Annotated in this window: 101 protein-coding genes, 1 tRNA gene and 1 other annotated feature (2 of these 103 cut by a window edge); of the genes, 88 read left to right on the top strand and 14 right to left on the bottom strand. The window is 29.9% G+C overall.

Translation table 11 applies throughout. The features are described 5' to 3' along the window. From KGF41_RS11365 to hisJ, 23 genes are all read left to right on the top strand, one after another. A protein-coding gene (locus tag KGF41_RS11365) for a bifunctional enoyl-CoA hydratase/phosphate acetyltransferase (protein WP_227829465.1) crosses the window boundary here: on the top strand, positions 1-659 show its 3' portion. Its footprint begins 253 nt before the window's first position; only the last 659 of its 912 coding nucleotides appear in the window; its start codon lies off the left edge, out of view; the stop codon is at positions 657-659. A 610-nt stretch (positions 660-1,269) separates the two neighbouring features. Then, complete coding sequence (gene cooS / locus KGF41_RS11360; protein ID WP_227842777.1) at positions 1,270-3,189, top strand: anaerobic carbon-monoxide dehydrogenase catalytic subunit; 1,920 nt, start codon at positions 1,270-1,272, stop codon at positions 3,187-3,189. Between the two features lie 304 nt (positions 3,190-3,493). Beyond that, on the top strand, positions 3,494-4,273 hold the full coding sequence (locus KGF41_RS11355; RefSeq protein ID WP_227433452.1) for an AAA family ATPase: 780 nt from the start codon (positions 3,494-3,496) through the stop codon (positions 4,271-4,273). Positions 4,274-4,513: 240 nt separating this feature from the next. Beyond that, positions 4,514-6,190, top strand: coding sequence for a formate--tetrahydrofolate ligase (locus KGF41_RS11350; protein ID WP_227829467.1), 1,677 nt, complete (start codon positions 4,514-4,516; stop codon positions 6,188-6,190). A gap of 84 nt (positions 6,191-6,274) precedes the next feature. Then, the gene (locus tag KGF41_RS11345; RefSeq protein WP_227829468.1) at positions 6,275-6,907 is read left to right on the top strand and encodes a cyclodeaminase/cyclohydrolase family protein; all 633 of its coding nucleotides are present in this window, start codon (positions 6,275-6,277) and stop codon (positions 6,905-6,907) included. A 91-nt stretch (positions 6,908-6,998) separates the two neighbouring features. After that, a complete protein-coding gene (locus tag KGF41_RS11340; RefSeq protein WP_227829469.1) occupies positions 6,999-7,871 on the top strand; it encodes a tetrahydrofolate dehydrogenase/cyclohydrolase catalytic domain-containing protein in 873 nt (290 codons plus the stop codon). Positions 7,872-7,906: 35 nt separating this feature from the next. Beyond that, positions 7,907-8,581, top strand: a complete 675-nt coding sequence (locus KGF41_RS11335) for a methylenetetrahydrofolate reductase C-terminal domain-containing protein (RefSeq protein WP_227829470.1) — start codon at positions 7,907-7,909, stop codon at positions 8,579-8,581. Positions 8,582-8,616: 35 nt separating this feature from the next. Next, a complete protein-coding gene (locus KGF41_RS11330) occupies positions 8,617-9,498 on the top strand; it encodes a methylenetetrahydrofolate reductase (protein WP_227829471.1) in 882 nt (293 codons plus the stop codon). A 41-nt stretch (positions 9,499-9,539) separates the two neighbouring features. Next, entirely contained in the window at positions 9,540-10,925 is a 1,386-nt protein-coding gene (gene lpdA / locus KGF41_RS11325; RefSeq protein WP_227829472.1) for a dihydrolipoyl dehydrogenase, read from the top strand. A gap of 55 nt (positions 10,926-10,980) precedes the next feature. After that, entirely contained in the window at positions 10,981-11,751 is a 771-nt protein-coding gene (locus KGF41_RS11320; protein ID WP_227829473.1) for a carbon monoxide dehydrogenase accessory protein CooC, read from the top strand. A 19-nt stretch (positions 11,752-11,770) separates the two neighbouring features. Then, positions 11,771-12,715 carry an acetyl-CoA decarbonylase/synthase complex subunit delta gene (gene acsD, locus KGF41_RS11315; protein WP_227829474.1) on the top strand — a complete coding sequence of 315 codons (945 nt, stop codon included), beginning with the start codon at positions 11,771-11,773 and terminating at the stop codon, positions 12,713-12,715. Positions 12,716-12,745: 30 nt separating this feature from the next. Continuing rightward, positions 12,746-14,113, top strand: coding sequence for an acetyl-CoA decarbonylase/synthase complex subunit gamma (gene acsC / locus KGF41_RS11310; protein ID WP_227842780.1), 1,368 nt, complete (start codon positions 12,746-12,748; stop codon positions 14,111-14,113). A gap of 49 nt (positions 14,114-14,162) precedes the next feature. Continuing rightward, the gene (gene acsE / locus KGF41_RS11305; RefSeq protein ID WP_227433444.1) at positions 14,163-14,969 is read left to right on the top strand and encodes a carbon monoxide dehydrogenase/acetyl-CoA synthase methytransferase subunit; all 807 of its coding nucleotides are present in this window, start codon (positions 14,163-14,165) and stop codon (positions 14,967-14,969) included. A 56-nt stretch (positions 14,970-15,025) separates the two neighbouring features. Next, the gene (acsB, locus tag KGF41_RS11300; protein WP_227856666.1) at positions 15,026-17,152 is read left to right on the top strand and encodes an acetyl-CoA decarbonylase/synthase complex subunit alpha/beta; all 2,127 of its coding nucleotides are present in this window, start codon (positions 15,026-15,028) and stop codon (positions 17,150-17,152) included. Between the two features lie 86 nt (positions 17,153-17,238). Then, entirely contained in the window at positions 17,239-17,616 is a 378-nt protein-coding gene (gcvH, locus tag KGF41_RS11295; RefSeq protein ID WP_003418363.1) for a glycine cleavage system protein GcvH, read from the top strand. A gap of 112 nt (positions 17,617-17,728) precedes the next feature. Beyond that, a complete protein-coding gene (gene acsV, locus KGF41_RS11290; RefSeq protein ID WP_227829477.1) occupies positions 17,729-19,657 on the top strand; it encodes a corrinoid activation/regeneration protein AcsV in 1,929 nt (642 codons plus the stop codon). Between the two features lie 67 nt (positions 19,658-19,724). Then, a complete protein-coding gene (locus tag KGF41_RS11285; RefSeq protein ID WP_227829478.1) occupies positions 19,725-20,597 on the top strand; it encodes a radical SAM protein in 873 nt (290 codons plus the stop codon). Next, a complete protein-coding gene (locus KGF41_RS11280) occupies positions 20,594-21,532 on the top strand; it encodes a radical SAM protein (RefSeq protein ID WP_227829479.1) in 939 nt (312 codons plus the stop codon). The genes KGF41_RS11285 and KGF41_RS11280 overlap by 4 nt, the downstream gene beginning before the upstream one ends. A gap of 46 nt (positions 21,533-21,578) precedes the next feature. Beyond that, positions 21,579-22,394, top strand: coding sequence for a lipoate--protein ligase family protein (locus KGF41_RS11275; protein WP_227829480.1), 816 nt, complete (start codon positions 21,579-21,581; stop codon positions 22,392-22,394). 150 nt (positions 22,395-22,544) lie between these two features. Beyond that, entirely contained in the window at positions 22,545-22,736 is a 192-nt protein-coding gene (locus KGF41_RS11270) for a CooT family nickel-binding protein (protein WP_227433438.1), read from the top strand. Between the two features lie 18 nt (positions 22,737-22,754). Beyond that, positions 22,755-23,171 carry a DUF3842 family protein gene (locus KGF41_RS11265; protein WP_227433437.1) on the top strand — a complete coding sequence of 139 codons (417 nt, stop codon included), beginning with the start codon at positions 22,755-22,757 and terminating at the stop codon, positions 23,169-23,171. Positions 23,172-23,186: 15 nt separating this feature from the next. Next, positions 23,187-23,540 (top strand): zinc transporter, encoded by a 354-nt coding sequence (locus KGF41_RS11260; RefSeq protein ID WP_227829481.1) that lies wholly within the window; start codon positions 23,187-23,189, stop codon positions 23,538-23,540. Between the two features lie 211 nt (positions 23,541-23,751). Further along, positions 23,752-24,531: a histidinol-phosphatase HisJ gene (gene hisJ / locus KGF41_RS11255; RefSeq protein WP_227829482.1), complete on the top strand. Its 780-nt coding sequence runs from the start codon at positions 23,752-23,754 to the stop codon at positions 24,529-24,531. 234 nt (positions 24,532-24,765) lie between these two features. On the opposite strand, the gene KGF41_RS11250 is transcribed toward hisJ, so the two are convergent. Further along, on the bottom strand, positions 24,766-25,644 hold the full coding sequence (locus KGF41_RS11250) for a DUF4300 family protein (protein ID WP_227829483.1): 879 nt from the start codon (positions 25,642-25,644) through the stop codon (positions 24,766-24,768). A 553-nt stretch (positions 25,645-26,197) separates the two neighbouring features. On the opposite strand from KGF41_RS11250, the gene KGF41_RS11245 reads away from it, so the two are divergent. Continuing rightward, a complete protein-coding gene (locus KGF41_RS11245) occupies positions 26,198-26,710 on the top strand; it encodes a hypothetical protein (protein ID WP_227829484.1) in 513 nt (170 codons plus the stop codon). Between the two features lie 373 nt (positions 26,711-27,083). Here KGF41_RS11245 and KGF41_RS11240 read toward each other — a convergent pair whose 3' ends face one another. Continuing rightward, on the bottom strand, positions 27,084-28,181 hold the full coding sequence (locus KGF41_RS11240; RefSeq protein WP_227829485.1) for a pyridoxal-phosphate-dependent aminotransferase family protein: 1,098 nt from the start codon (positions 28,179-28,181) through the stop codon (positions 27,084-27,086). A gap of 290 nt (positions 28,182-28,471) precedes the next feature. Between KGF41_RS11240 and glpK the strand changes: the two genes are divergently transcribed. Both glpK and KGF41_RS11230 read left to right on the top strand, forming a co-directional pair. Then, entirely contained in the window at positions 28,472-29,998 is a 1,527-nt protein-coding gene (gene glpK, locus KGF41_RS11235) for a glycerol kinase GlpK (protein ID WP_227829486.1), read from the top strand. Positions 29,999-30,037: 39 nt separating this feature from the next. Continuing rightward, positions 30,038-31,156, top strand: coding sequence for an ethanolamine utilization protein EutH (locus KGF41_RS11230; protein ID WP_227829487.1), 1,119 nt, complete (start codon positions 30,038-30,040; stop codon positions 31,154-31,156). A 108-nt stretch (positions 31,157-31,264) separates the two neighbouring features. On the opposite strand, the gene KGF41_RS11225 is transcribed toward KGF41_RS11230, so the two are convergent. After that, positions 31,265-32,029: a DeoR/GlpR family DNA-binding transcription regulator gene (locus KGF41_RS11225; RefSeq protein ID WP_227829488.1), complete on the bottom strand. Its 765-nt coding sequence runs from the start codon at positions 32,027-32,029 to the stop codon at positions 31,265-31,267. Between the two features lie 259 nt (positions 32,030-32,288). Here KGF41_RS11225 and KGF41_RS11220 point away from each other — a divergent pair. The 19 genes from KGF41_RS11220 to KGF41_RS11130 all read left to right on the top strand — a co-directional run bounded on the left by KGF41_RS11220 (position 32,289) and on the right by KGF41_RS11130 (position 57,066). Then, positions 32,289-32,379, top strand: a tRNA-Ser gene (locus KGF41_RS11220). 95 nt (positions 32,380-32,474) lie between these two features. Further along, positions 32,475-33,263, top strand: coding sequence for a flagellar motor protein (locus KGF41_RS11215; protein WP_227829489.1), 789 nt, complete (start codon positions 32,475-32,477; stop codon positions 33,261-33,263). 20 nt (positions 33,264-33,283) lie between these two features. Beyond that, positions 33,284-34,024 carry a flagellar motor protein MotB gene (locus tag KGF41_RS11210; protein WP_227842783.1) on the top strand — a complete coding sequence of 247 codons (741 nt, stop codon included), beginning with the start codon at positions 33,284-33,286 and terminating at the stop codon, positions 34,022-34,024. Between the two features lie 179 nt (positions 34,025-34,203). After that, on the top strand, positions 34,204-34,578 hold the full coding sequence (locus KGF41_RS11205) for a hypothetical protein (protein WP_227829491.1): 375 nt from the start codon (positions 34,204-34,206) through the stop codon (positions 34,576-34,578). Positions 34,579-34,670: 92 nt separating this feature from the next. Then, entirely contained in the window at positions 34,671-36,131 is a 1,461-nt protein-coding gene (locus KGF41_RS11200) for an extracellular solute-binding protein (protein ID WP_227856665.1), read from the top strand. 50 nt (positions 36,132-36,181) lie between these two features. Continuing rightward, on the top strand, positions 36,182-39,211 hold the full coding sequence (locus tag KGF41_RS11195; RefSeq protein WP_227856664.1) for an EAL domain-containing protein: 3,030 nt from the start codon (positions 36,182-36,184) through the stop codon (positions 39,209-39,211). Positions 39,212-39,289: 78 nt separating this feature from the next. Beyond that, positions 39,290-41,356 (top strand): ATP-dependent helicase, encoded by a 2,067-nt coding sequence (locus tag KGF41_RS11190; RefSeq protein WP_227829494.1) that lies wholly within the window; start codon positions 39,290-39,292, stop codon positions 41,354-41,356. 258 nt (positions 41,357-41,614) lie between these two features. Beyond that, positions 41,615-41,829 (top strand) — a binding site (T-box leader). Between the two features lie 228 nt (positions 41,830-42,057). Continuing rightward, positions 42,058-42,873: a transporter substrate-binding domain-containing protein gene (locus KGF41_RS11185; protein ID WP_227829495.1), complete on the top strand. Its 816-nt coding sequence runs from the start codon at positions 42,058-42,060 to the stop codon at positions 42,871-42,873. A gap of 27 nt (positions 42,874-42,900) precedes the next feature. Continuing rightward, entirely contained in the window at positions 42,901-43,578 is a 678-nt protein-coding gene (locus KGF41_RS11180; protein WP_227829496.1) for an amino acid ABC transporter permease, read from the top strand. Between the two features lie 59 nt (positions 43,579-43,637). Continuing rightward, the gene (locus KGF41_RS11175) at positions 43,638-44,360 is read left to right on the top strand and encodes an amino acid ABC transporter ATP-binding protein (protein WP_227829497.1); all 723 of its coding nucleotides are present in this window, start codon (positions 43,638-43,640) and stop codon (positions 44,358-44,360) included. A gap of 657 nt (positions 44,361-45,017) precedes the next feature. Next, entirely contained in the window at positions 45,018-46,169 is a 1,152-nt protein-coding gene (locus KGF41_RS11170; protein WP_227829498.1) for a cysteine desulfurase family protein, read from the top strand. Between the two features lie 45 nt (positions 46,170-46,214). Beyond that, a complete protein-coding gene (thiI, locus tag KGF41_RS11165; RefSeq protein ID WP_227829499.1) occupies positions 46,215-47,390 on the top strand; it encodes a tRNA uracil 4-sulfurtransferase ThiI in 1,176 nt (391 codons plus the stop codon). Positions 47,391-47,428: 38 nt separating this feature from the next. Beyond that, a complete protein-coding gene (crcB, locus tag KGF41_RS11160; protein WP_227829500.1) occupies positions 47,429-47,803 on the top strand; it encodes a fluoride efflux transporter CrcB in 375 nt (124 codons plus the stop codon). 46 nt (positions 47,804-47,849) lie between these two features. Next, entirely contained in the window at positions 47,850-48,659 is an 810-nt protein-coding gene (locus KGF41_RS21025) for a prepilin-type N-terminal cleavage/methylation domain-containing protein (RefSeq protein ID WP_285891648.1), read from the top strand. 253 nt (positions 48,660-48,912) lie between these two features. Then, a complete protein-coding gene (locus tag KGF41_RS11145) occupies positions 48,913-49,551 on the top strand; it encodes a nitroreductase (RefSeq protein ID WP_227829501.1) in 639 nt (212 codons plus the stop codon). A gap of 97 nt (positions 49,552-49,648) precedes the next feature. Next, positions 49,649-49,774, top strand: coding sequence for a hypothetical protein (locus tag KGF41_RS20890; protein ID WP_255287812.1), 126 nt, complete (start codon positions 49,649-49,651; stop codon positions 49,772-49,774). Between the two features lie 999 nt (positions 49,775-50,773). Beyond that, on the top strand, positions 50,774-52,477 hold the full coding sequence (locus tag KGF41_RS11140) for an InlB B-repeat-containing protein (protein WP_227829689.1): 1,704 nt from the start codon (positions 50,774-50,776) through the stop codon (positions 52,475-52,477). A gap of 176 nt (positions 52,478-52,653) precedes the next feature. Further along, complete coding sequence (locus KGF41_RS11135; RefSeq protein WP_227829688.1) at positions 52,654-55,269, top strand: cell wall-binding repeat-containing protein; 2,616 nt, start codon at positions 52,654-52,656, stop codon at positions 55,267-55,269. A 126-nt stretch (positions 55,270-55,395) separates the two neighbouring features. Beyond that, positions 55,396-57,066 carry a GGDEF and EAL domain-containing protein gene (locus KGF41_RS11130; RefSeq protein ID WP_227829687.1) on the top strand — a complete coding sequence of 557 codons (1,671 nt, stop codon included), beginning with the start codon at positions 55,396-55,398 and terminating at the stop codon, positions 57,064-57,066. A gap of 102 nt (positions 57,067-57,168) precedes the next feature. Here the strand turns inward: KGF41_RS11130 and pflA are convergent, their stop codons facing one another. Together pflA and pflB are read right to left on the bottom strand one after the other, a co-directional pair. Then, on the bottom strand, positions 57,169-57,903 hold the full coding sequence (pflA, locus tag KGF41_RS11125; protein WP_227842787.1) for a pyruvate formate-lyase-activating protein: 735 nt from the start codon (positions 57,901-57,903) through the stop codon (positions 57,169-57,171). A gap of 159 nt (positions 57,904-58,062) precedes the next feature. Continuing rightward, a complete protein-coding gene (pflB, locus tag KGF41_RS11120) occupies positions 58,063-60,294 on the bottom strand; it encodes a formate C-acetyltransferase (protein WP_227856663.1) in 2,232 nt (743 codons plus the stop codon). Positions 60,295-60,654: 360 nt separating this feature from the next. Between pflB and KGF41_RS11115 the strand changes: the two genes are divergently transcribed. The 10 genes from KGF41_RS11115 to KGF41_RS11070 all read left to right on the top strand — a co-directional run bounded on the left by KGF41_RS11115 (position 60,655) and on the right by KGF41_RS11070 (position 71,289). Then, a complete protein-coding gene (locus KGF41_RS11115; RefSeq protein WP_227829684.1) occupies positions 60,655-61,650 on the top strand; it encodes a calcium/sodium antiporter in 996 nt (331 codons plus the stop codon). Between the two features lie 90 nt (positions 61,651-61,740). Next, a complete protein-coding gene (locus KGF41_RS11110) occupies positions 61,741-63,354 on the top strand; it encodes a DEAD/DEAH box helicase (protein WP_227829683.1) in 1,614 nt (537 codons plus the stop codon). 813 nt (positions 63,355-64,167) lie between these two features. Further along, positions 64,168-66,258, top strand: coding sequence for a molybdopterin-dependent oxidoreductase (locus KGF41_RS11105; RefSeq protein WP_227829682.1), 2,091 nt, complete (start codon positions 64,168-64,170; stop codon positions 66,256-66,258). Positions 66,259-66,344: 86 nt separating this feature from the next. Then, a complete protein-coding gene (spoIIAA, locus tag KGF41_RS11100) occupies positions 66,345-66,680 on the top strand; it encodes an anti-sigma F factor antagonist (protein WP_227829681.1) in 336 nt (111 codons plus the stop codon). 13 nt (positions 66,681-66,693) lie between these two features. Continuing rightward, the gene (spoIIAB, locus tag KGF41_RS11095; RefSeq protein WP_227829680.1) at positions 66,694-67,122 is read left to right on the top strand and encodes an anti-sigma F factor; all 429 of its coding nucleotides are present in this window, start codon (positions 66,694-66,696) and stop codon (positions 67,120-67,122) included. Positions 67,123-67,144: 22 nt separating this feature from the next. Further along, positions 67,145-67,909 carry an RNA polymerase sporulation sigma factor SigF gene (sigF, locus tag KGF41_RS11090; protein WP_227433403.1) on the top strand — a complete coding sequence of 255 codons (765 nt, stop codon included), beginning with the start codon at positions 67,145-67,147 and terminating at the stop codon, positions 67,907-67,909. Between the two features lie 228 nt (positions 67,910-68,137). Next, a complete protein-coding gene (gene spoVAC / locus KGF41_RS11085; RefSeq protein WP_003418420.1) occupies positions 68,138-68,575 on the top strand; it encodes a stage V sporulation protein AC in 438 nt (145 codons plus the stop codon). A gap of 135 nt (positions 68,576-68,710) precedes the next feature. After that, positions 68,711-69,724, top strand: a complete 1,014-nt coding sequence (spoVAD, locus tag KGF41_RS11080; RefSeq protein ID WP_227829679.1) for a stage V sporulation protein AD — start codon at positions 68,711-68,713, stop codon at positions 69,722-69,724. 12 nt (positions 69,725-69,736) lie between these two features. After that, positions 69,737-70,099 carry a stage V sporulation protein AE gene (spoVAE, locus tag KGF41_RS11075; protein ID WP_169468704.1) on the top strand — a complete coding sequence of 121 codons (363 nt, stop codon included), beginning with the start codon at positions 69,737-69,739 and terminating at the stop codon, positions 70,097-70,099. A gap of 170 nt (positions 70,100-70,269) precedes the next feature. Next, the gene (locus KGF41_RS11070; RefSeq protein WP_227829678.1) at positions 70,270-71,289 is read left to right on the top strand and encodes a LacI family DNA-binding transcriptional regulator; all 1,020 of its coding nucleotides are present in this window, start codon (positions 70,270-70,272) and stop codon (positions 71,287-71,289) included. Positions 71,290-71,415: 126 nt separating this feature from the next. On the opposite strand, the gene KGF41_RS11065 is transcribed toward KGF41_RS11070, so the two are convergent. Continuing rightward, complete coding sequence (locus tag KGF41_RS11065) at positions 71,416-72,282, bottom strand: LysR family transcriptional regulator (RefSeq protein WP_227829677.1); 867 nt, start codon at positions 72,280-72,282, stop codon at positions 71,416-71,418. Positions 72,283-72,430: 148 nt separating this feature from the next. Here KGF41_RS11065 and KGF41_RS11060 point away from each other — a divergent pair, with 148 nt between their 5' ends. Genes KGF41_RS11060 through KGF41_RS11045 form a run of 4 tightly spaced genes read left to right on the top strand, consistent with a single transcriptional unit; the run spans position 72,431 to position 75,886 of the window. Then, positions 72,431-73,273, top strand: coding sequence for a DUF3100 domain-containing protein (locus tag KGF41_RS11060; RefSeq protein ID WP_227829676.1), 843 nt, complete (start codon positions 72,431-72,433; stop codon positions 73,271-73,273). A 14-nt stretch (positions 73,274-73,287) separates the two neighbouring features. Further along, positions 73,288-73,752, top strand: coding sequence for a hypothetical protein (locus KGF41_RS11055; RefSeq protein WP_227829675.1), 465 nt, complete (start codon positions 73,288-73,290; stop codon positions 73,750-73,752). A gap of 13 nt (positions 73,753-73,765) precedes the next feature. Then, the gene (locus KGF41_RS11050; protein WP_227829674.1) at positions 73,766-74,911 is read left to right on the top strand and encodes a M20 family metallopeptidase; all 1,146 of its coding nucleotides are present in this window, start codon (positions 73,766-73,768) and stop codon (positions 74,909-74,911) included. A gap of 39 nt (positions 74,912-74,950) precedes the next feature. Beyond that, the gene (locus tag KGF41_RS11045) at positions 74,951-75,886 is read left to right on the top strand and encodes a DUF1177 domain-containing protein (RefSeq protein WP_227842789.1); all 936 of its coding nucleotides are present in this window, start codon (positions 74,951-74,953) and stop codon (positions 75,884-75,886) included. A 184-nt stretch (positions 75,887-76,070) separates the two neighbouring features. On the opposite strand, the gene KGF41_RS11040 is transcribed toward KGF41_RS11045, so the two are convergent. Then, complete coding sequence (locus tag KGF41_RS11040) at positions 76,071-78,740, bottom strand: transglycosylase domain-containing protein (RefSeq protein ID WP_227842790.1); 2,670 nt, start codon at positions 78,738-78,740, stop codon at positions 76,071-76,073. 214 nt (positions 78,741-78,954) lie between these two features. On the opposite strand from KGF41_RS11040, the gene yunB reads away from it, so the two are divergent. Then, a complete protein-coding gene (gene yunB, locus KGF41_RS11035) occupies positions 78,955-79,653 on the top strand; it encodes a sporulation protein YunB (RefSeq protein WP_227433393.1) in 699 nt (232 codons plus the stop codon). 260 nt (positions 79,654-79,913) lie between these two features. On the opposite strand, the gene KGF41_RS11030 is transcribed toward yunB, so the two are convergent. Further along, positions 79,914-80,921, bottom strand: a complete 1,008-nt coding sequence (locus KGF41_RS11030; RefSeq protein WP_227829671.1) for a SpoIVB peptidase S55 domain-containing protein — start codon at positions 80,919-80,921, stop codon at positions 79,914-79,916. 227 nt (positions 80,922-81,148) lie between these two features. Here KGF41_RS11030 and KGF41_RS11025 point away from each other — a divergent pair, with 227 nt between their 5' ends. From KGF41_RS11025 to KGF41_RS11015, 3 genes are all read left to right on the top strand, one after another. Continuing rightward, positions 81,149-82,033 carry an N-acetylmuramoyl-L-alanine amidase gene (locus KGF41_RS11025; RefSeq protein WP_227829670.1) on the top strand — a complete coding sequence of 295 codons (885 nt, stop codon included), beginning with the start codon at positions 81,149-81,151 and terminating at the stop codon, positions 82,031-82,033. Between the two features lie 614 nt (positions 82,034-82,647). Continuing rightward, positions 82,648-84,198, top strand: coding sequence for an ABC-F family ATP-binding cassette domain-containing protein (locus tag KGF41_RS11020; protein WP_227856662.1), 1,551 nt, complete (start codon positions 82,648-82,650; stop codon positions 84,196-84,198). Between the two features lie 28 nt (positions 84,199-84,226). Then, positions 84,227-84,868, top strand: coding sequence for a TIGR01906 family membrane protein (locus tag KGF41_RS11015; protein WP_227842793.1), 642 nt, complete (start codon positions 84,227-84,229; stop codon positions 84,866-84,868). 107 nt (positions 84,869-84,975) lie between these two features. Here the strand turns inward: KGF41_RS11015 and KGF41_RS11010 are convergent, their stop codons facing one another. Next, positions 84,976-85,236: a cysteine-rich small domain-containing protein gene (locus tag KGF41_RS11010; protein ID WP_227829667.1), complete on the bottom strand. Its 261-nt coding sequence runs from the start codon at positions 85,234-85,236 to the stop codon at positions 84,976-84,978. A 208-nt stretch (positions 85,237-85,444) separates the two neighbouring features. Here KGF41_RS11010 and hflX point away from each other — a divergent pair, with 208 nt between their 5' ends. The 4 genes from hflX to KGF41_RS10990 all read left to right on the top strand — a co-directional run bounded on the left by hflX (position 85,445) and on the right by KGF41_RS10990 (position 88,867). Then, on the top strand, positions 85,445-86,728 hold the full coding sequence (hflX, locus tag KGF41_RS11005; protein ID WP_227842794.1) for a GTPase HflX: 1,284 nt from the start codon (positions 85,445-85,447) through the stop codon (positions 86,726-86,728). Between the two features lie 7 nt (positions 86,729-86,735). Beyond that, positions 86,736-87,404 carry a HEAT repeat domain-containing protein gene (locus tag KGF41_RS11000; protein WP_227829665.1) on the top strand — a complete coding sequence of 223 codons (669 nt, stop codon included), beginning with the start codon at positions 86,736-86,738 and terminating at the stop codon, positions 87,402-87,404. Between the two features lie 85 nt (positions 87,405-87,489). Further along, positions 87,490-87,933 carry an NUDIX domain-containing protein gene (locus tag KGF41_RS10995; RefSeq protein WP_227433384.1) on the top strand — a complete coding sequence of 148 codons (444 nt, stop codon included), beginning with the start codon at positions 87,490-87,492 and terminating at the stop codon, positions 87,931-87,933. Between the two features lie 289 nt (positions 87,934-88,222). Next, positions 88,223-88,867 carry a YigZ family protein gene (locus tag KGF41_RS10990; protein WP_227829664.1) on the top strand — a complete coding sequence of 215 codons (645 nt, stop codon included), beginning with the start codon at positions 88,223-88,225 and terminating at the stop codon, positions 88,865-88,867. Positions 88,868-88,951: 84 nt separating this feature from the next. Here KGF41_RS10990 and KGF41_RS10985 read toward each other — a convergent pair whose 3' ends face one another. Together KGF41_RS10985 and KGF41_RS10980 are read right to left on the bottom strand one after the other, a co-directional pair. Continuing rightward, positions 88,952-89,323, bottom strand: coding sequence for a sulfite exporter TauE/SafE family protein (locus KGF41_RS10985; protein WP_227829663.1), 372 nt, complete (start codon positions 89,321-89,323; stop codon positions 88,952-88,954). Further along, positions 89,323-89,709 carry a sulfite exporter TauE/SafE family protein gene (locus KGF41_RS10980; RefSeq protein WP_227829662.1) on the bottom strand — a complete coding sequence of 129 codons (387 nt, stop codon included), beginning with the start codon at positions 89,707-89,709 and terminating at the stop codon, positions 89,323-89,325. The genes KGF41_RS10985 and KGF41_RS10980 overlap by 1 nt, the downstream gene beginning before the upstream one ends. Before the next feature lie 177 nt (positions 89,710-89,886). Here KGF41_RS10980 and nadE point away from each other — a divergent pair, with 177 nt between their 5' ends. Then, positions 89,887-90,642, top strand: a complete 756-nt coding sequence (gene nadE / locus KGF41_RS10975) for an NAD(+) synthase (protein WP_227433380.1) — start codon at positions 89,887-89,889, stop codon at positions 90,640-90,642. An 82-nt stretch (positions 90,643-90,724) separates the two neighbouring features. Next, entirely contained in the window at positions 90,725-91,444 is a 720-nt protein-coding gene (locus KGF41_RS10970; RefSeq protein ID WP_227829661.1) for a YebC/PmpR family DNA-binding transcriptional regulator, read from the top strand. Positions 91,445-91,639: 195 nt separating this feature from the next. Here the strand turns inward: KGF41_RS10970 and KGF41_RS10965 are convergent, their stop codons facing one another. Beyond that, a complete protein-coding gene (locus KGF41_RS10965; RefSeq protein WP_227829660.1) occupies positions 91,640-92,644 on the bottom strand; it encodes a substrate-binding domain-containing protein in 1,005 nt (334 codons plus the stop codon). A gap of 280 nt (positions 92,645-92,924) precedes the next feature. Between KGF41_RS10965 and KGF41_RS10960 the strand changes: the two genes are divergently transcribed. From KGF41_RS10960 to KGF41_RS10915, 10 genes are all read left to right on the top strand, one after another. Beyond that, positions 92,925-93,830 carry a hydroxymethylglutaryl-CoA lyase gene (locus KGF41_RS10960; RefSeq protein ID WP_227829659.1) on the top strand — a complete coding sequence of 302 codons (906 nt, stop codon included), beginning with the start codon at positions 92,925-92,927 and terminating at the stop codon, positions 93,828-93,830. 69 nt (positions 93,831-93,899) lie between these two features. After that, positions 93,900-95,162: an SLC13 family permease gene (locus tag KGF41_RS10955; protein WP_227842796.1), complete on the top strand. Its 1,263-nt coding sequence runs from the start codon at positions 93,900-93,902 to the stop codon at positions 95,160-95,162. Positions 95,163-95,238: 76 nt separating this feature from the next. Further along, on the top strand, positions 95,239-96,432 hold the full coding sequence (locus tag KGF41_RS10950) for a CaiB/BaiF CoA transferase family protein (RefSeq protein ID WP_227842797.1): 1,194 nt from the start codon (positions 95,239-95,241) through the stop codon (positions 96,430-96,432). Positions 96,433-97,041: 609 nt separating this feature from the next. Further along, positions 97,042-97,836 (top strand): enoyl-CoA hydratase-related protein, encoded by a 795-nt coding sequence (locus KGF41_RS10945; protein ID WP_227842798.1) that lies wholly within the window; start codon positions 97,042-97,044, stop codon positions 97,834-97,836. 103 nt (positions 97,837-97,939) lie between these two features. Further along, positions 97,940-99,280 carry a GntP family permease gene (locus tag KGF41_RS10940; RefSeq protein ID WP_227854710.1) on the top strand — a complete coding sequence of 447 codons (1,341 nt, stop codon included), beginning with the start codon at positions 97,940-97,942 and terminating at the stop codon, positions 99,278-99,280. Between the two features lie 146 nt (positions 99,281-99,426). After that, positions 99,427-100,659 carry a CaiB/BaiF CoA transferase family protein gene (locus tag KGF41_RS10935; RefSeq protein WP_227842799.1) on the top strand — a complete coding sequence of 411 codons (1,233 nt, stop codon included), beginning with the start codon at positions 99,427-99,429 and terminating at the stop codon, positions 100,657-100,659. Positions 100,660-100,677: 18 nt separating this feature from the next. Continuing rightward, a complete protein-coding gene (gene acrC, locus KGF41_RS10930; RefSeq protein WP_227829653.1) occupies positions 100,678-101,820 on the top strand; it encodes an acryloyl-CoA reductase in 1,143 nt (380 codons plus the stop codon). A 10-nt stretch (positions 101,821-101,830) separates the two neighbouring features. Continuing rightward, positions 101,831-102,625, top strand: coding sequence for an electron transfer flavoprotein subunit beta/FixA family protein (locus tag KGF41_RS10925; protein ID WP_227829652.1), 795 nt, complete (start codon positions 101,831-101,833; stop codon positions 102,623-102,625). Between the two features lie 13 nt (positions 102,626-102,638). Further along, positions 102,639-103,658 carry an electron transfer flavoprotein subunit alpha/FixB family protein gene (locus KGF41_RS10920; RefSeq protein WP_413841237.1) on the top strand — a complete coding sequence of 340 codons (1,020 nt, stop codon included), beginning with the start codon at positions 102,639-102,641 and terminating at the stop codon, positions 103,656-103,658. A 98-nt stretch (positions 103,659-103,756) separates the two neighbouring features. After that, positions 103,757-105,133, top strand: coding sequence for a sigma-54 interaction domain-containing protein (locus KGF41_RS10915; protein ID WP_227829650.1), 1,377 nt, complete (start codon positions 103,757-103,759; stop codon positions 105,131-105,133). A gap of 162 nt (positions 105,134-105,295) precedes the next feature. On the opposite strand, the gene KGF41_RS10910 is transcribed toward KGF41_RS10915, so the two are convergent. Further along, a complete protein-coding gene (locus KGF41_RS10910; protein ID WP_227433370.1) occupies positions 105,296-105,640 on the bottom strand; it encodes a hypothetical protein in 345 nt (114 codons plus the stop codon). A gap of 495 nt (positions 105,641-106,135) precedes the next feature. On the opposite strand from KGF41_RS10910, the gene KGF41_RS10905 reads away from it, so the two are divergent. The 5 genes from KGF41_RS10905 to KGF41_RS10885 all read left to right on the top strand — a co-directional run bounded on the left by KGF41_RS10905 (position 106,136) and on the right by KGF41_RS10885 (position 110,800). Beyond that, positions 106,136-107,146 (top strand): DUF4116 domain-containing protein, encoded by a 1,011-nt coding sequence (locus KGF41_RS10905; protein ID WP_227842800.1) that lies wholly within the window; start codon positions 106,136-106,138, stop codon positions 107,144-107,146. Positions 107,147-107,260: 114 nt separating this feature from the next. Beyond that, complete coding sequence (locus KGF41_RS10900) at positions 107,261-107,749, top strand: flavodoxin family protein (protein ID WP_227856661.1); 489 nt, start codon at positions 107,261-107,263, stop codon at positions 107,747-107,749. Between the two features lie 189 nt (positions 107,750-107,938). Beyond that, positions 107,939-109,867 (top strand): EAL domain-containing protein, encoded by a 1,929-nt coding sequence (locus KGF41_RS10895; RefSeq protein ID WP_227829647.1) that lies wholly within the window; start codon positions 107,939-107,941, stop codon positions 109,865-109,867. A 198-nt stretch (positions 109,868-110,065) separates the two neighbouring features. Beyond that, positions 110,066-110,476: a universal stress protein gene (locus KGF41_RS10890; protein WP_227433366.1), complete on the top strand. Its 411-nt coding sequence runs from the start codon at positions 110,066-110,068 to the stop codon at positions 110,474-110,476. Positions 110,477-110,497: 21 nt separating this feature from the next. Further along, positions 110,498-110,800: a PTS sugar transporter subunit IIBC gene (locus KGF41_RS10885; RefSeq protein WP_227829646.1), complete on the top strand. Its 303-nt coding sequence runs from the start codon at positions 110,498-110,500 to the stop codon at positions 110,798-110,800. 274 nt (positions 110,801-111,074) lie between these two features. Here KGF41_RS10885 and cdr read toward each other — a convergent pair whose 3' ends face one another. Next, positions 111,075-113,564, bottom strand: coding sequence for a CoA-disulfide reductase (cdr, locus tag KGF41_RS10880; RefSeq protein ID WP_227829645.1), 2,490 nt, complete (start codon positions 113,562-113,564; stop codon positions 111,075-111,077). 176 nt (positions 113,565-113,740) lie between these two features. On the opposite strand from cdr, the gene KGF41_RS10875 reads away from it, so the two are divergent. The 4 genes in view from KGF41_RS10875 to KGF41_RS10860 are tightly spaced (at most 30 nt apart) and all read left to right on the top strand, a layout consistent with a single transcriptional unit that may run on beyond the window. Further along, a complete protein-coding gene (locus tag KGF41_RS10875) occupies positions 113,741-114,082 on the top strand; it encodes a rhodanese-like domain-containing protein (protein ID WP_227856660.1) in 342 nt (113 codons plus the stop codon). A 30-nt stretch (positions 114,083-114,112) separates the two neighbouring features. Next, positions 114,113-114,673 (top strand): YeeE/YedE thiosulfate transporter family protein, encoded by a 561-nt coding sequence (locus KGF41_RS10870; RefSeq protein ID WP_227829643.1) that lies wholly within the window; start codon positions 114,113-114,115, stop codon positions 114,671-114,673. Positions 114,674-114,695: 22 nt separating this feature from the next. Then, the gene (locus KGF41_RS10865) at positions 114,696-115,256 is read left to right on the top strand and encodes a YeeE/YedE thiosulfate transporter family protein (protein WP_227856659.1); all 561 of its coding nucleotides are present in this window, start codon (positions 114,696-114,698) and stop codon (positions 115,254-115,256) included. Positions 115,257-115,275: 19 nt separating this feature from the next. After that, a protein-coding gene (locus tag KGF41_RS10860; RefSeq protein ID WP_227829641.1) for a Crp/Fnr family transcriptional regulator crosses the window boundary here: on the top strand, positions 115,276-115,343 show its 5' end (the start). 613 nt of this gene lie beyond the right edge of the window; 68 of the gene's 681 nt are visible here — the first part of the coding sequence; the start codon lies at positions 115,276-115,278; the stop codon falls past the right edge of the window.

Raw genomic sequence — 115,343 nt, 5'->3', positions numbered from 1 at the left:
AATTAGTATCAAGTAAAGAAGCTGATTTTGTAATGAAAGGCTTATTAGATACATCTGTTATATTAAAAGAAGTGTTAAATAAAGATTATGGTCTTAGAACTGATAGTTTATTAAGCCATGTTATGGTATATGAGTTAGAAAAATACCATAAGCTGTTGATAACTACAGATGGAGGAATGAATATAGCTCCTGACTATGAACAAAAGGCAAAAATATTAAAAAATTCTATAAAAGCAGCAAAATCTTTAGGTATGGAAACTGTAAAAGTTGCATGCTTAGCAGCTAAGGAAAAAGTAAATCCTAAAATGCAAGCTACTGTAGATGCAGATATGTTAGCAAAAGCTTGTCAAGCAGGAGAATTTGGAGATAATGTAATTGTAGAAGGTCCTTTAGCTTTTGACTTAGCAGTTTCAAAAGAAGCTAGCGAGATAAAAGGATTTAAGAGTGAGGTATCTGGAGATGTAGATATTATATTGGTTCCAACAATAGAAGTTGGTAATGGAATAGGAAAAGCCTTTACATATATGGCAGATTCTAAATCAGCAGGTATAATTATGGGTGCAAAAGCTCCTATAGTTTTAGTATCAAGAGCTGATTCACATGAATCTAAATTATACTCTATTGCATATGGAGCTATTGTAGCGAAAAGTATGAAATAAAAACATTAAGTGTGTAAAATAGATGCATTAAAAGATAAAAAGTAGTCATAATATCTGAATTAATGCAATATTAAAAAAATTTTATATAAAAAATAATTATAGCTTCAAATGAATATATACAAATGTTCAATTTGAAGCTATAATTAATATTAAAGTAGGAAAAATAAAAAAATTCAAAAAATTAGTCCAAAAAATGCTATTCTAAGAAGTTTTTACTAATTATGGTATAGGGAGTAAAAATCTGTAACAAGTCCAAAAAAGTAGTGAGAAATAACAAACACACAAATAAGATGTAATATCAAAAAATTGACTAGAAATAATTCAAAATTGATTTTAAAAAATCAAAACATAATTTAATTAAACTAAAGTATCAAAAAAGTAGGCTTAAGTATTAAAAAATAGCCAAAAATAAGCAGTTAAATTAACTTAAATTAGGCATTAAAAATAAAATTTTTATGTATTATCTAATTTTGTTAAAAAAATATTTAAATCTAAAGCAAAGTGCTGAAAATTAGTATATAATCAACTTAGAAAGCATTTATTTTATTATTTTATGACATGAAGTCAGTCACCTGGGGGATTTTAAAAATCAAAAAAAGGGGATAGGAATATGGATGAAAAAATGTTAACAATTGATTTAAACAGCCAGAAGATGATAGCAAAAGCTAGAGAAGAAGGCGTAGAAACAATGTATGATAGAAAAGCAGGCTTTAAAGCACAATGTGGTTTTGGTCTTCAAGGGGTTTGCTGTAGAATATGTGGAATGGGACCATGTAGAATAAGTCCTAAAACTCCAAGAGGGTTATGTGGAGCAGATGAGCATACTATAGTAGGTAGAAACTTTGCAAGAATGGTTGCTGGTGGGACAGCTGCCCATTCAGACCATGCTAGAGATATAGCACATACATTAGCATTAGCTGATCCAAATGGAAACTATAAAATAAGAGACGAAGCTAAGTTAATTAATTTAGCTAAAGAATGGGATGTAGAAACAGAAGGTAGAGATATCTATGATGTAGCACATGAAGTGGCAGAAATTGCATTAATGGAATTTGGTAAACCTTTTGGGACATTAAGATTTATAAAAAATGCACCAGAACCAAGACAAAAAATATGGAAAGAATATGCTATAGAACCAAGAGCTATAGATAGAGAAATTGCAACAATAATGCACTCTACTCATATAGGATGTACTGGTGATATAGATAGTTTAATACACATGAGTCTAAGAACTTCTATGGCTGATGGTTGGGGTGGTTCTATGATAGGTACTCGTCTAAGCGATATCTTATTTGGAACTCCAGTACCAAGAAGAACAGAAGCTAACTTAGCAGTATTAGAAGAAAATAAAGTTAATATAATATTACATGGACATGAGCCAGCATTATCAGAAATGATAGTTTTAGCTTCAGAAGAACCAGACTTAGTAGCTTTAGCTAAAGAAGTTGGAGCAGATGGAATAAACTTAGCTGGTATGTGTTGTACAGGTAATGAAATTACAATGAGACATGGTGTAAGAATAGCAGGAGACTTCCATCAACAAGAACTTGCAATAGTAACTGGAGCAGTTGAAGCTGTAATAGTTGACGTTCAATGTATATTCCCTGCACTAGCTAGAGTAGCAGATTGTTACCATACTAAGTTTGTAACAACTTCTCCAAAAGCTAAAATAACAGGTTCAACTTATATTGAATTTAGAGAAGAACAAGCTCTTGATGATGCTAAATCAATAGTTAAAGAAGCTATCTTAAACTTTAAAAATAGAGATAAATCAAAAGTACTTATACCTGAATTAAAATCAGGGGCAACAGTTGGGTATAGTGTAGAAGCAGTAGTAAATCAATTAGACAGAGTTGTAAACTCTCATATAGATCCAGCAGGAACAGTTAAGCCATTAACAGACTGTTTAAAATCTGGAGTATTAAGAGGAGCAGCTGGTGTAGTTGGATGTAACAACGCTAAAGGAGTTTCAAATGAAGCTCATGTAACAATAATGAAAGAGTTAATTAAAAACGACATAATAGTAGTTACTACAGGATGTGGTGCTTCAGCAGCAGCAAAATTTGGTTTAATGGAAACTGATGCAGCAGAAAAATATGCAGGTAAAGGTCTTGCAACTGTCTGTAAATTAGTAGGAATCCCACCAGTACTACATATGGGTTCTTGCGTTGATATAAGCCGTATATTAGATTTAGTTGGAGCAGCAGCTAAATACTTAGATATGGATATGTGTGACCTTCCAGTTGTAGGTATAGCTCCAGAGTGGATGTCAGAAAAAGCAGTTGCTATAGGATGTTATGTTGTAGCTTCTGGTATAGACACTTATCTAGGAATAATGCCTCCAATAGCTGGTTCTTCAAGAGCAGTAGATATATTAACTAGCGAATTAAAAGATAAAGTTGGTGCAACATTTACTGTAAATACAAATCCAAAAGAGTTAGCAGCTACAATAATAGAAGATATAGAAAAGAAACGTGTTCACTTCGAAGCATTAGTTGAAGAAAAAATGGGCGTTGAAGCAGAAGCTTAGAAAATGGCTAGAGGCTTAGAAAAAACGATTTTATATCTAAATGAAGATTTTATGGTTGAATAAAGTCAAATATTAAAGAAAATAATATCGAAATACAATGAATATACTGAATAAATAAAATATAAACAATATAATGAAGAATACTAAAACTATACATGCTGCTTTGAAAAGCTAGTAGGGTAAATGTAATTGGTTCCTGTAAGGACTAGCTGTAGTTTATTTTTAGTGTTTAAAAAATAGATAACTACACTAAAAAATAAATAAATAAAATAAAAAGCAAATAGTAATAAAGGTGGTAGGGATTATGAAGATAGCAATAACAGGTAAAGGTGGAGTAGGTAAAACGACTTTTTCTTCAATGCTCTCTAGAATGTTTGCTGAAGACGGATACAGAGTTGTTGCTGTTGATGCCGACCCTGATGCTAATTTAGCTTTAGCACTAGGTTTTCCAAAAGAAGTATATGAATCAATAGTACCTATATCAGAAATGAAAAAGTTAGTTTCAGATAGAACAGCAGCTTCTGTAGGTTCATTTGGAAAAATGTTTAAGATGAATCCTAAAGTAGACGATATACCTGAAAATTTCTGTAAAGAATACAATGGAGTGAGATTACTTACATTAGGAACAGTAGATTCTGGTGGTACTGGATGTGTATGTCCAGAGCATGTTCTTTTAAAAAGACTCTGTTCTCATTTAATACTACAAAATAAAGATGTAGTTGTTATGGATATGGAAGCTGGAATTGAACACTTAGGAAGAGGAACAGCTCAAGGTGTAGATGCTTTTATAGTAGTTGTAGAGCCAGGTGAAAGAAGTCTACAAACCTATAGAAAAGTTAAAAAACTTGGTCATGATATAGGCGTAAATAAGGTATTTGTTGTAGGTAACAAAATCAGAAATAAAGAAGATGAAGAATTTATAATACAAAACTTAGAAGATGGCGAATCTTTAGGATTTATCTATTACAATCAAGATGTTATAGATTCTGATAGAGCTAATCAATCTCCATATGATTCTAGTGAAACAACAAAAGCACAAATTAAAGAAATAAAAGAGAAATTAATGTCACTTAAAGATAAATAGAAATTTTGATTTATAATTGGTTTGTTGGTTAAAGGTAATAAATAGGTATTAGATAGGTAATGAATGATTAATTAGATAAATGACTAGCTATTAAGTAAAGATATTTTAATGGCTTAGTAGCTAGTTTTTAAGCAATTTTACATGTATAATTATCTTATAAAATATAATTTTTACATATTAATACAATTTATACAAAAATTATATTTTAAATCTATTTAGGTTGTGGGAGGAGATTCAGTTATGGGATTTAAATCTGACATTGAAATAGCTCAAGAAGCTAAGCCTCAAGATATTAGAGAGGTTGCAAAAAAATTAGGACTAGGTGAAGAAGATGTAGAACTATATGGTAAATACAAAGCCAAAGTTGACTACAATCTACTAAAAAGAGAAACTGGGAAAAAAGCTAAGTTAATATTAACTACAGCTATAAACCCAACTCCAGCAGGTGAAGGAAAAACTACTACTACTATCGGTGTTGCTGATGCATTTGCAAAATTAGATAAAAATGTATTAGTTGCTTTAAGAGAACCATCTCTAGGACCAGTATTTGGTGTTAAAGGTGGGGCAGCTGGTGGAGGATATGCACAAGTTGTTCCTATGGAAGATATAAACTTACACTTCACTGGAGATTTTCATGCTATAGGAGCTGCTAATAACCTTTTAGCTGCTATGCTTGACAATCATATTCACCAAGGAAATGAACTTAGAATAGACCCTAAGAAAATAACTTGGAGAAGATGTGTAGACATGAACGATAGACAACTTAGAAATATCGTTGATGGTATGGGTAAAAAAGGTGATGGAGCAGTTAGACAAGATGGATTTGATATAACTGTTGCTTCTGAAATAATGGCAGCTTTCTGTTTGGCAAGTGATATAGCTGACTTAAAAGAAAGATTAGGAAACATAATAGTTGGATATAGCTACGAAGGTGCACCTGTAACAGCTAGACAATTAAAAGCTAATGGTGCTATGGCTGCATTATTAAAAGATGCTTTAAAACCAAACCTAGTTCAAACTCTTGAAGGAACACCATCATTTGTACATGGTGGACCATTTGCAAATATAGCTCATGGATGTAACTCTGTTATAGCTACAAGAATGGCTATGCACTTTGCAGATTATGTAATAACTGAGGCTGGTTTCGGTGCTGACCTTGGAGCAGAAAAATTCTTAGATATAAAATGTAGAATGGCAAACTTAAAACCAGATGCTGTTATAATAGTTGCTACTGTAAGAGCATTAAAATACAATGGCGGAGTTGCTAAAACAGATTTAAATGAAGAAAATCTAGAAGCTCTTGAAAAAGGACTTCCAAACTTATTAAAACATGTTGAAAACATAACTCAAGTATATGGATTACCAGCAGTTGTTGCAATAAACAGATTCCCACTTGATACTGAAGCTGAACTTAAACTTGTTGAAGACAAGTGTAAAGAATTAGGCGTTAATGTTGCTCTTTCTGAAGTATGGGCAAAAGGTGGAGAAGGTGGAATCGCAGTAGCTAAAGAAGTTTTAAGATTATTAGATGAAGAAGAAAATAATTTTAGATTCTGCTATGAAGATGATTTATCTATAAAAGATAAGATAAATGCTATAGCTACTAAGATTTATGGAGCAGATGGTGTAGATTATACTCCAGAAGCTGATAAAGAAATAGCTAACTTAGAAAAACTTGGATTTACTAAAGTTCCAGTATGTATGGCTAAAACTCAATATTCTTTAACTGATGACCAAACTAAATTAGGTAGACCAACAGGATTTAGAATAACTGTAAGACAAGCATCAATTTCAGCAGGGGCTGGATTTATAGTTGCACTTACTGGAGAAATAATGAAAATGCCAGGATTACCAAAAGTTCCAGCAGCAGAAAAAATAGATGTTGATGAAAACGGAGTAATAGCTGGATTATTCTAAGTGTATTAATTTATAAATAAAGAGTAGGAAATATCTCTAAGATAATTTGAGATATTTTCCTACATCCTTTTAAGGAGGATTATCATGAAAATAGCAGATAAAACTTGTGTTGATTTTGTAGAAGTACTATCTTCTAAAGAAGCAGTACCAGGTGGCGGGGGAGCTGCCGCACTAGTTGGTGCAATTGGTATGGCTTTAGGGAGTATGGTATGTAATCTTACAATAGGAAAGAAAAAGTATGCTGAGTATGAAGAAAGTGTAAAAGATATATTAAGTAAAGCAGGAAAATTAGAAAAAGATTTATTAAAAATGATAGATGATGATGCAGAATGTTTCTTACCATTATCAAAAGCTTATGGGCTTCCTAAAGAAACAGAAGAAGAAAAAAGAATAAAAGCAGAAACAATGGAAAAAGCACTAAAAGTTGCTTGTGAAGTGCCATTAAATATAGTAAGAGTTTGTTATGAAGCTATTAAGTTACATGAAGATTTAGTTGATAAAGGTTCAAGACTTGCTATAAGCGATGTTGGTGTAGGGGTTCAATGTTTAAGAGCTGCTATACTTGGTGGACAATTAAATGTAGTTATAAATATAAATTCTATACAAGATCAAGAATATGTTAGTAAAGTAAAAACAGAAGTAGATAAATTAGTTGAAGATGGCGTTAAAACTTGTGATGAAGTTTATGCTAAAGTTGAAAAAGCTCTTGGAAAATAATTTTTAAATGACGAAAGTAAATACTATGTTATTAATATGTGGTATATAGAATAAATTAATTTAAGTTTGCTTGTAGGGGAGTTGTGAATATATGGAAGTAATGTCAACTAAAGGACAGATTATAAAAGGAAAACCTGTAGCTGATAAGATTAGTGAAGACTTAATAAAAGAAGTCGAGTTACTAGTTAAAGAAGGTATAAATCCTAAGCTAACAATAGTTAGAGTTGGAGCAAGAAGCGATGATTTATCATATGAAAGAGGAGCACTAAAAAGATGTCAAAACATTGGTATAACAACTGAAGTGTTGGAATTAGCTGAAGATATAACTCAAGAAGAATATATTGATGTTTTAAAGAAAGCTAATGATGACAAGGATGTTAATGGTATATTATGTTTTAGACCACTTCCAAAACACTTAAATGAAGAAGTTATAAAATATGTCATTGCACCAGAAAAAGATGTAGATTGTTTTAGTCCAATAAACTCTGCTAAAGTCATGGAAGGTGATAAGAGTGGATTCCCACCATGTACTCCTACAGCAGTAGTAGAAATATTAAAACATTATAATGTTGATTTAAAAGGAAGTAAGGTAACAGTTCTTGGAAGATCAATGGTAGTTGGGAAGCCAGTATCAATGCTTTTATTAAGTGAACATGCAACTGTTACAATATGCCATTCAAAGACTAAAAACTTATCAGATGTAGCTGCGGAAGCAGACGTATTGATAGCAGCTATTGGTAGAGCTAAGATGGTAGATGAAAGTTTTGTGAAAGATGGAGCAGTAGTTATAGACGTTGGTATAAATGTTGATGAAGAAGGAAATTTATGTGGAGATGTTGATACAAATGCAGTTTTAAATAAAGTATCGATGATAACTCCAGTTCCAGCGGGGGTTGGTTCAGTTACAACATCTATACTTGCAAAACACGTAGTTAAAGCTTGTAAGTTGCAAAACAATAAATAGATAGATATTGTGGAAGGTTTAGGGGGGAAGTAGATATGATAATTTCTGAAAATAAACCATTGGAAGAAGTGCTAGGGTACTTAAAGAATTTTGACAAGCTAGTTTTAGTTGGTTGTAATCAATGTGCAGCGACTTGTAAGAGTGGTGGAGAAGAAGAAGTTCTAAAAATGAAGGAAACTCTTGAAGGTGAAGGCAAAAAAATCTTAGGATATGTAATGCTTGATCCTGCTTGTAACCTTTTAAAGTCTAAAAAGGACTTAAAGGCTCTAAAAGAAGAAACTAAAGAAGCTGATGCAGTTTTATCTTTAGCATGTGGAGATGGAACACAAACAATAGTTAAAAACCTAAAAAATAAACCAGTTTATCCAGCTAACAACACTTTGTTTATAGGGGAAGTACAAAGGGTTGGAGAATATGAAGAAGCTTGTAAAGCTTGTGGAGACTGTGAACTTGGTTGGACAGGTGGAATATGTCCAGTAACTATGTGTGCTAAAGGTCTTATGAATGGGGCTTGTGGTGGAGCTAAAAATGGTAAATGTGAAGTAAATCCAGAAAATGATTGTGCTTGGATAAAAATATATGAAAGATTGGAATCTATAGGGCAATTAGAGAATTTAGCAGAAATAAGACCACCAAAAGACTATTCTAAGCAAAATAATCCAAGAAGCTTAAGTGCAAAGAAAAAGAAAGAAGCAACAGCGAATTCATAAAAGTTTTTTTTAGAAGGTTAAAAGGGGGATTAGAGATGAGCTTATTAAGAGAAACACTAGAGAGTGGAAAATTTGCAGTTACTACTGAGATGGCTCCTCCAAAAGGGACTGACCTTTCACATTTAATTGAATGTGCGAAGCCGTTAGTTGGAAGAGTTCACGCAGCAAATGTAACAGACTTTCAATCAGCAGTTATGAGAGCAACTTCTCTTGCTACATGTAAATTACTAAAAGATGCTGGATTAGAGCCAGTGATTCAAATAACGGGGAGAGATAGAAATAGGATAGCTATACAAGGAGAAATGTTGTCAGCAGGTGTATTTGGAATAAACAGCTTGTTGGCATTAACAGGAGACCATACTAGCGTAGGAGACCATCCACAGGCTAAAGGAGTATTTGATTTAGACTCTGTAGGGATACTTCAAACTGCTGAAACTCTAATGGCAGGTACGGATATGGCTGGTAATAAATTAAAAGGTTCTCCAGATTTTTATCTAGGAGCATCAGTAACTCCAGAATATTCTCCAATAGAAGTTCAATTATTAAAAATGCAAAAGAAAATAAAAGCTGGAGCTAAATTTTTCCAAACTCAAGCACTTTATGACATAAATACAATGAGAAAGTTTAGAGAACTAACAAGGGATATGGATTGTAAGGTATTAGCAGGAATAGTACCTTTAAAATCTCCAGGAATGGCTAAATTTATGACTGCAAATGTACCAGGAATATTTGTGCCAGATGAACAAATCGAAAGATTAAGAGCAGCTGGAAAAGAAAACTGGGTAAGTGAGGGAATAAAAATGGCAGGAGAACTTATCAAACAATTAAAAGAAGAAGATTTATGTGATGGTGTTCATATAATGGCAATTGGGGCAGAAGAAAATATACCTGCTATACTAGATGCCGCAGGTTTATAGTATTACAAGATTGTAGATTATAAGGTTTGGGGGAATTAAGGATGAAAATAGTAGTAGTAGGTGGTGGACCAGGAGGATATGTAGCAGCTATAAAAGCTTCTATGCTTGGTGCAGAGGTAACAGTTATTGAAAAAAGAAGAGTTGGAGGAACTTGCTTAAATGCAGGATGTATACCAACTAAAGCACTTCTTGCTTCTTCAGGGGTATTAAATACTGTGAGGGAAGCAAAGGATTTTGGTATAGAGATAGATGGTACAGTTACACCAAATTTCACTGCTATAATGGAAAGAAAAAATAAAGTTGTAAATCAATTAATAAGTGGTATAGAATTCCTATTTGAAAAAAGAGGCGTAAAACTAGTTAATGGTTTTGGAAAATTGATTGATAAAAATACTATAGAAGTAACAAAAGATGATGGAACAGTAGAATCTATAAAAGCGGATAAGATAATACTAGCTAATGGTTCTGTTCCAGTTGTACCAAGAATGTTCCCATATGATGGAAAAATTGTAATAACTAGTGATGAAGTTCTTGGACTTGAAGATATACCTGAGTCTATGTTAATAGTAGGTGGTGGAGTTATAGGATGTGAAATAGGGCAATTCTTTAGAGCCTTAGGAACAGAAGTAACTATAGTTGAAATGGTTGACCAGATACTATTAAATGAAGATAAAGATGTAGCTAAACAACTACTTAGACAATTTAAGAAAGATAAGATTAAAGTTATTACAGGTATTGGAGTACAAACTTGTGAAGTAGTTGATGGTAAAGCTGTTGCAACTCTTTCTAATGGAAAGGTTATAGAAGCACAATATGCATTAGTATGTGTTGGTAGAAGACCTAACCTTGATAATTCTGGAGTAGAAGATATAGGAATTGAAATGGAAAGAGGAAAAGTAGTAGTTAATGAGCATCTTGAAACTAATGTAGAAGGTATATATGCAATAGGTGATATAATAGATACTCCTTTCTTAGCACATGTTGCTTCTAAAGAAGGTATTGTTGCAGTTGAAAATGCTTTAGGAAAAACTAAAGTAGTAGATTATAGAGCAATTCCAAGATGTGTTTATACTGAACCTGAAGTTGCTGGTGTTGGTAAAACTGAAAAACAACTTGAAGCTGAAGGTGTAGAATACAATGTAGGTCAATTTGATTTTAGAGGACTTGGAAAAGCACAGGCTATAGGACATTTCCAAGGATTTGTAAAAATAATAGCTGATAAAGAAACAGATAAAATAATAGGTGCAGCAGTAGTAGGTCCTCATGCTACAGATTTATTAACAGAGTTATCACTTGCTGTTCATCTAGGATTAACTGTAGAACAAGTAGGGGATGCAATACATCCACATCCAAGTTTATCTGAAGGACTAATGGAAGCACTTCATGATGTACATGGAGAATGTGTTCATTCTGTACCTAAATTATAATAAGTAAACAGAGTACATAAGGCTCTGTGGCTAGATTTAAGGGGGAAGTCTTAAAATGGGATACAATATAGCTGTTGCAGGAAAAGGTGGAACTGGTAAAACAAGTCTCACAGGGCTTTTGATTGATTATTTGGTTAAGGACAATAAGGGACCAGTATTGGTTGTAGATGCTGATGCTAATGCTAACATAAATGAAGTATTAGGTATTGAAGTTGAAGCAACAATAGGAGAAATAAGAGAAGAAGTAAATCAAAGAGAAAAGTTAGGCAATGCATTCCCAGGCGGTATGACAAAAGCACAATATCTACAATTTAGATTAAATTCTATAATTGAAGAAGGCGAAGGATATGACTTATTAGTAATGGGGAGATCAGAAGGGGAAGGATGTTACTGTTTTGTAAATGGGATACTTAGAGAACAAGTAAACAAAATATCTGGTCACTACAAATACTTAGTCATGGACAACGAAGCTGGTATGGAACATCTAAGCAGAAAAGTTACTAGACATGTTGATACGCTTTTATTGGTTAGTGATTGCTCAAGACGTAGTATACAAGCTGTTGCTAGAATAAGAGATTTAGCTGAGGAACTAAAATTAAATGTTGGAAGAATACTTCTAATTGTAAATAAGGTTCCAAATGGGGTTATGAATGATGGTGTCAAAGAGGAAATAGAAAAACATAACCTAGAGCTAATCGGTGTTGTACCTATGGATGAATTGATATATGAATATGATTCTACAGGTATTCCTTTAGTTGATTTACCTGAAGATTCAAAATCTAAAGTGGCTATGAAAGAAATTTTTGCTAAATTAGAATTAAAATAGGCTTAAGGGGGAAAAAAATATGGCATTTAAAATGTCTACTCAAAAATATTCTGGAAAAATATCAGAAGTTGAAGTAGGAATAGGGGAAAAAGCAATTAAATTAGGTGGGGAAAATGTATTACCTTTTTATAGTTTTGATGGAGAAGTAGGGAATACTCCAAAAATAGGTATACAAATATCAGATGTTTATCCTGAAAGCTGGACTGATTCATATAAAGAGTTATACAAAGATGTAGCTAATTGTCCAGTAGAATGGGCTAAATATGTTGAAGCTAATACACAAGCAGATTTTATTTGTTTAAAATTTGATGGTTCTGACCCAAATGGATTAGATAAATCAGTTGATGACTGTGCTGAAGTGGCTAAAGCAGTAGTTGAAGCAATAACATTGCCTTTAGTAGTAGCTGGTTCAGGAAATCATGAAAAAGATGGTAAACTGTTTGAAAAATTAGCTCAAACATTGGATGGTCATAACTGTCTATTTATGTCAGCAGTAGAAGATAACTACAAAGGAGTAGGAGCATCAGCTGGAATGGCTTATTCACACAAAGTTGGAGCAGAATCTTCTGTTGATATAAACCTAGCAAAACAATTAAACGTACTGTTAACTCAATTAGGCGTTAAAGGTGAAAATATAGTTATGAATGTTGGATGTTCAGCAGTTGGTTATGGATATGAATATGTTGCATCTACTATGGATAGAATTAGACTTGCAGCATTTGGTCAAAATGATAAGACATTACAAATGCCTATCATAACACCAGTAGCTTTCGAAGTAGGTCATGTTAAAGAAGCTATAGCTCCAGTGGAAGATGAGCCAGATTGGGGTTGTCCAGAAGAAAGAACTATAGCAATGGAAGTTTCAACTGCAGCAAGTGTTTTAGTAGGTGGTTCAAACGCAGTTATACTTCGTCATCCAAAATCAATAGAAACTATAAAAGAATTGGTTAACGCATTAGCTTAATTAAATTGTTAAGGTTAGGGGGAGAAAATAATGGCATTAAAAGCTTTAGATATATTTAAATTAACACCAAAGAAAAACTGTAAGGATTGTGGATTCCCAACTTGTATGGCTTTCTCTATGAAGGTTGCTTCAGGAGCTGTAGAAGTAGGTAAATGCCCACATATGTCTGATGACGCTATAGCGAAACTATCAGAAGCTACTGCACCTTTAATGAAAGCATTAAAAGTTGGTGCTGGAGCATCTGAATATGAACTAGGTGGGGAAACAGTATTATTTAGACATGAAAAAACATTAGTAAGTAGAAATAGATATGCAGTTTCATTCTGTACTTGTATGAGTGATGAAGCAGTAGACGCTAAAATAGCTAACATGAAAAAAGTTGACTATATAAGAATTGGTGAACAAATGAAAGTTGAAATGGTTGTTTTAGAATACTGTGGAGACAAAGATGCATATTTAAAACTAATAGACAAAATAAAAGGTAGTGGATTAGAAGTAGCTTATATTTTAGCTTGTGATGATGCACAAGCAGTAAAAGAAGCTGTTGAAGTATTAAAAGATGCTAGACCAATGGTATATGGAGCAACTAAAGATAACTACAAAGATATGATAGAAGTAGTTAAAGGAGCAAACTTACCATTAGGAGTAAAAGCCGCTAGCTTAGAAGAATTATATGAAACAGTTGAATTAGTTCAATCTGCTGGATATAAAGAATTAGTATTAGATGTAACTGGAGAAAATATAAAAGATACTTACACTAATGCTGTGCAAGTTAGAAGAATAGCTTTAAAAGAACAAGATAGAACATTTGGATATCCTTCAATAGTGTTTGCAAATAGATTATCTAACTCAAATCCTATGATGGAAATTGCTTTATCATCAATATTTACTATAAAATATGGTTCTATAATAGTAATAGATGATATTAGTTATGCTAAAGCATTACCATTATTTGCATTAAGACAAAATATATACACTGACCCACAAAGACCAATGAGAGTTGAACCAAAGATTTACCCAATTAATAACCCAGATGAAAATTCTCCAGTATTAGTTACTGTTGACTTTGCATTAACTTATTTCATAGTTGCTGGAGATATAGAAAGATCAAAAGTTCCAGTATGGTTAGTAATACCAGATGCAGGTGGATATTCAGTTCTTACATCTTGGGCTGCTGGTAAATTTGGTGGAAATTCAATATCTGCTTTCATTAAAGAAAGTAAAGTAGATGAAGTAACTAATTGTAAAGACATTATTATTCCAGGAAAAGTTGCAGTACTTAAAGGTGATATAGAAGATAACTTACCAGGATGGAATGTAGTTATAGGACCAGAAGAATCTATGGAATTACCTAAGTTCTTAAAAGGATACCAAGAAAAAGCATGCCAAACAAACTAATAAAATATTAACTAACTATTAATATTAAATTTAAAGGGGGACATTATAAATGGAAAAATTTATGATTATAGGTGAAAGAATACACTGTATCTCACCTTCAATAAGAAAGGCATTAGCAGAAAGAGATCCAGCTCCAATATTAAAAAGAGCAAAAGAACAATTAGAAGCAGGAGCACACTATATAGATTTCAATATAGGACCTGCTGAAAGAGATGGCGAAGAGATAATGACATGGGGAGTTAAGCTACTTCAATCTGAATTTAACAATGTTCCTATAGCATTAGATACAGCTAATAAAAAGGCTATCGAAGCTGGACTTAAAGTTTACGATAGAACTAATGCAAAACCAATAATAAACTCTGCTGATGCTGGTTCAAGATTTGATTTAATAGATATAGCAGCTGAATATGAATCAATGGTTATAGGTTTATGTGCAAAAGAAGGTATCCCAAGAGATAACGATGAACGTATGGCTTACTGCCAAGAAATACTAGAAAAAGGCTTAATGCTAGGAATGGAGCCAACTGATATATTATTTGACCCATTATGCTTAGTTATAAAGGGTATGCAAGAAAAACAAGTAGAAGTTTTAGAAGCTATAAAAATGATGACTGAAATGGGACTTTTAACTACAGGAGGATTATCTAATGTATCTAATGGATGTCCTAAACATGTTAGACCTGTTTTAGATAGCGCATTCTTAGCAATGGCAATGGCTAATGGATTTAGTTCAGCTATAATGAATCCATGTGACCCAGAATTAATGAAAACTGTAAAATCTTGTGACATAATCAACGGGGCATCTTTATATGCAGACTCTTTCTTAGAGTTAAATGAAGGTGGATTTGCTTTCTAGGGTTTTTAGGGTATAGTTAATAAAAAATAGGTGTAAATATTAAAGGGGGAAATAGAATGAATCTATATAATATAATCTTTACAGGGTCAGAACAAGCTTTGGGTGCAGCTCAAGCTATGCTAGCTGAAGCTATAGAAAAAAACGGAAAAGAACATAAAGTAGCTTTCCCTGATACAGCATATTCATTACCTTGTATATATGCTGCAACAGGACAAAAAATGAACACTTTAGGGGACTTAGAAGGTGCTTTAGAAGTAGTAAAATCTTTAATCAATAGAACGCATTTATTAGAACATGCTTTTAATGCTGGTTTAGCTACTGCTTTAGCGGCAGAAGTAATTGAAGCATTAAAATACTCAACTATAGATGCTCCATATAGTGAGCCATGTGCAGGTCATATAACTGACCCTATAATCAGATCACTTGGTGTACCACTAGTTACAGGAGATATACCTGGTGTTGCAGTTGTTCTTGGTGAATGTCCTGATGCTGAATCAGCAGCAAAAGTTATAAAAGATTACCAATCTAAAGGTTTATTAACTTTCTTAGTTGGTAAGGTTATAGACCAAGCTATAGAAGCTGGAGTAAAAATGGGTCTTGAGCTAAGAGTTATACCTCTAGGATATGATGTAACTTCTGTTATCCACGTTGTATCTGTTGCAGTAAGAGCAGCATTAATATTCGGTGGATTAACTCCTGGTGATTTAAACGGATTATTAGAATACACAGCTAATAGAGTTCCTGCATTTGTAAATGCATTTGGACCATTAAGTGAATTAGTTGTATCTGCAGGTGCTGGAGCAATAGCTTTAGGATTCCCAGTTATAACTGACCAAACTGTTCTTGAAGTTCCAATGAACTTATTAACTCAAAAAGATTATGATAAGATAGTAGCTACTTCATTAGAAGCTAGAGGAATAAAAATAAAAGTTACTGAAATACCTATACCAGTTTCATTTGCAGCAGCATTTGAAGGTGAAAGAATTAGAAAGAGCGACATGTTTGCTGAATTTGGTGGAAATAAAACTGAAGCTTGGGAGCTTGTTGTTAAGAAAGAAGCAACTGAAGTTGAAGACCATAAGATAGAAATAATAGGACCAAACATAGATGAAGTTGAAGCTGATGGTGTATTAAGATTACCACTTGCTGTAATAGTTAAGATAGCTGGTAAAAACATGCAAGAAGATTTCGAACCAGTTCTTGAAAGACGTTTCCACTACTTCTTAAACTATATAGAAGGTGTAATGCACGTTGGACAAAGAGATATGGCCTGGGTAAGAATCTCTAAAGATGCATTTGATAAAGGATTTAGACTTGAGCATATAGGAGAAGTTTTATATGCTAAGATGTTAGATGAATTTGAATCAGTTGTTGATAAGTGTGAAATAACTATAATTACAGATGCTGAAAAAGTTTCTGAATTAAAAGGTGAAGCAATAGCTAAGTACAATGCGAGAGATGAGAGATTAGCTTCATTGGTTGATGAAAGTGTAGAGACTTTCTATTCTTGTAACTTATGTCAATCATTTGCACCAGCTCACGTTTGTGTTGTTACTCCTGAAAGACTTGGTCTTTGTGGAGCAGTTAGCTGGTTAGATGCTAAAGCTACTAAAGAATTAGACCCTACAGGTCCTTGTCAACCAATAGAAAAAGGTGAATGTTTAGACGATAGAACAGGTGTATGGAACTCTGTAAATGAAACTGTAAACCAAATATCTCAAGGTGCAGTTGAAGCTGTTACATTATACTCTATATTAGAAGACCCTATGACTTCTTGTGGATGCTTCGAGTGTATCTGTGGTATAATGCCAGAAGCAAATGGATTTGTTGTAGTTAACAGAGAATTCCCAAGCGTTACTCCAGTTGGTATGACTTTCGGAGAACTTGCTTCTATGACAGGTGGAGGAGTTCAAACTCCAGGATTCATGGGACACGGAAGACACTTCATATCTTCTAAAAAATTCGCTTATGCAGAAGGTGGACCAGAAAGAATAGTTTGGATGCCAAAAGAATTAAAAGAGTATGTAGCTGATAAATTAAATGCTACAGTTAAAGAAATGACTGGAATAGAAAACTTCTGTGATATGATTTGTGACGAAACTATAGCTGACGATTCTGAAGGTGTATTAGCTTTCTTAGAAGAAAAAGGTCATCCAGCATTAGCTATGGAAAGTGTAATGTAATTGATGGAAAATTTAAAATAATGTGATATAATATTAATATGATTTAAATAAATTAATCAATAATATAATATTGGGGGTCTATCGAAATGAAATTATTACCAGAATTAAAATACTCTAAAGATCATGAATGGGTAAAAGTAATTGATGGAGATGTTGTATATATAGGTATAACAGATTATGCTCAAGATCAATTAGGAGAAATATTATTTGTTGAAACACCAGAAGTAGAAGATACTGTAACTAAGGGAGTAGATTTTGGAGTAGTTGAATCTTCTAAAGTAGCTTCTGATTTAATATCTCCTGTTAATGGTGAAGTATTAGAAGTTAATGAAAAATTAGAAGATGAGCCAGAATGTATAAATGAAGACCCATACGAAAACTGGATATTAAAAGTAAAACTAGCTGATGTTGCTGAGCTTGATACATTATTAAGTGATAAAGAATATGAGGCTGGATTAGAATAATTAAAGACTAGGGATGTTATTATAATTGGGGAAAGTATAGTAAAATTTGAGTGCACGCAAATTTAGCTATACTTTCCTTTTATAATATATAGAACAAATTGGGAGGGATATCATGATAAAGGTAAATTTTATGCCAAACAATAAAGAAGTTTATTGTAACGAGGGGGATATATTACTAGAAGTAGCAAGAAATGCAGATATATTCATAGATGCTCCTTGTAATGGAAATGTATCTTGTGGTAAATGTAAGGTGAAGTTGTTAAAAGGTAAGGTTGATACAGAAAAAACAAGACATATAACAGATAACGAATGGGAGCAAGGTTATATATTAGCTTGTTGTACAAAAGTAATCTCAGATATAGAAATTGAAGTTCCTTCTAAAGTATCATCTTCTATGCATGGTATGAAGATAGAAGGTAGTAATAAACAAAAAGATAGAGGACTTTTTGAGAGAGCTAAAAAAATAATAGAAAAGCATAACTTACAATTTAAGACAAATATAAAGAAGAAATACATAGAAATGGAAGAACCAAACTTAGATGATAATATAAGTGATGTAGATAGATTAGAAAGACATGTTAGAAATCATCTGGGGTACAATGAAATAGATTTTAGATTAGATATACTTAGAAAGATGCCAACGATATTTAGAAAGAGCGATTTCAAAGTTACAATAACATATGTTCAAAAACAAAAGAAACTTACAATCATAAATATAGAAGAAGGAAATAAGGAAAATTCTCTGTATGGAGTTGCAATAGATATTGGTACAACTTCGGTAGTTGTATGTTTAGTAGACTTATATTCAAAAGAAGTAGTAGATAAAGCATCATCTGGAAATGCTCAGATAAAATATGGAGCAGATGTTATAAATAGAATTATATATTCGGCTAAGAAAAACGGATTAGAAACTTTACACAAAGCTATAGTTGATGAAACTATAAATCCTCTATTAAAAACATTATATGAAAGAAATGGCATAAATAAGGAGGATGTAGTCACTTTAGTAGCTGCTGGAAACACAACTATGACAAGTTTATTTTTAGGAGTGTATACAGACTTTTTAAGACAAGAACCTTATATACCTCCATTTTTAAAATCTCCAAAACTTATGGGTGAAAATGTAGGCCTTTTTGTAAATGACAGTGCATATGTGTACTTAGCTCCATCTGTAGCAAGTTATGTAGGAGGAGACATAACAGCAGGGGTATTATCAGCAGGGATATGGTCAAGTGAAGAAAATGTTTTATTTATAGATTTAGGTACCAATGGAGAGATAGTATTTGGAAATCAAGACTATATGATGAGCTGTGCATGTTCAGCAGGTCCTGCATTTGAAGGTGGAGGCATAAGCTGTGGAATGAGAGCATCAGCAGGAGCAATAGAAAAGGTGGCTATTGATAAAGAAACTTTAGAGCCTACATTAAAAATAATAGATGAATGTGCGCCAGTTGGTATATGTGGTTCTGGTATAATTGATTTAATTTGCCAAATGATTACTAAGGGTGTAATAGATAGAAGAGGTAAGATATACAGAGATTTAAACAATAAGAGAGTTAGATTTAATGAACATGAAATAGGAGAGTATGTATTAGCATTTAAAGAAGAATTTGATTTGGAGAATGATATAGTAGTAAATGAAGTGGACATAGATAATTTCATTAGAGCTAAAGGAGCTATATATTCAGGAGCATATACTCTTGTAGATAGCTTGGGTATGGATTTTAGTATATTAGATAGAGTTTATATAGCAGGTGGTATAGGAAATAACTTAGATATAGAAAATTCAATAATTATAGGATTACTTCCTGATATCGATAGAGAGAAATTTACTTATATAGGAAATAGTTCACTTGTTGGTTCTTACTTGGCTCTTATAAGTAAAGATGCCAAAAATAAACTTGAAGAAATAGGTAGACAAATAACTTATGTTGAACTTAGTGTTTATCCAAGTTACATGGACGAATTTATTTCTGCATGCTTCTTACCACATACAAATATAGAGCAGTTCCCAACTGCAAAACAGCTACTAGAAGAGTAAAATATCAAAATATAAATGCATAGATAGAGGAGTAAAACATAAAAACATTACTGTAGAGGATTAAATTATGTATAAGGATTTGTCTGAAAAAATAAGAACTGCGTTTGACATTAAATTAAGTAATTTCGGAAATGAGATAGAGTTTGCTTATCCTAATCAGACGCTAGCTCTTAGTACGACAAGTAATAAGTGTAGTCTTAAATGTGCTCATTGTAATGGTCACTATTTAGAAAATATGATACCAATTGAGGATTATGAAGAAAAAGTTAAATCAAGAAATATAACTAGTTTTTTATTAAGTGGTGGTTGTAGTTATGAAGGTGATGTCCCAATAAATACTCATATACAGACCATTAAAGAATTAAAGGAACAAGGCTACAGATTAAATGCTCATTTAGGGCTTATGGATAAAGAGAGTATTATAGAATTATGTAAGTATTTAGATATGGTTTCTTTCGACTTGGTGTTTGATAAAGAAACTATAAAAGAAGTTTATAAAATGGATAAAAGCAAAGACGATTATATTAAAACTTACAATACAATAAGAGAAAATACAGAAGTAGCACCACATATATGTATTGGTTTAAAAGGAGGAAAAGTAAAAGGTGAGTATGAGATTATAGAATACTTACAAAAAAATCCTCCTAATAAACTGACATTTATAGTTCTTATTCCCACAAGAGGTACTGAATATGAAAATGTAGAACCTCCTAAGTTGGAAGAAGTAGCAGATGTTTTATGTGAAGCGAGAATTAATTTACCAAATACAGAGATTAACCTAGGTTGTATGAGACCTAGAGGCGTATATAGAAAAGAGTTAGACCAATTAGCTATAATGTGTGGAGTTAATAAAATAGTTCTGCCATCAAAATCTGCTAAGAACAAGGCTATAGATATGAATATGACAATAACTGAATGTAAGGAGTGTTGCGTTTTATGATTAGACTATCATCAGGAACAGCAATAGAACTTGGAATATTAAATAAAAAAAGCGATATACCTCCTACTACAGCATATATAATGATTGGGGAAAAATGTATAAACAAATGTAGTTTTTGTTCTCAATCAATAGAAAGCAGTACTAGAAAAGATAAATTATCAAGAGTAGTTTGGCCAGAGTATTCTAAAGAGGAAATACTGGATGCTTTGAGAGCATATAAGGGAAAAAATATAAAGAGAATATGTATACAATCAATGGCAAGTGAAGAGGCACATAAATCTGTCTTAGATTTTATAAATTATATAAATGGTAAAATAGATATGCCTATTTCATTGTCTGCAAAGTTAGAAAGTGATGAAGAAATAAATAAGTTTTTTTCTGCTGGAGTAGATAAAATAGGAATAGCGATAGATGTAGCAAATAAGGAATTATATGAAAAAATAAAAGGATATAATTATTATGAAAAATTGAATTTTATAACAAAAATGTCAAAGTTATATCCTAATAAAATCAGCACACATATAATTGTTGGTATGGGAGAAAGTCATGAAGATATATACAACTTATATACTTATTTAAAGAAGAACAATATAACTGTTAGTTTATTTGCATTTACTCCAGTTAGAGGAACTAAAATGGAAAAAATAAGTCAACCAAATATAGAAAGTTACAGAAGAGTACAGCTAATGTCCTATATGGTAAATAAAGATTATTCACAAGAATACTTTGAATTTAAAAATGGATACTTAGAGAATATAAAACTCGATGATGAGATTGTATCAGATATAAACAGGGGTTACCCTTTTGAAATAAGAGGCTGTAAGGATTGTAATAGACCGTATTATAATGAAAGACCAGGAAGTACTATATATAATTATTCAAGACCTTTAAATCAAGATGAGATAGATTTGTCTATAAGAGAACTAAATCTGTAAATGATTTCTTGAATATATTTATACTAAAGATTGGGGCGTAATAATCATGAATCAGTGGAGAGTTATACATAATAAATCATATGATGGTGCAATGAATATGGCAATTGATGAAGCTATATTCACTGCATATAAAAAAGGCTGTGTGAAGCCAACACTTAGATTTTACACTTGGAAGCCAGCTTGCTTGAGTGTAGGATATTTTCAAAAACTTGAAGATGAGGTAGATTTGGATAAGTGTAAGTGCATGAATATAGACTGTGTCAGAAGAATCACAGGAGGAAGAGCTGTATTACATGATAATGAGCTAACTTATAGTATAATTATAGGAGAAGATAATCCTTTAATTGATAAAAGTATAAATCTATCTTATAGATATATAAGTGAAGGTTTAGTTAGAGGATTGAATTTAAGTGGTATAGAAACAGATAACTTAAATAGTGGAGAGAGAATAGGTAGAGAAAATTTATCAGCTGCATGCTTTAATGCACATGCATCATATGAAGTTACTATTAATAATAAAAAGGTTATTGGAAGTGCTCAAAGTAGAAAAGATGGTGTTTTGTTACAGCATGGTTCAATAATAATGGATTTTGATGTAGAAAAATTGTTTAAATTAATAAAGACTAAAACACCAGAACTAAAGGAAAGAGCAATGAAATTTACAGCTAAAAAGGCCAGTGGAATAGAGAATGAAATTGGTAAAAAAATAGACATAGATACTCTACAAGCTAATCTAATAAAAGGACTGGCTAGTCAATTTAATGTTGAGTTTGTAGAAGAAGAATTGACTGATTATGAAAAGCAATTAGCTGAAGAATTATATAAAAAATACAAGGATGAAGAGTATAATAAAAAGCGTTAACTTTAATTGACTTTAGGCAAATTAAAGTGATATACTTAAGGTATAATAATATACAAAAATTGAAATCATGAAGGTTTCTTTGGTGTATTGAAATACCTGAGGAAGTCTTTTTTTGATTTTTAATAAAAATCATATTAGGAGGAGATTTATATGTGTGAATCATCAGCTTTCATTTGTAAGAATAACAATGAATTAGAAAAGGTTATGGAAAATGTGGTTAATATAGACCCTTGTGATGGAAAGATTTATTTAACTGATTTATTAGGAGAACAAAAAATAATAGATGGAATAATTAAAGAAATAAGATTGATGGACCATAAGATAATAATACAAGAAAATTAATTAATAGGGGAATTTCATATGATAATAGCAGTGATAGATGGAATGGGTGGAGGTATAGGAGCCCAGATAGTTTCTTCTTTGAGAGAAGAATTACCTACATATGTAGAAATTTATGCACTAGGAACTAATTCTATAGCAACTAGTTCTATGATGAAGGCTCATGCTAATAAAGGAGCTACAGGGGAAAATGCTATAGTAGTATCAGCTAGAAAAGCCAATATAATAGTTGCACCTATTTCTGTAATAATACCTAATTCTATGATGGGGGAAGTCACTTGTAATATAAGTGAAGCTATTGCAGATAGTGAGGCACTTAAGATACTTTTACCTATTATGCCAGAAAATATAGAGTTAGTTGGATTAGAAGGTAAACCATTAGCACTACTTGTAAAAGATTCTGTTAATGTTATAAAAAAAGAATTTAATATAAAATAACAGGGGGAATAACTAATGATGTTTGATAAAGAGATTGTAAGATACCACCATGGGCACCATGACCATGACGACCATTGCCATGAACATACTCATGGAGATATATGTCACGAACATCCACACGACCATACTCATGACCACGAACACGAACATAATCATGAAGAATCATCAGAGTCTAAAGATGAGAAAACTTTAAAAATACTTTTAGTGCATTGGATAAATCACAATGAGACTCATGAAGAAGGATTTAGAGAGTGGGTAGAAAAGGCCAGAGCTATTGGAAAAGAAGAAACTGCAAAGAGTATTGAAAAAGCTATAGAGTGTATGGAAGAAGCAAATAAAATGTTATTAGAGGCTAAAAAACATATGTAAATATGATTGTTAAAATCGCTTATATATTTTGATATAGGCGATTTTTTATGTTTTATTGATATTTAATTATTGAAATTTCTAATGAGTATGTACTATACTTTAATGAGGAAATTTATTATAGACTGAGTTATTTAATATATCTCCGCCTTTAAAAGTTACTGAAGGCAGTTAAGTATACGTAGTTCAATTTAATAAAAGGAGAGCATTAGTTATGAAAGATGGTCATATACATTCACCTTATTGTCCTCATGGAAGTAAGGATGATTTTGAAAAATATATACAAAGGGCAATTGATGTTGGTCTAACAGAAATGACATTTACAGAGCATTTTCCATATCCAGAGGGATTTAAAGACCCTGCACCCGAAAATGATAGTTGCATGAATCTTGAAAATTTATCAAATTACCTTAATGATGTTAAAAATTTTAAGCAAAAATATGAGGGTAAAATTAAGATAAATGTAGGAGCGGAAGTAGATTTTCTTGAAGGTTATGAAGAAGGCATAAAAAACAATTTAGATAAATATGGTGATGAATTAGAGGATTCTCTATTATCAGTACATATAATTAAAATTGATGGTGATTATTGTTGTGTAGACTATAGTGTAGAAGAGTTTCAAAATCTGATTGATAAGCTTGGAAGCATTGAAGCTGTTTATAATAAATATTATGAAGCATTAATAAAAGCTGTAAATGCTGACTTGGGTACATATAAACCAAAGAGAATAGGTCATTTAAATTTAGTTAGAAAGTTTAATCAAGTATTTCCATATGATTATGAAGGAAATAAAGTTCTTGAAGAATTAATAAAGTTAGTTAAAGAAAAAGGATATGAACTTGACTACAATGTTTCTGGAAACAGAAAAAAATACTGTAAAGAGCCTTATGTAGATGGATACTTATTAGAATTAGCAAAAAAATATGATATTCCATTGGTTTTGGGCTCAGATTCTCACTGTGCAGAAGAAATAAATAATTATGATATAGGCTAAAGATGTATATATTATAATCTTAAAGTTATGATAATTTATATTTTTAAAGTATTTATTTAAAAGACTGTAAGTAGATTTATGTAAAATAAATCTACTTACAGTCTTTTTGTTAAATTAGAAAATATCTATAGATTTGTTCAGTATTAGAGTTTCACAATTAATATTTTTTCGTTGATATTAGCCTACTTTTACTTATCTTAACAATCATAAAGATAATTTTAATGTTTAGAAATATTACTGCATAAGTTTATCATTTTCCATTATTATTGGGTCTAGTAATTCTACATCTCCTTCTGACATCTTTAATCTATTGAACATATAATTTTTCACATCTTTTTTACTTTTGAACTTAGTAACTTGGTAAGGGGATGTAGAACCATATTTTTCTATAAATAAAATATCTTTATCAGTCTTGATACATATACCTGTATGACCTATAAATACATTTTTAGTTTCTGGATAACGAAGAAATCCACTTATAATAGACATATTTTTATTATCTTTAAAAGATATTTTTCTTTTTTTCCATTCTTTTTTTATTTGTTCTGCATTTTTATTTATATCATCTGTGTATTGAGTTGGTATTGCAGAAAAAAAGTTAATAAATTTTTCTACATCCTTTGAGCTAAATTTTGCATCTCTATTATTCATTATAGTATCTAAATCAATACTTAAATCGATAGAATCTCCAGTAAACTTCTCTTTTGAGTTTATGAAATCTTTAAAAAGTCTAAAAGCTGTTATTCTGCAATTTACATCCATATAGTTAGGAAACTTTTCCATCCAGTTATCTTGTAATTTATCTAAATTATATGGAACCTGCTTTGTGTTAATTGAACTATATCCAGACTTAGATATATTTACATTGTCTTGAAGTATTTTAATTTGAAGTTTGTTGTAGCTCCTAACTGATTTAATAAAAATATCAATATTTTTCTTATCTACTCTATTTTCTTCTAATACATTTTTTACTTGATTTTGTGTCTTTTTATCTATCATGTTTGAGTATACTAATCTGTTATTATCTTTAATAGTTGAATATGCAAAGATTGTAAGCATGCTTGATAACACTAAAACAACTGACAATATTGCTATTAGTAAATTTTTTCTCATCTGTTTTTCTCCTTTATAAATTTATTTTGTCGACATATTTATAGTATATAGTACATTTAATTTTAGCTTCAACATGTTTTTAATTACAAAACTGTTGTAAAAAATATAACTTTATTTAAAACTTTTTTTTAATATATAAAAATATATACTAAATAGGGGTATGTATTTTTTGAATTTTCAACTAATTTATTTGGATATTGATTATATGATTTTATAAGTCAAAAATAAGTAAACTATCAATGAAATATATAGTGAGATTAGTTTTTTGAATGTAGTATTTTTAGTAAATAAGTAGGTTTGAGACATATGATAAATTTTATTTTATTAAAAACAAAGTTTATTAAGTTCAATAAATACAATATTAGAGTAATTAAAAAGTTTAAAAATTTTATTTTTTTAATTCAACTATTCCCCAAAAAGGCAGGTTTTAAGGAAGAGTTAAATTAAAAAGTTTGGTTACATAATAGTAATTTTAGTTACAAGAATGAAACTGTAAAAATTAGATTTTTATTTATATAATTTCACTAAGAACATTTAATTTAGGAGGTAAAATATGAAGTTAAAAAAATTAAAAACTGGTATGGTCATGGCATTGACAATAATAGCTATTGGGACGTCATTGATAAATGTATCAGCTATGGAATTAAACAGGAGTGAAGAATTTGAGATTAAGTACAGTGAAATGAAAAAAGAATTTCAAGAAGAGTATGGAAAGGAAGATGAATTCAAAGTCGTATTAGATGATGAATTTACAAAAGAAGAAGTAAATGGAGCTAAAGGGATTATAAAGACAACTAATAAAATGAATAATGAAGTTGTAGTTTTAAATTATTTTGATGAAATGAAATCAGGAATTGAATTTGAATTAAAACCAAAAGCTGAAAAAAATGCAATTTTAAGAGCTGAGTTTCAACAGGGATATGGAAAGGAAGATAAATTTAAAGTTGTACTAGATGATGAATTCACAAAAGAAGAGGTAAATGGAGCTAAAGGGATTATAAAGACAACAGATAAAGAAACAGGTGAAGTCATTGTATATAATTACTTTGATGAGCTTGAAAAGTAATATTTAAAGTATTTAATAAAAAAAGAACTAAATTTAAAAGTATATAGTATTATGTATAGATTTTAAACTTATAATAATCTGTGCATTTAAATAGCCGAATTGTATCAAAAATATAAAAGAATCAAATATAAAAAGAGTTAAATATAAAAAGAATTGTATCAAAATAAATTTTTAATATAGGGGTGAACTTTACATATTAGAGTTCACCCTTATAAAAAAATATAAAACAACATTTGCCTATATTTAATGTTCAAGTATATTTTTGAATATGTTTATATAGAGTGACTATTTATAGATAGTTGTTATTTACAGGCTATAATCTAGTTTAACTTTAGATATTTACATAGTTTTTTTATTTCTGGTCTTTAGATATTTATATGGCCTTTTTAATTTCTAGTTTTGATTTTAAAATATCAAGGAATTTATAACAATCGTCTGGATAAATTTCTCCCATATTTGCAACTTGGAACATATTATCATCTAGAAATTTACCTTTTCCTGGATATACCACATAACCATTTTCTTCTTCTAGTTCTAATATAAATCTATTTATATCGATTTCTTTAGGAAGAAATACAGACGTAACAGTATTAGACATATACTTATCTGGAAGTAAAAATGTTAGACCTAGTTCTTCCATACCATTTCTTAAAATAGCAGAACATTCTTTATATCTTTCTATCTTACTGTCATCTTCTAAAAATTCAGTTAAAGCTTCATTAAGGGCAAATATTAAAGTGACATTAGGTGTATTTGGTGTTTGAGAAGATAATTTTGCAAGCTTATAATGTTTGTAAAGGCTAAGATACACATTTTTACATTGACTTTCTTTAATATTTTGTAAAACGCTTTCTTTAGCACAAAGGTATGCAGAGCCTGGAAATGCTCCAAGGGCTTTACCACCAACACCTGTTATTATATCTATATTAAACTCATCAACATCAATGTATTCACCAGCAGATGCACTTATTGCATCAACAAAAAATATTTTGTTATATTTTTTTGCAAGTTTTCCTAATTCAGGCACAGGATTTATCATTCCTGAACTAGTCTCATGAAATACCATAGCAATTACTTTTATGTCAGGATTTTCAAGTAAGTACTTTTCTAAAATATCTAAGTCTGGATATTCAGCCCATTTAAAGTCTGGCTTGTAGGTTTTAACACTATAAGCAGATAATATTTCTTCTAGCCTTTCTCCAAATACACCATTACTAACTAATAAAGCAGCATCTTCTTTGTCAAATATAGAAGATAATACACATTCATTTACAGATGTTCCAGAGCCAGATACAACTAGAGAATAATAATCATAAGTTGCATTATATAATTTACTGATTTTTTGCTGTGTATCTTTAAATAAATTCATGAATTCATTTCCCCTATGACATATATCATAGTGAAGAAGTGAATTTCTAACCCTATCTGTAACCATTACTGGCCCAGGACTAAATAGATATGTTTTTTTCATTGCAAATCCCCCTTAAAGTTTAATTTAAATTTTAGAATGACTGTTTATGTGTGGATATTAAAAGTTTATGTGTTAATTTAACTAGATTATAGAATATAATTAATGATATTGCAACAATGTTTTAATTAAAATACTTTAATAATCAAAAAAAGTAAAAAATACAAAAAATATTGTAATAAATATTGTATAAATCCCCAAAATGATATAGAATATAAATAAGTTAAATAGATTTTATATTCGAAAAATAATAAAAAGTCTATTAATTCTGAAAATAAAGGGGGACGTTTAAAGTGAAATATGTATTAGCAATTGATCAAGGAACAACAGGAACAAGAGCAGTATTAATAAATGAAAAATCAGAGTTTGTTTTTAGTGATTATATGGAACATACTCAAATCTACCCACAATCTGGATACGTCGAACATGACCCTATAGAAATTTGGAATAACACAAAAACTGTAAGTAATAATGTACTACAACAAGCTTTTAAAAGTGGAATAGACGAAAGTGATATAAAGGGAATCGGTATAGATAATCAAGGTGAAACAGTAATGCTATGGGATAAAAATACAGGTATGCCACTATACAATGCAATAGTATGGCAGTGCAGAAGAACCTATGATTATGTTGAAAATTTAAAGAACATACCAGGATTGGAAAATAAGATAATAGATAAAACAGGACTAATCATAGACCCTTATTTTTCAGGGACAAAAATTAAGTGGATAATAGATAATGTAAAAGGTGTAAAAGAAAAAATCAAAAGTGGAGAAGTCCTTGCAGGAACATTAGATAGCTGGTTAATTTGGAAAATGACAGGAGGAAAGTTTTTTTTAACTGATGTTTCTACAGCAGCAAGAACCATGCTTTTTAATATAAGAGATATGGATTGGGATAGAGAATTACTTGATATTATAGGAGTTCCTAGAAGTATTTTAGCAGATATAATGCCTACAAGTGGTGATTTTGGGACCACAGATAAAGAGGCATTTTGTGGTGTATCAATAAAAATTACTGCTTCAATGGTTGACCAGCCAGCAGCTCTATTTGGAAATGGATGCTTTGAGCCAGGTATGGTTAAAAATACTTATGGAACAGGATGTTTCTTATATATGAATATAGGTGAAGAGCTGAATATAGCGGGGAATGGTATATTAACAACTGTTGCCTGGAAAATAGGAAACAAAATTACATATGCTTATGATGGTGGAGTATATATAGCAGGTGCTGCAATACAGTGGCTTAGAGATGGAATTGGAGTTATAAAAAATTACTCAGAAACTGATGATATGGCTAACTCAATACCAAGTACTGGTGGTGTATATTTTGTTCCAGCATTTGCAGGGATTGCAGCGCCTTATTGGGACCAATATGCAAGAGGTACAATGGTTGGTATAACAGGAAGTACTAAAAAAGAACATATAGTAAGAGCTACTCTTGAATCTGTTGCACTTCAGGTTAAAGATGTTGTTGACTCTATGAATTTAGCTTCAGGAAAAGATATAAAAATGCTAAGGGTGGATGGCGGAATTACAAAAAACAATTTTACAATGCAGTTTCAATCCGATATATTAGATATACCAATTGAAATTGCAGAAAATCCTGAGACAACAGTGCTTGGAGTAGGATATATGGCAGGTCTTTCCTGTGGTGTTTGGAATAGCATTGATGAAATTAGAAATGAGTTTACAATAAGCAAAAAATACACTCCAAATATGACCAAACAAAAAAGAGAAGAAATTTTGCTTGGATGGAATCAAGCAGTAAAAAGAGCTATGAATTGGGAAAACGATACCAGAAAGATGTGTGCTAATTAAAGTACAACATAGTATTTACATGTATAGGAGGAATTAAATATGCCCTTTGATAAAGTTATATTATATATAATGGCTGTAGGGGTGCTTTTAGGAGCATTAGATAGGATAATTGGAAATAAATTTGGGCTTGGTGAACAATTTGAAGAAGGCTTTAATTCAATGGGTCCACTAGCTTTAGGGATGGTTGGTATAGTATGTCTAGCTCCAGTTATCTCAAATGTATTAGGCCCTGTAATAATACCGATATTCAATTTATGTGGAGCAGACCCATCTATGTTTGCAACTATATTAGCAAATGATATGGGAGGGTATCCATTAGCGATGGAACTTGCACACAATAAAGAAGCAGGGATGCTTGCAGGATTAGTTGTATCGTCAATGCTTGGATGTACACTTGTATTTTCAATCCCAGTAGGATTAGGTCTTATAGAATATGAAGACAGACCATTTTTTGCAAAAGGGTTATTAATAGGGTTAATAACAATACCTTTTGGAGGGATTGTAGGAGGAGTGATAGCAGGATTTAATTTATCAATGGTGATTATAAATATGGTGCCAGTAATAATATTAGCAGTATTATTAGCAATAGGTTTGAAAGTAAATTCAACACTTATGATAAAGGGGTCTTTAGTTTTTGGAAAAATTATATCTATATTGATAACGATAGGATTAGGTGCAGCAGCATTTCAAGAAATAACAGGTATAGTACTTATAAAAGGAATGACACCTATAAGAGAAGGTATTCAAGTAATTGGAAGTATTGCAATAGTATTGTTGGGTACTTTTCCTATACTACATTTATTAGTTAAAGTTTTAAATAAACCACTTACAGCAGTAGGTGGAAAATTAGGTATGGATGCAACAAGTGCAGCAGGATTAGTTTTCACTTTAGCTAATAGTATTCCAGTGTATAAAATGATGAAAGACATGAGCCCAAAAGGAAAAGTAGTAAATACTGCATGGTTAGTCTGTGCAACAGCAGCACTAGGTGATCACCTAGGATTTACAGCAGGAGTAGTTCCAGAGATGATTACACCTGTTGTAATTGGAAAGCTAGTTGGTGGGGTATTGGCGATTGCACTTGCTATGGTAATGACAAAAGATTTAACAGCAGAAGAAGAGCAAAGTAGTAAAATGAAAAAAGATATAGTGACATAGCAAAGGCATAGTATAGTTTAGGTACAAATGGAGCTAAATAAATAATTATTTGGCTCCTTAACTTTAATCAATGATATTTTATAAGGAATTAAAAATCAATAATACAAACTAATTATCAGCGATGACTAAAGGTATTCCTTTTTGAGAAAATTCTATAATTATATCGTGGTCTATACTAGCAGATGTAATAATAGTATCTATATGTTCTATAGGAGCAACTGAAGCAAATGAATTTATTCCAAACTTAGGTGGCTCAACAACTACTATTGACTTTCTAGACCTTTCAATCATTTTTTTTCGAACAAGTGATTCTTCTAAATGATAGTCAGAAATACCATTTTCAAGTGTAATACCTCCAGCACCTAAAATTGCCTTATCAACATTAAATTGTTCAATTGCTGCTAATGTAAGTGGTCCAGAAAAAGAACCTTCAGTTTCTCTAAGATATCCACCAAGTACATATACTTTTATATTAGTATTCATAAGTTCATTTGCAACCAAAATTGAGTTAGTTATTACAGTTAAGTTTTTTTTGTCTTTTAAATTTTTTGCAACTTCAAGGACAGTAGTTCCAGTATCCATGAAAATAGTGTCATTTGTGTTTATAAGTTCACTACATTTAAGAGCAATTTGTTTTTTATCATTTGAATTTATCTTTTTTCTTTTAACATAGTTAAGTTCTACGCTACTTGCTATAACTGGTATAGCACCACCATAAACTCTTTTTAAAAGTCCAATACTTTCCATATGTGCTAAGTCTCTTCGAGCTGTTTCTATTGATATATCAAACATTTGGACTATGTCATTTATTTTAATTATATTATCTGATTCGAGAATACTTAAAATTTTCTCATATCTTTCCTGTGGTAACATGGAAAATCCTCCTTGGATTAATATTATTTTAGTTTTAAGCATAACTTATGATGAATTAAGGATTTATGTCTATATGTTAATGTGTGTATATTTAGTAAATAATATTATAAGCGTTATGCAAGATAATTTTACCATATTTCAAACTTACATTTAAGTAAAAAAGTGAAAATAGATATTTAATGACTTAAAATACCTTAAATTTCATAAATTAATTGACTAAAATATAATTTTATTATATAATTTAATTGCATAGAAATACGGAGAAGTACTCAAGTGGCTCAAGAGGATCCCCTGCTAAGGGATTAGGCTGGGTAACCGGTGCGAGGGTTCGAATCCCTCCTTCTCCGCCAATTATCAAAGGCTATTCTTGTTGAAGGTAGTCTTTTTTGTAATGTCTATTAATAAAAACAACCTAGCAGACATGATTAAAGAAAGGAGGGAATATATGACAACTTTAATTTTCTTTATAGTGGGAATAGCATCTTTAGTGGTTGCTTTCGTTATTGATGGGGGACACATTGGAGCATTATTTGTATTCTCATCGGCACTTGTTGTTTTTGGTGGAACTATAGGAGCTGTTGGTGCTTCAACACCATTTCCTGTGTTCAAAAAATCCATAAAGATAATGTTGTTAGCCTTTAAAAATAAAAAGCCTAACAATATAGAAAATATAGTTTATTTTAAAGAAATTGCAATCAAAGCCAGAAAAGAAGGTCTTCTTAGTATTGATAAAGAAATAAGCGAAAATGATGAATTGGACCCATTTATTAGAAAAGGTCTTGAACTTATGGTAGACGGCGTTGATGCAGCTACAATAAGAAATATATTAGAATCTCAGATACAGATAACATCAAAAAGACATAAAGAAGGAATAGCAATATTCGATTCAGCAGGAGGGTATGCACCTACACTGGGAATCATAGGTACAGTTATGGGATTAGTACATATTTTAGGAAACCTTTCGAGTAATCCAGATGCACTTGGACCTCAGATATCTGTAGCGTTTTTAGCTACTTTATATGGTGTTGGTTCCGCCAATTTAATTTGGTTACCAATAGCATCAAAGCTTAAAGCTATAAATCAACAAGAAACTAATGAAAGACTTTTAGTAATAGAAGCGATACTATCTATACTTGAGGGCGATAATTCTAATTTAATGACAGAAAAATTAAAGATATTTTTAAATTCAAAAGAATTAATTGAACTTGGAGAAGCTGATGGTAGAGTTGAATAATATAAAAGGATGGAATATTTATGTTACATGATGAAGACGAAAAAGAAGAAAATAATGAGCGATGGCTTTTAACTTATTCCGACCTCATAACATTACTTATGATTTTCTTTGTCATAATGTATTCTATGAGTAATGTCGATGCAGAGAAATATAAACAATTATCTCAATCTTTAAGTTCTGCATTTGGTGGTTCTTCTGGAGTTATTGAAGGTGGACAAAGTAAAATAGAACCAGTAGTTGATCCAAACAATAATAATCTAGATAGTTTACAAAATCCTGAGTTTAAAGAAGTTGCTGAAAATATTCAAAATTATTTAAATGAAAGTGGATTGGCAAATTCGGTATCATTAAAAGCTCAAGATAGAGGACTAGTAATAAGTCTTAAAGATACTATCTTATTTGATACGGGAAAAGCTGTTATAATAAATGATTCTAGAGATAAGATTATTCAAATAGGTAAGATGTTAAATGAAATGAATAGTTATATAAGAGTAGAAGGTCATACAGATAACCTATCTATAAAAAATTCTGAATTTAAATCTAATTGGGATTTATCAGTCATGAGAGCAACCAATGTTGTCCAACTTCTTATTGATAGTTCAGGTATTGCACCAAATAAGTTGTCTGCTGTAGGATATGGTGAATTCAGACCAATAGCTGATAATTCATCTCCAGATGGCAGATCAAAAAACAGAAGAGTTGATATAGTCTTGGTTGATAGTAAGTTTGATGATGTAGAAAATGTTGGAGAAAATAAATAGTTAAATAAGCTATCTCAATACAGAATTATTTCTAATAAGGGATAGCTTTTTTATGCGAAAATTAAAAATAGATGGTTAGTAAGTTACCTTTTTGTGAGAATATATGGTATCTTAAATATATAATATTTAAATTATGAAAGGACTCAATTTTAAAATTGATATCAAAGGTGAGTAAATAAATGGGTAATAAGAATAAAAATACAAAATATAAAGATAAAACAAGGGCAAGGTATAATAAAAAGGTTGAAACTTTAAATAAAGAGAAGTTAAAAGAATCTAATAAACAACATAAAAAAGAAGACAAGATTACTGCTATTATTAATAAATCTAGTATTGTATTATGTGTTCTTTTAGTAATATTTTCTTTACTTTATCTGTTTAAGTTAGTTCAGCTTAATATAATAATGACACTTTTAGTAATTACAGTGGCTATTCAACAAGGTTTGGTATCATTTGGTGCATTTAGAGAGAAGAATTATGCTAAAGGTATATTTTCAATATTTGTAATCATTTGTTTTCTAGTTGCTTTTAAATATACTGTTAGTCCTATTTAAATATATCAGTAAATATTTTATAATTAATATAAGTAATTAAGTTACGGTTTTAATGCTATAATAAATCTTATACATTTGAAGGAGTCGATTTTATGAATAGGAGTGGATTTGTAAAATTAATTATCACATCAATGATTGTTTTATTACTTACAGGGTGTGATTTGAAAAAGGAAGAGAGCTATAAACTAGATCCAGAAAATCCGACATCAATAGAAATTTGGCATTATTATAATGGACAGCAAAAAATGGCGTTTGATAAGCTAGTTAAGGAATTTAATGACACTGTAGGTGCTGAAAAAGGAATTATTGTTGAAGCGTTTAGTCAGGGAAATGTAGTTGATTTATCTGAAAAGGTGTTAGATTCTGCTAATAAAAAGGTTGGTTCTGAAGAGGTCCCAAATGTTTTTGCAGCATACTCAGATACTGCATATGAAATGGATAAATTAGAACTATTAGTAGATATTGGCAAGTACATAAGTAAAGATGAATTAAATGAGTATATAGAAGAATATGTAGATGAGGGTAGACTAAATTCTGATAACAAATTTAAGCTTTTTCCGATTGCAAAGTCTACTGAGATTTTGATGTTAAACAAGACAGATTGGGATAAGTTTGCCAAAGCAACAAATTCAAATATAAATGATATACAAACAATTGAAGGATTAGTAGAGACATCAAAGAAATACTATGAATGGACAGATAGTTTAACAAAAGAGCCTAATGATGGTAAAGCATTTTTTGGAAGAGATGCTCTAGCAAATTATATTATTATAGGAAGTAAGCAGTTAGGAGTAGAAATTTTTTCAGTGAAAGATGGAAAAGTTACACTAAATCTTGATGAAAAGGTTATGAAAAAATTATGGGATAATTTTTATGTCCCATATATAAATGGATATTTTGCATCTTATGGTAAATTCCGTTCTGATGATGCAAAAACAGGAGATATACTAGCTCTTGTTGGGTCTAGCTCAGGAGCATCATATTTTCCAGATGAAGTAATGTTAAATGATAATGAGAGTTATAAAATTGAGACGTCTGTATTTCAAGCTCCACGTTTTAAAGATAAAGAAAAATATGCTGTACAACAAGGGGCAGGAATGGCTGTAACAAAATCTACTAAAGAAGAAGAATATGCATCAGTAGAATTTTTAAAATGGTTTACAGATAAAGAGTCTAATATAAAATTCTCTATTGCTTCTGGATACTTACCAGTAAAGAAAAAAACCAATGATTTGAATGTTATAAAGGATGTCATGAATAAAGATGATTTAAAGGTATCAAGTAAAGTTGAAAGTTCAATTGTTTCATCTATTGAACAAATTAATAGTTGTAAGTTGTACACTAATAAAGCATTTGATGGTGGGACAAAAGCTAGACAAATCCTTGAGTATTCAATGATTGATAAGGCCAAAGAAGATTTAAAGAAAATAAATGAATTAATAAAAAATGGAACCTCTAAAGAGAATGCAGTAGCACAATTTAATAATGATGAAAATTTTTCAGAATGGTTTTTGAATTTTAAGACTGAGCTTGAAAATGCTGTAAAAGAGTAGGTGAATTGGCAACGTGTACCAAAATGCACAAAGGTATGGGTGGAATAAATATGGAAAATAATCTAAAAAACAATAACTCAATAATGAAAAAGATGATATTTCCTCTAATTATTGTTATGCTAATTCAAACAAGTTTATTTTGTGCCACAATTTTATGGGGAGGAACTATTAAAAAACTAAATGACAATTCATTTGACATTTTAAATGAAAGAGTAATTAATCGTAAAAATTATATACAAAATGAGATGTTACAAAGATGGTCAAAGACAAGCGAGACAGAACTAGCTATTAACTCATCTGTAAAAAAGGTTTTAGATGAAAATAATGCCTCAATTAAAGATGTGGGTATCAACGAAGAAATTAATAAAGAAATTATAAAAAATATATCAAAAGATTTAATATATCTTTTGAGAAAAAATTCTGTTACAGGTTCTTTCATAATTTTAAATAACAAAGATATTGAAGATGATTCAATAAATAGTAAAGATGAAATAAGTAGGACAGGATTGTATATAAGAGATTTAGACCCTAAATTTAATCCCAATGATAATTCTGATTTACTAATTGAAAGAGGCTCTTCAGAGATAGCAAGAAATTTTGGAATATCTATGGATAGTTATTGGGCTCCAAAGTTTTCCTTTAAAAGTGAAAATGAGCGAAAAGGAGATAATTTCTTTTATAAACCATTTAGAGCTGCAATTGATAATCCAAATACATCAAGTTCTAATTTAGGATATTGGGGAAGTCAGTTCTTATTAACAAGTGCAGGAGATAGAGTTATAACATATTCAGTTCCTCTTATTTATGAAGATGGAACTGTATATGGAGTACTTGGAATAGATTTAGGTATAAATTATTTAAGAGAGTTACTTCCATATGGGGAGATAAATGAGAATAAAAAAGGTAATTATATTTTAGGTGTAGATAGAAATGATGATTTGGCATTTGAAAATGTTGTTTCAAATGGGTATACATTTAAAGAAAAATTTTGGGATGGTTTACATTCCAACCTTGAGCAAAAAGAATCTTATAAAAATGTATATAAAGTCAAAAATGAAGATGATGGTAAAATTAAAGAAAGTACTTATGCTAGTGTACAATATTTAGATTTATACAATTCCAATACTCCATTTGAAAATGAGCGTTGGGCTCTTTTGGGAATTATTGAAGAAAAAAGTTTATTGTGTTTTTCAAAAAGAGTGGAAACCTTGGTAATAGTGTCTGTTGCAGTTTCCTTAGTGATAGGGCTTATAGGTATTTATATTGCTTCAAGATTGTTTACAAAACCAATTGTTCTTTTGGTTAATAAAGTTAGAAATAGTAATCCATCAAAACCAGTAAATCTTGATAAAATAAACATATCTGAAATAGATGAATTATCTTCAGCTATAGAGCTACTTAGTGCAAATGTTGCAGATTCCTCATCAAAATTATCACAAATTATTGAAATGGCAGATATGCCAATTGGAGCTTTTGAATTATATAAAAATGGAGATAATGTTTTTTGCACAAAAGGATTTTTTAGTATATTTGCTACGGAAGATGAATTTCAAGAATATGGATATATATCGAAAAGTAAATTTTTAAAAAAAATGAAGGAAATGGATACATATTTACAGAAAAATTATAAGACAGAAAATATATACATATATAAATTTGAGTCTAAAGATAAAAAGTCTAAGTGGATAAGATTAAATCTTGTTGAAGACGATTTAAAGATATTAGGTGTTGTTGTTGATGTTACAAAAGAGTTTATTGAGAAAATGAAAATTGAGTATGAAAGAGATTTTGATATTTTAACAAATCTTCTAAACAGGAGAGCTTTTTATTCACAAGTACGAGAAAAATTTGAAAACAAAGAAGAGCTTAAAATAGCTGCATTTATAATGTGGGATTTAGATAATTTAAAATATATTAATGACACCTATGGCCATGATGCTGGTGATGAATATATTAGATGTGCAGCAGATATACTTAAAAAGTTTATATCATGGAATGGCATAGTTTCTAGACTTTCAGGGGATGAGTTTTATGTATTCATATATGGGTATGAAAGTAAAGATAGTATAAGAACTATTATTAACTCTGTTAAGACACAGATGAATAATACCTTATTAAAGCTTCATGATGGAACAGAATTTAAAATAAGAGCATCAGCAGGAATTTCTTGGTATCCTAGCGATTCAACTAACTATGATGAACTAATGAAATATGCAGATTTTGCTATGTATCAAATTAAAAATACAATTAAAGGCGAAGTAAGTGAATTTGATATTAATATATATAATAAAGATTCATTCTTGTTGCATAATAGAGAAGAGTTAAATAAATTAATTGATGGTCAATTGGTTGAATATGCATTTCAGCCTATTGTGGATTGTAAAGGTGAAGTATTTGCATATGAAGCACTTATGAGACCAAAAATGGAAACTTTTAGTTCTCCAATGGATGTTATTAGATTAGCTCGTTCACAGTCTAAATTATATCAAATCGAACGTATCACATGGTTCAAAGCACTTAAATCTTTTAAGAGATATAGGGAAAAATTTGGAGTGTGTAAATTATTCTTAAACTCTATACCAAATAATAATTTATCAAAAGTTGATTTTGAAGATATAGAAGATTTATATGGTAATTATCTAAATAGGGTAGTGTTAGAAATAACAGAGAATGATAAGATTAGTGAAGATTTTATTGATAAAAAGAAAGTATATATAAATAATTGGAATATAGAAATCGCTTTAGATGATTTTGGAACAGGTTACAATGGTGATGCTGTATTATTGTATATAATGCCAAATTATGTGAAGATTGATATGTCTATTGTAAGAGGTATTGACAAAGATGAAGACAGGAAAAAAATACTAAAAAATCTTATTTCATATTCTAAAGAAAGAAACATTAAAGTTATAGCAGAAGGTGTAGAAACCAAAAGTGAAATGGAGGCATTAGTAGCCATTGGAATAGATTATATTCAAGGATATTACGTTGGTAAACCAGAATTTGTTCCTCAAGATATAAGTGATAAAATTAAACAGGAACTCAAGATATGTTATGAAAATAGAGATGATATAGTTTAATAGAAGAAAAATTAAATGTATTTTAAGGATACTTTTAGTTTATAATTAAAAAAGAAAATAAGATGATTATAAATTAAGGTGGTGGATGTAATAATCACAACAAATATAGATATAAGACAGTTAAATGAAAATCAACTAGAAGCAGTTGAACATATAGATGGGCCTTGCATGATACTTGCAGGGCCTGGTTCAGGTAAGACTAGGGTAATTACATATAGAATAGCTAATATGGTAGTAAACAAAAATATAGCACCAGCAAGAATATTGGCAATAAGTTTTACCAAAGCATCCTCAGTAGAAATGAAAAATAGAGCATTGAGTTTAAGTGATGATATAAGACTCAATAAAGTAACATATGGTACTTTTCATTCTGTATTTTTCAAGATTTTGAGGTATTTTGAAAGATACAATTTAGATAGCATATTTGATGAAAAGTCAAAGAGGATAACAATAAAGGCAATATTAAAAAGTCTAAATATAGAAAATGCAGATGATGATGAAAATATAGGACAAGTTATAAATGAAATATCTTATGTAAAAAATGAACTTATGGATAAGAATGAATTTAGTTCAGAAGTGTTGACAAAAGATGAGTTTTTAAAAGTATATAATTTATATGAAGAGCAAAAATCAAAAGTTAATAAGATTGATTTTGATGATATGCTTATAAAGACTTATTATTTGCTTTTGAATAATAAATCAGCCTTAGAAATGGTTAGAAATGTATATAAATATATATTGATAGATGAATTCCAAGATATAAATAAAGTGCAATTTGAGGTTTTAAAGTTAATTTGTAATCCATTAAACAATATATTTGCGGTTGGAGATGAGGACCAAAGTATATATGGTTTTAGAGGAGCTAGACCAGATTTTTTGCTTGAATTTGAAAAATATTTTAATAATACTAAAAAAATAGTGCTGGATGTAAATTATAGGTCTAAAAGTGAAATAGTAAATACTGCAAACAGGCTTATAGAAAAAAATAGAAATAGATATGAAAAAGTTATTAAATGTAGTCAAGGCAAGGGAGGTATTGTGAGTTATATTTCTCCATATGATTCAGAGGAAGAAGCTTTACATATTGCCAAGGAAATAATTGACGAAATAAAAAAGGATTATGTAGAGTATTCAGATTTTGCAGTAATTTATAGAACTAATATACAATCAAGAGCCTTAGTAGATGTATTTATGGATATGAGAATTCCATTTGTAGTAAAAGACTCAGTAATTACAATATATGACCACTGGGCAAGTCAGGATATACTAGCATATTTAAGAATAGGTATTAATCCAAAATCAAATAAAGATTGGTTAAGAATTATAAATAAGCCATTTAGATATATATCTAAAGATAGTGTAAATATGGTTAAAGATGAAAAAGATTTTGTAACAGCACTAATAAACAAATGTAACCTTCATCCCAAACAAGTCAAAACAATAACAGATTTGGAGATAGACTTGAGTTATTTGAATACTTTAAATCCTAAAAACGCAATATCTTATATTAGAACTAGTCTTGATTATGATAGATATGTTCTGGATTACTGTAGCAATAGAAAGATAAAGACTAATGGGCTTGTAGAGATATTAAATGAGCTTGAGAGTTCTGCTACAAATTTTAACACAGTGACAGAGTTTTTAGAACATATTGAGAGAGTAAAGACAGAGTTAATGGAAAATAACAAGAATAAACAGACTGATGGTGTTATATTTACAACTATGCATAGTGCAAAAGGATTAGAATTTAGGAATGTCTATATTATAGGTGCAAATGAAGGAACAATACCTCATGAAAAATCATATGATATTTGTAAGGAAGAAAAAAAAGAGGAACAATTAGAAGAAGAAAGAAGACTTATGTATGTAGCTATTACAAGAGCTGAAGAAAAATTATGTATAAGTTCTACTTTAAATAAATATGGTAAAAAAGTTGATAAATCACTGTTTATCGATGATATAAAATCTCCAACTAAAAAAGAAATTGATAGTATTGGTGTTGGTGATAAAGTATACCATAAAAAATTTCACGAAGGCGAAATAATCAAAAAAGATGGAATCATGTTTACGATAAAGTTTAAAGATAGAGAGCGAACTTTAGATTTGAAAACGTGTTTATTGAAGAATATAATCCATACTATTTAACTTAGTATATAAAATTTAGTAAGGATAAGATATATCATTTATAAGTATTTAAGCAATGGAAATGAAGCAGAAAAATATTATTTATAAGTATTTAAGCAATGGAAATAAACAGAAAGATATTATTTATAAATATATGGATAATATCAATAAGCATGTAAGACAATATCTAAATTTTAGAAAATAAAATTATTAAAAAAATAAAAAACTTATTGACAAAAATATTAGAAGGAAGTACAATTGTATTAACAATTTAAGGAAACAAATCCAGTGATAGAGAAAGTAGCATATACGGATTTACAGCGAGTTAGGGGTTGGTGTAAGCCTAGCAATGAAGTCTATGTGAAGAGAGCTCTGGAGGAAATTATCAGAAGTTTTAGTTAGTATGATAATTGGTTTGCCCGCCTTAAGGGATTGAGAGGATAAGTACTTACTTATCAAAAAGAGTGGTAACGCGGATATAATTCGTCTCTTAGCTGTAAAGCTAAGGGACTTTTTTGATTTTAAAATTAAAATATCCCTGTAGCTATAAAAGCTAAAATTCACAAATTTTGAAGGTTGTATAAGTATTTATCAATAAGAGTGGTAACGCGGTAAAGTCGTCTCTTAGTCATTAAAGACTGAGGGACTTTTTTTGTAACTCGAAACATTAAAGTATTAAAAATTTGAGGGAAAATTATAATTAAAAGAGAGGGGTAGTTAAAATGAAAGTATTTAAAAAATTATTAAGTTTAGGATTAGTATTAGGATTAACATTATCACTAGTAGGATGTAGTGGTGGAGAAGAAAAAACAAAATTAGAGCAAATAAAAGAAAGTGGAAAATTGGTTGTAGGTACTAGTGCAGAATTCCCACCATTTGAATTTCATAAAGTAGTAGATGGTAAAGATTCAATAAAAGGATTCGATGTAATGTTGGCTGAAGAATTTGCAAAGGAACTTGGTGTAAAGGTTGAAATTAAAGATATGTCATTTGATGGATTAATAGGTGCTTTAAATGCAGACCAAGTTGATATCGTTCTTGCAGGTATGTCTCCAACACCAGAAAGAGAAAAGAGTGTTGATTTCTCAGAATTATATTATTTAAGTAGAAATGCAGTTATAGTGAAAGATGCAGATATAGACAAAGTAAAAACTGAAGACGATTTGAAAAAACTTAGAGTAGGAGTACAGGCAGGAAGTATTCAAGAAGAATATGTAGTTAATACTCTAAAAATGACAACTACAAAATCTTTAAAAGCAGTACCTGACTTAATTACAGAATTAAAAAATGGAAACATAGATGCAGTTGTTGTTAATGAAGCAGTTTCTTTAATCAATGTTAAGAAATATGATGGAATAAAAATGGCAAACACTGAAGTTGGTAAAGATGTAACAGAAGGTATGGCAGCAGCAATCAAAAAAGCTGATAATAATAAAGAATTTATAGAATTATTAAATAAAAAGATAAAAGAATTACAAGATGGTAAAAAAATAGAAGAATTTTTAAATGAAGCATCTACTGAAGCTGCTTCAAATTAGTAAGAAAGTTATGTGGGAGATGAAATTATGAGTTTAGATTTTAGTTTTTTAAGTAAATTTGGGACTTCTTTTTTGGAAGGAACAGGTGTGACAGTAGCAATTTCTCTTGTAGCATTATTCTTTGGGTTTATGATAGGTATAGTTATATGTATGGCAAGAATATCAAAGAATAAAGTATTGAGAGCAATATCATCAATATATATTGAAATTTTAAGAGGGACACCATTATTAGTACAGATATATATAGTATGGTTTGGATTACCTCAGTTAGGAATAAGATTCCCTATGTTATTTGGTATACCAAGTGAATTTATAGCTAGTGCATTTGCATTGTCAGTAAACTCTGGTGCATATGTAGCAGAGATACTTAGATCAGGTATACAATCAGTTGATAATGGGCAAATGGAAGCAAGTAGATCATTAGGATTGAATTATTGGGCAACTATGAGATATATAATAATACCTCAAGCTATAAAAAATATACTACCTTCATTAGCAAATGAATTTATTACACTTGTAAAAGAATCTTCAATAATATCTGTAATAGGAGTTGTTGAGATAATGCGTACTGCTGATATAGTAAAAAATGCAGCATTTAAAGCACTAGAACCATTAATAGTAGCAGCAGCAATTTACTTTGTTATAACATTTACTCTATCAAGATTAGTTGGATTATTAGAAAAGAAACTATCTGTGTCTAATTAGATGAGAGAATATTTGGCATTTAGAGAAAACATAGAATAGTATAAAAGGAAAGTGATAATATGATTACAATAAAAAATTTAAGTAAATCTTTTGGAGATTTAAATGTATTAAAAAATATAAACTTAGAAATCGCTAAAGGCGAAATAATGGTTATAGTAGGTCCAAGTGGTTCTGGTAAAAGTACACTTCTTAGATGTATGAATCTATTAGAAATACCTACAGGTGGAGATATAATATTTGAAGGAAAAAATTTAGTTGATAAAAAAACTAATATTGATGAAGTTAGACAGAATATAGGTATGGTGTTCCAGAACTTTAATTTATTCCCACATAAGACTATTTTAGATAATATAACATTGGCACCAATTAAATTAAAAAAAATGACTAAGGAAGAAGCAGAAAAGAAAGCAGAAGTTTTATTAAGTAGAGTTGGTCTTTTAGATAAAAAAGATTCATATCCATCACAATTATCTGGAGGGCAAAAGCAAAGAATAGCAATAGCACGAGCTCTTGCTATGGAACCAGATATGATGTTATTTGATGAGCCAACATCTGCTCTTGACCCAGAAATGGTAAATGAAGTTTTGGATGTTATAAAAGAGCTTGCTAAAGAAGGAATGACAATGGCAATTGTAACTCATGAAATGGGATTTGCAAAAGAAGTTGCAGACAGAGTTATTTTTATAGATGGAGGAAGTGTTCTTGAGGATAATACTCCAGAAGAAGTCTTTGGAAATCCAAAACATGAGAGAACAAAATCATTCTTAGCAAAAGTGTTATAATATATAAAAAAAGGATGTATTGATATTAGAAATTCAATACATCCTTTTTTAGTGATAATTAATATAATTTTTAAAATTAAAATTATACTGATATTAACTTTATTTTAACTTGATATTATATTTTTGCAGAAAAAAAAAGAGCTCGGGGTAAGCTCTTTTTTTCCATCGAATTAGTTTCCGATATTAATTCGATTTTTAATAAATATAAAATATATCCTTATGAAAGGGTATTGGGAATAGATATATTAACTAACTAGGGTTACCAGGGGGATAACCTTAATTTATTATAACAAAATGCGACACAAAAATCAATATTTTTTTTGATATAAATTGTAAAAGTTATTTTTATAACAAGTAAGCTTATAAAAATAGACTTTATAGCAAAAATAAGTATATGTATAATATAATATATTTATTTTATATAATATATTATTTTATCATATATTGTATGTTATCACGTATTTTTGTAGGGTATAGTATAAACATATTATATTTTAACATAAAATTTTGTAGTTGAGTGAAAAAACTAGATTTTTATGAAAGAAGATTCTATAAACTTAAGATTATCTCTTTAATAAAGATTAACAAAAAAAATACTGTAATTAATGGTATAATAATTAGAGTTGAAGATTTTAAATAAAGGCAGGTGTAATTAAGTTGGAAATATACTTAGATAATAGTGCGACTACAAAACCTTATCCAGAAGTTATAGATAAAATGGTATATGCACTTAGTACGGATTATGGAAATCCTTCTTCTGTTCATAGAAAAGGTGTGGAAGTTGAAAAAGGTATAAAAGAAGTAAGACAGATTGTAGCTAAATCTCTAGGAGCGAAAGATAAAGAGATTTATTTTACATCAGGTGGTACAGAATGTAATAATACTATAATAAGAGGTATTGCCAATATAAATAAGAAGAGAAGAAATCATATAATATCTACAAATATAGAACATCCTTCTGTTTTAAATACATTAAAAGATTTAGAAGAAGATGGATTCGAAGTAACTTACTTAGAGGTCGGAAAAGATGGAAAGATAAATATAGAAGATTTGAAAAATACTATAAAATCAACTACATGTTTAGTAAGTATGATGCATGTTAACAATGAAATAGGAACTATACAGCCAATAGATGAAGTTGGAAAATATCTGAAGTCTTTAAAAGAGAAGATATATTTTCATGTAGATGCTATTCAATCATATGGGAAAATAAACTTTAGGCCATCTAAATACAATATAGATTTTATGAGTGTAAGTGCACATAAATTTCATGGTCCAAAGGGAATTGGATTTATGTATATTAAGGAAAACAATCGTTTAAAGCCTATGCTAACAGGAGGAGGACAAGAAATTGGAATTAGGTCTGGAACAGAAAATGTACCTGGAATATATGGGCTTGGAGAAGCTGTAAGTATATTAAGTAAAGATTTAGATGCTGTTATTTTGAAGATAAATAACTTAAAAAACATATTTAGAAATAAAATAGTTGAGAATATAGAAGATATAAAAATTAATTCTCCAGAAGATGGCGTATGTCATATATTAAATGTATCATTTATAGGTACAAAAGGAGAAGTTTTACTTCATTACCTAGAGCAAAAAGGAATTTATGTGTCCACTGGTTCTGCATGCTCTTCCAAGAAAAAAGGTAGTCATGTTTTAAATGCCATAGGTCTTACAAATGAAGAAATCAATGGAACAATAAGGTTTAGTCTATCTGATATGAATACAGAAGATGAAATATCTGAAGCTGTGAAAGTATTAAAAGAATCAATTTGTGATTTAAGGTCAATAATGAGAAAGAAATAAAGAATACTGTATAAATAATAAGAGGAAAGTAGTTTACGAGGTGAAATGGTGTATAATATATTAATAGTAAAGTATGGAGAAATTGGAGTAAAAGGAAAAAATAGATATATATTTGAGAATAGACTTATAAGAAATATAAGAAATATGTTAAAGCCAATTGGCAAATTTAATGTATATAAAGAGTATGGAAGAATATATGTTGATTTAGAAGATTATGATTATGAAGAAGTAATTGAAGAAGTTAGAAAAGTATTTGGTATAGTAGGTGTATGTCCTGGAGTAAGAGCTAAAAAAGATTATGATACATTAAAAGAAATAGCTTTAAAGATGTTAGAAGAAAAAATAGATGCTGGATATAAAACTTTTAAGGTAGAGTCAAGAAGAGGAGATAAGTCTTTTAGATTAACTTCTCAAGAAATGAGTATGGATATAGGTGGATACTTATTATCAAAGGTAGGAGATAGAATTGATGTTGATGTAAGAAATCCAGAAGTTAAAATAAAATGTGAATACAGAGAATTTCATACTATGGTTTATAGTGATACTATACCTGGATATGGTGGTTTGCCACTTGGAACTAATGGTAGAGCGATGTCTCTTTTATCAGGTGGTATAGATAGTCCAGTAGCAACATGGATGGTTGCAAAAAGAGGTATGGAAGTAGAAGCAGTACATTTTCATAGCTATCCATTCACAAGTGAAAGGTCACAAGAAAAAGTTAAAGATTTAGCTAAGATATTAGCTAAATATTGTGGTAGAGTAAGACTTCATAAAGTAAATATACTAGAAATACAAAAAGCAATTGGTGAGAATTGTAATGAAGAAGAAGCTACTATTCTTTCAAGAAGATTTATGATGAGAATAGCACAAAGACTTTCTGAAAAAAGACATTGTGATGCTTTGATTACAGGTGAAAGTATTGGTCAAGTTGCATCTCAAACTATACAAGGGCTTACTTGCACTAATGCTGTTGTAAATTTACCAGTATTTAGACCACTTATAGCTATGGATAAATCAGACATAGTTGATATAGCTAAGAAAATAGGGACTTTTGAAACATCTATAATACCTGAAGAAGATTGCTGTAGCGTGTTTTCTCCTAGAAAACCTGTCACTAAGCCTAGACTAGAGAAAATAGAAAAATCTGAGCTGTCACTTGATATAGAAAAATTAGTACAGGATGCAATTGACGGAATAGAGGTTGAAGACATAGAATTTTAATATGTAAGTGATTTAGTTATTTGGGGTAGGTGTTACATGTGATTCAAGTATTATATGTTGGTATTGGTGGATTTTTGGGAGCTATATTAAGATATTTAATATCTCTAAAGTTTGTAGGAACTAAGTTTCCATTTGGGACTTTAGTGGTCAATATTATGGGTGGAATTTTAATTGGTTTTGTGATGGAAATGAGTATAAGAACAAATTCTATTTCTAATAATTTGAAATTGTTTTTGACAACTGGTTTAATGGGAGGACTAACTACATTTTCTACTTTTGGCTTTGAAACTGTAAAGTTTTTTGATAGCGGGAATTATATATTATTTGGACTAAACATATTTTTTAACTTGACATTAAGTATTTTGGGAGTTTTTGTTGGAAGAGCTTTATGTAGACACTTTGTTGCTATATAGCATGTTAAAGTAAATACTATAATTTTATTTAATGGGAATGATTATTATGAATAAAAAGGGTTTTACACTAATTGAATTATTGGTAGTTATATCTATAATAGGAATTTTGGTTATAGTTGCACTACCAGCACTTTTTAAAAATATAGAAAAAAGTAAAGCAGTAACATGTCTTTCTAATAGAGAAAATATAAAGACTCAAATTGTTATTGCTGTAGCTGAGGAACCTAGTAAAGATAAAAAAGAGGTTATAAAAGATGTATTAAAAAATACAGATGGTAAGTATTTTGAAACAGAGCCAAAGTGTAAGTCAGGTGGAACATATTCAGCAGAGTTTGACGATGGTTATGATGGAATAACTGGAGAAGAAAGTATTGCAAGAGTTTATGTTACTTGTACAGAACATCCAGATGGTGTTGAGATGGCTAGAGATGTACATCAAAGTATGAAAGATTTAATTGCATCTTTTGCAGTAGACCCTTCTGTAATACCAGGGCCTTCAAAAGGGAATGATGCTTTTAGAAATTATTTACTAGATAATAAATATAAAAATGGCTGGCCTACAATTCCAGATGAATTTAAGAAGAAATATAATTTAAGTAAGGCAACATTATATATACAACCATATGCATATAATCCTACTAAATCTGATGCTACTGTAGTTGTATTTGCAAATGATAAGACTGGAGGTAATTGGTACACATCTTTAGTTTATGATTACGATGAAGGTAGATGGTATAAAGGTAACAATGGTATTTCTGTTGCAGGTAGGTCATGGGATGTTGATTCAGCTGATGGTAAGACTAAATCTGTAAAAACAGAGATTCATACCAAAACTGGTTGGGGCCCTTTAAATTAATATAGTATATTTTATCAACTTTACTGGTATTAATCGTTCTGTAGAAAAATGATATTTTCTATAGTTGAGTGATACCAGTTTTTTATTGAAGATTATTTGTAGAGTAGATATATTGATGTTTTGATATTATAAAAGCTTCACATGTAAGCTAAAAATAATTATAATAAGAATATAAAGAAACTTAATTATAAAATTAATTTTCTAAAGATTTGGTATTTAAGATAACAAATACATAAAAGGGGGAATAGATATAATGAATAATTTACAAGACAATCAAACAATAAATTTAATACAAGGGCGTAGAAGTATACGAAAATTTACAACAGAGCAAATTACAGATGAACAATTAGATACATTATTACATTGTGCATTTGCAGCACCTTCAGGGTGTAATAAACAGCCATGGCACATAACTGTTGTACAAGACCAAAAACTTTTAAAAGAGATTAGTGATGATACTCTTTCTAGAATTCATGAAGTTAGTAACGTTGAAATAAATAAAAATTTTAAATTATTTTATGGTGCACCAACTGTTTTATTTATTTCTTATGACGAAGAGAGTTCATGGGCTCCATATGACGCGGGAATACTTACAGGAAACATAACAACAGCTGCACAAGCTTTAGGACTTGGGAGTTGCATAATAGGAATGGTTAGGGGACTATTTACACCTGTTGAACAAGGTGATATTGTGGGTCTTGTGAGTGTTCTAGATAAAGATGATGTAAAAGAATCAGAATCGATAACGATGAAGTTTGATACAAATAAAAAATACAGAGAATTATTAAATATACCAGAAGGATATTGTGTACCATTTGGTATTGCTGTTGGTGTTCCAGATGGGAAATTACCACAAGCTAGAAATGTAGTTTATAAAGTCTCTAGAGTTTAGAATATTTGATTATTTGTATTGTGAGATACAGTTATAAAATTTATCAAAGATAGGCAAAATACTCCATCCTCAACGTAAGTAGGGTGGAGATGTAAGCATGAAATATACTTATCAAGAGTGCAATACACAACATGACAGAGATATAAATGCCAGTGTAAATATATTAAAAGAAGGATTAAGATTAGTGGGGATGGAACAGCCCTTAGAGCCTATGAATGCTTAGTATAAAAGTACTATCAAATAAGAATTTCCACCTTCAAACGTTACCTAAGGTAGTTAAGGTGGAGTAATTCAAGTAATTGAAAATAGAAGGGTGAAGGTTTAAAATAAAAAATTATTTGTTTTAGTCTTGTTTTTTGTTATTTTATATTTGTAGAATAATAAAATGAGTTTAATTAATTTAAGCATTATGTATAAAAAATATAAAGTCGAAAAAGATAAAAAAATAATAATAATATTTTGGGAAAAAGTAGTATAAGATTGAAATAAATAAAAAAGCATGATACAATAAATGTAAAATAAAGGAAAAAGTGACCCTTAGTTATAAAAAAGTCACTATTTATATAATTAATAGTTTTTTTTACATTTATATACATTTTTTAAAAAAATTTATATGTCTATACTATTAAAATTATAATTATTTCTTTATCTTGAAAACAAATGTTATATACTTTTACTGATAATCAATTATTAGAAGTGGGAAAAAATTTTGAATGGCTTTGATATACATTTTTTATAATATCCTTATAGTTTTTTTTACATAAAAAAAAACCCTTTTATAACAAATGGAAACTATAATAACCAGAATTAAAATAATTATTTTAATTAAAACAATTATTTTAATTAAAAAATTTTTGATACTCTGAACATATATCACAACTAATTTTCATGAAATTGAAAACAATTAAAGTTAATTACTTTAAGTAATATAAATATATAAAATATCTTACTCTATTGTTTTTTTAGACTGTTTAATTCTACAAAAATAAAATCAAAATATCTAGTCTATAGAGTATTAATATCTTTGTGTAAAAATTAAATATATTTTTTATTTAATAAAAAAGATTTCAAGTAAAAATTAAATAAACTATAAAAACTTCACTTTTAAGATAGACTTCATAATAGATTAATTAGACTTTAAATAAATAGTTTTGATAAAGACTATGCAAAATAAAGTATGAAAAATCTGTTTGAAATAAAAAATATTGGAGGGGGATTTTTAATGAAACACAGATTAAGTAAACTAACATCTTTTGTGGCAACCTTAGCTTTAGTTGTTGGTGTAGGAGTACCATCATATGCACAAACTTTACCAGATAAAGTTAATAATGAAGTACTACAAAATACAGAACGAAGATATGATATTAATGGAAGATATCAAGTTGACCTTCGTGCAAATATGGGAAATGGATATGTAACATTTTTCTCATTATTTGTTCCATGTGGTGGGAACTCATTAAATGTAAAATATGTATGGGGGACTGATCCAAAAGGAGGTTCTCAAGAAGGTTGGGTATTACAAATTAATGGGGAAAAAGTTTCAACTATTTATGGAACAAGCTATGGATTCCCTAATGGCATACCATCTGCAGGGATAACAGGAAGTCAAATGACAGGAATTTATTCTTTTGTGACAAATCGAGACATGTCTGGAGTAAATTGGAGCTATACATCACCTAATACAGGGAATGGAAACGTTACAAGAACATCATATGCATCTACTGAAATTTCAAATGCAAAACTTTCTATTAAGGTCAATTATAAAAATAAAGAAACAGGAGCTATAGTTGGGTCATATACAGCTCGAGTTCCAGCTAAGTATGGAAATAGCACAGTTACACCTGATGCTACACAAATTCCTTCTGGATACAAATTAGATCCAGCAAGTCAATCTAAAGTGGTAAATCTTGCTCAAAATGGAGTTAATCCAAATGAAGTTAATTTTACAGTAATTCCTGATAAGGCTGGAGTGCCAGAAGAAAATCGTGTTCTTATAGTTGGATTTAAGGATAAAGATGGAAGTAATGTTGGAAGTACTTATATAGAAGAAATTCCAGATATACTAGGCTCACATGATGTAACACCAAACACATCAAAAGTTCCTAATGGTTATAAGCTTGATCCTTCTAATCAAACTCAGACTGTTAATTTACAACCAACAGGGCTTGACAAGAGTATTGTTTACTTTACAGTAAGTCCTGATATTCCACTTGTAAATCGTATAGTTACAGTTAACTTTAAAGATAAAGATAGTGGAGCAATAATTGGAGACCCATATACAGTTACACTACCAGCTGAATATGGAAATCATAGAGTGGAATCTGATTCTACAAAGGTACCAAATGGATATGTACTTAATCCAGACAACCAATTTGAAATGGTAAATCTTAGTACAAGTGGTCTTGTACCAGATATAATTTACTTTACAGTAAGTAAGATGCCTTCAGAAGCAGAACGTACTTTAACAATTGGTTTTAAAGATAAGGATGGTAATATAGTTGGAGATACGTACACAGAGATTGTTAATGCTGTACTTGGAGACCATACAATAACTCCAGACTCTACAAAGGTTCCTGCTGGATACAACTTAGACCCAGTAAGTCAATCTCAAATAGTTGCACTTGATTCTTCTGGAATTAATCCAAATACAATATATTTTACTGTAGCTGAAAAAACTTATAGGGTAGCTTATAGTGCAAACTTCCCTTCAGGAGTAACTGTTTCAGGTATGGCTCCTGTTGATACAACAGAATATAAAAAAGGAGATACTGTGACTGTTTTAGGAAATGTTAATGGGCTTAATGCTGATACTTATACATTTGTAGGATGGAGTACAGTTAGAAATGACTCATCAACAATAGTATCAGGTACAATCACTATGGACGAAAGAAACATTATATTATATGCAGTGTGGCAAAAAAATTAATAATATAAGTTGTTTATTATTGTAATTTATAATCTAAAATCGTATTTAATATTTATATAAGAATAAGATTTTAATAATTATAAGAAATACTGATATAGATTTTATCAGTATTTCTTTATTTTACAAATTACAAAATGAAAAATAAAATTAATTTTTATATAAAGGGGAGGGTTTTGATGAATAAAAAGTTAAAAAAGTTAACTATATGCATACTTACATTTGCTATAATTCCTTTAAATTATTCAAATGTTTTTGCTGATTATGATTTAAATAAGATATTTAATAAGCAGATTCAAGATAAAAGCTTAAGGCGAGTTAATAATATTACAATAACTTATGATGATAATGGGGCTACTGGAGGAACGATAAATGAAGCTATATTTAATGGGGGAAATGTTATTCCTGGACCAGTAATAACAGGTCCAAAAGTATATGACCTTGATAAGTTTGATTCTTATTTAGCGTTCAGTAATAATCTTACAAGAGCAAACTATCATACTGATGCTTGGAGTGTCTCAAGGGACCATTTGGCAAGTGGTACTCAACCATATGGAAGCGGAGAAATTCTAATAGGAACAGATATCGATAGAGATACAACACTTTATGCCATTTGGATTCCAGACTTTTTACAAGTAAGATATAACGGAAATGGAAATACTTCAGGTAATGTTCCATCAGATTCAAATAAGTATCATCAGAATGCTACTTTGCAAATTAAAGGAAATGAAGGTGACCTTAAAAAAACAAATTATAAACTTACAAAATGGAATACAAAAGCTGATGGTACAGGAACATCTTATAATTTAGGCTCAAGTTTTGAGGTATTATTAAGGGATTATGACAATTTTAACGTAGATCTTTATGCACAATGGGAGTATGATTTACAACTTGATGGTAATGGAGGCTCAGGTACACTGCCAGACTTACCAAAGCCAGGAGAGGCTGACAAATTCCCAGGGTCAGGTGGACTTATCAATGGTGATGAAGAATTCATAGGGTGGAATACAGAAGCAGATGGAAGTGGAACATCTTTCAAAGAAGGTGACACTATTCCGCCAAATATCGCAGGAGATACGATATATGCACAATGGGGATATAAATTAGATTATAACTTAAATGGAGGAACAGGAAGTATATCAGAAGAAAAACATAAAAAAGGCGCTGAAGTAACTGTTACAAGTCAGATACCATCTAAATCTGGAGCAATATTTATGGGATGGAATACAAAAAATAATGGTGAAGGGACTTCATACAGAGATGGTGACAAATTTAACCTTACAAAAAATACAACTTTATTTGCACAATGGAAAGAAGAATGTAGAGTAACATATGATAAAAATGGAAGTACAGGTACAGCGCCAATAGATAATAATATATATGGAAAAGGAGATGAAGTTACTATACTTGGTGATAATGGTTTAGTAGCACCTTCTGGTAGAGGAGGAAATTTTTATTGGAGTACAAAAGCAGATGATACAGGCAGTAGGTATAAAGCAGGAGAAAAGTTTAACATAAAAGATACAAATACAACTCTTTATGCATTTTGGACAGATAAATACAGAGTTAAATATGAAAATAATGGTGGACAAGGAGATGTACCTGAAGATGAACTGCATGATGGAAATACAAATACAAGTGTAAAAGCGAATACAGGAAATCTTACAAAAGAAGGGTACAAATTTATTGGATGGAATACAAAACCAGATGGTAGTGGAACTCCATATAAAGGTGATGGAAGTGATATAATTAATGTTGATGATAATATAGTACTTTATGCGCAATGGGAGAAGATACCTGATAACCAAGGAGATAATGATAATTCAGGTGGAAATAGTGGTGGAAACAGCGGAGGAAGTAGTGGAGGTTCATCCACTAATACAACTAGTCCATCAGAAGAAAATTTAACAGGTGATGATAGATACAAAACTGCTATAAAAATAAGTAAAAGAGGTTTTGAATCAGCTGAAAATGTGATACTAGTAAATAGTACATCAATACCAGATGCTCTATCAGCAACTCCATTTTCATCTACTAAAAATGCACCTATTTTATTAACTGAAAAAGATAAATTAAATGCAAATACAGAAGAAGAGATAAAAAGATTAAAAGCAAAAAATATTTATATAATAGGTGGAGAAAATACATTAAGCTCTGATTTAGAAAAAGAATTAAAATTAAAAGGGCTTACTATTATAAGAATAGGTGGAGTAGATAGATATTCAACTTCTCTAAGACTTGCTAAAGAAATAGATAAAATAATAGATGTAGAAAAAGTATCTGTAGTCAATGGACATGACGGATTAGCAGATGCAATAAGTGTTGGTGGCATTTCAGCACAAAATAAAACTCCAATAATTCTTACAAATGTAAAAAATGAGATAACATCTATTAAAAAATTTATAGATGAAGAAGAAATATCAAAATCTTATATTATAGGAGGAGAAACTTCTTTGCCAAAATCTATAGAAAAACAGTTTCCAAATCCAAAGAGAATAGGTGGAGAAGATAGAAATAAAACAAATTCAAAAGTAATAGAAGAGTTTTATAAGGATAAAGAACTAAGAAATCTTTATGTAACAAAAAATGGGATGTTAAGAGAAAATGATTTAATAGATGCTTTAACAGTAGGTGTTTTAGCAGGTAAAAATAAATCACCAGTAATGATTGTAGAAAAATCACTTGATGAGTCTCAAAAAACTTTAGTTAAAAGTAAGAAATTTGATAAGATAACTAAGGTAGGAGGAAATGGAAATGAAGATGCATTTGATGAGATAAAAAGATTAGTAAAATAGTATAATCTAAATAAGAATATTTTGTTGATTAAACTACACCAATAGTAATAAATTATAACCCTACTTTATTTTTATTATAAGTAGGGTTATAATCTTACTATATTACTTATATTGTAGGGGGAAAAGATGAGAGAAGAATCGAACTCTTTAAATTTAGATCATATAGAAATTTTCTTTGAACTTTTGTCTCAAAGCACAGAAGATTATATATTTTTTTGGGATATAAATAGGAATAAATTTAAAATTTCTTCAGCAATTTTTGATGAATTTAACTTAAGTAAAGATATGGATTCTGATGTAGTCAATTGTTGGAGTAAAATTGTTTATCCAGATGATGTCAAAGTATGGAAAGATGATATACAAGCGTTGGTAGATGGAAAAAAAGATGAACATAATTTAGAATATAGATTAATTAATAAATATGAAGAAGTAGTATGGATTTCTTGTAGAGGTAAGGCTTATGTATCAGATGACCAAAAAACTATAATTATAGTTGGTAGAATAAAAAATATAGGTGAAAAGAATAAATTTGATTCTATCACAGGAACATGGAATAGAGAACAATTTGAATACAGAATGAATTGTATTATAAAAGAGAAAATCTATACAAGTGGAGCTATATTTATCATGGATATTGATAATTTTAAAAATATAAATGAGAAATATGGGCACTCTTATGGTGATAAGGTTTTGCGTGCAATTGCTACAGAAGTTTTAGAATATTTACCTAAGGATGTTAGATTGTACAGATTAGATGGAGATGAATTTGCATTTTTTTACCCTATGTGCAATAAAGAAACGATAGAGAACTTATATGAAAAAATACAATTGTATACAAATACTCAGCATGAAATAGAATCAAATAAATATTATTGTACAGTAACTGCGGGGGTTGCTATGTATCCAGAAGATGGAGATAATTATTTGGACTTATTTAAACATGCTGACATTGCGCTAGATATCGCAAAAATGGGTGGTAAAAATAGAATGAAGTTTTTTTCAAAAGAACTCTATGAAAATAAGTTGAAAGTAATTTCAATGCAACAGAAATTGAGAGAGTGTATTGAAAATGATTTTAATGACCTTGAGTTATTTTTCCAGCCACAGGTAGATGCATCTACCAAAAACGTTATAGGAGCAGAGGCACTTTTGAGATGGCATTCAAATACTTATGGAGAAGTATCTCCTGTTGAATTTATACCAATACTAGAACAAAGTAATCTGATTATACCAGTAGGAAAATGGATTATAAAAGAGGCCGTAAAACAGTGTAAAGAATGGCATAAAGTAAATCCAGCTTTCAAAATATCTGTAAATGTATCGTATATTCAATTAAAAGAGGATTTTTTTAGAGATTTTATAATAGAATGTTTGATAGAATATCAATTAAAACCTGAATTTTTGATTTTAGAACTAACAGAGAATTGTTGGATACCAGATATAAATTTATTGAATGACAAGTTTATCAGTTTAAAAAGTATTGGAGTACATATTGCAATTGATGATTTTGGTACTGGGTATTCATCTTTAAATTATCTTAAAGAGTTATCTGTTAATATAATAAAGATTGAAAGAAGTTTTGTTAAGAATATTACATATAATAGTTATGAACATACCTTTCTAGAATATATTATTAAATTAGCTCATATTATCAATTTGAAAGTTTGTGTTGAGGGTATTGAGTCTTATGAAGAATACAATATAGTGAAGAGTTTAGGTGTAGATATTATTCAAGGTTTTTTATTTGGTAGACCTGTAAGTGCATCTGAGTTTTATAGACTTAAATTATCAAATTGATGAGTGTAGATAAAGTATATTAAAAATAAGGTAAAATATAAGGTTTTTTAAATCGTATATTTTACCTTATTTTATTGTGATAGTTATTAATCTCAAGGAGTATTAGCTATTATATACTTTTGCTCCAAACTTAGAGATTATTTCACTAGCTTTTTTAATATCTTCTTTGGTAGCATCAGGAACATCTTTTAACTCATAATCGATGCCTAAATTTTCCCATTTGTGTATTCCCATAGAATGATATGGTAGCAATTCGAATCTCTCTACATTTTTTAATGTAGCAACGAATCTACCTAATCTTTCTAAGTTATCTATATCATCAGTAATCCCAGGAACTAAAACATGTCTTATCCATACTGGAATATTTCTTGATTCTAAGTGTTTAGCAAGTTTTAAAGCTTTATCCATACCCACGCCAGTCAAATCAATAGACTTTTCTTCAACCATATGTTTTAAATCAAGCAAAACTAAGTCAGTATTATCTAAAACTGAGTCTATAGTTTCTATATCTACAAATCCAGATGTATCTAGACAAGTGTGTATGTTATTTTCTTTAGCTTTTTTAAATAGTTCACTTAAAAACTCTGGTTGAAGAGTAGACTCGCCACCAGAAGCAGTAATACCTCCACCAGAAAACTTCATAAAAGAAGTATACTTAAGAGCATCAGTTATTATTTCATCAACTGTATATTCTTTTCCAGATTTGGTATCCCATGTATCTCTATTATGACAGTATTTACATCTAAGAGGACATCCTTGAAAGAATAGTATGTATCTTATTCCTGGGCCATCTACAGTACCAAATGTTTCTATAGAGTGTACTTTTCCCTTAATCATAGAGTTCACCTCACAATATATTTTGATAACTTTATTAATAGTTATAATATTTCTCTAAAAAAGGCCATCTTATACCAGAAATAATCCGAATATAAGATAGCCATTTATTTTTATTTTCTACACAGTAGTAATCTTAGCTAAAGTATAAAAATTTAAAGACTAAGCCATTTTACCGTGGAATGTTCTGTTTATAACATCTAATTGTTGTTCTTTAGTTAATTTTATGAAGTTAACTGCATATCCAGAAACTCTTATAGTTAATTGTGGATATTCTTCTGGATGTTCCATAGCATCTTCTAAAGTAGCTCTATCAAATACATTAACATTTAAGTGATGAGCATTTTGAGCGAAGTAACCATCCATCATTGCAGAAAGATTATTTATTCTTTCAGCCATATCTTTTCCTAAAGCACCAGGTACTATAGAGAAAGTATTAGATATACCATCTTGAGCATGCTCATATGGTAATTTAGCAACTGAAGATAATGAAGCTAAAGCACCATTAGTATCTCTACCATGCATTGGGTTTGCACCAGGAGCAAATGGAGCACCAGCTCTTCTACCATCTGGTGTATTACCAGTTTTCTTACCATAAACAACATTTGAAGTTATTGTAAGTATAGATTGAGTAGGATAAGAATTTCTATAAGTTTTATTTTTTCTTATCTTATTCATGAAGCTTTCAACTAGCTCTACAGCTATACTATCAACTCTATCATCGTTGTTTCCGTATTTTGGATAATCTCCTTCTATTTCGAAATCAACAGCTATTCCTTGTTCATTTCTGATAGTCTTAACTTTAGCATGTTTTATAGCAGATAATGAATCCGCACAAACTGATAATCCAGCCATACCACAAGCCATAGTTCTAAATATATCTCTATCATGTAATGCCATTTCTAATGCTTCATAAGAGTATTTATCATGCATATAGTGTATTACATTTAAAGTATTTACATATAAGTTTGCTAACCAATCAGTAAATAGTTCAAATTTACTCATAACTTCATCAAAGTCTAAATACTCAGAAGTTATAGGCTCAAATCTTGGCCCAACTTGAGCACCAGATTTTTCATCAATACCACCATTTATAGCATATAATAAAGTTTTTGCTAAGTTAACTCTAGCTCCGAAGAACTGCATTTGTTTACCTATTTTCATTGCAGATACACAACAAGCTATACCGTAATCATCTCCCCAGTATGGTCTCATTAAATCATCATTTTCATATTGAACTGAACTTGTATCTATAGATACTTTAGAACAGAAATCTTTGAATCCTTGAGGTAATTTAGTTGACCATAAAACTGTTAAGTTTGGTTCTGGTGATGGTCCTAATGTATATAGAGTATTTAACATTCTAAATGAGTTTTTAGTAACTAATGTTCTACCATCTACTCCCATACCTCCTATACACTCAGTTACCCAAGTTGGGTCTCCAGAGAATAAGTTGTTGTAATCAGGAGTTCTTAAGAATTTAACCATTCTTAATTTCATAACAAAATGGTCCATATATTCTTGTAATTCTTCCTCTGTTACTGTTCCAGCTTTTAAATCTCTTTCAAAGTATATATCTAGGAAAGTAGATGTTCTACCTAAAGACATTGCAGCACCATTTTGGTCTTTAACAGCAGCTAAATAACCAAAGTATAACCATTGTACAGCTTCTTTTGAGTTAGTTGCTGGTTTTGATATATCAAATCCATAAGATTCAGCCATCTTTTTAAGTTCGTTTAAAGCTGATATTTGTTCAGTTATTTCTTCTCTTAGTCTTATAACTTCTTCATCCATACAAGAAACTTCTAATGATTTCTTTTGTTCGATTTTATCTTCTATTAAGGCATCAACACCATATAAAGCAACTCTTCTATAGTCACCTATTATTCTACCTCTACCATAAGCATCTGGAAGACCTGTTATTATACCAGATTTTCTAGCAGCTCTCATTTCTGGAGTATATGCGTCAAAAACTCCTTGGTTATGTGTTTTTCTATATTTAGTGAATATTTCTTTTATTTCAGGGTCTAATTCATATCCAAAAGCATCACATGAATTTTCAACCATTTTTATACCACCATATGGCATAACCGCTCTTTTTAAAGGGGCATCCGTTTGTAATCCAACTATTGTTTCTAATACTTTATCTAAATATCCTGGAGCATATGCAGCTATTCCAGAAATAGTTTTTGTATCTACATCTAAAGTACCACCATTTTCTCTTTCTTTTTTAAATAAGACCATTGCTTTGTCCCATAATTTTTTAGTGTTTTCAGTAGCACCAGCTAAGAAAGAGTCATTTCCTTCATATGGAGAATAGTTTAATTGTATAAACTCTCTGACATTTACTTCTTTAGTCCATCTTCCTGTTTTAAATCCTTGCCATGCATTCATTAAGTATTTCCTCCTTAGATTTAAATGATAAATAATGTTATTAAAATTAATTTTTATATACTTAATTTATTTTATATATTTTTTAAAAAATATATTTTCTAATATAATAATAACATATTATACGTATCCTGTATACATGAAAAATAAAAAAATGTCGTTTTAAAGTATAAAACAAATTATATGTTAGTAATGTGATGAAATTATACCCATATATTAATAAAATGAAACAAATAAATGTCTAAATTAATAAGGTAATATTTGAAAAAATTATAAATTAGAAATAAATAAATCTCAGTACAAAAAAGAAAAAGCATACATCTTTACAACTTGAATATTTATTTAATAGGGGGAGGTGATATATTGTTTATCACAGTGATATTATTTTTAGTAGGTTTCCTATTAATTACTAAAGGCGCAGATATCTTTATAAATTGTACTGTAGAGATAGGTAGAAAAACGAATATTTCAGAAATTATACTTGGAGCAACTATTGTTAGTTTTGCAACAACATTGCCTGAATTTACAGTGTCATTACTTGCTTCTATTGATGGTCACACTACAATGAGTTTAGGAAATGCAATTGGTTCTATAATATGTAATACAGGATTAGCATTAGGGTTAGTTGTTTTTATAAGTCCATTTAATGTAGATAAAAAAATGTTTTTTTCTAAGTCTTTACTATTAATAGTATCTGTTATAGTTTTAATTTTATTGGGGTTAGATGGAGTTATAACAAGAGGAGATTCATTATTACTTATAATAATATTGATTTTTTATATGGTTAATAACTATAAGAGTGTTGTAGGGAAATCGCATACTAAAAATAGAGGTGTTCAAAAAGATACTATTAAAGAAATACCTACAAAGAAGAGTAAACAGTACAGAGGTTTCTCTATAGCAGAAATCATAAAAATACTAATAATTTTTGCTACAGGCTTAATAATGATGATAATAGGTTCTCAAATTCTTATAGAGAGTGGTGTAAGAATAGCTAGTTTTCTTAATATACCTCAAGGTATAGTGAGTTTGACTATAATAGCACTTGGAACTTCTTTACCAGAGATAGTGTCTTCAATTACTGCCATAAGAAAAAATCATCATGAAATATCTGTAGGAAATATTTTAGGTGCAAATATATTGAATATAGTATCAGTAATAGCTGTATCAGCAATACCAAATAACATACCAATATTATCTCAAAATAGAAAACTTGATATACCATTTATGATATTATTATTGTTATTAGTAATAGTACCAACTCTTAAATCAAATAGACTTAGTAGATTACAAGGTATATTAATGTTATTTACATATTTTATATATATATCAATTTTGTATTTTATGTATATTATTTAATCATACTGTTAAAAATATTAATTGCAGAATATCCTAAAAAAGTATATAATGGATAGGTTAAGATTAATTGATAACGGAGAGGAATAATATATGAATATAACAAAGTTTGAAGATTTACCAATAAATGAGGGAATAAAAAAAGCTATAGCTGAAATGGGGTTTGAAGAGCCATCTCCTATACAAGCACAGTCTATACCTGCAATTTTGTCAGGTAAAGACGTTATAGGACAAGCACAAACTGGTACGGGGAAAACAGCAGCTTTTAGTATACCTATACTAGAAACAATAGACCCAAATAATAGAAGTTTACAAGCTGTAGTACTTTGCCCAACAAGAGAACTTGCAATACAAGTATCTACAGAAATAAGAAAACTAGCTAAATACTCGTACGGAATAAAGACATTACCTATATATGGTGGTCAACCAATAGATAGACAGATAAAATCTCTAAAGAGTGGTGTGCAAGTTGTAATAGGTACACCTGGACGTACAATAGACCATATTAATCGTAAAACATTAAAGATGGATAATGTAAAAATGATTATACTAGATGAAGCAGACGAAATGCTAGATATGGGATTTAGAGAAGATATAGAAATGATTTTAAGTAAGATTCCTGAGGAAAGACAAACAACTTTCTTTTCAGCAACTATGCCAAAAGGAATTTTAGATTTGACTAAGAGATATCAAAAAGACCCAGAACATATAAAAGTTGTTAGAAAAGAACTTACAGTTTCAAATACAAAACAATATTATATAGAAACTAGATCATCAAATAAATTGGAAGTATTATGTAGATTAGTTGATGTGTATGACCCTAAATTGTCAGTTGTTTTCTGCAATACTAAGAGAAAAGCAGATGAATTAGTGGGAGATTTACAAGCAAGAGGATATTTTGCAGATGCATTACATGGTGATTTAAAGCAAACACAAAGAGATATAGTAATGGATAAGTTTAGAAATGGTACAATAGATATACTTGTTGCTACTGATGTTGCAGCTAGAGGTATAGATGTTGATGATGTTGAATGTGTATTCAACTATGATTTACCACAAGATGAAGAATACTATGTTCATAGAATTGGTAGAACTGGTCGTGCTGGTAGAGAAGGTATGTCATTTACTTTTGTATTTGGAAAAGAAATGAGAAAGATGAAAGATATAGAAAGATATACTAAATCTAAATTAATCAAGCATAATATACCAACAATAACTGATGTTGAAGAGAAAAAAGTAGGTACTTTCTTTGCACAAGTTAAACAAACTATAGAAGAAGGTCATTTAACTAAACAATTACAATGGTTAGAAAGCTTCTGTAATGATGAAGATTATGCAATGGTTGATATTGCTGCTGCACTTGTTAAGTTATCTCTAGGTGAAGAAATGAAAGAAGAAATAATAGAAGAAAAACCTAGAAGAGAACGTGGAGATAGAAAAGGTGTTACTGGAGCTAAAGATGGTATGATTAGATTGTTTATCAATATTGGTAGAAATCAAAGAATACAAGCTAAAGATATCGTTGGTGCTATAGCTGGAGAAGTTGGAATACCAGGTAAAATGGTAGGGACTATAGATATATATGATAAGTATACTTTTGTTGAAATACCTAAAAAAGATGCAAAAACAGTAATTGAAAAAATGAAAGATATTAAGATAAAAGGTAACAAAATTAATATAGAAAAAGCCAACAAAAAGAAAAAATAATATATAGTATATAAAAATATAATCGAAAGATATATAAAATAGTATATTGAATATTTAAAAAGCCTAATGTGTTTTCAAAACAGATGATAAGTAATCTGTAAGAGTCAACAACATAAGGCTTTTATTGTTTTATATAATAGTATTATTAAAGACATTTTAAATTTTGTTTGTACTTTATTTCTGTAAGTAGAAAAAATACATTAGAAAATAAATAATCAAATAAAAATTAATTAATCGCTTAGAATTCTTTGTAATCCATACGGTTAACAGAATTTTTATGTTTATACTGGCAAAGGGGAAAGCATTGAAAACTAGATTGAAATGTGTAAAGAGTATATTATAATATAATGTGTTTATAACTTTCAAATATAGCACTAATATAATCATATTATAAGTAGGTTATAGATAAAAATCAATTTAACTTATCAAGTTAACTTTTAATGTGATACAAAAGAGAAAATGAAAAATGTCTAAGGATTTAAAATTAATTTTTAAACTTAGTAAAACCTTTCAATTACTGTATCTTAAAGATAAAGTAATTGAAAGGTTTTTTATTAACTAAGAAATATAGTAAGTAAATCTATAAGGCAGTCTAACTGCTATTTTAATATTAAACAGTATGTGTGAATTTAATATTGTGCTTTCTTAATTCGATTTGTTGAAAGTAATTTTATATGAATATCATATTTATAAGGTATTTTTAAATTTATTTTGATAAAATATATTTATGTCTTCAGCAGGATATTTTCAGTATACAAATCTTAATAAAAATATAGTGAATAGGTAGCGTTTATAAGGAGAGAAAGATATTTTATGGATACAATGAAGAAATTAAGTCATGGATGTACACTAGATTGCCATGATTGTTGTAAATTTAATGTTTATACTAGTGGAAATAATGTGATAAAAATTGAAGGAGATAGGAATCATCCTTATACAAAAGGATTTATATGTAAAAAAGGGTTGGCTCATTTAGATAGATTAAATCATAAAGATAGGATAGAGACTCCAATGTTAAAGGTAGACGGTCTATGGAAAAAGATTTCTTTTGATGAAGCATTAGAGATAATGGCAGATAAACTCCTATATTATAAAGAACAGTATACATCAAAGTCTATTATGCACTATGACCAATATGGAAGTGGGTCTATATTAAAATATATAGGAGATGTGTTTTTTAATTTTTATGGAGGAGTTAGTAGACATAAGGGAGGGCCATGTTGGAGTGCAGGAATACATGCCCAAAAGTATGACTTTGGAGTAGCTAAGGGACATGCTATAGAAGATATGCTAAACAGCAAGAGTATCTTTATATGGGGAAAAAATCCAGCATATACTACCATTCATACTATGCAAATAATTAAAAAAGCTAAAGAAAAAGGGATAAAAATAGTAGTCATTGACCCTATATATACAAAGACTGCTCAAATGGCAGATAAGTACATACAAGTAAGCCCTGGAACAGATGGAGCATTAGCTATGGCTATGGCAAAAATTATAATAGAAGATAACTTGCAGGATGAAGAATATATAAATTCGTATGTTGTTGGTTTTGAGGAATATAAAAAATATTTGGATTCATTAGATTTAAACTTTTTAAGTGATGAATGTGGTGTTAAAGAAAAGGATATAAGAGAGTTAGTTAATTTATATGCTAATAAATATTCAAGTATAAACGTAGGTTATGGTCTTCAAAAGTATAAAAATGGAGGAAATACAATAAGAGCGATAGATGCCTTAGGAGCTATAACAGGTCAAATAGGATTTAGTGGTGGAGGAGTGAATTATGCTAATAAGGTTTATCCAAATGTGATAGATGCTGACCCTTATAATAGTCAATCATATGGAGAAGATAGGGAGTTTTATGTAAGTAATATTAGCAAGTTTATAGAAGAATCTTTAAAAGACAATACACCAAATGAAGCTAATAATATGTTAGAGAAAACAAATAATATACTGAGTGAATTTGATAATATGTCAAGTAAATCACTAAAAGGAAATATTCCTATAAAGATGGCAGTAATAACTAAAAGTAACATGTTAAATCAGTTGCCAGATTTAGTAGAACTAGAAAGAGTTTTTTCAAAGATTGAATTTAAAGTATGTTTTGATATGTTTATAACTGACACAGCTACTTTATGTGACTTATTTATACCTTGTACAAATACGCTTGAAAGTGAAGATATAATTTATAGCTCAATGACTAATCCATATATAACATACAATGAAAGAGCAGTAAAACCAAAGCATGAATTGATGGATGAGTATTATTTCTTTATGGAGTTAGCTAAAAAGATGGAGCTAAGAGACTATCCTTTTGTATCAAAAAAAGAATACTTAGAAAAAGTAATTGAACCACTTAAACGCTTTGATAAAAGCCTAGATATAGAAAAGCTTAAAAATAGTTCTTTTACTATACATAATCCTATTGCTTGGGAAGATAAGAAGTTTGAAACTCCATCTGGAAAGTATGAACTTTATTCAGAAAGGATAAGAGATTTAGGAATTAGTCCAATTCCAGTGTATATAAGTAACAAAACTAGAAACTTTGAATATGAAAATAGAAAAAATATTTTTAGACTGCTAACTAATCACCATGCAGATACTTTGTTTAGTCAACACTTTATGGATAAGACATCTATAGCTCAAGCATATATAAATCAAAGTATGGCTAAAAAAATAGGTGTTAAGAATAAAGAGATTGTAGATTTAAAGTCAAAAAAAACAAAGATAGATGTTCAGATAAATATAGATAACAGAGTAAGTGATTATATAGTAAAAATGTATGTTGGATGGTGGAAGAAACATGGCAATCCTAATAGTTTAACAGATACTGGTATATCAGATATTGGTGGTCAAGTAACATATAATGAAACGATGGTAGAAATAATACGACAAAACTAGTTAAATTTCATTGAAGGAATAGAAATAAGATTATAGAATTGATTAAAAGTTACTATTTTTACAAAACTATTGAAGGAGGGATTTTGATGGTAAAATATTCCTTAGAACATAAGAATCTATACATAGAATTTATGTGCTCAGAACTAGACCACCATGTAGCTAATGAAATAAGGGAAGAAATAGATAACTTATTAAGTGTTAATCAAGTAAAAAATGTTGTATTTGATTTTGGAAATATTAATTTTATGGATTCTTCAGGTATAGGTGTCATCATAGGTAGATATAAAAAAATTTCTAATGAAGGGGGACGAGTTTCAGTAATTAATATAGGTTCACGAGTTAAGAAAATTTTTGATTTATCTGGGTTAAATAAAATTATTGGCATTTATGATACGTATGAAGAAGCTCTAAGTTCTTTGTAGGGAGGAGTATGTGATGAATAATATTATGGAAGTTAAATTTTCGGCACTATCAGAAAATGAAAGTTTAGCAAGAGTTATAGTAGCATCATTTGCAGCAAAATTAGACCCAACAGTAGATGAATTAGTTGATATAAAAACTGCTGTCTCTGAGGCTGTTACAAATGCTATAATACATGGATATGAAGAAGACAGTTCTAAGTTTGTTTTTTTGAGATGTGAGATAGAAGGAAATACTATAAAAATTGTAGTTGAAGATGAAGGGTATGGAATAGAAAATGTGGAGAAGGCAATGGAACCACTTTATACATCAAAACCAGAACTTGATAGATCAGGAATGGGATTCACAGTTATGAAAAGCTTTATGGACGATGTAGAGGTAAGTTCTAGAAAAGATAATGGCACTAGAATTGAAATGACTAAAAAAATAAATTTGCCTAAATAAAGTCCAAAAGTGAGGTTTTATTATGGAAGTAACTGTTGCCAGAGAAGAAAAAAAACCTCTTCTTAGTCATGAAGAGACTCTAGAACTTATTGATAAAGTTCAAAATGGAGATGAAGAGGCAAAAGAAATATTAATATCAAGTAATTTAGGTCTAGTTAGGAGCGTTGTATCTAGATTTTTAAATATAGGGTATGATAGAGAAGATTTATTTCAGTTAGGTTCTATAGGTTTAATAAAATCAATATATAAATTTGACCCCAAGTTTAATGTTAAATTCTCTACTTATGCAGTACCAATGATTCTAGGTGAAATAAAGAGATACTTAAGAGATGATGGTATGATAAAAGTATCAAGGTCATTGAAGCAAATAGCTGTAAAGGCCAAGATGGAAAGTGAAGCTTTAACTAAAAAGCTAGGTAGAGAGCCAAGTATAGAAGAAATAGCTCAAGCATTAGATGTAGAAAAAGAAGATTTAGTAATGGCTATGGAAGCTAACTTTAATGTAGAGTATTTGCAAGGTGTTATTCATGAAGAAGAAGGTTCTCCAATCTGTCTTATTGATAAGATAAGCATGAAAGGAGAAAGTGAGGAAGAAAAAGTTGTAGATAATATATTATTAAAGGACATACTTGGAAGACTGGATAAGAGAGAACGTCAAATAATAGTTCTCAGATATTTTGAAGATATGACTCAAAGTGAAATAGGAGAAATGCTCAATATATCACAGGTTCAAGTATCAAGAATAGAGAAAAAAGTATTGTCTAAGTTAAAAGAATATATATCATGATAATATTTATAATATATTAAGTTTTTATATTAAGTTTTTAAGTTTCGATTAAAAAATTATAAGTTCAAATAAAAAATATTAAAAAACAAGGTGTCTTTATAATAGAAAATAAATTATTTTCTTTATTAGGCATCTTTTTTATTTTTTGACAAAACTTTAAGTGTCTAAAATAAATTATAGGTTTATTTTTTTAAAATTAACAAATAATACTTTAGAGAGGTGTTTAGTATGGATAAAAATTATAAAAAGTATGTAGACCAAATAAGCCCAAAACCTACATATTTAAAAAACTATACACTTGCATTTATTGTAGGTGGAATTATTTGTATGATAGGGCAAGCTATAAATGATTTATACATGAAAGTTGGAGGGCTTGATAAATTAGGTGCTAGTTCTGCTACATCAATAACACTAATATTTATAGGGGCATTTCTAACTGGATTAGGAGTTTATGACCTAATCGGAAAAAGAGCAGGAGCTGGTTCTATAATACCAATAACAGGTTTTGCTAACTCAATAGTATCTCCTGCAATGGAGTATAAAAGAGAAGGATATGTATTAGGTGTAGGTGCAAACCTATTTAAAATTGCAGGACCAGTTTTAGTTTATGGTATAGGTTCTTCTATTTTATGTGGAATTATTTATTATATTTTTAAAATGTTTTAGATGATTTTTATTTAATTTAAACTTTATTAATTAACTATTAGCTAGAAAAATTATCTATTAGAAAATAGCTATGAAAATTTCAATTAATATTAAAGGATTAAATAGTAAAATTCAAAATTAAAAAGGTGTGAAAATATGAAAAATAAAAGAATTGGAAAAAGAACAGTCAAGCTAGAAAATAAACCAACAATAATATCAGCTGGCACTATAGTCGGTTCTAAAGAAGGTGAAGGACCGCTAAAGGACTATTTTGATATGATTATGACCGATGATTTATATGGTGAAAAAACTTGGGAATTAGCTGAAAGTAAAATGGTAGAGACTGCATCACAGAAAGCCATACAAAAGGCAGGAAAAAAACTGTCAGATGTAAATTACATGTTAGGTGGAGATTTAATCAATCAAATAGTACCAGCATCTTTTGCTGCAAGAGAATTAGCAATTCCATTTTTGGGTATATATGGTGCTTGTTCTACAATGGCAGAAGGACTTTGCATAGGTTCTATGCTTGTAGATGGTGGTTTTGCAGATTTAGTGCTATCAGGTACATCAAGCCATTATTGTACAGCAGAAAGACAATTCAGATTTCCACTAGAGCTAGGAAATCAAAAGCCAATGACAGCTCAATGGACAGTTACAGGAGCAGGAAGTGTTTTACTAGCTCCTAATGGAGAAGGTCCTAAAGTAAAATATGTTACAGTTGGAAAAGTAATAGATAAAGGTATTGATGATGGTAATAATATGGGACCAGCCATGGCTCCAGCAGCAATAGATACTATATATTCTTATTTTGAAGACACTAATGATGACCCAAATAGCTTTGACATAATTGCCACTGGCGATTTAGGTACACTTGGAAAACAGATAACAGAAGACTTTTTAAAACAAAAAGGTGTAGATATTTCAAAGTGTTATACTGATTGTGGTATAGAAATGTTTAACCTTAAAGAGCAAGATGTTCACTGTGGTGGAAGTGGATGTGGATGTTCAGCTACAGTATTTGCAGGATATATATATGAAAAGTTAAGAAAAAAAGAATTTAACAAAGTAATGCTCGTATCAACAGGAGCACTATTATCACCAACAAGTACACTACAAAAGCAAACAATACCATGTGTTGCACATGCAGTAGTAATAGTAAATGAGTAGGATGTGATATATATGTTAATGGACTATGTAAGAGTATTTATTGTAGGTGGAATTATATGTTTAATAGCCCAAGTAATGATGGATTATTTTAAGATGCAAACTCCATATGTTATGGTAACATATGTAACATCTGGTGTAGTTTTAACTTTTCTAGGACTTTATGAGCCATTAGTTAAGTTTGCAGCAGCAGGTGCAACAGTTCCTATAATAGGATTTGGATATTCACTTGCAACAGGAGTGATAAAATCAATACAAAGTGATGGATTTTTAGGTATTTTTCTAGGTGGAACAACTGCTACAGCTGGTGGAATAGCCGCAGCTATATTTTTTGGATATATTATGTCAGTAGTATTTACACCAAAAGCAAAACCATAAAATCACTTAAATATATGATAAGTTTTTTTATTAAAATAGGTAGATATCTTTTTAGATTCTACCTATTTTTTTATAGTTACAAGCGTTTACATAATCAAGTTGACAATTATTTACAACATGGTGTAGTATTATATTAGCAAAAATAAAATGAAGTGAAGTAGGGGATAAAGATGGTAACTATTAAAGATATTGCAAAGAACCTAGGCATTAGCTATTCAACTGTCTCTAGGTGCTTAAACAATAATCCTAATGTATCTGAAAAAACAAAAAAGAAGGTAGTGGAAGAGGCTAACAGGCTAGGGTTTCATTTTAATGTAAATGCGAGAAATCTAGCAAAAAAAGAAACAAATAGAATAGGGGTAATCTTTTCAAATAATTTTAATCATCAAGACACTAGAAAATTTTTTAGTGATATAATGGACAGTTCTATAAATTCTATTGAGACTAATAAGTACGACTTTATAATACAGCCTAATAATAACATTAGTGGTGACAGTAATGTCTATAAAATGGTTAATGGACAAATGGTTGATGGATTAGTAATAGTGTCTCAATCAATAAAAAAAGAAGAGTATGAGTTTTTAAAAGACAATAATTTTCCACATGTATTCATATATTTTAAGCCATCTTTTGTAGGAGAAGTAGATAATTTCTTTTGGGATGATAACGTATATGGAGGTTATATAGCTACTAAGCATTTAATAGATCATGGTCATAAAAATATAATAACAATAACTTCAGAAGATAAGAGTTCAAAAATGCACGAAGATAGAACAAAAGGGTATTTAAATGCTATGGAAGAAGCTAATTTAAAGACTGATGTAATTGAATCTAGAATGGATTTTGAATCTCAAGTTGAGCTATTAAAAAAATATATTGATAAAATAAAAAAAGCTTCAGCTATATTTGTGCAACAAGATGTACCAGCTATTTCTATAATACAAGAATTAAAAACTACTTATGGTATAAATGTACCAGAAGACATATCTGTAATAGGATATAATAATATTGAATTGATATCTTACTTTAGGTCACACTTATCAACAATAGATGACCCAAGAGAACAAGTTATAAAAAATGGAGTAGATAGTTTAGTAAATACAATAAATAAAAAGAGTACAGAACATATCCCAAGAAAACTTTATCCAAGACTAATTATAAGAAACAGCGTTAATAGAATAAAAAACTAAAAGTAGTCCAGTTGATTATAAAATTTAATATGAATAAAAACCTGCATAAAAATAAAAATACTGGAATGAAAACTCATTCCAGTATAAAGTCCAACCTTTTGGGTCTCAGTGCAACATTGAGCTTTACTATTTATTAAGATAGTTTTTTATAAAATCAATAAACATCCTTGTTGACTTGTTTAAAAATTTATTATCTGTCCAATATAGCTCAATAAATTGCTCACATCTTATATCATTAATAGGCAATAGTTTAATAGAAGATTCATAATCTATACACCATGATTTTTCAGGAATAAATCCAACTCCATGACCTTCTTTTATCAAATTATAAACAGTTGAAGGAGAATCACATTCAAAACATACATTAGGTTCAAAGTCAGCATAGTTACAAAATCTATCTGTAATTTTTCTGAAATTTGTACCTTCTTCTAAACATATAAAATTCTCATCTTGTACATCTTTAAAATATATACTGTTAAGCTTTGATAGTGGATTGTTATAAGGGATACCTATAAATATTTCTTCACTAGTTAATACTTCATAATTTGATGATTTAAATTCAAAGCAATATGAAGTAATACATATATCAAAATCGTAGTCAAATGTTGATTTTGGAACATGTTGCATTAATTTGAATGAAATATTTGGATGTAATTTTTTAAATTCACTAAGTACATCTAAAATTAACCCTGATGCAGTAAGTACGATTAATTTGATTTGGTCAAACTCACTACAAGCTAAATCTTTTATTTCTTTAGTTGATGTATCTAATAAATTAAGTATTGAATCAACTCTTTTAAGAAAAATATTTCCGCAATAGTTTAATTTAATAGACCTTCCTTTCCTGTCAAATAATTTTACACCTAAATCCATTTCAAGTAGAGCTATACTTTTACTAAGTGCTGACTGTGTTACATGCAATTGCTTAGCAGCATTAGTCATATTTTCAGTACGAGCTATAACTTGAAAATATTTTAATTGTAATAAATCCATGATGTTTAATCCTCCTTTTGCTTTATGACTAAAAGCATATAAAAATAATGAAAAATTTATATTATACATTATCGATGAGAGAATATATAATTAAATCACTAACAATTATATTGTAAGAAAATTATAAAAATTGCAAGGAGGTACAGAAATGAAAGGAAAGACAGGAATTAGAAATGCTCTGATAGCAGCCTGTATAATTACAGTATTGGCTGAATTAATTGGGCCTATTTCATTTAAAGTTATGGGTATTAATATAACTTTACTTAGTATACTATGGGCTATCTTTATAGGTATGGCTGTTTCCCCTCATTTGTTAGGAAGGATTATACCAGCTTTAAAAAAGTTTATAGGAGATAATGAAATAAATGTATCTCCATATCTTTTATCCTTAACTCTATATCCATTGGGAATCATGTTTGGAATTAATGCAGGACCTAAAGTTGGTATATTACTTCAAGCAGGACCAGCACTTTTATTACAAGAGTTTGGTCATATGGGTACAATGTTAATAGCATTACCTGTTGGAGTAGCGTTAGGTCTTGGAAGAAGTGCATTAGGAGGAACTTTTTCATTATGTCGTGACACAGCACTAGGAATTATTGGGGATAAGTATGGATTGAATTCACCAGAAGGTATAGGAACATTAGGAACTTATATAAGTGGTAGTATCTTTGGAACATTATTATTTTCATTTTTGGCACCACTGGGTGTTCTTATAGGCTTTCATCCATATGCTTTAGCAATGGCATCAGGAATGGGAAGTGGTTCTATGATGGGGGCTGCAACAGCATCATTGATGAATACTGTACCAAATATGTCTGAACAGATTTTAGCTTATTCAGCAACCAGCGGATTGATTACAGCTGTTACTGGAATATACATAGAATTATTTTTATCATTACCAGTTGCCAATTATTATTATAGTAAAGTGGCTCCAATTATTGAGAAGTTTAGAAGTAGAAAAAAAACAAAAACAAGAGATGTTTTATAATGGAGGGTGTATAGATGGAAAAAACTTTGAAGACTATTATGGAACAGATAAAAATAGTAATGTTCATATATATTATTATTTGCTTTGGACAGGCTATAGCACTTAAAACACAGGCTAAAGATTTATTGATTGGAAGTGTATTTGGTTTTATATTAGTAATAATTGCTATTGTAATAAAGAATTTTGTTAAGAGACCAAATTTACCAGGTTTTGCATGGGCTACTTTGGTTGCGTTTGTATTATCACTTCCAATATCACCAGTTGGAGATTTTATAGCAAGTAATATAGGAAAAATAAATTTTATGTCTACAGTAACACCATTATTAGCTTTTGCAGGAATTTCTGTAGGTAACCAATTGGATATATTAAAGACTTTGAGCTGGAAGCTAGTAGTTATATCATTTATAGTTATGACATCTACTTATTTTGGTTCTGCTTTTATATCTCAAACAGTTCTAAAAATAAATGGAATGCTTTAAGGAGGTAGTAAGTATGGAAGAATTAAAATTAAAAATCAAAGAAGATATAAAGTTGTTATCTGATGAGAAAAAAGCATCATTTGAAAAGGTATCTAAATCTTTATTTGAAAATCCAGAATTAGCATTTGAAGAATTTAAATCACAAAAAGCATTATGTGATTTATTAGAAGAAAATGGATTCAATGTGACAAAAGGTGTAGGAGGATTAGAAACATCTTTTGAGGCAGTCTACTCAAATGGAACTGGTGGAAAGACAGTGGCTTTTTTAGCTGAATATGATGCACTTCCAGGTATGGGACATGCTTGTGGACACAATATTATAGGCACAAGTTCTGTTGGAGCGGGTATTATTTTAAAAGAAGTTATAAAAAAATATGATATAGAAGGAACTGTAAAAGTGTTTGGAACACCTGCTGAAGAAAGAGTAGGTGGAAAGATAACTATGATTAGAGAAGGAGTATTTAAAGATGTAGATGCTGCATTAATTTTACATCCATGTGATGCTTCAATACCTGATGATATATCATTTGCTCAAGTTAATTTAAAATTTGATTTTAGTGGAAAAGCTTCTCATGCTGCTGCTTATCCTTGGGAAGGAAGAAGTGCATTAAGTGGAGTAATAGCATTGTTTAATAGTGTAAATAGCATGAGATTACATCTTAAAGATTATGCAAGAGTACATGGAATTATAACTGATGGAGGTAGTATACATAACATAATTCCCGAAAAATCTACAGCTATATTTAATGTAAGAGCATTAAGCATAGAATACCTAAATGAAATTTGTGATATGCTTAAAAATTGTGCTAAGGGAGCTGCAATTTCTACAGGAACTAGTGTAGAAGTAATTCAATTAGATGAGATATATAAAGAAATAAAAAATGATTCAAGATTAGTAAATATAGTTAGAGAAAATTTTGAAGTATTAGGTGAAGACTATATTGAAAGAGATTTAACTCAAGGTATTGGCTCAACTGATACTGGAAATTTAACTCATGAAATACCTGCAATACAAGCGTATATCAAATTAAAAGAAAATACTGCAACTCATACAGAAGAATTTGCTGTAGCTGCTGGTGGAGAAGAAGGAAAAATAGCACTTATAAAAGCAATTAAAGTACTAGCAATGTGTGGTGTAGATGTTTTGTACAGTAAATAATGTATTATTAAAAAAATACATAAAGAAAGGAGATTAAATATGGTATTAAAACAAGTATTAGAGGTTTATGATATTTTAGACAAATCAACTGCAAGTGGAGAAGAAGTAAAGACATACTTACAAAGCTATGGTGGAGAAAATATAATAGTAAAAAAGCTTTCATCAAGTAAAGGTTCTACAGATTTAGTTAAGCTTACAATTGCTGGCAAGAATGGTAAATTAAAAGGAGGAAGTGCTCCTACTCTTGGTATTTTAGGCAGACTTGGAGGTATTGGGGCAAGACCAGAGGTAATAGGTTTTGTTTCAGATGGTGATGGAGCATTGGTAGCAATTTCAGTAGCAGCGAAACTTTTAGATATGCAACGAAAAGGAGATGTATTAGAAGGAGATATTGTGATTTCGACTCATATTTGTCCAGATGCTCCAACTAAAGAGCACTATCCTACACCTTTTATGGATTCACCAATAGATATGATAACTATGAATGAAAATGAAGTTGACAGTAGTTGTGATGCAATACTTTCAATCGATACTACTAAAGGTAATAGAATAATCAATACTAGAGGATTTGCAATATCGCCAACTGTAAAAGAAGGGTATATATTGAAAACTAGTGATAATCTTTTAGATATTATACAGACTGTAACTGGAAAATCTCCATTTGTATTTCCTTTATCTATTCAAGATATAACACCATATGGAAATGACTTGTATCATTTGAATAGTATTTTACAGCCAGCAGTTGCTACAAATTCTCCAGTAGTTGGAGTAGCAATTACTACAGAAATGCCTGTTGCTGGATGTGCTACAGGTGCAACTCATTTTAGTGATTTAGAGTCAGCTGGTAGATTTGCAATTGAAGTTGCCAAATTATTTGGTGTAAATAAGTGTGATTTTTATGATAAGGAAGAATGGGATATACTTATCAAAAGATATGGTAAATTAAATACATTCCAGACTTTTGGTATACAATAAGCAAAAAATATAAAATTTATATAATTTGTAATACATAAATATTATAACAATTCCCACATTAATTATAATTACTAAAAAAGGAGTGTCTCATTGAGGATTTCTAAAAATCACTCTGAGGCAACTCCTTATATTTTTGTTTGAATTTTAAGTATTTATTAATATTTAAATATAATCTTTTATTAAACTAAGGTGTTGTATTTCCACCACCATCAGGAGGGGTGACAGTACCACCACTGTTTCCACCATCATCAGGAGGAGTAGTACCACCACTGTTTCCACCATTATCAGGAGGAGTAGTACCACCGCTATTTCCACCATTATCAGGAGGAGTAGTAGTTCCACCACTATTTCCACCATTATCAGGAGGAGTAGAGCCACCACCATTGTTACCTGAATTATTGTTGTTATTATTATTCTCTTCTTCTTGTTGATTATTATCTGGTTTCTTTGTATCTTCAGGAGATGGTTGAGAACTTACTCTAGAAGGAGCAGTACCTTCAATAAATGCTGCTTTAGAGCCAGAAGATTGCTTTCCTCCATCTTCTAAATTAATTTTTGTAAAATATACATTTTTAGGAACTTCAAATTCAGTAACTGTTAAATTTGCATGTATTTTTGACATAATTTTTTGCCAAAGTTTTGCTGTACTAGTACTTCCATGTGGAACATCTCTACGTTTTATGGTGTTACCAGCATCATCTTTTCTACCAGCATCATCTCCAATGTATGTTGCTCCTACATAATAAGGTGTATAACCAACAAACCAAGCATCATATGCGCTATTTGTAGTACCTGTTTTACCTGCAACAGGCATTTCTTTTGGAAGTGATGCAATACCACCTGTACCTTCAGTAATTACACTTTCTAACATATCTGTAACAACATAAGCTACTTCTGGGTCTACAACTTTATGTTCCTCAGGAGCGTTTTTAACTAATAATTGGCCATCAAAAGTAGTTATAGTAGTGTAAATAGATGGTTCTACATAAACTCCTTGATTTGCTAATGTACCGTAAGCAGCAGCCATCTGAAGTGGGGTAATACCACTTGCCATACCACCAAGTGTTAATGCTGGAAACTGTCTATCAGTTGCTCCTGTTTGGCTATTTTTAACAGTTGTTATACCAAAGTTCTTTAAGTAGTCCATCATTATATCTATACATTCATCGTAAGAATCTCCAAGCATTTCAGCAGTTTTAACTGCTATTGTATTTGAAGATTTAGCAAGTGCTTTACGTAAACTCATAGAACCATGACCACTAGTAGTAGTTCTTGGATTCCACTTATTATTTTCTTCAAATTTATATCCTCCTCTAACATCATTTAGAGCAGTTGATTGTGTAATCTTTAAAGTATCAATAGCTGGCGTATAAATTGCTAGAGGTTTTATAGAAGAACCTGGTTGATGAGGGCTAGTAGCACGATTTAAAGTTTTTCTGCCACTTATGTTTCTACCTCCAGCTAGTGCTCTTATTTCACCATTCTTGTAATCTAAAATTACCATTGCAGCCTGTGGCTGGCTAACTCCATCAGGTCCAACCATATGGCCTGGGAAATTGCTATTTTTATCAAATTCTTCTTCTAAAGCATCTTGCATTTTAGGGTCTATAGTTGTATTTACAATTAGACCACCATTGTAGAATAAGTTTTGAGCTTCATCATTTGTATGACCTTGTTCCATTAGGGCATTTATAACTTCACTTTCAATAAGGTCTTCTACAGATGAAGAAACTTTATCTGCTGATTTAGGTAATTTTATTTCTATCTTAGCATTAATTGCTTCATCATATTCTTTTTGTTTTATATATCCTAGGTCTAACATTTTCTTTAGAACAATTTCTTGTCTTTTCTTAGCTTCAGGATTGTTTATAGCTTTTCTGACAACTAATGTACCTGCTTTTAGTTGTCTATAAGTATCACTAGATATAAGTTCCCAAGTCTTTAATTTCTCAATCATATCAAAGTCTACTTGAGTTGGGTCATCTAAATCATCATCAGTTGTATTAACAAAAAATAATAATTTATTCTCTAAGTCACTCTTAGCTTCACTTCCATCTAATTTAGAAGTTTTGTAAGCTGAGAACCTAGATGGGTTTTTAGTTGAACCAGCAAGAAGTGCTGACTCAGCTATAGTAAGGTCAGCTGCAGACTTATCAAAATAACCACGTGCACCAGCTTCAGCTCCTGCAAGACCTTTTCCAACGAAGAAGTTATTTAAATAAGTTTCTAATATTTTGTCTTTACTTACTGTCTTACTCATCTCATATGCATAATAAATATCTTTTATTTTACGAGGTAGAGTTTGTTGCTCAGTAGTCAACAGCATCTTAGATACCTGCATAGGAATAGTACTACCACCTTGCTTGGTACCTGTAAGAGTCTTTAATACTGATCTAAATAAACCTTTAATGTCAACACCCTTGTGTTCATAAAAACGTTCATCTTCTATTGCAATTACTGCATGTTGAAGATGAGTTGAAATTTTATCTAATGGAACGGGTGTCTTTTTATTTACACTTGGAGCAGTAGATAATGTTTTTCCATTAGCGTATTTAATTGTAGTTGTTTGGTTGGTTTGTTTGTCTAAAACAGCTTCTGTAACTGGAGAGACATCTCTTAATGATGCAAATACTAATCCAGCAGTACCTGCTGCACCAACAACTAATAAAACTAAAAATACTATACCAAATACTCTTAGTCTTTTAAATTTATCGCTTTTTTTAGGTTTATTCTTGTTTTTAGTTGAACGAGTTTTGTTAGCTGAATTTCTATTAACTGGTTTATTTGAGTTACTAGATGAGCTAACCTTTTTTCTTCTGATTTTATTTCCATTTTTATCATTATCGTTATTCATAAGATTTTAACCTCCTTACTTAATGCAATATTATAACACAAATAGGAGTAATTTTGTAATTAATAGAAAAAATGAATTTGCTATAATATTCTTTACATTGTAGATATGTATAAACAAAATGTATTAATAAGTCTATATTTTTATTTATTTATTTTTGACAAATATTATAAAAATTATGCCAAAGTTACATATAAATAAATAGGAGGGGATAAATTTGAATAGAATAGTAGATAGAAAAAAGAAAAATGAATTTAGAAAAATTGTAGCTATTTTCTTGTTAATTCTTTTCTTGTCTGTATTTATAGGCAGTTTTATATATATAGATAAAAGTTTAAGACCAACAATTACAGTTCTAGCAGAAACAAAAGCTCTTGAATTAGCAAACAGGTCTATAAATAAAGCTGTTGCTGAAATGGTAGAAGGAAAAATAAATTATGAAGATTTAATGGATATACAGCTTGATAATAATGGAAAAATAACTATGATACAAGCAAATACTATTATGATGAATGAAATTGCATCTGCAATAGCTTTAGAAATACAAGATGAATTAAAAAAAGGTAAAACAGCAGACTCTTACATACCTATAGGAACAGCATTAGGAAGTCCTATATTAGCTAAATACGGTCCTAAACTTGAAGTATCTATTGAACCTATAGGAACAGTATCAGTAAACTTTAAAACGGAATTTGAGTCTTCAGGCATAAATCAAACAAGACATAGGATATATTTAGAAGCTCAAACCCAAGTAAAAGTTGTAATCCCACTTATAACTTCAACAAAACAAATTAAAGCTCAGATACCTATTTGTGAGACTATAATAGTAGGTGATGTTCCAGAAAGTTATGTAAATATACCTGAAAAGAACCTTGGGAATGTTTTACCTAACACTGGAAAAAATGCTAACAAGTAATATAGTGATGTTTATTTTTTGATAAATTTGAAATAATAGTTTATAAATAAAAATTTTGTAAATAATAAGTAATAAATAATAATTAAAATGGTTGTAATAAAAATTAGTATAATTGTAATAAAAATTTATGTTTTTAAATATGTAAAATATTTAATATATTTGGTCTGTAGAGTGAAGGAATATATCTTCAGACCAAATATATTAGTAACATTTATTGAATGATGATTTAAAGTTTACAAATTACTTATAATATTTATTATCTATAACATCCATTTAATAAATACAGCATAACCGACAGCTGGGTCATTTTCAATGGCATGAGAAACTGCTCCTATTATTTTATCATCTTGTACTATTGGAGTACCACTCATACCTTGTACAATACCACCAGTTTGAGCTAAAAGGTTTTTGTCAGTGATTTTAATTTTAAAACTTTTACTCTCAGGATGATTTTGGTTTTCTATATCTACAATTTCAATATTATATTTTTTACATTCATTAGAGTTGTTTTGTAAAATTATTTGAGCTTTTCCTAGTTTAACTTCATTTAATGAAGCTACTTTATATTTTTTTAAGCTAGAAATATCAAAATTATTAATTTGACCTCTTATTCCAAAATCAGTGTTTTCTGTAAAACTACCAATAATATTTTCTCTTTTTGCATTTATACATCCAACACTACCTCGATAAGATTTTTCTATATCAAGATGTTTAGTTGTAGAAATTGAACCTGATTTTATAGGTATTTTTCTTGAATTACCAACACTTATTGGGTGACCTACAGCACCAAATTCTGAGGTTTCTGGATTGATATAAGTCAAAGTAGCAAATCCAGAAAGTAAGTTATTAAAACTAATTTTTTCTAATATGTGTTTAGTTGTTTTCATTGTTAAAAGTTGACCACCTCTATTTAATAAAATAGAAACTGGTTTTTCTTCTGGTAAAGCATTTAGTGTATTAGCAAAATCACTATATCCATCAACTTCTATATTGTTTACTTTGATTATAGCATCACCTAATCTAAATGGAGATGCTTCACCAGGACTTCTAACAATGATATTTTTTAGTTCTGCATCAATTTGAAGAACATTTCCTATAGGTATTAAATATTGAGGTTCACTTTTTTGTAAATTTTGTGCATAAATTAAATTATTTGAGAAAAAATATAATAAAAATAAAAATGTTAAAATAATTGTAAATTTAGACTTAGCTAAGTTATTTCTTTTACTTAAAGCTTTATCTTTAAAATAAAAATTTTTAAATTGCATAGAATACCTCTTTCTTATTAAAATATTTTAATAATAAAATTGAAATTTTCTTGCTGCCTCAATATTATGTTGCTCAAGAATCAGTTTTTGATGCTTGGAAAACTGACTCAATAACACCTTAGTTTTCATAAAAATAAATAAATTAAACAAGGTATATGATAAAATAGATACATATTCATATAAATTTAAAATAGATAATAGCTGTCTATCATTGAAAGGAGCAAAAGATGAAAAAATATAGATTGTTAGTTACTTGTATAATTGCCATGGGAATTATAATTATAGGAACATCAAATCCAGTTACCAATTTTTACAAGACAACAAATTTAATTAGTTCAGGTACTACTAAAAATGAAAAAACAGATAAAGATAAAGATGAAAATAAAAATATAAAAGATAAAGATGAAAATAAATCAAATTCAAAAAGCAAAAATGATAATAAGTCAGAGGATAATAAATCAGATAGTAAAACAGAAACTCAAAAAAATAAAAAGTTTTTAATTTGTATAGACCCAGGGCATCAAGGAAAAGGAGATAGTAATTTAGAGCCAGTAGCTCCAGGTTCTTCATCTCAAAAAGCAAGAGTATCTTCAGGAACAGAAGGTATAGCTACAAAGAAAGCAGAGTATGTTTTAAATCTTGAAGCATCTGTAGTTTTAAAAAATATATTAGAATCTAAAGGTTACAATGTAATAATGACTAGAGAAACACATGATGTAAATATAAGTAACTCAGAAAGAGCGATACTTGCTAATGAGAAAAAAGCAGATATGGTTGTAAGAATACATGCAGATAGTTTAAATAATTCTTCAAAGACTGGTGCATCTATATTAGTTCCTGAGAAGGATGGAAAATATACAGCTCCTATATATGAAGATAGTAATAGATGTGCAGAATTCATCAAAACAAACATGGAACAAGCTGGAATACAAATAAATGGAATTGTTCAAAGAGGAGATTTGACTGGATTTAACTGGTCAAAAGTGCCAGCTGTATTAGTAGAGATGGGATTTATGAGCAATTACAATGAGGACCAAATGATGTCAAATCCAGAATATCAAAGAAAAATGATGCAATGTGTGGCAGATGGATTAGATGAGTATTTTAAATAAAAAGTAAATAGAGAAAAAATTAGGTTGGTATTATTTTCCTGATTTTTATCTCTATTTTTTATTCAAAAAATAGTGAAAAAGCAAATTGCAAGGCTACATAACTGTTTGTATAAGAACCTACAAATCTACATTAAATGGACAGATAGACATTTACACATATGACCTATATTTTCACAATAAATCCCAACTATATGGTTTTGTAAAGTTAGATAAGATTTAGGAAGAATTTAAAGTTGATATACTTTATTAAGAAAAGACCAAAAAAAGAAGAAAACAACAAAAAAATTATGTGTATTATTAGGAAGAAAACTAAATGAAGAAAACTTTTTACTATTACGAGTTTTGATTAATGAAATAATATCAGAAACCATTTTATAATTTCAAGATTAAACAGTCTACAAAGAAATTATAGCATGCATGTGCTTTTTTAGTCGATAAAGAAGTTCTATTATTGATGAAAGTATCTATTTTTTATTTTACATAATATAATGATGAAGTTTATTTTTGGTTAAATTGTTGTAAATATAACTAAAAATATTGGTAATACTTGATTTAACTTTCAAAAGAATATATTATAGTATAGAATGTGTAAAATTTTTTTGAGAGGTGTTAAAATGCTAGTAGTAGAAAACGTAAGCCACGGATTTGGTGCAAGAACAATATTAGAAAATGTATCCTTTAGACTTAGAAAAGGTGAACATATTGCACTAGTTGGCGCTAATGGAGAAGGAAAATCGAGTTTTTTAAATATAATAACGAAAAAGCTTATGCCTGATGCTGGAAATATAAAATGGTCTTCAAGAGCTACAGTAGGTTACTTAGACCAACATACAGTATTAAGTAAAGGTAAAAGTATAAGAGAAGTGCTTAGAGAAGCCTTTAAGCATATGTTTGATTTAGAGCAAGAAATGATTGCTATGTATGACAAAATGGGAGAAGCTAGTGATGATGAGATGAGTAAGCTTCTTGAAGAAACAGCAGAGATACAAACTATACTTGAAAATAGTGGTTTTTATATGATAGATGCAAAGATACAAGAAGTTGCAAATGGTCTTGGTCTTGGAGAAATTGGTCTTGATAAGGATGTAACTGATTTAAGTGGAGGTCAAAGAACAAAAGTACTTCTGACTAAACTTTTACTTGAAAATCCAACTATTCTTATACTGGACGAGCCTACAAACTATTTAGATGAGGAACATATAACATGGCTTACTAGGTATCTTCAGGAATATGAAAACAGTTTTGTTTTAGTATCACATGATATTGACTTTATAAATAATACTTGTAATGTAATATATCATATGGAAAATGGTGAGTTAAATAGATATAAAGGTAATTACGATGAATTTGTAAGACTGAATGATATAAAGAAACGTCAAGAAGAGCAAGCTTATGATAAACAAGTTGAAGAAAGAAAGAGATTAGAAGATTTTGTAGCCAGAAATAAAGCTAGAGTTGCAACAAGAGGAATGGCTAATAGTAGACAAAAACAACTAGATAAGATGGAAATACTAGAAAGACCAAAGGAAAAGATAAAACCTACTTTCTCTTTTAAAGATGCCAGAGTAGCAAGTAAAATAATTTTTGAAACGGAAGACTTAGTTTTAGGTTATGATGAAGCATTAACAAAGCCACTTAACTTCCATTTAGAAAGAGGAAAGAAGATTGCTTTAAAAGGGATGAATGGTATTGGAAAATCTACTTTATTAAAGACTTTACTTGGAATAATAAAACCATTTGAAGGAAGTGTTAAGCTAGGTGATTATTTGGAGCTTGGATATTTTGAACAAGAGAGTTCAAGAGAAAATAGTAATACACCTATGGATGAAATTTGGAGTGAATTCCCAGGGCTTACAAACTTTGAGGTTAGACAGGCTCTTGCAAAATGTGGACTTACAAATGAGCATATAACTAGTCAAATGAGAGTACTAAGTGGTGGAGAAGCTGCAAAGGTTAGGCTTTGTAAAGTAATGCTAAAAAATATAAACTTCTTAGTACTAGACGAGCCTACAAATCACTTAGATGTTGAGGCAAAAGATGAATTGAAGAAAGCTATCAGAGAATTTAAGGGAACAGTTCTTTTAGTATGTCATGAACCAGAATTCTATTCAGACATTGTCGATGATGTATGGAATATAGAAGATTTTACAACTAAAATCGTGTAGTGATTTAATTTATTACTGGGGGGATTTCATGAAAAAGTTTCTAAATATAATTTTTTCAGTGTGTATCAGTATAGTTATAATAGTAAGTGCTATTAATTTTACTGTTGGATTTAAACAACTTTATTATTTTGATATTGATTATTTAAACATATCAGAGTTATCTGGTTTATCTAAAGATAATATAAAATTAAATTATGATTACTTAATAGATTACAACCTAAGTAAGGATGTATCTGAGTTTAAGTTACCAACATTAGAATCTTCTCCAGAAGGGAAAATACATTTTGAAGAAGTGAGAAATATATTTCAAAATATCAATAAATTATCTAAGTTATTAATGATAATTTCTTTGGTAGGAATTATATTAAGTGTAAAAAATAAAAATATAAAACTACTAAAAACTACATCAATGACATTGATAATCATGCCAGTAGTGTTGGCATTTCCTATTTTGTTGAATTTTGAAAAATCATTTATTATTTTTCATAAATTATTATTTAGAAATGATTATTGGATATTTAATCCTGATTTAGACCCAGTTATAAATATGCTTCCAGAAGAATTTTTCTTTCATGCTGGACTGATGATTTTGATATTGATTTTTGCAGTAAGTATGTTGCTTTTTGCAATGTATAAATTATGTAAATTATTTAAAAGTAGAAAGATATAAGGTAAAACGATATAAATTAAAACTTATACAATAAAAATAGCTATGTAATACTATTTAGACTAAAAGTAGTCAATAAATATTTATACATAGCTATTTTTAATAAAAAATTATTTTTTGCAAGTAATTTTAACTAAGTCTTGAAATTTTCCCATAATATAATTATAATTATCTTTTTTATGAGGTAGCATACAGCTACTGCAATCTTTAATTCCTTTCTCTGTGTACTTAAAGTTTCCTCCACAATTTTCTCCTAAAGCATATAAAGGACAATAGCAAAATAAACAGTTAAATTCTTCTGGTTTATTAGTTTTATGACAAGGGAAAAACTCACAATCTTTGTGATTAAAAAATTTATAATTTTCGCCCATATTTTCCTCCTAATTTAAATAAAATATCAAATCTTTTATAAGTATATAAGATTTTGGTGATAATATAATTATACTAAATATTCTTATTAATAGTTGATAATATAGTATTATTAATCATATTATTAATGGTATAATTAGTAAACAGATAAATAATGTAAGTGTTTAATACAATTATATTATGCTTTATAACAAAAAATGAGGTGATTAAGTGAAAGAAATTCAAGAAAGAGCACTTCTTGTAGGTCTAAATTTGACAACAATAATTAAAAAAAGTGATGATATAGACATTAATGAATCCATGGAAGAGCTAAAAGAATTAGCTAAAGCTGCTGGTGCAGAGGTTGTAGGTAGCTTAATTCAAAATAAGCAAGCTGTTGATGCAGCTTATTATATAGGAAAAGGTAAGGTAGAGGAAATAAGAGCATATAGTGAATCATTAGATGCTACTTTAGTAATTTTTAATGACGAATTATCTGGCGCTCAAATTAGGAATATTGAAAATGTTGTTGGAAAAAAAGTAATAGATAGAACTACCTTAATTTTAGATATATTTGCTCAAAGAGCACTTAGTAAAGAAGGTAAATTACAGGTTGAATTAGCACAATTAAAATACAGATTACCACGACTTTATGGAATGGGTGGTGAGATGAGTAGAACAGGTGCAGGAATTGGAACTAGAGGGCCTGGAGAACAAAAGTTAGAAGTAGATAAAAGACATATACTTAATAAAGCAGCAGATATAAGACGTGAACTTAAAGAGGTAAAAAAGAATAGAGAGACACAAAGAGTTAAGCGTTTAAAATCAAATATACCAATTGTCGCACTTGTTGGGTATACAAATGCAGGAAAATCGACCTTACTAAACGAATTAATAAAGACACACAAGGATTATGAACAAGAAAAAGAAGTTTTTGTAAAAGATATGCTTTTTGCAACTTTAGATGTAACTTTAAGAAAAGCTCTTTTGCCAAATAAAAAAGAATTTTTAGTAGTAGATACTGTTGGATTTGTCAGTAAACTTCCCCATGATTTAGTAGAGGCATTTAAGGCTACACTAGAAGAAGTACAGTATGCAGATTTAATTTTACATGTAATTGACACAACTAATACTAGTTATGAATTGCAAAAAAGTACAACTGAGGGTGTATTAAAAGAACTTGGTGCAAATGATAAAAAACATATACTTGTATACAATAAAGTAGATAAGTTAGAGTTAGATATATATCCTAAGAGTCAAGAAGATATTGTGTATATATCTGCAAAACAAGGCATAAATATGGATAAGCTATTAAATATGATAGAAATTGCTTTAATGGAAAATACTTATTCAGTAAGCTTGATGTTACCTTATGAAAGAGGTGATATATTTAGTAGAATAAAAGATAAATACAATGTGGAGAATTTTGAGTATGGGGAAAATGGTATAACATTAGATGTAAATTTAGATGAAGAAGATTTTAATATCTATAGAGAGTACATATTAGAAAAATAGGTTTGATATGGATATAAATTGGGAAAATATAGATAATCTTGAAGATTATTTTATAACCTATCTTCTTTACAAAGAATCCAAAACAGTATCTCAAATTAGTAAAATTAGAAATATTTCAAATGTTGAAGCAAGTGAGCAACTTATACAGGCAAAGTTGAAGATAAAAGAAATGCAAAAAGATGATTTTGAGGCATCTAAGGATATTTTAGATAAATTTTTAGAATTAGATAAAATTAAGAGACTTGATTTTATGGATAGCTTAGATGACGAAAAAATGGTATACTTTAAGAGAAAGGTTTTCAAAAGAATCCTTGTAGAAAAAAATGCTGAAGATTTGATTGTTTTAATTTGGGCAACAGGTGAGCTAAGAGATGATAGGTTTTTGAAGTTACTCCATCAGCTCACAAACCACAGACACTCAGATATTAGAAGAATAACTTATTCAGCAATAAGAAAGATTGAGTCACCAAGTAGTAGAGAAGTTTTGCAAAAAGGTCTCTACGATAAAAATGCACAAACTAGACAATATTGTGCAAAAGCTCTTTCAAAATTAGGAGATGAAAACAGTTTAAAGATTTTACAGCAGTTAAAAGATAAGAATAAGAATTTTGAAAAAGAGTACGTGCTTAGAGCTTATGATGAAGCCATTAAAGCATTATCAAATTTGAAAAAGTGATTTTTTATTAAAGTAATTTGTTTACTTAATGATTTATTTATGGAGTTTAACAAGGTAATTAATAAATTAATGGGAGGGGTTTCAAATGATAGTAAGACGTTGTGCAGGTGGAGTAGTGTTTTATGCTAATAAAGTACTTATTGTAAAAAATGATAGAGGTGAATGGACACTTCCAAAAGGAAAGATACTTGGAGGAGGACTTCCATATGAAAGTGCTGTTGAAAGAGTTAAAGTAGAAACTGGCATAGATGCTAAAATGATAGATGTAGCTGGCGATACTATGTATGAATTTTTCTCAAGAAGTAGACAACAAGAAGTTTGTAATGCGATAATGTGGTATGTTATGGAAGCTTGTAATACTGAATGTGTACTTGCTCCTGAATTTCAAGAAGGTGGATTTTACAAGATAAAAGATGCTTTAGAAATGTTGTCACATCATAAAGAGCAAGCTTTAGTTGAAGTATCTTATAAAAAGTTTAAAGAATTAAAGAAATTAGTTTCAGAGGGCGACGATGTTCCAGCAAACTAGTAGTGAATTTATAGAGTTTTGAGGAAGGGTTAGACCCTTCCTTTTTTAATTCCAAGTTTTAGAAGTGTATACTTTATAGTTTATCTGATTTGTATATTAATAAATTATATTGATTTATGTCTCAATAAATTATATTAAAAATAAAAATTAAAAATCTTGTGATTTTATTATATAATTGACTTATAATGCTAACAAAATGAATACTAAAAATTCTATTTACATTTTAAGTGGAGTAATTTTTATAAATAAAGATATATTTTAGCAAATGACAAAAATAGGAGGAGTTATAATGAGTAATTATAGGACATTACACGAATTTGGAACAGATGAGATAACAATTGAAAAATCTGTTTTTATTGGATATGCTAAGCCTATACAAAGTGAAGAAGAAGCAGTAGAATTTATAAATGAAATAAAGAAAAAACACAAAGATGCAAATCATAATGTGTGGGCTTATACAGTTGGACAAAATATGAATATACAAAGGTATAGTGATGATGGAGAGCCACAGGGAACAGCAGGGATACCAACATTAGAAGTCATAAAAAAAGAGGATTTGAGAGACGTGGTAGTTGTTGTTACTAGGTATTTTGGTGGTATAAAATTAGGTGCAGGTGGTCTGGTTAGAGCTTATACAAAAGGTGCTAAGTTAGGCTTAGAATCTGGAAAAATAATTAGTAAGGTAATGTACCAAGAAGTTAAAGTTAAGATAGATTATACTCAACTTGGAAAGGTACAAAATGAACTGATGAATTTAGGGTACTTTATAAAAGATACCATATATGAGGATAATGTTGAGATAATAGTATATTCAAAGTTAGAATATGTGGAAAAACTATCAGAGAAAATGATTGATATAACAAGTGGAACAGGGAAGATAGTTTTAGGAGAAGAATTTTATTTATCTGAACAGGATGGAGAAATTTTACTATAAAAATCTTACTGTAATTTAACCTAAAAGCATAAAAATAGAATAGTTATATAGAAAATAAAAGCCATTAATTTATATTAAAATAATTTAATGGCTTTTATCAGATTTTGCACAGAATCCTTTTTTAACTTCGAATAAACCAACTAAAAGTAAAAACACTCCAAATATTTTCTTCAATATATCAGAAGATAAATAATTAGCTAATAGTGAACCAAATATAGCTCCTAACACTCCAAATACAGCTATTGGGATAACTAATTTGAAAACTACATTTTTATTTTTTATATGTATAGCCAGTGCTATAAGTGTCATAGGTATGGATGAAAGTAAGTTGACACTCTGTGCTATTTTAGTATCTATACCAGCAAGTAAAACGAGAGCAGGAATAAGAATAGTTCCACCACCCATTCCCATTCCTCCAATAATTCCTGCAAAAAATCCAATTAAAGCAAATAACATTAAAACACCATCCTTAATGCTGCAATTATCATAATTAATCCAAAAGAAATTCTAAGAAACTTTCCAGTAACTTTATTTAGTAATTTAGCCCCTATAATGCCGCCAACAATACTTCCTGCTGCAACTTTTATTGTTAAGTTAATATCGTAAGTTCCTTTAGAAACATATAAAACAGAACTTGCTGTTGTCAAGAAAATTATTATAGAAAGAGCTGTTGCATGAGATTTATGTTCTTCTACCTTCACAATATCATTTAGTATTGGTACTAAAAGAGTACCTCCTCCAGAGCCAAATACCCCGTTTATAAATCCTGTAAATACTCCAATTATCGTATTTTTTATATTGAAATCAAAATATTTTTTCTTTAAGTTATTAGTATTTTTCATAAAAACCACCTTCTGAAATAGTTTTACCAAAATAGGCAAATTATATTTATATAAAATAATATTAAATATAATCCTTCATTTTTGCTTAAATTTGCATAAAAAAAAACATGTTAAAACAACATATTAATATATGGTATAATATATTAAAACAAAGTAGTAAATTGAGAGGAGATAATGATGTCAAATATAAAAATACAAATAGACAAAACTGTAGAATGGCTTAAAAATAAAGTTAATGAGGCAAATGCAAAAGGATTAATTGTTGGTGTATCTGGAGGAATTGATTCAGCAGTAGTTGCTAATTTAATTAAAAAAGCTTTTCCAGAAAACTCTATGGGAGTTATAATGAGCATAAAAAGTAATCCTCAAGATAGAGAAGATGCACTTAAGGTTATAGAAGGATGTGATATAGAATATCTTGATTTAGACCTTATAGAACCACAAAGTGCTATATTAGACATGGTAGTAGGAAATTTAAAAGAGAAACATTTATATAGAGAAGAATATTTAAAAATGACAGATGCAAACTTAAGAGCAAGAGTAAGAATGAGTACTATTTACACAATTGCTAACAATCTAGGATACTTAGTTGTTGGTACAGATAATGCTGCAGAAATACACACTGGATACTTTACTAAGTTTGGTGATGGTGGAGTTGATATTTTACCAATTGCAAATTTAACTAAAGCTGAAGTATATGAATGGGCAAAAGAACTTGGTGTTCATGAAGATTTAATAAATAAAGCTCCTTCAGCAGGTCTTTGGGAAGGACAAACAGATGAAAATGAAATGGGAACTACTTACAATATGATAGATGCTGTATTAGAAGGTAGATTAGATGAAGTTCCTCAAAGAGACCAAGAGATAATAGAAAGACTTCATAGAATAAGTGAACACAAGAGAAAAACGCCTGCACAACCTCCTAAGTTCTAATTTACTATTTTCAGGATTTGTGATAAAATTTACAAGTGATAAAAATTAGAATAATTAATTGTACGTATTAAGGAGTGGAAATATGGGACGTATAGGAAATATAATTAATAGAAAAGGTAAACAAGATGCTCAAAGAGCAAAAATATTTACTAAACATGCTAGAGCAATAGCCGTTGCAGCTAAAGAAGGTGGCGCAGACCCAGAATATAATGCAGCATTAAAAACAGCTATAGAAAAAGCTAAGGCAGATAATATGCCAAATGATAATATAGATAGAGCTGTTGCTAAAGGTGCAGGGGCAGGTGCTGGAGAAGACTATGAAACTATAGTTTATGAAGGATATGGACCTGGTGGGGTTGCTGTTATAGTAGAGACTTTAACTGACAATAAAAATAGAACTGCTGGTAATGTAAGATACTACTTTGATAAAAACGGAGGAAACCTAGGAACTACTGGATGTGTGTCTTTTATGTTTGATAACAAAGGACAAATATTAGTTGGTGCAGGAGATGGCGTTTCAGAGGAAGAATTAATGGATGTTGCATTAGAAGCAGGTGCTGAAGACTTTATAACAGAAGAAGATGGTTATGAAATAATAACTACACCAGAAGATTTTTCTAGTGTTCGTGATGAATTAAAAGCAAAAGGGTATGAATTTATATCTGCTGATGTAAAGATGATACCTCAAACTACAACTGTTTTAACAGAAGAATCTCATCTAAAAATGATGAATAAATTAGTTGATATGCTTGAAGAAGATGATGATGTTCAAGATATCTACCATAACTGGGAAGTAGAATAAATATTATATCACATTGAGATTTGTAATTATTACATTAATTTTACTATGTGATAAATTTTATAAAATAAGTAATTATTAAAATGAACATATACACCTCTAAACTATGTCTGCATAAATAATATGTGAACATGGGTTAGAGGTGTTTTTTTGTGTATGGAAGATAGCTGTAAAAAATGTATTTATAAGTTAAGAATTTTAAAGTAAGTTCTGAGCAGGACTTGATTGCCTATAAATAATTGATGGGTATATCACTTGTTGCTGAATACCGCTTATACGACCAGTTACTATATCAATAATCATCCTAAGACTACGTTCTGCTGTCTCTTCCATCTTCAAATCTATAACTGTCAAAGGAGGAATACTTCTTGCCATTAGTCGTGCAGGACCATTGCTTGCTGCAAATATTTGAACATCCTCTCCAATTACAATTCCCGATTCATTAAATGCATTCATCATACCAAGAGCTACCACGTCATGATTACAGAAAATTACTTTTTTTAGTGAATTTTTTGCAAGCATTTTTTGAGCAATATCGTATCCACTATCTATTTTATTAGAACAATAATATATAGAGTCTGATAACTGTACTCCATGTTCCTTACATGTTTTTAAAAAAGATTTACCTCGCAAGGTCATGCATGTGAAAGACGTTGGATTGAATACAGCTGCAATATCATTTTTACCATTTTGGATAGCATGTAAAGCTGCTATACGACCAGTTTCTTCATTGTCAATAGAGACACTTGAAAAACCAGGTATTTCACGATTTACAACAACTACAGGAATTTTAGGTTTATTTTTTAATAGATATTCTATGTCATCAGCATTGATACCTGTTAAAACAACTCCATCATAATAATTATTTGAAAAAAGATATTCATCATCACATAGATGGCCAACACTGTAAGGGCGTATTATGATATTTATATTTAAATGTTCTAAAGAAACTATGTGGTTTATTGCTTGAAATATATTAGTTGATGCCAACTCAAATCCTTCATCTTGCCAATAAAATGCTATTTGTATATTGTTGCGTTTAATAGGAGTAGAGCGTTTATATCCAAGCCTATCTGCTGAATTTAATACAAGTTCTTGTGTCTGTAGTGGAATTCTACGCTCATTTCCTTTACCACTTAAGACATACGAGACAGTTGCTGAAGAAAGGCCACAGTCCTTTGCAATATCTTTGATTGTTGCCATGATAAAATCCTCCTTGAGTAGTTGCTTAAATTTGCTTATATCAATAATCTTAACATATATTCAACTAAAGAACAATATTCTACAACGCGTATATTTTACATGTCTAGAATAAATAAATTTTAAAAAATTTATTATTATGTTGACAGATTATGTTGACAGAATTTAGTTTATAGGATTATAATATGCTTAAATAAGCTTATTAATTAAGTTAAATTAAGCGAAGTTAAGCAGGAACATACAATGCTAGCTTGTTATGTGACTGTAAAAAGGGGGAAAAGAAATGAGTAAGGTAAATATATTTGAAGTTGGTCCTAGAGATGGATTTCAAAATCTGAAGGAATTTTTAGATACTGATAAAAAACTTAAGATTATTGATGGTCTTATTGCATCTGGGATTAGACAACTTGAAATTAGTTCATTTGTAAGCCCAAAAGCAATACCTCAGATGAAAGATGCAAAGGAAGTAGCAACTTACTGTGTAAAAAATTATCCTGATGTGAAACTTTATGCATTAGTTCCAAATTTATATGGTGCTAAAGTTGCATGGGAGTGTGGTATAAGAGATATATCTTATGTTATTTCTTTGAGTGAAACTCATAACAAGAAAAATATAAATCGTACTCATGAAGAGTCTATTGATGAGCTTAAAAAAATAATGAGTACTTATCCAGATATGAATATATGTATTGGAATGGCTACTGTATTTGGATGTCCCTTTGAAGGTTTGCCAAAAATTGAAGATGCCATAGCATTTGCCAAACGTCTTTGGGAAAACGGTATCAGAGAGATAAACCTAGCAGATACAATAGGCATTGCCGACCCTAAACAAGTAAGAGATACTATTAGTGCACTAGTTGAAGCTTTGCCAGAGTGCAGATGGCAGGTACATATTCATGACACTAGAAATATGGGGATGGTTAATACTCTTGCTGCTATTGAATGCGGAATTACCACTGTGCAGTCTACACTTGGGGGATTAGGAGGGTGTCCTTTTGCTCCTGGAGCATCTGGAAATACTGCAACTGAAGATTTAGTATACATGCTCGAACGCATGGGGTATGATACAGGCGTTGATTTTGTTAAACTTCTTGAATTATCAAAGTATCAGATGAGTTCTGTAAATGGTGTATATAGTGGTCATCATGTAAATATAAAGTCTGAGAGTTCTAATTGTCAGTCCTATTGATTAACGAAACATATCTATTAATAAAGTATATTAGTTAATAAAATAAATAAAAGAATTGAGGGGATTAGTATGGATGTTATAGCTTTACTTTTATTCTTAGGAGTTATTATTCTTGCATTTGTACGTAAGAATAATGCAGGTATTTTAGCTTTAGCTATTGGTGTTATAGCTGTTAGAATTTTTGGTATGGATGATAAAGATCTTTATGGAGCTATAAGTAACTCAATGTTTACTACGCTTGTTGGTATAACATTACTTTTTGCAATAGTGAATTCAACAGGAGCATTGAAGCTTGTTGCAGAAAAAATTGTAGCTGCTTCAGGTAAACGTGTTTGGCTTATACCTATAGCAGTTTTTATAGCAGGGTTTGTTGTTGCTGGTGTTGGGCCTGGAGCAATCCCAGCACTTGCAATTATTCCTGCAATGGCTGTTCCTGTAGCAATAACTGTTGGTTATAATCCTGTGATGCTTGCACTTATAGGTGAATGTGGATTAATGGCAGGACGTATGACTCCTATTACTCCAGAAGGTCAAATCATAACAACTGTTGCAGAGGGAGTTGGAATTGAAAATGTTATGCCTGCTGTTTTAGCTTGTCAGACTCTTTCAACAATCGTATTTTCAATAGTATTGTTTATAATTTTTAAAGGATATAAACTTAAAAAGCCTATAAATGTTATAAATAGTAAGGAAATAGAAAAATTTAATGTAAAGCAGATAATTTCTCTGACAAGTATAGTGGTTATGATTGCTTTTATCATAATCTTTGATATGAATGTTGGACTTGCAGCTTTTTCAGTTTCAGCTGTACTTCTTCTTTTCAATATTGCTGAAGATGGAGAATGTATCAAAGCAATTCCATGGAGCACGATAGTAATGGTACTTGGAGTAGGTGCAATGATGACAATCGTAGACGCAGCAGGAGGAATTGATTTAATGAGTAATGCATTGTCATCATTGATGAATAGTAAAACAGCTACCCCAATTATGAGTATTTCAGCAGGGCTTATGTCTATGGTTAGTTCAGCATTAGCAGTAGTGTATCCAACCATGATGCCTATGTGTGTTGATATAGCTAAGTCAGTTGGAGGAGTAGACCCACTAGCACTTATTGCAGCAGTTGGTGTGGGAGGTTCTCTTGCTGGTGTAAGTCCACTTTCTACTGGTGGTGCATTGATTTTGGCAGCTATGGGGTCAAGTAAAAAAGACTTCAATAAAGAAGAACAAAATAAGGTGTTTGTTCAACTTTTCATTATGAGTGCAGTTGGACTATTGGTTATTGCAGTAGTATCAGTTCTATTTTTTAATGGAATAGCACATATAATGCATTAATTTCGATAATCGGAGAATTTGTTATTAAACTCAACTTTTAATATTGAGTAATATAATATAAATTGGGGGTATAGTTATGAAAAAGGGAGCATTAAGTAATATAAAAGTACTTGACCTTACTAGAGTTCTTGCAGGGCCATATTGCACAATGATGTTGGCTGATTTTGGGGCTGATGTTATAAAAATAGAAGTACCAAAAAAAGGTGATGATACAAGAGGTTTTGGACCTTTTGTAAATGGAGAGAGTCTATATTATGCAAATATAAATAGAAATAAGAAAGGTGTAACTTTAAATCTTAAGTCAGAAAAAGGCAAAAAGATATTTTTAGATATGGTAAAGCAAGCTGATGTTGTAGTAGAAAATTATAGACCAGGTGTTATGGAAAAGCTAGGATTGGGTTACGATGAGCTAGCTAAAGTGAACAATCAAATAATTTATGGAGCTGTATCAGGCTTTGGATGTTATGGGCCATATTCAGAGCGTCCAGGATATGATATTATTGCACAAGCAATGGGTGGTCTTATGAGTATAACAGGAACTGAAGGAGGAGAACCAACAAGAGTAGGTAATGCTATGGGAGATGTATTGGGTGGAATGAATTTAACTATTGGTATACTTGCAGCACTTAATGCTAGAGAGATAATAGGAAAAGGACAAAGAGTAGATGTTTCCCTCGTTGATTCTGTTGTATCATCTCTTGAAACTGGTATACAGAGATATTTTGATTCAGGTCAACCTGAACTTATGGGAAATAGATATGCCTCAGCTTATCCTTATGATTCTTTTAAAGCAAGCGATGGTAATTTTGTAATAGGTTGTGGTAATGATAAACTTTTTGAAAATTTATGTAAGAAGGTTCTTTTTAGAGAAGACCTTTTAATAGATGAAAGGTTTAATACAAATCTTAACCGTTGTGAAAACCATGCATCTCTCAAACCAGAGATAGAAAAATGGTCTATCAACTATACAATAGAAGAAGCTGTTGATTTAATATCGAAAGCAGGAGTTCCTGCTGCTCCTATATATGACCTCGGTCATGTTACAACAAATGAACATATTGCAAAGGCAAGAGAAATGATTGTAGATATTAAACATCCTATTATAGGAGATATGAAAGTCAATGGAAATCCAGTTAAGTTGATGACAACAAAAGCTCAAATTAATGTACCAGCACCATCTTTAGGAGAAAATAATGAGGAGATTTATAATAGCTGGCTTGGGTTTGATGGTGGAAAAATAAATGAGTTAAAAGAGAGTGGAGTTATTTAATTTTAGAATAATATCAAATAAAAGATTAAATCAACATTATAAATCAAATCTAAAATTATCAGGAGTATTTAAGATAGGAAAAACTATTTAGACATTAAGTCTTTGTGGTTTTTCCTATTTTCGTTAAAAAATTTATACTATTGGAACATATACATAGATATACTAAACTAAAGTATTAACAATTTAAATTAATAGAAAATAAATTACCTAATATGTTAAATAAAGACTCTTTTACTAGAGTGCAAATAAACTTAGTGCAAATAAACTTATGGATATACAACTTAAACTATTTTAATGAAAATATCAAAAATGAGACTACATTCTCAAAAATGAGACTGTGTTTTTAAAGTATTTTCTCGAAAATGAGACAAAAATATGGTTTTATGGGTTTTGTTGGATAAAAATTCTTTAGTGAATTATAATTTAATCAATTCTAAAGTTAAAAATGATTAAAAATTAAGTGAAATTTATGTATATTTTGTTTATTTTATCAAAAAAAATAATTTTTTAACAAAAATAAAGGAATTTAATATAAGTTGGCGTAGAACTTGCTATTATATATTAACAAGAAATGTAGAAAAAATAACAATGCATAATGGGGGGAATATGATGGGATTTGTAATGGAAAATTTGAAAAATCTTAAGGTGGAAGTTAAGGATAAAGTCTGTGTTATTACTATAAATAGACCTAAAGCTTTAAATGCTCTTAACAATGACACTCTTAGAGAATTATCTCAAGTTATTGATGTAGTATCAGAAAAGGAGGAAATATTAGGAGTTATTATTACTGGAGAAGGTAAAGTTTTTGTAGCTGGAGCTGATATACGTCAGATGCAAAACTATAAAAGTGAAGAAGGCAGAAAATATGCAGGTTATGCCCAAGGAATTTTTGATAAAATTGAAGCTCTTGAGAAAACAGTAATAGCAGCAGTCAATGGATATGCATTAGGTGGTGGATGTGAACTTGCTATGAGTTGTGACATTAGAATTGCATCAGAAAAGGCTATATTTGGACAACCTGAAGTTAATTTAGGAGTCATTCCATGTTTTGGTGGAACTCAAAGATTATCAAGACTTGTTGGAACTGGGATAGCCAAGGAATTAATTTTTACAGGAAGACAAGTAAACGCAGAAGAAGCTAAATCTATTGGTCTTATTAATAAAGTGGTTCCAAGTGATGTGCTTTTAGAAGAGACAATTAAGATGATGAACCAAATAGTTGAAAAAGCACCAATAGCAATAAGATATGCAAAAGTTGCTATTAATAAAGGGATAGATATGGATTTAAAAAATGCTCTTGAACTAGAGAAAGATATTGCAGGCTTAACTTTTGCTACAAGAGATAAGCAAGAAGGCATGGATGCATTTATAGAAAAGAGAAAACCGATTTTTGAAAATAAGTAATTATTATAACTAAAATTAGAACAAATATAGAATATATTCAAAATCTAAATTTCGTGAAAAAATACATATAGTTTTATAGTTTAATTTTAAAAGGAGTTAATTTATGAATACGGGAGTAATTATAAGTTTAGTAGGGATTATCATGGCTCTATCCCTTCTAGTTGTAATGGTTATGAAGGGAGTAAATATTTTTATAATAGCAATTGTATGTTCATTATTAGTTGCTATAACAGGGAATTTAAATGTGTATGATGCACTTAAGGTGGATTATATGACAGGATTTGTTGAATTTCTTCAGGCAAATTTCTTTATTTTCCTAACAGGTACCTTAATGGGAAAAATAATGGAGATTACTGGTGGAGCAAAATCTATTGCTAAGATGATTGTAAGATGGATTGGTAAGGATAAAGCATTACTTTCTATTCCAATAGCTTGTGGAATATTAGCTTATGGAGGAGTAAGCGTTTTCGTTGTAAGCTTTGCAGTGTTTCCGATAGCTTTAGAAATTTTTAAAGAAGCTGATTTGCCACGACGATTTATACCAGCAGCCTTGACTTTTGGATGTTCAACTTTTGCTATGGTTGCACCAGGGGCACCTCAGATTCATAATATTATTCCAGCTTCAACATTAGGGACAGATATTATGGCTGGAGCAGTAAATGGATTTATATCATGTGCAGTAATGTTTATAGTTGGAAGCACCATTTTATACAAGATGGTTTCAAAAGAAAAAGCCAATGGTGGGCATTTTATAGCACATGAATCAGATACATTTGATGAAGTAGCAACAACTAATTCTAAGAGAGAAAATGGTCCTAATGGTCTAATTGCGTTAATTCCATTAATAGTATCAATCCTAATAATTAATGTGAAAATTAATGGACAAGCAATAGTACCAATTGAGGTAGGAGTATTTATTGGAGCTTTATTAGTATATTTATTGTTAAATAAATATCAAGATAATGCAAAAATAGTTGGCCATGTTGGTGATGCATGTAAAACTACAGTAGTAGCAATATGTAATACTTGTGCTGTAGTAGCATTTGGTTCAGTTGTAAAATCAGCAGTCGGTTTTGACTTCATAGTTAATGCTATGACTAATATTCCTGGACCTCCTATTGCAGGGGCTGCAGTTGGAACTACAGTTATTGCGGGTATCTGTGGGTCAGCTTCAGGTGGACTTGGAATTGCGGCTCCACTTCTTGGACCAGTATTTTTAGCTAAGGGTGTCTCTGCTGCAGCATTAACTAGAACTATGGCAATTTCGTCAGCAGCATTAGATTCACTTCCACACAATGGATATATCGTTACTGTAACAAATGGTCTATGTAATGAATCACATAAGGATGCTTATATGCCAATATTCTGGGTAACTGTTTTAACCCCGATTATTGGAACCGTAGTAGCAGTTCTTATGTTTACAATGTTCCCAGGATTACCATAACAGAAAAGACAAAAAGTATAAATTATATTTTGATATTGTAGAATCAATTTTCAAAGTATATAAAGTATATACAATAAATTTTATGTTTTAATACCATAAATACCATATTTAAAATACCAAGTTGACAGTATAAGGAGGAATTGAAAGTGTTAAATAAACCATTAGAAGGAGTTAAGGTCATTGACTTAACATATTTTGTAGCAGGTCCAGGAACTTCCAAAATATTAGCTGACTGGGGTGCTGATGTTATTAAGGTAGAGCCAAGCTTTGGAGACCCAGGAAGAAAGACAGGGGCAACAATGACAATGCCAATAGATGATTATAATAATCCTTTCTACAGCACATATAATTCAAATAAAAGAGGTTTGTCTATAAATCTTAAGAGTGAAACTGGAATTGAAATTATGGATAAGCTTTTAAGTGAAGCAAACGTATTTGTTTCAAGCTATAGAACAGGAGCATTAAAAAGACTAGGTCTTGACTATGAATCATTAAGCAAAAAGCATCCACATCTTATCTGGGGACAAATAAATGGTTTTGGCGATTTTGGACCTGCTAAGGATAATGCAGGTTTTGATACAGTTGCCTTTTGGGCAAGAAGTGGAGCTATGCTTGATATCGCAGAGAAGGATACAAGCCCAATAAACCCACCTATAGCCTTTGGAGATGCCACAACTTCTTGTAGTTTATCTGGAGGTATATGTGCAGCTTTGTATCAACAAGCTAAGACTGGAAAAGGACAAAAAGTAATGGCATCTTTATTTGGACAAGCAATATGGAATGCATCATCTTTATTAGCATCTACACAGTTTAGCGATGAGTATCCAAAAACTAGAAAAAATGCTATTTCTCCAGTAATAAACTCTTATCGTTGTAAGGATGGAAAGTGGATATTCTTAAGTATCCTAGAGCATGAAAGATATTTTGAGGCACTTTGCAGATTATTTGGAAGAGAAGATTTAATAAAAGAAGAAAAATTTGCATCTTCAGTAGAAAGTAAGAAAAATGCTACAGAGCTTATTAATATTTTGGATGGTGAATTTGCAAAATTCACTCAAAATGAGATGGTTGAAAAGCTTACTACTGCGGATATAGCCCATGAAAGAATTCAACATGTTAATGATGTAGTAACTGATGAACAGGCTATTGCTAATAACTATATATATGAACATACAAGTAAAAATGGAAATAAGACAATGCTTGCATCCACTCCAGTTAAGTTTGGAAATATTGAAGTTAACATGACTTGTGATGCTCCACTTATAGGAGAACATTCAGATGAGATATTGAGAGAACTTGGATACAGTGATTCTGATATAGAAGTTCTAATTGAGTCTGGAATTGTAGCAATGAATAAAGAAACATGTGAAGTACGTTAATAAATAGGAGGAAATTTTATGGATTTTAGATTAACAGAAGCACAATTAATGCTTCAAAGAGTAGCAAAAGAATTTGCAGAGAAGGAAATAGCACCAATAGCTGCTGAAACTGATAGAACAGGTATTTTTCCAAGAGAGCTTTTTAGCAAAATGGCTAAAATAGGCTTTAATGGTATTGGAACACCTGTAGAGTATGGTGGTTCTGGTGGAGCAGATATAGAAAAGGTAATTGTTGTTACTGAGGTTGCCAAAAAATGTGCAGCATCTGCAGCAATATTATCAATACACACAATATATGCTCAAGCTATTTTAAAATTTGGTACTGAGGAGCAAAAGAAAAAATACCTTCCGATGATGGCTGAAGGTGGGTGTGTAGGTGCTTTTGCTTTAACTGAGCCTAATGCTGGTTCAGATGCCGCAAGAGCTGCAACAACTGCAATCATTGATGAAGCAACTGATGAATATGTCTTAAATGGGACTAAGTGCTTTATTTCTGGTGGAGGTCAAGCAGAATCATTAATAATATTTGCACTTACAGAGCCATCAAAGGGAATAAAGGGAATGTCTGCTATCATCGTTGACAAAGGGACTCCAGGTTTTTCAATAGGAAAAATTGAAGAAAAAATGGGTATCCATGGTTCAGAAACTGCAGAGTTAATATTTGATAACTGTAGAGTTCCAAAGTCTAATTTATTAGGAAAAGAAGGAAAAGGCTTTAACATAGCTATGACTTGCCTAGATGGAGCAAGAATTGGAGTTGGAGCTCAAGCTGTAGGAATTGCTGAAGGGGCTTTAGAAGAAAGTATCAAATATTCTAAAGAAAGAGTTCAGTTTGGCAAACCAATTTCAGCTTTGCAAGGTATTCAATGGTATATAGCAGATATGGCGACTATGGTGGAATCAGCAAAGTTGTTGGTATATTATGCTGCAGACTTAAAAGCTAGAGGAGAAAAACATACTAAAGAAGCTGCTATGGCAAAATACAATGCGTCACGTACTGCAAGAGAGGTTACAAACCTAGCTCTTCAAATCCATGGAGGATATGGATATATGAAGGATTATCCATTAGAGAGAATGTACAGAGATGCCAAGATAACAGAAATTTATGAAGGTACTTCAGAAATACACAAGGTTGTTATTTCAAGAGCAGTACTAGGATAGGAGGAAGAGCATGAATATAGTTGTTTGCTTAAAGCAAGTTCCAGATACTAATGAAGTTAAAATAAATAAAGAGACAGGTACCCTAATAAGAGATGGTGTACCAAGTATAATCAATCCAGATGATAGAAATGCTTTAGAAGAAGCTTTAAAAATAAAAGATGAACTGGGAGCAGTGATTAAGGTTATAAGCATGGGACCTCCTCAGGCTAAAAGTGCTTTAAAAGAAGCTTTGGCAATGGGCGCTGACGAAGCATACTTAATTTCAGATAGAGCTTTTGGTGGTTCAGATACCTGGGCCACATCTACAATTATTGCTGCTGCTATAGAGAAGGTTGGAAAGTATGATGTAATATTCTGTGGAAGACAAGCTATAGATGGAGATACAGCTCAGGTTGGACCAGAGGTTGCAGAATTCTTAGGGGTACCACAGGTTACCTATGCAAAAGAAGTAAAGGTTCAAGATGATAAATTACTAGTAACTCGTTATACAGAGACAGGAGATTATTTAATAGAAGCAAAGATGCCAGTTTTACTAACTGCTATAAAAGAGTTAAATAATCCAAGATATCCAAGTGTCAAAGGAATCTTAGGAGCTTATAATAATGGAGATGCAAAGATTACTGTGTTAACACTTGAAGACTTAGCTGTTGATACAACTCAAATTGGATTAAAGGGTTCACCTACAAATGTTTACAAGTCTTTTGTACCAGTTAAAGACAAGCATAATGAAATAATCGAAGGTATAAATAAAAAGGAAAAAGCTGAGAAATTAGTAGAAATACTATTCGATTTGAAACTAGTATAGGAGTGTTAAGATGATGAGAGCAAAAGTTAATCAAGGTATAAATTTAAATGATTATAATGGCGTTTGGGTAATAGGAGAGCAAAGGGAAGGCAAAATCAATCCTGTTACTATAGAACTTATTGGTGAGGGAAGAAAGCTTGCTGACCAATTAGGAAAAGAGCTTGCAGTTGTAATAGCTGGATATGAAGTAGAGAAAGAAGTAAAGGAGTTACTTCACTATAGTGTTGATAAAGCATATTATATCAACGACCCTCTTCTTAAAGATTTCACAACTGATGGATATGCAATTTCAATAGCAGGTTTAATTGAAGAGAAAAAGCCAGAGGTTGTACTAGTTGGAGCTACTTCTATAGGAAGAGATATCGCACCTAGAATTGCAGGTAAAGTTGGAACAGGTCTAACTGCTGACTGTACAAAACTTGAAATAGATTCAACGGATAATAAGTTATTACAAACAAGACCAGCCTTTGGTGGAAATTTAATGGCTACTATTGTTTGTCCAAAAAATAGACCACAGATGTCAACAGTTCGTCCAGGGGTTATGGCAAAAGCTGTAAGAAGTGAATCAGAGGCTGGAGTTTTAGAGGTTATTACTCCAGAACTTAATGAAAAAATGATTAGAACTAGATTAGTAGAAATGCTTCCACAAGAAAAGAAATCCATAAATCTAACTGATGCTAGAATAATAGTATCAGCAGGAAGAGGATTAAAGAAGGCAGAAGGATTTGAACTAATAAAAGAATTGGCGGATAAATTGGGGGCAGAGATTGGTGCTTCAAGAGCGGCAGTAGATTCAGGGTGGATAGAGCATTCTCATCAAGTGGGACAAACAGGAACTACTGTTAGACCAGAGTTATACATTGCATGTGGGATATCTGGAGCAATACAGCATTTAGCAGGTATGAGTGATTCTAAATATATAGTTGCTATAAATAAAGATTCCAAAGCCCCTATTTTCAGTATATGTGACTATGGAATTGTAGGAGATTTATATGAAATTCTACCTGAAATAATAGAATCATTAAATAGGTAACTTCTAGAAAACATTGAATACATAGAATGGTAAGTCTTATAATATTGTATTGTAAGACTTATTATTTTTGCTGAAGGTTATAGTGGAGGGATGAAACAATGAAAGAGCACTGGTATAAGGATATATTTGCAAGAGTGTTATCCATGACTGATGATGGTTTTATTGTTGTAAATAAAGATGGAGTAATCATAGATATTAACGATAAATATTGTGACTTCTTAGGGAAAGAAAGAGACGATATAATAGGACACAATATACAAAGTATTATACCAAATACAAAAATGCTAGACATTATGAGAGATAAGTATTGTGAAGAAGGAGCTATACATCATTACTCAGGTGGAAATACAAAAGAAAAAAGTGTAATAGTAAGTAGGTCTTATGTGGAAAATGACAATGGAGAAGTAGTTGCAGGAGTAGCTCAAGTTAAATTTAGATTGCAATCCTTTGATGTAGCTAAAAAGTTAATGTCAGAATATATGGAGCTCCAATATTATAAAGAACAGTTTAAGGATAACTGTGGTTTTGACAAGCTCATAGGTGAAAATAGAGATTTCATAGAACTTAAGAAAACAGGTGTGAAAGCTTCTAAAACGAACTTCTCAGTTCTTTTAACAGGTGAAACTGGCACAGGTAAAGAAGTTTTTGCTAGAGCAATTCACAATAATAGCAGTAGGTCAGACAAACCCATGGTTAGTATAAACTGTGCTGCAATACCAGAAGAATTATTAGAATCAGAGCTATTTGGGTATGACGAAGGAGCTTTTACAGGAGCAAAAAAAGGCGGCAAAAAAGGTAAATTTTTAGTTGCGAATAATGGTACAATCTTCTTAGATGAAATAGGTGACATGCCTTTGACCATGCAAGCAAAACTTTTAAGAGTTCTTCAGGAAAGTGAGATAGAACCAGTTGGAGGTCTTAAAACTATAAAGATAGATGTAAGAGTAATCTCTGCTACAAGAAAGAATTTAAGTAAAATGGTTGAAGAGGGATTATTTAGAGAAGACTTATACTATAGGTTAAATGTAATAAATATTCATATGATGGAATTAAAGGATAGACAAGATGATATTTTATTGCTAGCAAATTATATATTAAATAAATTAAATGTTGAATATAAGGAATTGAAGGTTTTAAGTGATAAGGTTAAAAATTGTTTTATTAACTATATTTGGCCAGGAAATATAAGAGAACTACAAAATGTAATAAAAAGCGCCTATGCTGTAAGTGATGATATGGTCATTATGATGTGTGACCTTCCATCTAAAATGGATAATATCAGCAGAGTGGCTCAATGTAATGTGGATAGTAATTGCTCAATTCATGAAATGGTTGAAAATTATGAGAAGAGTTTAATTATTGATGTGTTAAGGAAGTACAATTGGAAATGTTCTAAGGCAGCAGAGGTTATGGGAATACACAAAAGTCTTTTGTATAAGAAAATAAAAAAGTATGAAATTGAATTAAACAATTAAGATGACTTTAATTAAGATTAATTAATTTTGGACATAACAAAACCCTCCTAGTTTTAGACAGTTTTACATATTTTAACTGTCTCCTAAGAGGGGTATCGTTCAAAATTAGAGTGACTTTTATCTAACATTTACAAAAACTGTTTTGAATAGTTCTTTTGTTATTTAATCATAATTTTCTACTTCTTTATCAAGTTCTTTTCCACAAGAATCACATTTATATATAGCATTATATCCGTAATCATATTCATCAACTATTTTCTTTTGTCTAAATACACCACCACAATCACATAAGAAACCGTTTTTTATAAGAGTAACAATAAATTGTGATTTTATAAACTTTATATCATTACATTTATCATTAGTGTAAAAATTATAAATATAAGAGTTGTCACATTCATCTCTCAATTCAAATTTTTCAATATATGTGTTGTTTTTTAACTCCTCAAACTCTTCTTTAGTTAAGTATGACTTTTGTTGCAATTCGTGTAAGCGCTTAATTTGGTCCATAATTTATATCCTCCTAATAATTTTAGTATTTTAAGCTTAGATAAGGACTCTAAGTTTTATTAAATTTATCTCAAGGAATTATTTAAATTATATTTAGTTTTATTTAATTACAACATAAATAAATTAGCTATAAATAAAAACTAATTTTAAAAATAATTTCCTATGAAAATCTAAATTACTAACCCCTTACTAACCCGAAAAACTAAAAAAGAAAATAAAAAATATATCCAATCTAAATGATATATAAATAAAGATATTTTATATAAATTTAACTTTAAATATCTCAACTGTAATATATAAAAATATATTATAGTTAAAATATACCACATATTTTGGGTATTGTATACTGGAATTGAAGCAATTAATTTATTTTTTAACATACAAATGATTTTATAAAAAAAAACAAGACTGAAAAATTCTTATATTATTTGATAGAATAAAAATAAGAGTAAATTTATTGAATTTTATAAAATTTATAAGGAGTGAGTTCAAGATATGCAAGAGAATAAAAATGATATATTTGAATCAATAGATAACAATGACTTTGACAATAAAACAGAAGACGAATATTTAGAAATAGTAAAGCAAAATGGGTTAAATTTAATATACATAAAAAATCAAACAGAAAAGATATGTCTGGAGGCTGTTAAACAAAATTGTAATGCGATAAAATGTGTTGATAATCAAACAGAAAAAATTTGCATGGAAGCAGTCAAGCAAGATTGGAGAATGTTAGAATTTGTGGAAGAGCCAACAGAAGAAATATGTATGTTAGCACTTAGCCAAGATGGAACAGCATTAAAATATATAGAAAATCAGACAGAAGAATTATGTTTAAGAGCTGTTGAAAAAAATGGTACAGCCTTAGCATTTGTAAAAGAGCAAACAGAAGAAATATGTATAGAAGCGGTTAGAAATAGTGAGTTTGGATTAGCAAGAGTAAAAAATCAAACAGATAAGATATGTATGGAAGCAGTTAAACAATGTAGTTATAATTTAAAATGGGTGGAAAATCAGACTGAAGAAATATGCATGGAGGCAGTAAGACAAAATGGGCTTGATTTGAAGTTTGTAAAAAATCAGACAGAAACAATATGTTTAAGAGCAGTAAGACAAAATGGTATGGCTTTAGAATTTGTAAAGGAACAGACTGTTGGAATATGCTTGAAAGCAGTGAGACAATATGGAATGGCTCTAAAATTTGTGAAAGAACAAACAGAAGAAATTTGTACAGAGGCTGTTAAACAAGATAAAAGAGCACTTAGTTTTGTCAAAGGAGATAAAGAAAAATATAAAGATTTATGCGACGGGAATGAGCCATTTGCAAAAAGATATGTTAGAAATGTAATAGAAAAAGAAAATAGAGCTTTGATTAAAAAAGGAGAAGAAAATGCAAAAATCAAAATTGCAGGAAAACTTCATGATAGAGGCATGTCTTTTGAAGATATATCAGATATAGTTGAGATTGAAATAAACAAGTTAAAGGTGAGTTTGGGGATTTTTTAATATAAAATAGTTAATTAAAAAATAATTGGATAGTCCTTTGTAGGATAGTAAAATAAGTGCTATAATTTGACATATAATAAATTATTTTTATTACACATTAAGGAGGGATTGAAATTGAAAATTACAATATTATATCAAACAAGAAGTGGAAACACAGAAAGAGTAGCTAAGTTAATAGAAGATGGTGCTAAAAATGTAGAAGGAATAGAAGTTAGACTTATGAGATTTGATAGTATTGATACAGAGTATTTAAATGAAAGTAAAGCAGTAATATTTGGAACACCAACATATTTAGCTAATACAACTTGGGAAGTAAAAAAATGGTTTGATGAGGATTCAAAAAAGATAAATCTAGCTGGCAAGTTGGGAGCAGTTTTTGCTACATGTGACTATGTCTGTGGCGGTCCTGATGTTGCAATTCTTACTATAGTAGGGCATTTAATGGTTAAGGGAATGCTTGTGTACTCTGGAGGTGGTTCTTTAGGAAAACCATTTATACATTTAGGACATGTACATTCAACTGAAGGGCCAGAAATACAAGACGAAAAAGCTGTAATATTTGGAGAAAGAATTGCTACAAAAGCAAAAGAATTATTTGCTTAATTTCTATATACATAACAATGCTTGAGATAAGTTTAATGCTTTAATGAGGATTTAAGGTAAAAATTGTATACAAATAAAAATTTTCCATAAAATTACTCAATATGCTATCAATATGAATTATAATATGATTGTAAACATATTATATTAAATAAAATAGTGAAAATTAAACAATAATAGTGAGGTAAGTTTATGGTATGGCATATAGAATATGAAATTTTTTCTGCAATTATAGTTGTTTTTTTGATGGTATACTTTTTTAAAAGTAAATTTATACCTACTTTACAAAATAAAATATACTGTGCACTTTTAATTTGTTCATTTTTATTCATAATTTCAAATGTTTTAGGCTCACTTTGTCTAAATAATATAAATAAACTTCCAATTTTTTTGACTGGTTTATTGAATCAAATATATTTATTTTTATTGCCGATACCAGCGGCTCTTGTATTATTTTATGTCATGGCTATTATTTATCAGGATATTAGATATATGAAAAAAAAGCTTTTATTTTTATCTATACCACTTATAATTTGCATAATTTTATCTATAACTAATCCTTTTACACACATTTTATTTGGATTGTCAAAAGAAACAGGTTATGTTCGTGGCTATGGATATACTGCAACTTTTTTATCATTTTTCTTTTATGCAATATATTCGGCATTTTTATCTTTTAAATACAAAAAAGCAATGCATGAATCTAAAATATGGGCTATTAGAGGTTTTCTTATAGTTTCAGTTATAGCAATTATTTTACAAGCGATTTTTTTACAGTATCTTCTTACAGGAACAGCATGTGCATGTAGTTTACTTTTGACATATCTTTCTATGCAGAATCGAGGTCTTATCATTGATGACCTTACTGGTGTACTTAATAGACAATCCTTTATTCAAGAACTAGATTTAAATATAAATACTGAACAGTCAGGATTTATTATTACAATTGCTCTTGATGATTTCAAATTTATGAATGAAACTTTTGGGACTAAAAATGGAGATATTGCATTAAAAGAAGTTGGGAAATATTTGATTCATATTCATGATGTAAATCATGTATATAGAATAGGAGGAGATATATTTTCTATTGTTGTTAATAGTCAGTTAGGAATATCTCCAGAGACAATTATCAATGAGATAAAAGAAAGATTTAAAAAACCATGGCTAATAGAAGAAATAAGTTTTAATTTATCAACTAGTATTGCAGCTGTTTCTTTTCCAGAAAATGCTGAAACGACAGAAGATGTTATAGTTGCAATTGACTTCTCTATACATGAAGCAAAACGCTCTGAATCAAGACAAGTTATTTATGCAGATGCGTCTATAAGTGAAAAGATAAAGAAAAAACATATAATAAAAAATTGTTTGAAAGAAGCTCTAGAAAATGATGGTTTTGATGTATATTATCAGCCTATATTTTCTACTAGTAAAGATAGATTTGCTTTAGCTGAGGCTTTGATTAGGCTAGAACATAAAGAACTAGGGTTTATACCACCAGATGAATTTATACCAATTGCAGAGCAGACAGGTCTTATTAATTCAATTGGGTTAGTGGTTTTTGAGAAGGTATGTAAATTTATAGCTAGTGATGATTTTGAAGATTTAAAGCTAGACACCATAGCTGTTAATCTTTCTGTAGTACAATGTATGCAGAAGAATTTGGCTGATGATTTGTTTAATATTATGAAAAAATACAATGTGTCACCAACTAAATTTAAATTTGAAATTACAGAAACTGTGGCATCAGGTTCATTTAATACAATTAGAGAGACCATGGAAAAATTAATTGATTTAGGGGTTAAATTTGCACTTGACGATTTTGGAATTGGTTATTCTGGAGTTACGAATATGCTTTCCTTACCATTTTCAGTAATTAAGTTAGATAAGAGTCTGATTTGGTCTATGAATGAAGATAGTAAGCATAAGCTCACAGTTGAAACTATTATATCGCTTATAAATAAATTAAATATGAAACCTGTAGCAGAAGGTGTTGAAACCATTGAATACGCTAAAGATTTAAAGTCTATGAATTGTGAATATTTACAAGGGTATTATTTCTCTAAACCTGTTCCAGAGGAAATTTTAAGGGATTTGTTGAGAGAAAATGCTTTTACGGTTTAATACCCTTTATTTTTTTAATTACAATTTTGTTCATTGACACTATTAGTCAAATATTATAAAATTAACACAATAATAAATATTAAAATTATTATATATATTATTAATATTTATTCCTAGAGTAAAGATTTATTATATATTTTTATAGCTTAAAATATATATTTTACTTAATTATTCTAAAGTAAGAAAGGAAGATGTGACATGAATAAAAAGAAAATATTAGTACCAATTGATGGAACAGAAAGAAGTATGCATTCTTTGGAATTTATACAAGGAATATTCAAAAAAGATGAAGTCGAAGTGGAAATAATGAATGTAAAAGAACTAGTATTTATTGATGGCATATCCCTAGCTGAAGAGATAAAGAATTCTGAAAACTTAGGAAGACGAATCCTGGACAGAGCAGCAGAGATAATGGGAGAGTATGATGTTAAAGTTCATTTTACTTTTGGTTATCCAGGAGATGAAATAATTAGAAAAGCAAAAGAAGATAATGTAGATATTATAGTTATGACAAAATCTACTAAAAAAGGTCTAACAAGAATGATAGGTTCAGTAACAGCAAGTGTAGTTAAACAAGCAAAGTGTATAGTGATGATTGTACCGGAGTAGAATTAGTGAGGTATCTGAAATATGAATAAAAAGATAGTAGCAGTTTGTGAAAGTGAAAAAAGTTCAAATTCTCTTAAAGAAGCTGCAAATATTTTAGGGTTTGACTTAGTTTATGAAATTCAAAGTGATGGAAGTATAAAAAATGAACTTTCTATATATGATATAGAAGATGCATCTATAGTGTTATTTGTTACAAGTGATTCTATAGAGAGTATAGAAAAGATTGATAGATTTATAGATAGGGAGTTTTATGAGGTTGATCCAAAATATATAATAAGTGATGCAAAATCTATAGTAAATGAAATTTTAATAGATTTAAATTAATCTTAAAAATATAGAAAGGGAGTGTCTTAAAATGATTTTTGAAAATCATAAATGAGATACTCTCTTTTATGTAAATACAAGAAATTCGCTATTGCAAAAAAGTCAACTACAGCAACCTCATTTTTTTCTACATCCTTGTTAAATTGCTATTATTAAGTGCTTGTGCCATTTGTATATCCTCCATAATTTTTATTGTCTTGCTAAGATGTTTATATTTTATGATAATAAAAAAATATATCTGTGATAATATCACAAATATATTTTTAATTTAAACTTATACAAATAGATTCAATCCAGCATCTTCAGTAGCACCTAAATATGAAGCTACTCCTCCTAAATCAACACCATCTATAAACTCTTCTGACTTTATTCCCATTAAATCCATACTCATCGTACATGCCACAACTTTTACACCCATATCCATAGCATTTTTTATTAAAGTATCTAAGTCATCAACGTTGTGCTTTTTCATTATTTGGTTTATCATCTTAGGTCCCATTCCAGCCATGTTCATTTGAGATAATGGTAATTTACCTGTATGAGATGGTAACATAATATCGAACATTTTTTCCATAGTATCTTTTGATACATTCGGCTTATCTTTTCTCTTTAATATATTAAGTCCCCAGAATGTGAAGAACATAGTTACCTCTTTACCCATAGATGCAGCTCCAGTTGCAATTATAAATGACGCTATAGCCTTATCTAAATCTCCACTAAATACTACTAGTGTTGCTCCATTTTTATCACTTTGATTTATATTGCAAGATGGATTTACATTTAATACAGTTAGTCCTTTTCTAATATATGCTACAAATGCTTTCTTTGTCTTATCAAACTCAGCCTTCATTAATGTATTTCTTGTCTTTTCACACCAAGATTGTATATCCCTGCTAAATCCTGGATCGCTTGCTCTAACTTCTAATATTTGACCTTCTTGCATTTTGTTGATTTCTTCAAATACTCTTCTTATTGGTCCTGGGCATTGAAGTCCACATGCATCTAGTGTAACATTAGCATCTATTTTTGCTATATCTATGTTTTCCATATCCATATCAAAATCCTCACTATTTGTATTTATTTTCTCACTTTTATTCTGTTTATTTATGCTTTCTTCTGCTCTTTTTACTGCTAAATATGTTTTTACTCCACCATCTATGTTAATACACTTAAGCCCATGTTGTTCAAGTATTCTACAAGCAACATATCCTCTAAGTCCAATTTGGCAAGTAGCATATAACTTTTTATTTTTTGGTATTTCATTTAGTCTATCTCTTAGCTGACCTAATGGTATGTGCATAGAATTTGGAATTTTTCCAGTAGCTAATTCAAACTCTTCTCTTACATCTATTATTACACCACTATCAGCTATTATATTGTCAACTTCATTCCATTGTACTATCTCAACCAGATCCTCTATAATATTTGATGCATAATATCCTAACATATTAACTGGATCTTTAGCTGAGTTATATGGTGGAGCGTAGCAGGTTTCTATATCTGGTAAATCAAATACAGTAAGACCACCTTTTATTGCTGTAGCTAATACATCTATACGTTTTTCAACCCCTTCTATTCCAACTCCTTGAGCTCCAAAAATCTTTCCTGTCTTAGGGTCGAAAGTCATCTTAAGAGATATAGGAAATGCTCCTGGATAATATCCAGCATGAGATCCCGGATGTATATGAATAGCTTTATAATCTAGACCTATTCTTTTTAATGTTTTTTCATTATTTCCAGTAGTAGCAACTGTATAATCAAATACTTTTGCTACTGATGAACCTAATGTTCCTTGGTAAGTAATATCTCTTCCACATATATTATCAGCTACCAATCTTCCTTGCCTATTTGCTGGCCAAGCTAAGGGAATCATTGTAGGTTTTTTATTTATAAAATCAGTTATCTCTACCGCATCTCCAAGTGCATATATATTCTCATCAGAGGTTTTCATATAATTATCAACTATTATAGCTCCTCTTTCATTTAACTTAAGTCCTGCTTCTTTCGCTATAGTTGTTTCTGGCTTAACTCCAATAGATAGTATTATCATATCTGTTTTTATTTCTTTTCCACTGGATAATATTACTTTATTTCCATTTTCAGAAAAAAATTTAACTCCGTCTTTTAAAATCAACTCAATATCTTTACTTATTAAATGATCATGTATCACACTTACCATTTCTATATCTAATGGTGCCATAACTTGTTCACTTGCTTCTACTAAAGTAAGTTTTATACCTTTATCATGAAGATTTTCTGCCATTTCAAGACCAATAAACCCTCCACCTATAACCACTGCATGTTTTGGTTTATTATTATCTACATATGTTTTTATTTTATCTGTATCTGGTATATTTCTAAGTGTAAATAAGTTTTTGCATTCATTTATACCTGAAATAGGTGGTTTTATAGGCTTGGCTCCTGGAGAAAGTACTAATACATCATAACTTTCTTCATACGTTTCACCTGTTTTGTGGTTTTTTACACTTACACTTTTATTTTCTTTATCTATTTTTATAACTTCACTTAAGTTTCTTATATCTAAATTAAACTTTGAACTCATTGTTTCTACAGTTTGAACTATTAGCTTTTCTCTTTCATTTATGCTTCCTCCTATATAATATGGAAGACCACAATTTGCAAATGATATATATTCACCTTTTTCAAACATTATAATTTGAGCCTTTTCATCTAAACGTCTTAATCTAGCCGCAGTTGATGCTCCCCCTGCAACTCCACCTACTATAATAATCTTTTTATTCATAAAAGTATCTCCTTTTTATATATTGTAAAATTTATGATATTTTTTTAACACATCTTTATCATATTCTAAATCCATGTTTTAATCTGTAACTTAATCACATAACTTTTTGTTTTTTTAAACTATAATAAAAAATATCAACCGCAATCAAAACTTATAATTAGAAAGGAGAAATTAATATGAGCTTTTTTTTAGAACTTTTCAAAGGCAGTAAACATGAGAATATTGATGGTATGGAATTAAACATACTTTTAAAAAATAACAAAAAAACATTAATATTAGACGTTAGAACATCAGGAGAATACAGTACTTTCAATATTCCAAAGTCTAAAAATATACCTGTACATGAATTAAAATCTAAATTAAACACTTTAGATTTATATAAGAATTCTACTATAGTTGTTTATTGTGCATCAGGTGCAAGAAGTAATTCTGCTGCAAAAATATTATCTAGAAATGGATTTAATAGTGTTTATAACTTAAAAGGTGGAATATCGAGCTATATATCAAAGAAAAAGTAAAATAGTATTACAATATTTTAGGAGGTAATCATGAATAATCAAAAATGGTTAAAAGGAGCAATTATATTAGGGTTATCATTTTTTATATCAGTTTTATTAATTAAGCCAATAGGAGTATCTACCCAATTTTCAGTTCTATCAGGTATAGTTCATAGCTCTATGGACCAAGGGATAATACAAGAAGATAATGAAAGAGAAACTGGATATAAAAGTACAAATGAGTATTATGATAAATCAGATGGTAAACTAGCTAAATCAATAAAAAATCCTATTAATTATGATTTTATATTTGTACTAGCAATACCCTTAGGTAGTTTTATAGGTCATGCAACTAGGAATAAAAAAGAAAATAAGCTATATTCAGAGGATATCTGTAAGGTAAATACAAATAAAAACTTTATACAAAAATACTTGCCTAGCTTTATGGGTGGATTTTTACTATTATATGGAGCTAGATTAGCCGATGGATGTACTAGTGGCCATATGATGAGTGGTATGATGCAATCAAGTGTTAGTGGATATGTATTTGCAGGTGTTGTATTTGCTGTTGCTATACCAACTGCTATTTTAGTTAAGAAATTCAAATATTAATAAGAAGTTAGGAGAAAATAATATGAAAATATTACTTGCCATATTACTTGGAGCATTCTTCGGATACGCTTTATATAAAGTTGGAGCTATAAGCCCAAAAAAATTATTATCTATGTTAAGATTAGAAGATTTACATTTAGCTAAAGTTATATTATTTGCGATAGGTTTTTCAAGTGTACTCCTATATTTAGCAAACTTAATAGGAATATTTAACTTAGACCATTTAAGTATTAAAACTATGAACACTGGTGTTATACTTGGAGGGATTATATTTGGGTTAGGATTTGGAAGTGCTGGCACTTGTCCTGGTACTTGTGTTGGTGCAGCATCAGGAGATAACTTAAAAAAAGCAATTAGTACTATTTTAGGTGGACTTACTGGAGCATTTGCATTTTCGATGTCATATGCTTCTCTAAAATCAATTGGATTAATTTCAAGCTTAGATATGAGTAAATTAACCTTATTTAATTTATCACCAGAGTTTCCATCATTATTCAATTTAGGATTTACGGGATTACTTATAACTGGAGTCTTATTTATGGGTGGTTCTCTAATACTTCCAAATTCTATAATAAAAAAATAATTAATTAGGATGTGTTAATATGAGTCATATAAATATAGAATCGTATTTTAAAGATAAACTACCATTTTTCAATGATTTATCTGAAAG

Source organism: Clostridioides sp. ZZV14-6150 (genome assembly GCF_020657875.1).
Lineage (GTDB): Bacteria > Bacillota > Clostridia > Peptostreptococcales > Peptostreptococcaceae > Clostridioides.
This window is presented reverse-complemented; position numbering and strand designations above follow the sequence as displayed.

Excerpts from the sequence above, each read along its gene's own strand:
- KGF41_RS10945 (WP_227842798.1), top strand. The coding sequence starts at position 97,042 with ATGGGATTTGTAATGGAAAATTTGAAAAATCTTAAGGTGGAAGTTAAG.
- KGF41_RS11010 (WP_227829667.1), bottom strand. The coding sequence starts at position 85,236 with ATGGGCGAAAATTATAAATTTTTTAATCACAAAGATTGTGAGTTTTTC.
- KGF41_RS11050 (WP_227829674.1), top strand. The coding sequence starts at position 73,766 with ATGGAAGAATTAAAATTAAAAATCAAAGAAGATATAAAGTTGTTATCT.
- sigF (WP_227433403.1), top strand. The coding sequence starts at position 67,145 with ATGGAAGTAACTGTTGCCAGAGAAGAAAAAAAACCTCTTCTTAGTCAT.
- KGF41_RS11260 (WP_227829481.1), top strand. The coding sequence starts at position 23,187 with ATGATGTTTGATAAAGAGATTGTAAGATACCACCATGGGCACCATGAC.
- cooS (WP_227842777.1), top strand. The coding sequence starts at position 1,270 with ATGGATGAAAAAATGTTAACAATTGATTTAAACAGCCAGAAGATGATA.
- KGF41_RS21025 (WP_285891648.1), top strand. The coding sequence starts at position 47,850 with ATGAATAAAAAGGGTTTTACACTAATTGAATTATTGGTAGTTATATCT.
- KGF41_RS10970 (WP_227829661.1), top strand. The coding sequence starts at position 90,725 with ATGGGACGTATAGGAAATATAATTAATAGAAAAGGTAAACAAGATGCT.
- KGF41_RS10955 (WP_227842796.1), top strand. The coding sequence starts at position 93,900 with ATGGATGTTATAGCTTTACTTTTATTCTTAGGAGTTATTATTCTTGCA.
- cdr (WP_227829645.1), bottom strand. The coding sequence starts at position 113,564 with ATGAATAAAAAGATTATTATAGTAGGTGGAGTTGCAGGGGGAGCATCA.
- spoVAC (WP_003418420.1), top strand. The coding sequence starts at position 68,138 with ATGGATAAAAATTATAAAAAGTATGTAGACCAAATAAGCCCAAAACCT.
- acrC (WP_227829653.1), top strand. The coding sequence starts at position 100,678 with ATGGATTTTAGATTAACAGAAGCACAATTAATGCTTCAAAGAGTAGCA.
- KGF41_RS11285 (WP_227829478.1), top strand. The coding sequence starts at position 19,725 with ATGTATAAGGATTTGTCTGAAAAAATAAGAACTGCGTTTGACATTAAA.
- pflB (WP_227856663.1), bottom strand. The coding sequence starts at position 60,294 with ATGAATGCATGGCAAGGATTTAAAACAGGAAGATGGACTAAAGAAGTA.
- KGF41_RS11350 (WP_227829467.1), top strand. The coding sequence starts at position 4,514 with ATGGGATTTAAATCTGACATTGAAATAGCTCAAGAAGCTAAGCCTCAA.
- KGF41_RS11000 (WP_227829665.1), top strand. The coding sequence starts at position 86,736 with ATGGATATAAATTGGGAAAATATAGATAATCTTGAAGATTATTTTATA.
- KGF41_RS20890 (WP_255287812.1), top strand. The coding sequence starts at position 49,649 with ATGAAATATACTTATCAAGAGTGCAATACACAACATGACAGAGATATA.
- spoVAE (WP_169468704.1), top strand. The coding sequence starts at position 69,737 with ATGTTAATGGACTATGTAAGAGTATTTATTGTAGGTGGAATTATATGT.
- KGF41_RS11070 (WP_227829678.1), top strand. The coding sequence starts at position 70,270 with ATGGTAACTATTAAAGATATTGCAAAGAACCTAGGCATTAGCTATTCA.
- KGF41_RS11130 (WP_227829687.1), top strand. The coding sequence starts at position 55,396 with ATGAGAGAAGAATCGAACTCTTTAAATTTAGATCATATAGAAATTTTC.
- nadE (WP_227433380.1), top strand. The coding sequence starts at position 89,887 with ATGTCAAATATAAAAATACAAATAGACAAAACTGTAGAATGGCTTAAA.
- KGF41_RS11250 (WP_227829483.1), bottom strand. The coding sequence starts at position 25,644 with ATGAGAAAAAATTTACTAATAGCAATATTGTCAGTTGTTTTAGTGTTA.
- KGF41_RS10895 (WP_227829647.1), top strand. The coding sequence starts at position 107,939 with ATGGTATGGCATATAGAATATGAAATTTTTTCTGCAATTATAGTTGTT.
- KGF41_RS11175 (WP_227829497.1), top strand. The coding sequence starts at position 43,638 with ATGATTACAATAAAAAATTTAAGTAAATCTTTTGGAGATTTAAATGTA.
- KGF41_RS11355 (WP_227433452.1), top strand. The coding sequence starts at position 3,494 with ATGAAGATAGCAATAACAGGTAAAGGTGGAGTAGGTAAAACGACTTTT.
- KGF41_RS11025 (WP_227829670.1), top strand. The coding sequence starts at position 81,149 with ATGAAAAAATATAGATTGTTAGTTACTTGTATAATTGCCATGGGAATT.
- KGF41_RS11195 (WP_227856664.1), top strand. The coding sequence starts at position 36,182 with ATGGAAAATAATCTAAAAAACAATAACTCAATAATGAAAAAGATGATA.
- KGF41_RS11320 (WP_227829473.1), top strand. The coding sequence starts at position 10,981 with ATGGGATACAATATAGCTGTTGCAGGAAAAGGTGGAACTGGTAAAACA.
- KGF41_RS11065 (WP_227829677.1), bottom strand. The coding sequence starts at position 72,282 with ATGGATTTATTACAATTAAAATATTTTCAAGTTATAGCTCGTACTGAA.
- KGF41_RS10915 (WP_227829650.1), top strand. The coding sequence starts at position 103,757 with ATGAAAGAGCACTGGTATAAGGATATATTTGCAAGAGTGTTATCCATG.
- acsC (WP_227842780.1), top strand. The coding sequence starts at position 12,746 with ATGGCATTAAAAGCTTTAGATATATTTAAATTAACACCAAAGAAAAAC.
- KGF41_RS10865 (WP_227856659.1), top strand. The coding sequence starts at position 114,696 with ATGAAAATATTACTTGCCATATTACTTGGAGCATTCTTCGGATACGCT.
- KGF41_RS11270 (WP_227433438.1), top strand. The coding sequence starts at position 22,545 with ATGTGTGAATCATCAGCTTTCATTTGTAAGAATAACAATGAATTAGAA.
- KGF41_RS10875 (WP_227856660.1), top strand. The coding sequence starts at position 113,741 with ATGAGCTTTTTTTTAGAACTTTTCAAAGGCAGTAAACATGAGAATATT.
- gcvH (WP_003418363.1), top strand. The coding sequence starts at position 17,239 with ATGAAATTATTACCAGAATTAAAATACTCTAAAGATCATGAATGGGTA.
- KGF41_RS11030 (WP_227829671.1), bottom strand. The coding sequence starts at position 80,921 with ATGCAATTTAAAAATTTTTATTTTAAAGATAAAGCTTTAAGTAAAAGA.
- KGF41_RS11110 (WP_227829683.1), top strand. The coding sequence starts at position 61,741 with ATGAATATAACAAAGTTTGAAGATTTACCAATAAATGAGGGAATAAAA.
- KGF41_RS10990 (WP_227829664.1), top strand. The coding sequence starts at position 88,223 with ATGAGTAATTATAGGACATTACACGAATTTGGAACAGATGAGATAACA.
- acsE (WP_227433444.1), top strand. The coding sequence starts at position 14,163 with ATGGAAAAATTTATGATTATAGGTGAAAGAATACACTGTATCTCACCT.
- KGF41_RS11055 (WP_227829675.1), top strand. The coding sequence starts at position 73,288 with ATGGAAAAAACTTTGAAGACTATTATGGAACAGATAAAAATAGTAATG.
- KGF41_RS10950 (WP_227842797.1), top strand. The coding sequence starts at position 95,239 with ATGAAAAAGGGAGCATTAAGTAATATAAAAGTACTTGACCTTACTAGA.
- spoIIAB (WP_227829680.1), top strand. The coding sequence starts at position 66,694 with ATGAATAATATTATGGAAGTTAAATTTTCGGCACTATCAGAAAATGAA.
- KGF41_RS10870 (WP_227829643.1), top strand. The coding sequence starts at position 114,113 with ATGAATAATCAAAAATGGTTAAAAGGAGCAATTATATTAGGGTTATCA.
- KGF41_RS10925 (WP_227829652.1), top strand. The coding sequence starts at position 101,831 with ATGAATATAGTTGTTTGCTTAAAGCAAGTTCCAGATACTAATGAAGTT.
- KGF41_RS11105 (WP_227829682.1), top strand. The coding sequence starts at position 64,168 with ATGGATACAATGAAGAAATTAAGTCATGGATGTACACTAGATTGCCAT.
- thiI (WP_227829499.1), top strand. The coding sequence starts at position 46,215 with ATGGTGTATAATATATTAATAGTAAAGTATGGAGAAATTGGAGTAAAA.
- KGF41_RS11245 (WP_227829484.1), top strand. The coding sequence starts at position 26,198 with ATGAAGTTAAAAAAATTAAAAACTGGTATGGTCATGGCATTGACAATA.
- KGF41_RS11135 (WP_227829688.1), top strand. The coding sequence starts at position 52,654 with ATGAATAAAAAGTTAAAAAAGTTAACTATATGCATACTTACATTTGCT.
- KGF41_RS10890 (WP_227433366.1), top strand. The coding sequence starts at position 110,066 with ATGAATAAAAAGAAAATATTAGTACCAATTGATGGAACAGAAAGAAGT.
- KGF41_RS11045 (WP_227842789.1), top strand. The coding sequence starts at position 74,951 with ATGGTATTAAAACAAGTATTAGAGGTTTATGATATTTTAGACAAATCA.
- hisJ (WP_227829482.1), top strand. The coding sequence starts at position 23,752 with ATGAAAGATGGTCATATACATTCACCTTATTGTCCTCATGGAAGTAAG.
- spoVAD (WP_227829679.1), top strand. The coding sequence starts at position 68,711 with ATGAAAAATAAAAGAATTGGAAAAAGAACAGTCAAGCTAGAAAATAAA.
- spoIIAA (WP_227829681.1), top strand. The coding sequence starts at position 66,345 with ATGGTAAAATATTCCTTAGAACATAAGAATCTATACATAGAATTTATG.
- KGF41_RS10905 (WP_227842800.1), top strand. The coding sequence starts at position 106,136 with ATGCAAGAGAATAAAAATGATATATTTGAATCAATAGATAACAATGAC.
- KGF41_RS11200 (WP_227856665.1), top strand. The coding sequence starts at position 34,671 with ATGAATAGGAGTGGATTTGTAAAATTAATTATCACATCAATGATTGTT.
- pflA (WP_227842787.1), bottom strand. The coding sequence starts at position 57,903 with ATGATTAAGGGAAAAGTACACTCTATAGAAACATTTGGTACTGTAGAT.
- KGF41_RS10940 (WP_227854710.1), top strand. The coding sequence starts at position 97,940 with ATGAATACGGGAGTAATTATAAGTTTAGTAGGGATTATCATGGCTCTA.
- KGF41_RS11020 (WP_227856662.1), top strand. The coding sequence starts at position 82,648 with ATGCTAGTAGTAGAAAACGTAAGCCACGGATTTGGTGCAAGAACAATA.
- KGF41_RS11340 (WP_227829469.1), top strand. The coding sequence starts at position 6,999 with ATGGAAGTAATGTCAACTAAAGGACAGATTATAAAAGGAAAACCTGTA.
- acsB (WP_227856666.1), top strand. The coding sequence starts at position 15,026 with ATGAATCTATATAATATAATCTTTACAGGGTCAGAACAAGCTTTGGGT.
- KGF41_RS10960 (WP_227829659.1), top strand. The coding sequence starts at position 92,925 with ATGAGTAAGGTAAATATATTTGAAGTTGGTCCTAGAGATGGATTTCAA.
- KGF41_RS10885 (WP_227829646.1), top strand. The coding sequence starts at position 110,498 with ATGAATAAAAAGATAGTAGCAGTTTGTGAAAGTGAAAAAAGTTCAAAT.
- KGF41_RS10995 (WP_227433384.1), top strand. The coding sequence starts at position 87,490 with ATGATAGTAAGACGTTGTGCAGGTGGAGTAGTGTTTTATGCTAATAAA.
- KGF41_RS10920 (WP_413841237.1), top strand. The coding sequence starts at position 102,639 with ATGAGAGCAAAAGTTAATCAAGGTATAAATTTAAATGATTATAATGGC.
- KGF41_RS10910 (WP_227433370.1), bottom strand. The coding sequence starts at position 105,640 with ATGGACCAAATTAAGCGCTTACACGAATTGCAACAAAAGTCATACTTA.
- KGF41_RS11140 (WP_227829689.1), top strand. The coding sequence starts at position 50,774 with ATGAAACACAGATTAAGTAAACTAACATCTTTTGTGGCAACCTTAGCT.
- KGF41_RS11180 (WP_227829496.1), top strand. The coding sequence starts at position 42,901 with ATGAGTTTAGATTTTAGTTTTTTAAGTAAATTTGGGACTTCTTTTTTG.
- KGF41_RS10980 (WP_227829662.1), bottom strand. The coding sequence starts at position 89,709 with ATGAAAAATACTAATAACTTAAAGAAAAAATATTTTGATTTCAATATA.
- KGF41_RS11335 (WP_227829470.1), top strand. The coding sequence starts at position 7,907 with ATGATAATTTCTGAAAATAAACCATTGGAAGAAGTGCTAGGGTACTTA.
- acsD (WP_227829474.1), top strand. The coding sequence starts at position 11,771 with ATGGCATTTAAAATGTCTACTCAAAAATATTCTGGAAAAATATCAGAA.
- KGF41_RS11280 (WP_227829479.1), top strand. The coding sequence starts at position 20,594 with ATGATTAGACTATCATCAGGAACAGCAATAGAACTTGGAATATTAAAT.
- KGF41_RS11345 (WP_227829468.1), top strand. The coding sequence starts at position 6,275 with ATGAAAATAGCAGATAAAACTTGTGTTGATTTTGTAGAAGTACTATCT.
- KGF41_RS11185 (WP_227829495.1), top strand. The coding sequence starts at position 42,058 with ATGAAAGTATTTAAAAAATTATTAAGTTTAGGATTAGTATTAGGATTA.
- KGF41_RS10965 (WP_227829660.1), bottom strand. The coding sequence starts at position 92,644 with ATGGCAACAATCAAAGATATTGCAAAGGACTGTGGCCTTTCTTCAGCA.
- acsV (WP_227829477.1), top strand. The coding sequence starts at position 17,729 with ATGATAAAGGTAAATTTTATGCCAAACAATAAAGAAGTTTATTGTAAC.
- KGF41_RS11225 (WP_227829488.1), bottom strand. The coding sequence starts at position 32,029 with ATGTTACCACAGGAAAGATATGAGAAAATTTTAAGTATTCTCGAATCA.
- KGF41_RS11330 (WP_227829471.1), top strand. The coding sequence starts at position 8,617 with ATGAGCTTATTAAGAGAAACACTAGAGAGTGGAAAATTTGCAGTTACT.
- KGF41_RS11060 (WP_227829676.1), top strand. The coding sequence starts at position 72,431 with ATGAAAGGAAAGACAGGAATTAGAAATGCTCTGATAGCAGCCTGTATA.
- KGF41_RS11210 (WP_227842783.1), top strand. The coding sequence starts at position 33,284 with ATGTTACATGATGAAGACGAAAAAGAAGAAAATAATGAGCGATGGCTT.
- KGF41_RS11205 (WP_227829491.1), top strand. The coding sequence starts at position 34,204 with ATGGGTAATAAGAATAAAAATACAAAATATAAAGATAAAACAAGGGCA.
- KGF41_RS11040 (WP_227842790.1), bottom strand. The coding sequence starts at position 78,740 with ATGAATAACGATAATGATAAAAATGGAAATAAAATCAGAAGAAAAAAG.
- KGF41_RS11275 (WP_227829480.1), top strand. The coding sequence starts at position 21,579 with ATGAATCAGTGGAGAGTTATACATAATAAATCATATGATGGTGCAATG.
- KGF41_RS11145 (WP_227829501.1), top strand. The coding sequence starts at position 48,913 with ATGAATAATTTACAAGACAATCAAACAATAAATTTAATACAAGGGCGT.
- KGF41_RS11265 (WP_227433437.1), top strand. The coding sequence starts at position 22,755 with ATGATAATAGCAGTGATAGATGGAATGGGTGGAGGTATAGGAGCCCAG.
- KGF41_RS10985 (WP_227829663.1), bottom strand. The coding sequence starts at position 89,323 with ATGTTATTTGCTTTAATTGGATTTTTTGCAGGAATTATTGGAGGAATG.
- KGF41_RS11230 (WP_227829487.1), top strand. The coding sequence starts at position 30,038 with ATGCCCTTTGATAAAGTTATATTATATATAATGGCTGTAGGGGTGCTT.
- KGF41_RS11240 (WP_227829485.1), bottom strand. The coding sequence starts at position 28,181 with ATGAAAAAAACATATCTATTTAGTCCTGGGCCAGTAATGGTTACAGAT.
- lpdA (WP_227829472.1), top strand. The coding sequence starts at position 9,540 with ATGAAAATAGTAGTAGTAGGTGGTGGACCAGGAGGATATGTAGCAGCT.
- KGF41_RS11215 (WP_227829489.1), top strand. The coding sequence starts at position 32,475 with ATGACAACTTTAATTTTCTTTATAGTGGGAATAGCATCTTTAGTGGTT.
- KGF41_RS11015 (WP_227842793.1), top strand. The coding sequence starts at position 84,227 with ATGAAAAAGTTTCTAAATATAATTTTTTCAGTGTGTATCAGTATAGTT.